Raw genomic sequence first — 115343 nt, 5'->3', positions numbered from 1 at the left:
TCGTGGTCATCAGGTCGCGCAGGCGGCGCCCGGAATAGACCTGGTTGCCGACGAAGTTGATTTCCTTGACGCCGGTCTTGTCGCCTTCCTTGATCGTGAACACGACATCCACGCGCCCGTTGGTCAGCGGCACGACGCGACTGCTGATCGTGGCGAGCCCACGGCCGCCACGCTTGTAGATCTCCTGCAGCTTCTCGACGTCCGCCTGCACCAAGGCGGGGCTGTAGGGCCCGCGCGCCTTGGTCGAGAGCTCACCCGCCAGCACGTCCTTGTTGAGCTTCTTGTTGCCTTCGAAGACAACCCGGTTGACGGTCTGGTTCTCGTTGACGGTGACGACCGTGGTGCCGTGCCCACCGGCGACCTTGACGTCGGAGAACATGCCCGTAGCCAGCAGGGCCTGGCGAGCCTCCTCCGGAGACTTGCCCTGCACGTAGGTGCGGATCGTCTCGGTATCCATCCGCTGGTTGCCACGGACGACAACGGTCTGCGCCTGAGCGACCGACGTGCCAGCCATCAGCACAACGCCGATCGTCAGTGCAAAGCGGCGGACACTCGCCAGCGCCATCCCGCGGAACATTGCAGGTCTCATCATAAAACTGGCCGCCCTGTTACGTTTTTTACGCCCCCGCGGGGCGAGGAGTCGGTCGTCGGATCCTAGGATCGAATTCGCTTCTATCGAGTTTACAGACTGTTGCAAACGAAGAGAGGGTTAACAGATCCTTTTTTTGGGAGGCGTGGCGCGTCGGTCACGTCGCCCCAAGAATGCGGCGAACGATGTCGTTCCAGGTGACGAAAACCGTCAGCATGATGACCAGCGCGAGCCCGATCCGGAACCCGAACTCCTGCGTCCGCTCGCTCAGCGGGCGGCCTCTGATCGCTTCGACCGCGTAAAACAGCAGGTGGCCACCGTCGAGCAGCGGCACCGGCAGCAGGTTGAGCAGGCCGATCGACACCGACAGGAATGCCGCCAGGCTGAGCAGCGGGACGAAGCCAAGCCGTGCGACCTGCCCTGCGACCTTCGCGATTCCGATCGGGCCCGCCAGCTGGTCGGCGGACGCCTTGCCGCCGATGATCTTGCCGATGCCTTCGACCGATTGCTCGATCACGCCCCATGTCTCGGCGACGCCCATGCCGAGGGACGGGAGCAGCCCGTAGCGCTCGACCTTGAACTCCGCCGGATCCGACGTCGCCCCCACCCCGAGCCGGCCCATGCTCTGCTTGCCGAGCGGCGTATCGACCTCCTGCTGCTCCGGCGTTGCCTCCAACGTCACCTGTTGGCCAGCACGGTCCACGACGAACGTCAGCGTCTCGCCGCCGTGGAGGCTCACGATTCGCTGCATGTCGCTGAAGCTCTTGATGGCGCCGCCGTTGATCGTCAGCACCACGTCGCCGACCTTGAAGCCCGCCCTGGCGGCCGCGCTGTTCTCGATGATGGTCACGGCGCGCGGCGGTATCACGGTGCGGCCGTACAGGTAGACGGTGCCGGAAAAGATCACGATCGCCAGGAGGAAATTGGCGATCGGGCCGGCCGCCACGATCGCGGCCCGCTGCCAGACGCTCTTGAAGTAGAAGCTGCCGGCGCGCTCTCGCTCCGTCATGCGCGCCAACGCCTCATGGTCGGGCGTGCTCGCCGCTCCGGCGTCGCCCGCGAACTTGACGTAGCCGCCGAGCGGAATCAGGGCGATGCGCCAGCGCGTGCCGTGCCTGTCGGTCCAGCCCACCAGCTCCTTGCCGAAGCCGATCGAGAACGTGTCGATGTCGACGCCGCACCACCGACCCACCAGGAAGTGGCCCATTTCGTGGATGAACACCACGAGCCCCAGCACGAAGAGAAACGAAACGACGATGAGGGGCAGGCTTTCTCCCGACCTCATCATGGAAGCGATTGCACTATCCATCTACGTCCTCACTCGGCGGGTCTACCGACCACAGCGATGACCGTGGACGGACTTTGCGTCCGAAATTCGCCCGCCGATAGCTAACTGCCCTCACCGCCCTTTGCCAGAGCGCCGCGCGTCTGGGCGAAATCACCCAATCGCCGAGAAAGCGCTTCGAATTCAAAGGGCTGGACGCATTCGGGCGCGGCGGCCGCGTCAACCGGCCGCCCTGCCCCGCTCACGCGCGATCTCCGCGGCGAGGCGGCGGGCCGCCTGGTCGACCGCCAGCGCCTCGTCGACCGAGCCGGGCCGGGTGCCGCCCAGCCCGACCAGTTGCGAGCACGTCTCCTCGACGAGGACGGGGATGGCATGAAAGGCGAGCCGCCGGTCGAGGAAGGCCGCGACGGCGACTTCGTTGGCCGCGTTCAGGATGGCCGGCATGGCGCCGCCGGCGGCCATGGCAGCCCGCGCCAGCGCAAGCGCCGGAAACCGCTTCTCGTCAGGTGCCTCGAAGGTGAGCGACCCGAGCGCCGCCAGATCGAGCCGCGGCGTGGGAGCGTCGAGGCGCCCCGGCAGCCCCAGGCAATAGGCGATCGGCACCCGCATGTCGGGGACCGCGAGCCCCGCGGTCACCGCGCCGTCGCGAAAAGCCACCAGCCCGTGCACGATCGATTGGGGATGGACGACGACGTCGAAGCGCTCCGGCGCCAGGCCGAACAGGTGCATGGCCTCGATGAGCTCCAGCCCTTTGTTCATCAGCGTGGCCGAATCGATGGAGATCTTGGCGCCCATCGACCAGATGGGATGGGCCAAGGCCTGTTCCGGTGTCACCGTGAGCAGCCGCTCCGCCGGCCAGGTCCGGAACGGGCCGCCCGAGGCGGTGAGCGTCATCCGCTCCACCGCGTCGATCGGTTGGCCACCCAGGGCCTGCAGCAACGCGTTGTGCTCGGAGTCGACCGGCAGGATGCGGACGCCGCGCTCACGCGCGTCGCGCATGAAGGGCTCGCCGGCGCACACCAGCGACTCCTTGTTGGCCAAGGCGAGCGTCCGCCCGGCCTTGAGCGCCGCATGGGTCGTCCGCAGGCCCGCCGCTCCGGCAATGGCGCCCACGACGAGGTCACAGTCCCGGTCGACCGCCTCGAGCACCGCGGCGGGGCCAGCGCCCGACTCGATGGCGGTGCCGGAGAGCGCCTCGCGCAAGGCGCCGCCCCGGCTCTCGTCCGACAGGACGGCGCAGCCCACGTCCAGCTGCCGCGCCACCTCGGCGAGGCCCGCCGCATCGCGATGGCCGACGACCGCCGTTACCTCGAAGCGGTCGCGGTGCCGCTGGAGCAGGTCGACGGTGGAACGCCCGACCGATCCGGTCGCGCCTAGCAAAATGACGCGCCGCCTCATGTGCGGATCGCCTTCATCGGATCACCCCACGCATGGCGAAACCGGCCCCCACCAGGACCGACACCGCCCAGAAGCCGTCTAACCGATCCATGAAGCCACCATGGCCAGGGATGATCCGGCTCGAATCCTTGACGCCGAAATAGCGCTTGAGCGCGGATTCGGCGAGGTCGCCCGCCTGCCCTACCACTGAAGCTACGGCGCTCGCCAGCACCAGAAGCACGCTCGGCGCCCAGCCGCCGAACCAGACGAGGGTGGCCACCCCGGCGAGGGTGCCGGCGACGGTGCCGCCGACGAAGCCGGACCAGGTCTTCTTTGGGCTGACCTGCGGCCAGAGCTTGGGACCGCCCAGGCTTCGCCCGGTGAAGAACGCCGCCACGTCGGTGGTCCAGACGACGGCGAACATCCAGAGCAGGCCGGGCAGGCCAAACGCCGGGTCCGCCCGCACGAGCACGGGAACGACAGCCAGCACCGCTCCGCACCACAGCCCGGCCGCAGCCCAGCCCCGGTCGCGCAAGCTGCGCCCCAGCGCGCATGCGACGAGCGTGCCCGCTGCGAGCACGGCGGCAGCAACGGCAGCGCCGATCAGGAGCGCCAGGCCCGTGGCCGCGGCGAAAGCGGGAATGGCGATCCGGAGACTGCGGCGCGGCTCGGTCGCAGCGACGGTTGTCCATTCCAGGGCGACCGCGGCTCCCGCCGCCGCCCAGAGGAGCGACAGCGGCCAGTGGCCGAGGGCCGCCGCGCCGAGGGCAACGGCCGCCAGCAGGATTGCCGACACCGTGCGCAAGGCCAATTCCGACATGCCGCGAGACGCGATCGGGCCGGGCGCGGCCCCATCCTTCGCCACCTCAGCCGGCCCCGCCGCCCAGGCCGCCAAAGCGCCGATCCCGCCCACGGAAGTCAGCGATCGCAGCTTCGAGGGCGGCCCGGTCGAAGTCCGGCCAAAGCACGGGCGTGAAAACGAATTCGGCGTAGGCCGTCTGCCACAGCAGAAAGTTCGACACGCGCATCTCGCCCGAGGTGCGGATGACCAGATCCGGATCGGGAATGCCGGCGGTGTCGAGCCGGGCGTCGATCGCGGCCTGATCGATGGCGTCGGCGGCCAGGCGCCCGGCAGCGACGTCGAGCGCCAGCTCGCGCGCGGCACGCACGAGCTCCTGGCGGCCCCCATAGTTGAACGCAACCACGAGACCGAGGCCGGTGTTGGTCGCCGTCCGGCGCTCCGCCTCTTCCAGGATCGAGCGGATATCGGACGCGAGGCCGTCGCGCGCGCCGATGAACCTGACGCGGACGTTGTTGCGCTCCAGATCCGCCAGATCGTTGCGGAAAAACAGGCGCAGCAGATTCATCAGCTGGAAGACTTCGGGCGCCGGCCGTCGCCAATTCTCGGACGAGAAGCTGTAGACGGTGAGGTAGCGGAGGTTGAGCTCGATCGCCGCGCGCACCGTGCGTCGCAGCGCCTCGACGCCGCGCCGGTGCCCTTCGGCTCGCGGCAGGCCGCGCCGCTCGGCCCAGCGGCCGTTGCCATCCATGATGATGGCAACGTGGGCCGGTGCGCCCACGCCGTCCGAGTCCTCCGCCGTTGCGGGCGGGGACAGGGCCACGGCGTCGCTGGCAACTTCCATCGGCATACTCAACCCGGCTTAGACCTGCAGAATTTCTTTTTCCTTGGCAGCGAGGGTCTGATCGACCTCCGCAACCGACTGATCCGTCGCCTTCTGGACGAGCTCACCGAACTTGGTCTGCTCATCCTGGCTGATGGCGCTGTCCTTCTCCAGCTTCTTGAGCAGGTCGAGACCGTCGCGCCGCACATGCCGCACCGCGACGCGCGCCTCCTCGGCATACTTGTGGGCGACGCGGACCATCTCCTTGCGGCGCTGCTCGTTCATCTCCGGAATGCGCAGGCGGATGACCTGCCCTTCGGTATTGGGGTTGAGCCCGAGATCGGACTCGCGGATCGCCTTTTCGACGGCGGCGACCATGGCTCTATCCCAGACCTGGACGCTGACGAGGCGCGGCTCGGGCACCGAGACGGTGGCTACCTGGGTGATCGGCATCAGCGAGCCGTAGGCGTCGACCTGGATCGGATCGAGCAGATTGGCCGAGGCACGGCCGGTTCTGAGGCTGGCCAGATCATGGCGCAGCGCCTGGACGGCGCCGGACATCCGACGCTTCAGGTCGTCAAGATCGAAGGCTGTGGTCGTCATGGCTTCGTTACGCTCCAGACATCGCATCTGATCTTACGGGGGAACTGTTGGCCCGCCACGCGCGAAGATCAAGAAAAGGCTCGGTCCCGCTCTTAGCCGCTTCGTCCGCGCCTGGCGAGCCGCCGACGCCTGCCGAACATCTACGCTCCGGCGCGGCGGACGGATGCGAAACGTCGGCTATCCCGGCCCTGGATCACCGCCGGCCGAGGGGGCTCATCCGGCCGAACAGACGCGCGCCCATCAAGACGCTCGAACCTCGCTGCCGATCGGGACATGCCACGCCCGCGCCTGCCGGTGGCCTCAAGGGGTCACCAGCGTCGCCAAGCCCTCGCCCTTGAGCACCGCCGAGATGCAGCCGGGGTTGCGCAGGGAGAACACAATAATGGTGAGGCCGCTGTCGCGCGCCAAGGCAAAAGCCGCCGTGTCCATCACCTTCAGATCCCTGCGGATCGCATCCGCATGCGTCAGGTGGTCGTAGCGGACGGCGTTCGGGTCGAGCTTGGGGTCGGCGGAATAGACCCCGTCGACGTTCGTCGCCTTGAGCAGCGCGTCGCAGTCGAGCTCGGCGGCGCGCAGCGCTGCGCCGGTGTCGGTCGTGAAATAGGGATTGCCGGTGCCGCCGCCGAGGATGACCACCTTGCCGTTGGCCAGGTGGTCCAGGGCGCGACGACGCGCATAGCTTTCGCACAGCGCCGGCATGGCGATGGCGGACATGGCGCGCGCCGGCACGCCCACGGCCTCGATCGCGTGCTCCAGCGCCAACGCGTTCATGACCGTGCCGAGCATGCCGATGGAATCGGCGGACGGACGGTCGAGGCCCTTGGCGAGCCCTTGCACACCGCGGAAGAAATTGCCGCCGCCGACGACGACGGCAATCTCGTGGCCGGCCCGCGCTGCGGCGGCGATGTCGGCGGCGATGGCGCCGAGCGTTTCGCCGTGCAGCCCGGCCCCGACCGGGCCCGAGAGTGCTTCACCCGACAGTTTGATCAGCGCGCGCTTTACGTACATCGGCTGGCCCGCCCCCCGGTTTGCGACCCGATCGATACGCCCCAAGACGGAGCCTGCCGAGGCAGGCTCCAAGCAGAATTTTCCGAGACCGCCCTAAGGGCGAGTTCGAAAATTCTGTATAATTTAAAAGATCTTGGCTGAAATTCGCGAACCGGATCCGTGTTCCGGTCCGCGGATTTCTGCTTGGCCGATCAGACCCCGGCGGCAGCCGCGACCTCGGCCGCGAAGTCCGGAGCTTCCTCCTTCTCGATGCCCTCGCCCAGGGCGAAGCGGACGAAGGCCGCGATCTTCACCGGCGCGCCGGCCTTGGCCTCCGCCTCCTTGAGGATTTGCGTCACCGTCTTGGACGGCTCGTGCACGAACGGCTGCTCCAGCAGCGTCGCCTCCTTGAAGAAGCTCTTGAGGCCGCTCTCGACGATCTTGTCGAGGACATGGTCCGGCTTGCCGGCGTTCTTGTCGCGCAGGATCGCCTTCTCGCGGTCGAGCACCTCGGCACCGATTCCGCTGCTGTCGAGCGCCAGCGGGTTGGTCGCGGCGATATGCATCGCGATCTGCCGGCCGAGCGTCCCGAGCAGCGTCGCGTCGCCGGCGGATTCGAGCGCGACGAGCACGCCGATCTTGCCCAGACCCTCGCTCGCCACGTTGTGCACGTAGGTCGCGACGAAGCCCGGCGAGACCTCGAGCTTGGCAAGGCGGCGCAGCGTCATGTTCTCGCCGATGGTGGCGATGAGCTCCTGCAGCCGGTCCTTCACCGTCGTCTGCGAGCCCGGGAAGTGCGCCGCCTCGAGGCCCGCCAGCGTGCCGTCGCCGTTGAGCGCGATCTTGGCCGCCTCACGGGCGAAGGCCTGGAACTGGTCGTTGCGCGCGACGAAATCGGTCTCGGAATTGATCTCGAGAATGGTGGCGTAATGACCGGAGGATTCGACGGCAACGAGCCCTTCCGCCGCGACGCGGCCGGCCTTCTTGGCCGCCTTGGCGAGGCCCTTCTTGCGCAGCCAATCGACGGCGCCCTCGATGTCGCCGCTGGTCTCGTTGAGCGCGGCCTTACAGTCCATCATGCCCGCGCCGGTTTTCTCGCGAAGCTCCTTCACCATCGCAGCGGTAATGTTCGCCATGGTCGTCCTCTACTCGTTTGACGCGGGCGGCTTTTCACCCAGTAGATAGGCAGAACCCGGCGCCTTCCAGGCGCCGGGCCATCTTTCTTCTCGCGGCGCCGCCGAAGCGGCGGATGGTCAGGCGGCTTCGGTCAGCGCGCGGGCCTGGGCCACCCATCCGTCGCGGGCGATACGCCCGTTGAGCTTCAGCTCCGCGTCGACGCGCGCGATATCGTCCGGCTTCATCGCGCCGACCTGCCAATAATGGAAGATGCCGGCTTCGTTCAGCTTGGTCTCCAGCTCCGGGCCGACGCCGTGCAGCTTGGTGAGATCGTCGGGCGCGCCGCGCGGCGCCGCCAGCGTTTCGAACTCCTCCTCGACCACGGGGAACTCGCCGTCAGCCGCGACCTCTTCCAGCACCGGGCTCTCCGCCTCGCCCTGGTCGAAGCCGACATCGCCCGCGGCCCGCGAGATGCCGTCGATGGCAGCCTTGGCAGCGAGCTCGCAATACAGCGAGATGGCGCGGCCGGCGTCGTCGTTGCCCGGCACCGGATAGGTAATGCCATCCGGATCGGAGTTGGTATCGACGATGGCGACCACCGGAATGCCGAGGCGGGTGGCCTCCTTGATGGCGAGCTGTTCCTTGTTGGTGTCGATGACGAACAGCAGGTCGGGCGTGCCGCCCATGTCCTTGATGCCGCCGAGCGCCTTCTCCAGCTTGTCGCGCTCGCGCGACAGCATGAGGCGCTCCTTCTTGGTCAGGCCCTGCGCCGCGCCGCCCAGCATCTCGTCGAGCTTGCGCAGCCGCTGGATCGAGCCGGCGATGGTCTTCCAGTTGGTCAGCATGCCGCCGAGCCAGCGGGAGTTGACGAAGTACTGGGCCGACCGGCGGGCTCCTTCAGCCACCGCATCCGACGCCTGCCGCTTGGTGCCGACGAACAGCACGCGGCCGCCGGCCGCGACCGTATCGGAGATCGCCTGCAAGGCCCGGTGCATCATCGGCACCGACTGCGCCAGATCGATGATGTGGATGTTGTTGCGCGTGCCGAAGATGTACTCGCTCATCTTCGGATTCCAGCGGTGCGCCTGGTGGCCAAAGTGGGCTCCGGACTCAAGCAGCTGACGCATGGAAAAATCGGGTAGTGCCATTCATATTCTCCGGTTGAAGCCGCCGCGGTGCGATGTGGGCCGGCCGAGCCAGCCACCGGACGCCTCATTCATGCATGAGGCATGCTCCGCGTGTGGGATGGCGGGCTTATAGGTGTCCGGGGCCCAAGATGCAAGTGTTCGGGCCGATTTCTCCACCAGGACGGTGCTTCCGTCGCATCTGCCCGGCGCGCAACGCGCTGGACCCGGCGCAACTGCGCGATTAGACGCCAGCGTCCGGCCTGTGTCCTCCAACGAAGCGAACACGATGACCCTACGCCCCGCCTCGGCGCCGCCGATCACATCCGCGAACGAGGAATTGCTGCCCCTGCTGGTGCGCATCGCCGACGCGCTCGACCGCGCCTTCCCGGCACCGCCGCCGCCGCCGGCGATCGATGCGGCGGATGCGTTCGTCTGGCAGCCGCGGCCGCCGCGGCTGCTGCCCGTCGCCCACGTGAATCGGGTGGAGATGGTGCTGCTCAAGGGCATCGACCGAGCCCGCGACACGCTGAGCGACAACACCGAGCGCTTCGCCCGCGGCCTGCCCGCCAACAACGTGCTGCTGTGGGGCGCACGCGGCATGGGCAAATCGTCGCTCGTCAAGGCGGTGCATGCCGACATCAACCGCAGGCTCGCCGGCGCGAGCGGGCGAGCGCCGCTGAAGCTCATCGAGATCCACCGCGAGGATATCGAGACCCTGCCGGAGCTGATGGCGATCCTGCGCGGCGGGGGCCATCAGTTCGTGGTGTTCTGCGACGACCTCTCCTTCGACGGCAACGACGCCTCCTACAAGTCACTGAAGGCGGTGCTCGACGGCGGCATCGAGGGCAGGCCCGCCAACGTGCTCTTCTATGCCACCTCCAACCGCCGCCACCTGCTGCCGCGCGACATGATGGAGAACGAGCGCTCGACGGCGATCAATCCCGGCGAGGCGGTCGAGGAAAAAGTGTCGCTGTCGGACCGCTTCGGCCTTTGGCTCGGCTTCCACAAGTGCAGCCAGGACGAGTATCTCGCCATGATCAAGGGCTACACGGAGCACTTCGGTCTCGCCTACGACCCCGATCTCCTGCGGGCGGAGGCCTTGGAATGGGCGACGACCCGCGGCTCCCGCTCCGGCCGGACCGCGTGGCAGTATATCCAGGACCTGGCCGGCCGCCTCGGCCAGCCCTTGACCATCTGAGCGCAGACCACCGCTGACGGGTGACGCCGGGGACGTCACCCGGGTGCGGTTCGGCGCGGCCCCGCCCGGAGGCACAGCCCGGGGACTTGCCCGGCACGCGCCGATGGATCAATCAAGCGCTTGGATGGTGCAGTTGCACCGTATCGAGCCTGGGAGGGCGCCATGGAGACCCAGATGAAGGCTTATCAATTGCAGGACGCATCCGGCGTCGACGGCATGAAGCTCGTCGATCTGCCGATGCCGGAGGCAGGGCCCGGCCAGGTGCTGGTGCGCATCAAGGCGGTGAGCCTCAACTACCGCGATCTGCTCACCGTGCGCGGCGGCTACGGCTCGCGCCAGAAATTTCCGCTGATCCCCCTGTCGGACGGCGCCGGCGTGGTCGAGGCCGTCGGTGCCGGCGTCAGCGCACTGAAGGTTGGCGACCGCGTCGTCAGCAGCTTCTTCGAGAGCTGGCACGGGGGCGAGGCGGAGGAAAGCAAGCTCCGCAGCGCTTTGGGCGGAGCGCTCGACGGCGTGCTGTGCGAGTACCGGGTGTTTCCCGAGCACGCCGTGGTCAAGGCGCCAGCCCATCTCTCGGACGCCGCAGCGGCCACCCTGCCCTGCGCTGCCCTCACCGCCTGGAGCGCCGTGGTCAAGTGCGGCCAGGTGAAACCCGGCGATGTCGTGCTCACGCAGGGGACGGGCGGCGTCTCGCTGTTCGCGCTGCAGTTCGCCAAGCTCGCCGGCGCGCGGGTGATCGCCACCTCGTCGTCCGACGCCAAGATCGAGAAGCTGAAGCAGCTCGGGGCGGACGACACCATCAACTACAAGACGACGCCGGAGTGGGGAAAGCTCGCCCGCAGCCTCAGCGGCCGGGGCGTCGACATCGTCGTGGAAGTGGGCGGGGTCGGCACGCTGAACGAGTCGATCCGGGCGACGCGCATCGGCGGCATGATCGGCTTCATCGGCGTGCTCGCCGGCCAACCCCAGAGCGAGCCGCGCATTTCGCTGATGGTGATGCAACAGCAGCGGCTTCAGGGCGTTACCGTCGGCTCGATCGACGATCTGAAGGCCATGGTGGCGGCGATCAGCCTGCACAAGCTCGAGCCGGTGGTCGATCGCGTCTTCCCCTTCGCCGAAACCAAAGAGGCGTTCGCCTACATGGCGAGCGGCGCCCACGTCGGCAAGGTGGCGATCACGATCCCTTAAGACCCGCCGGAGCGCTTTGCGATTGGGTGGAACCATCCAATCGCGAGAAAGCGCTCTAGATTCAAAAAAGCTAAGAGCATTTCGCCATTGGATGGTCCCGATGGCGAAATGCTCCTGGTTTCGCCGGCCGCGGTCTCGTCGGCGGCCGCCGGCGAGACCGTCCCGATATGCTCAGCTTCCGGCCAGATGCGGCACCGGATCGACCGGGGTCGCGCCCTTGCGCAGCTCGAAGTGGAGCTGGGGCGAGGAGACGTTGCCGCTCTGGCCCGACTTGGCGACCGTCTGGCCGCGCTTGACCTTCTCGCCCCGCTTGACCATCAGCTCGCCATTGTTGGCATAGGCGGACACCCAGCCATTGTCGTGGCGGATCAACACCAGATTGCCGTAGCCTTTGAGCTCGCTGCCGGCGTAGGCGACGGTGCCGCCTTCGGCCGCCTTGACCGGCGTGCCCTCGGGCACCGCGATGTTGATGCCCTCGTTGCCACCTTTGGCGCTGAAGCCTGCAATGATGCGGCCGCGGGCCGGCCAGCGGAAGGCGCCGCCCGCATCGGCCTCGGCTGCCGGCGCTTCCGCGACCGGCGCAGGCGCCGGCTTCTCGGGGGCGGCGGGTTCGGGTGCCTTCTGCGGCTCAGCCGGCGGCTGCAGCTTGGCGGTCTGCACGGGCTTCGGCGCCGTCTCCTTGACGACCGGTGCCGGAGCAGGCAGGGGCGCGGCCTTGACCGCGGCCGGCGGCTGCGGCCCGGGGCGACCCGGTGCGGCGGCGGCGGCCACCTTGGCGGGCTCCGGCCCCTTCACCAATCGATACTGGCTCTGGCTGCCCGGCGCAGCAGCGGCCGCAGTCGCCGCCGGCCGGGGCGACGAGGCGACCACCGCGGGTGCGACCGGCGGGCGTGGCGAGGCGACCGTGGTCGTGTGACCGCCGCCCGCCGCATAGACGGGAATAACCACGCGGCTGCCGGGCGCCAGTGGACCGCGCAGATTGTTCGTCGACGCAATGGCGTTCGCCGGCACCCCGTAGCGATTGGCGAGCGTCTGGACCGTCTCGCCGTCCGCGACGGTCACCGATGTACCACCGGCCGCAGTCCAGTTCGCCGCGTTGCCCACGACCGGGTCGGGGCGCACCGATTGCGGCGGCGCGCCCGCGGCACGGTAGGGAGGCGGCGAGGCCTGCGGCAGCGGGTGGCTGGTGACCGGCGCCCGCGCGACGGCGGCCGGTGCCGGCCCGCCATACGACGGCTGGCCTTCGCCGACGCTGGCCGGCGGCAGGCTACCCGTCGACAGGGAGTCGAACGGGTTCGAAAACGGGTTCCCGGAGAAACGTTGCGCATCCGCCGCGCAGCCGGCGGCCAACGACGCCAGCAGGCCAGCACCAACGATCCGCGCCATCGAGCCGGGTCGTGATGTCAGATTGCAAAAAGGCATGAGGGAGGGTCCACCTGCTACGCAACTAGGTGGATTAAGGCGGATTCAGGTTAAGCAACCGTTTCGCCGCCGCAATGCCGTTGCTGATTGTGGCAACTTTGCTGCATTTGGAGGCGTCCGAACGCCGCGCTACAGCGCCTCGGCCAGCCCCGGCACCAACGGCGGCAGCCGCAACGGCTCGCCGAGCTCCTCCTCGGTCGAGCCGCCTTGCCGCGTGATGCGCAACATCCGCACGCCCTCCGCGCCGCGCCGGGCGACGACCAGACGCCCTCCCTCGCCCAGCGCGTCGATGAGCGGCCGCGGCACCTGATCGACGGAGCCATTCAGCAGAATGCGATCGAAGTGGCCGAAGGCGGTCCCGACGGCCAGACCATCGGCCTGCTCGAGCATCAGGTTGCCCATGCCGAGCCTGGCGATCCGCTCCACGGCGGCGATGGCGAGCGTTCGCATGCGCTCGACGCTGATTACTTCCCGTCCCAGATGGCCGAGCACCGCCGCCACGTAGCCCGAGCCGGTACCGACTTCCAGGACGCGATGCTGCGGCTCCACGCCGAGGCCACGCAGCATCACGGCGATCTGCGCCGGCGAAGTCATGGTCTGGCCGCAGGGCAGCGGCAGCGAGATGTCGGCCCGGGCAAGGTCTGCGAAGCGCTGCGGCGCGAACAGGTCCCGCGGCACTTTCTCCATGGCGCGCAGCACGGCGATGTCACGGATGCCCCTGCTGCGCAGGCTGAGCAAAAACGCGACCGTTTCCTCCCGCTCCGTCGAGGGGAGAATGAAGTCGCCGGGGTTGCGCGTGGACATGGGCGAATCGGAACCACAACTGCCGCGGATCCCGCTTATACCCTGCCGGCCGCGTCACGGTGGCGGCCCGTGCGTCGCATCCGAAATTCGCCCCCCGGGGCGACGCTCGGTGCAAATTTCGACTTTTTGCGCCACGCGAGCAACTCTTTGACTCCTGTGTGATCCAGCCAAAGCGACGCCCCCGAACGTCGATGCATACAATATAAATTACTTGAAAATAAATTACTTTAAAATACTGCAATAAATCGAGATTATTATTCATATATTCACTTCATCGCGTCGATCTGTTCTTTTCATTTCGAATCCATCGAAGAACCGAGGTTCGTTTTTGAGTATTCGAGTGAACCTGGTGGGAGGCGTTGAGCTGCCGTGGTGTTGCAGGGATCGCACACCAAGTTCAACGCCTAGGCAGCCGAGTATACGAACGTATATCGCGCCGATACCAAGACGGCGTTGACGCCATGCGGGGCCGGTGACAGAAAATTTGAGCGATCGCCGCATTTGGCACCGCGAACACTTGTTCAAACAACGGCAAAAAGAACGGCGATCCAGGCGGCCGTAGGGCTCTGGTCGACAGCGGCGCGCCCTCGGCGGCAGCCGTGATCGCCACGCGCCGGCCGGCTTGGCCATCCCTCGCCGACGAGGCCCCCATGGCATTCGTACCCCATGATCGCCTGGAACGGAGCGCGGCCGCGGCCCTCGCACGCGCCCGCATCCTGCCGAACGTCTACGATCTGCTCGCCTTCGCCCTGGTGATCGCGGCCATCGTGCTCGTCGTGCACGGAGCGGCGGACATGCGGTCGCCGCTCGAGACGCTGTCGAGCGCGCCGGTGTCGCTCGATATCGATCGGCTGCCGGAGTACGCGTTGCGCACCACGCTGCGCATGTTCGCGGCGATCGTCGCGTCACTCCTCTTCACCTTTGTCGTGGCGACCCTCGCCGCCAAGAGCCGCCGCGCCGAGCTCGTCATCATCCCGGCGCTCGACATCCTCCAGTCCGTCCCGGTGCTCGGCTTCCTGACCTTCACCGTCACCTTCTTCATGGGGCTCTTCCCAGGAAGCCAGCTGGGCGCGGAATGCGCCTCAATCTTCGCGATCTTCACGAGCCAGGCCTGGAACATGGCGTTCTCGTTCTACCAATCGTTGCGGACCGTGCCGCGGGACCTCGACGAGGTCAGCCGGAGTTTTGGGCTCTCCGCCTGGCAGCGCTTCTGGCGGCTCGACGCGCCGTTCGCCGCGCCCGGTCTCATCTGGAACACGATGATGTCGATGTCCGGCGGCTGGTTCTTCGTCGTCGCCTCGGAAGCCATCACGGTGGGCGACACCACGGTGCAGCTTCCGGGCATCGGCTCCTACCTCGCCCTCGCCATCGATCAGAAGAACTTCGCGGCGGTGGCCTGGGCGGTGGCGGCGATGGCCATCCTCATCCTCCTCTACGACCAGCTCCTGTTTCGCCCCATCGTGGCCTGGGCCGACAAGTTCCGCTTCGAGCAGACAGCCAGTCAGCAGAAGCCGCGGTCGTGGGTCTACGGCTTCATGCGCCGCACCCGGCTGATGAAGTGGCTCATGGCTCCTCTCGGTTGGCTCTGGCAGCACCTGATGCTCGTTCGCCTCGGCCCCGGACAGCCGTCGGCGGCGCAGGCCCGGGGAGGCCGGGCGACGCAGGCCATCGACGCGATCTGGATCGCCGCGGTTCTGGCCCTGACCGCATGGGGCGCCTGGATCGTGTTCGACTACGTTCGCCAGACCCTGTCATGGAGCGATGTGCGCGAGGCCTGCGGCAGCGGGCTCGCCACGCTACTGCGCGTCGTCGTGCTGATCGCGATCGCCAGCGTCATCTGGGTGCCGATCGGCGTCTGGATCGGCCTGCGGCCGGCTGTGGCCGAGCGCATCCAGCCGCTGGCACAGTTCCTGGCGGCCTTCCCGGCCAACGTGCTGTTTCCTTTCGCCGTGGTGGCGATCGTCGCGACCGGAGCCAACCCGAACGTCTGGCTTTCGCCGCTGATGGTGCTCGGGACGCAGTGGTATATCCTGTTCAACGTCATCGCCGGCGCCACGGCCTTCCCGACCGACCTCAAGGAAGCGGCATCGGTCTACCAGCTCCGCTCCTGGACGTGGTGGCGGCGCGCCATCCTGCCGGGCATCTTCCCCTACTACGTCACCGGCGCGCTCACCGCCTCCGGCGGCTCGTGGAATGCCAGCATCGTCGCCGAGGTCGCCAGCTGGGGCGACACCAAGCTGCAGGCCTACGGCCTCGGCGCCTTCATCGCCAAGGCCACCGCAGCCGGCGATTTTCCGCGGGTGGTGCTCGGCATCGCCGTCATGTCGGTCCTCGTCACCCTGTTCAACCGCACGCTCTGGCGGCCGCTGTACGTCTTCGCCGAACGCCGCCTGCGCGTCGACTGACGCTTTGCCGGAAGGGGACTCTCTCATGGACGCACCAGTCATCGGCCACGGCCAGCCTCTCGTCGCCGTCACCGGCGTCCGCCAGAGCTACGACAAGGGCGCGGCCGGCCAGCTCGTGGTGCTCGACGATGTCGACCTGACCCTGCAGGCGGCCGAGATCGTCGGCCTGCTCGGCCGCTCAGGCTCCGGCAAGTCGACGCTGCTGCGGGCCATCGCCGGCCTGCTGCGGCCGAGCGAAGGCCGCATCAGCTTCGAGGGCGAGCCCGTAACCGGCCCACGTCCGGGCATCGCGGTGGTGTTCCAGAGCTTTGCGCTGTTTCCCTGGCTGACCGTGCTGCAGAACGTCGAGCTCGGCCTCGAAGCCCGCGGCGTCCTGCCGGCTGAGCGCCGCAAGCGGGCGCTGGCGGCGATCGACCTCATCGGCCTCGACGGCTACGAAAGCGCCTACCCGAAGGAGCTGTCGGGCGGCATGCGCCAGCGCGTCGGGCTCGCCCGCGCGCTCGTCGTCCATCCCAAGCTGCTGCTGATGGACGAGCCGTTCTCGGCGCTCGACGTCCTCACCGCCGAGACCCTGCGCACCGATCTCCTCGATCTGTGGTGCGAAGGCCGCATGCCGATCCAGGCCATCCTGATGGTGACGCACAATATCGAGGAGGCGGTGCTGATGTGCGACCGCATCCTGATCTTCGGCTCCAACCCCGGCCGCGTCATCGGCGAGATGCGTGTCGACCTGCCGCAGCCGCGCAACCGCCTCGACCCCACCTTCCGCGCGCTCGTCGAGGACATCTATGCCCGCATGACGGCGAAGTCCGGCGCTGTCGCCCCGGCCCGGGAGGGGCTGTTCCCGGGGACCGGCATCGCCATGGTGCTGCCGCGGGTCTCGACCAACGAGCTCGCAGGCTTGATCGAGACCGTCGCGGCGAAGCCGTACGACGGCAGGGCCGACCTGCCGCTGCTGGCGTCCGATCTGCGGCTCGACATCGACAATCTCTTCCCGGTCGCCGAAACCCTGCAGCTGTTGCGGCTCGCCGAGATCGAAGGCGGCGATATTCGGCTCACGCCGCCCGGCAGGCGGTTCGCCGAGAGCGAGGTCGACGAGCGCAAACGTCTCTTCGCGCAGCAGCTGGCAACCTACGTGCCGCTCGCCGCGCACATCCGCCGCGTGCTCGACGAACGGCCGAACCACAAGGCGCCGGCGCGCCGCTTTCGCGACGAGCTCGAGGACTACATGTCCGAGAGCTACGCCGCGAGCACGGTAAAGGCGATCACGAGCCTTGCCCGCTATGCCGAATACTTCGCTTATGATGAGCAGGCGGACCTGTTCACGCTCGAGAACCCGAGTTGAGACGGCGGCCGCGGCGGCCCGCGGCCCTGTGGAGACGACGCGATGAAGCACAAGCCTGTCGCCCTGGCAGTCCACACGCCGCTCTTGTGGATCGCGATGGGCACGCTGGCAGCGGCCATCTTCGTCGCGGATACCGCCACCAATCTGGAGATCGCCGTCGCCGTCCTCTACGTGGCGGTTGTCTTGATGTCGGTGTGGAGCGGCCGCCCAAGCACCGTGCTCCTGGTCGGAATAGGTTGCGGCACTCTCACCATCGTGAGCTTCGTTCTGACGCGGACCGGCTCCTTCGGTGCCGGCCTGGCCAATTGCGGCTTGAGCCTGCTGGCGATCGGGGCAACCACCTATCTCGCCATCCGGATCGAGGACGCCAACACGGCGGCGCAGCAGGCGCTGGCCGATCTCGCCCACATGTCGCGCCTGACCACGATCGGTGAGCTCGGCACATCGATCGCCCATGAGGTGAGCCAGCCCCTCGCCGCCATCGTGGCCAACGGCAACGCCGCCATCCACTGGCTCTCCGCGTCGCCCGCCAACGAAGAGGAAGCGCGACGGGCGATGGGCTGCGTCGTGGAGGCCGCCGATCGCGCCGGCGGGGTGATCGCGCGCGTACGCCAGCTGGTCACGCGGGCGCCGCCGTCGCGGGGCACCGTCGACATGGTCGAGATGATTCTGGAGACGCTCGCCTTCGTTCGCGGCGAGATCCGCCGGAACCAGATTCTCCTGCGCACCGAGCTCGCCAGCGATCTCCCCAGCGTGATCGGCGACCGCGTCCAGCTCCAGCAGGTCGTCCTCAACTTCGTGATCAACGCCGTCGAGGCGCTGAGCGGCGTCGGCGGCGACGGCCGCGAGCTGTTGGTCAGCGCAGCCACGGACGGCAGGAAAATCACCGTGAGCGTGCGCGACACCGGAACCGGGCTTGCGCCCACCGCGTACGACCGAGCGTTCGACGCCTTCCACTCGACCAAGCCGACCGGCATGGGGATCGGGCTCACCATCAGCCGGTCCATCGTCGAGGCCCACGGTGGTATGGTCTACGCCGCGCCCAACTACCCGCACGGCGCCGTGTTCGGCTTCACGGTGCCCATAGCGGGGAAAGCGACGGATTGACGGCGTGCAGGACGAGGCGGCGACGGTCTATGTGGTCGATGACGACCCGTTGGTGCGGAACGGGCTGGACAGCCTGCTGCGCTCGGTCGGCTACGAGGCTCGCTGCTTCGCCTCGGTTCACGATTTCATGCTTCATGACCGCAGCGACGGGCCGGCTTGCCTGGTGCTCGATATCCGCATGCCCGGCTCGAGCGGGCTCGATTTCCAGGCCGAGCTGACCGGACGTGGAGACCTCATCCCCATCGTGTTTCTCACCGGGCACGGTGACGTCCCGATGTCGGTCCGCGCCATCAAGGCGGGCGCCGTCGAGTTCCTTCTGAAGCCGTTCCGTGAGCAGGACCTGCTCGACGCCATCCGGGCCGGGATCGAGAAGGATCGCGCGAATCGCCGCGACGAGGCCGCCCTGAAGGTGCTTCGGCAGCGCTACGCCAGGCTCACGGCGCGCGAACGAGAGGTGATGGCGCTCGTCGTCACCGGCCGCCTGAACAAGCAGATCGCCGCCGAGCTCGGCCTGAGCGAGATCACCGTGAAGGTCAATCGCGCCCAGGCGATGCGCAAGATGCAGGCGAGCTCGCTCGCCGCATTGGTCAGGATGGCGGACAAGCTGGGGGTCTTCGCGGCCCCGGTCGGATAGGGCTCGACGCGCCGACCCGCGAGAGCGCTTGGCGATCGAGGGCTTCCTCCAGTCGCCGAGCACTCCTGCTTCAACGCGTTAGAGCTGTCCGCTCCGGCCTGCCGATCAGCTGCCTCTCGTCCGACCGGCACCTGCTTTAGCCGGCGAAGGCCCCGCGAAGCGGGTCATGGTCGGCTCGTCCGTCAGGTCGAGCTTGAGCGGCGTCACCGAGATCCGCTTGTCGGCAATCGCCCACAGGTCGGTGCCGTTGCGCGGCACCGACAGCTTGCGCTCGAAAGCCAGCCAGAAATACGGAATGCCGCGACCGTCCACGCGCGCATCGACGCCGAGCAGGTTCTGGTCGCGACGGCCCTGGGCCGTGACGGCGATTCCCTTCACCTCCTCGGGCGGGCAGCTCGGGAAGTTGACGTTGACCAGCGTGTCCGCATCCATGGACAGATCGAGCACCCGGCGGATCACCGGCACGGCGTGGGCCTCGGCGCAGGCCCAGGGAATCTCGTTGCGGCCGCCCGGCGGAAAGGACTGTGACAGGGCGATCGAGGGAATGCCGAGCATGGTGCCCTCGATGGCGCCGGCGATGGTGCCGGAATAGGTCACGTCCTCGGCCACGTTGTGGCCGCGGTTGACGCCGGAGAGCACCAGGTCCGGCTTGTCGTCCCGGAGCACATGGCGCACCCCCATGATGACGCAGTCGGTCGGGGTGCCGCTCACGGCAAACCGGCGCTCGTTGATCTGCCGCAGCCTGAGCGGATCGCTGAGCGACAGCGAATGCGCAACGCCGCTCTGATCCGTCTCCGGGGCGACCACCCAGACGTCATCCGACAGCGTTCGGGCGATCCGCTCCAGGACCTCGAGCCCGTCCGCGTGGATGCCGTCGTCGTTGGTGATCAGGATGCGCACGTGTTCACTCCTCGGCGGTGGGCGGTCGCCGCGCTCAGCGCGACGGCCGCTCGATTCGCGTGATGCCGCCCATGTAGGGCGCCAGCGCCGACGGTACCGTGACGCTGCCGTCGGCGTTCTGATAGGTTTCCATGACCGCGATCAGCGCCCGGCCCACGGCCGTGCCCGAGCCGTTGAGCGTATGCACGAACCGTGTCTGCTTGGCGTCCTTGGCCCGGGTGCGCGCGTTCATGCGGCGGGCCTGGAAGTCGTTGCAGGTCGAGCAGGACGAAATCTCCCGATAGGCCTGCTGCCCCGGCAGCCAGACCTCGATGTCGTAGGTCTTGGCGGAGGCGAATCCCATGTCGCCGGTGCACAGAGTCATGACGCGATAGTGCAGGTCGAGCTTCCGGAGCACCGCTTCGGCGCTGGCGAGCATGCGCTCATGCTCCTCGCGCGAGGCCTCCGGCGCCGTGATCGACACCAGCTCGACCTTCTGGAACTGGTGCTGGCGCAGCATGCCGCGGGTGTCACGGCCCGCCGCCCCCGCTTCCGCCCGGAAACAGGGGGTCAGCGCGGTGAAGCGCCTGGGCAGCTCCTCCTCGGCCAGAATGGATTCGCGCACCAGATTGGTCAGCGGCACCTCGGCGGTCGGAATGAGCCAGAAATCCTCCTTCAGCGGCGCGCGCTCGAGCACCCGGTCGACGAGCGCTTCGATGTCGATCTCACCGCTCTTGAAGGCCAGGCCGTCCTCCGCGGCGGCGTAGGAGAGCGCCGACCGCAGCAGCTCATGGCGCGACAGCGTGCGGGCCGCGGTAAACTGGTCGTCCGCGAACTTCGGTAGTTGCGCCGTTCCGAACATCACCTCGTCACGCACCAGCAGCGGCGGGTTGACCTCCTGGTAGCCGTGCTCGGTGGTATGCAGATCGATCATGAACTGCCCGATCGCCCGCTCCAGGCGGGCAAGGTGGCCCTTCACGACGACGAAGCGCGAGCCGGACAGTTTGGCCGCCGCCTCGAAGTCCATGAGCCCGAGCGCTTCGCCCAGCTCGAAGTGCTGCTTGGGCGCATTCACGCCTGCGAGCCGGTCGTCCCGCTCGTCGGCCTTCGTCCCGAACCTGCTTTTCTCGACGTTGTCGTGCTCGTCCGTCCCGTCCGGAACCTCCGGAGCCGGGATGTTCGGAATGGCGGCAAGCTCACTGTCGAGCGCGGCTGCCGCCGCCCGCTCATCGCGCTCCAGAGCCGGCACGGCGTCCTTCAGCGCCGCCACCTCCGCCTTGAGCGCTTCGGCGCGAGCCGCGTCCTTGGCGCGCATCGCCTCGCCGATCTCCCGAGACAGCGCGTTGCGCCGCTCCTGCGCAGCCTGGGCGGCGGCGATGGCCGCACGCCGCTTCTCGTCGAGTGCGATCAGGCCCGACGCCAGGGGTGCAAGCCCGCGGCGCTTCAGGCCGGCGTCGAAGGCCGCGGGGTCGTCGCGGATGAGGCGGATATCATGCATGGCGGACCAGACGGATGGCTCCGGGCAGGCGTCGGCCGGACATACGGCTTCAGCCGGGGACAGCGGCACAACATCCGACCGCCATGGTCATCGTTTGCCGACACTTGGGCGGCTGTTTGCGGGCGTCGGCGGCCCCGGTCAAGCGGCGCGGCTACTCGGCGCTCGCCTCGCGGGCCGCCTCCTCCTCCGCACGCCGCTTTTCCACCATCCGCACCGAGAAGATCGATGCCTCGTAGAGCAGCAGCGTCGGGATGGCCAGGGCGCATTGACTGATGACGTCGGGCGGCGTGAGCACCGCCGCGACCACGAAGACGAGCACGATGGCGTAGCGGCGCTTGGCCTTGAGGAAGGCCGAATCGATCAGCCCCGCCCGCGCCAGCAGCGTCAGAATCACCGGCAGCTGGAAGCAGATGCCGAAGGCGAAGATCAGCGTCATGATCAGCGACAGATATTCGCTGACCTTGGGCAAGAGCTGGATCGTCGCCTCGCCGACGCCGCCCATCTGCTGCTGGCCCAGCGAATAGCGCATGACGATCGGCATCGCGATGAAATAGACGACCGCGGCGCCCAGCAGGAAGAAGACCGGCGTCGCCATGAGATAGGGCGCGAACGCCTGCCGCTCGTTCTTGTAGAGCCCGGGCGCGACGAACTTGTAGATCTGCGTCGCCACCACTGGAAAGGACAGGAACCCGGCGCCGAACACGGCGATCTTGATCTGCGTGAACAGATACTCGAGGGGCGCCGTGTAGATCAGGCGCACGTCGGCCCCCGGCCCGGCCGCAAAGACGTAGGGCCAGACCAGGATGTTGTAGATCTGCCTGGCAAAGAAGAAGCAGATGAAGAACATCACGATGAAGGCGATGAGCGAGCGGATCAGCCGTGCCCGCAGCTCGATCAGGTGGTCGAGGAGCGGCGCCCGCGACGCTTCGATGTCGGCGTCGGTCATGGCGTCTCACCTTCGTCCGTCGGAGCAGGCTTGGCCGCCGGCCGGCGGCTGCGCGGCTTGGCAGCGGACGTCGGATCGGCCGGGGGGGCGCCGGCGCCGTTGACCGCAGCGGCCGGCTTGCGGCGCGGCTTGGGACGGCCCTCACCAGACGGGGTATCGGCCGGGCTCGCCGCCGCCACCGTCGGCTCGGCCGCCGTCTTGGCTTCGCCCGTGGCCTTGGTCTCGCCCGTGGCGCGTCGACGGCGGGCTGGAGCGGCTGTCGCAGCCGCCTGCACGGGCGGCGGGGACGGTGGGGCGGAGGGCGGCACGGCCGCCGCCGTGGCTGCAACCGAGGCCGCCGCATCCGGAACGGGCGGCACGGCGGTCGGCGGGATGTCGACGGGCGCGGCCGCCGATGCAGATGGAGAAGGTGGCACCGATGCAGACGCAGGGGGCGGCACCGGGACCGGTGCCGGGGTGGCGCTGTCCTCGAGTGGAGCTCCCACCGTTGGCTGGGCGGGTAAGTCGGGATGGTCGGTCGCGGCCTTGGCCTTGGGCCCGTCGATCGCGCCCTTGATCTCGTCCCGTATGGTCTGGATCGGATTGAAGCTCTGCGCCGTGTCCTTGACGTCCGTCACGCTGCGACGGATCTCGTCCATCTCGGCTTCGCGGATCGCCTCGTTGAACTGGCTTTGAAACTCGGCCGCCATACGGCGCATCTTGCCCGTCATCTGGCCGAGCGTGCGCAGCGCACGCGGCAGATCCTTTGGACCGATCACGACCAGCGCCACCGCGCCGATCAGCAACAGCTCGCCCCATCCGATGTCGAACATCGCCTACTCTTCGCCGCGGACCCGCGTCCGCTTATCGCGGCAGGGTGGCTTCCATGCTCGATCGACAAGCGGCCCCAAGCCCGGCGCCGCCCGCAACACCTGCTCCAAGACCAGTCCGGACGGACCGGCCCGGAAAGACCGGCTTAGACTTTCTGCTCGGCGCCGGTCTTCAGCTGCGGCGAGGTCGTCACGGGCTGATGGTCGAGCGAGCGCGCAGGGTCGCCAGCCGGCGGCGTCGCCGCGGCTTCGTCGTCATCCTGCATGCCCTTCTTGAAGGACTTGATGCCCTTGGCGACATCGCCCATCAGGTCGGAGATCTTGCCGCGACCGAACAGCAGCATCACGATGATGCCGACGATGACCCAGTGCCAGATACTTGCGCCACCCATGACCTTACTCCTGCGCGCGACCCGCGCATCATCTCAGGCAAAATGGACGTCCAGAGCCGACCAAGCCTACAGGCTATGGCCCATGGAACGCCCTCCCTACCGGTGCACCGTACACGGCCAGCCACCTGCGCGCGGCGGCGAACGGCCAGCTTGAATTCTCTAGAACCTAGGCGCCCGAAACGGCGAAAACAAGGAATTCTGCCTGGCCGACCGTGTACACGAGGTCGCGTTGCCCGCCGGTTGTTCAGGACGCCTCGTCTTCGAGCGAAGCTGCGTCCGGATTGCTCAAGAACAGGTCATCCTCGAGCGGATCCTCGTCATCGCGCAGCGTCGGCGCGTCGTCGGGCACCGGCACGGCGAAACGGGCCGGCAATCGGCCCTCGAGGAAACCCGCGCCCTTCAGTTCGTCGAGCCCCGGCAGGTCGTCGATCGCATTGAGCCCGAAGTGCGACAGGAAGGCTGGCGTCGTGCCATAGGTAACGGGCCGGCCGGGCGAGCGCCGGCGGCCGCGCAGCTTGACCCAGCCCGTCTCGAGCAGATTGTCCAACGTGCCCTTCGATGTTGCGACGCCGCGGATATCCTCGATTTCCGCCCGGGTCACCGGCTGGTGATAGGCCACGATGGCGAGCGTCTCCAGCGCTGCCCGCGACAGCTTGCGCGGCTCGACCACCTCGCGGGCGAGAATGAAGGACAGATCGCTTGCCGTGCGGAAGCTCCAGCCGCCGGCCGCGGCCACCAGATTGACGCCGCGTGGTGCGTAGAAGGCCTGCAGCCGGGCGAGAACACCCGCGACGTCGGTTCCGGCCGGCAGCCGGCCTGCGAGGTGCGCCTCGGTCACCGGCTCGGCCGCCGCGAACAGGATCGCCTCGGCCACGCGCAGCGCTTCGGCGAAGCTCTCGCTCTGCCGGTCGCCCCAGGTGATACGCTCGACGGTCGCTGTCATCTGTCCCACCTTGGCTCTACCTCGCACGGGCGGCCGCTTCGATGCGGCGGGGATCGGACTCCGCCCGGCGGCGCACCCAGAGGGGAGCGAACGTCTGGTCCTGGCGCAGCTCGGCGTGCCCCTCCTTCACGAGTTCCAGCAAGGCCGAGAACGACGACGCCCGAACCGTGACGCGCAGCTCGGGCTCGACCGCGTAGCGCAGCAGGTAGGGATCGAGCGCCGTCCAATCGTGGGCGAGGCCGATCAACCGCTCCAGGGCCTCGCGCGCATCGACCAGCGACCAGACCATCCGCTTGGGCAGCGTCACCCTTGCATTGGCCCGCTTCTGCCGCTGCCGCGCATAGGCCGCGAGCAGATCGTAGAGCGTGGCCTCGAACTGCGGTCGCTTGATGTCGGCCAGCGGCTCGGGCGCACCGCGGGCGAAGACGTCGCGCCCCAGGCGCTCACGGTCGGCGAGCAGCTTGGATGCCGCCCTGATCGCCTCCAGCCGCCTGAGCCGGAACGCGAGCGCGCTCGCCAGCTCGCTGGCGGACGGCTCCTCCGCCTTGGGCGGCTCCGGCAGCAGCAGGCGCGACTTGAGATAGGCGAGCCACGCCGCCATCACCAGATAGTCCGCGGCGAGCTCGAGCCTGGCGCGGCGAGCCTCTTCCACGAAGGCGAGATACTGCTCGACCAGGGCCAGAATCGAGATGCGCGCCAGGTCGACCTTCTGCCGGCGGGCGAGCTCCAGGAGCAGATCGAGCGGCCCCTCGAAGCCGTCGACATCGACGATCAGAGCCGGCTCACTACTGGCCCGCTCGACCGGCTCGATGGTCTCGAACGTCAGCTCCTGCTTCATGGATTGGCGACGGCGACGTCCCTCCGGCTAGAGCATCTCGATGGGATGCGGGCATCCGATCGGAACATGCTCGGGGCCGACCGGCGCCAGCGAGCGCCGATTCGGCGTGTCCCGGAAGTGTGGGCGGCTCAGGCTACCGCCGCAAGCGCTGCATCAAGGCGCGCGCGGGCATCCACAGGATCGAACGGCTCGACGACCTTGAGAACGCGCGTCAGGGCAGACGCCGCCCGCTCCGCCGCGCGGCCGTCGAGCGCGGGGGTCGCACCGGCGACCTCGACCATTTCGTCCATGATGCCGTTGCAATGGAGCACCACGTCGCATCCGGCGGCGAGCGAGGCCGCCGTGCGCTCGGCCATCGAGCCGCTGAGCGCCTTCATCGACAGATCATCGCTCATGAGCAGGCCGCCGAAGCCGATCCAATCCCGGACGATCTCGCCGATGACCTTGGACGACGTGGTCGCCGGGTTGTCCGCATCGAGCGCGCTGTACACGACGTGCGCGGTCATCGCCAGCGGCATGTCGGCCAGCACGGTGAACGGAAAGAAGTCGCGCGCCTCGAGCTCGTCCAGGCTGGCGTCGACGACCGGCAGGGCCTCGTGGCTGTCGGCCCGCGCGCGCCCGTGCCCCGGAATGTGCTTGATGACCGGCAGCACGCCGCCGGCGAGCAGCCCCTCGGCCGCCGCGCGCCCCAGGAGGGCGATCGTCGAAGGGTCGTCCGCATAGGCCCGGTCGCCGATGATGCCGTGGGCGCCGGGGACGGGGACGTCGAGCACCGGCAGGCAATCCACGTCGATGCCCAGCGCCTTGAGGTCGTGGGCGATCATGCGGGCGCCGGTCCGCGCCAGCTCGCGCTGCGCTTGCGGATCGTTGCTGCGCCAGGTGCCGAAGGCCCGTCCCGGAGGATATTTGGGCCAGTGCGGCGGGCCGAGCCGTTGCACGCGCCCTCCCTCCTGATCGATCAGGATCGGCGCGTCACGCCCGACCGCCTCGCGCAGCGCGCTCGTGAGCGCTCTCACCTGGTCCGGCGTCTCGACGTTGCGCCGGAACAGAATGAAGCCCCAGGGCTCCGCCTCGCGGAAGAACGCGTGTTCGTCGGGCGTAAGGACGGGCCCCGAGAGGCCGGCGATGAAAGCGCGTGTCGGCATCCGCCTGCCTTAGTGTGCTTTCATCGCGCAGGGAATCCGTCGTCGGTGAAAATTCTTCGGCGCGCGCCGGTTTTCATCAGCGGGCGACGAAGCAGCTGCCGCCGGCCGCCTTCAGCCGCTCGCACAGCTTGGTGGCCTCATCCCGAGCCATCTGGCCGACCCGTACCCGGTAGACGGTGCGACCCGCCGCCTGGGCCTTGACGATGGTCGGCTGGAACGGTCCGAGTTGCGTGGGGAACCGTCGCTTGAGGTTGGCGAACACGTCGCGCGCCTCCTGCTCGCTGCCCGGCGCGCCGAGCTGCACAGCGTAGTCCCCGGTGGCCCGCCGCGTCGGCGCAGGCGCTGCATCTTCCTCGGCCGGCGCGCTGGCGACCTCGACCGGCGCAGCCGCCGGCCGCGCCGCCGCCGCCGGCCGCTGGCCGAGCGGCGCAATGCTGAGCGGCATGCTGCCGGTGGTCCGGGGCGCGCTGGCGCCGTCATCGCTGCGCGTCTCGGCGACGCGCGCCGTCTGCTTGGACGTGGGGGCCGGCGCGGGCGCAGCCGCCACCGGGCCCGGAGTCGACGCCGCGCCAGGGGCTGGGGTTGGGGCTGGGGCCGCCGGCTTCGCCACTCGCTGCGCGCTTTCCGGGATCACCGTCCCGTCCGGCCTGACGGCGATGGTCTTCACCCGGCGCGGCTCACCGAGGCCCGAGGTCGGGTCGCGGTTCGTCGGATTGACCGGAAGCGCCGTCACGCCGGGCGCGCCGAAGGTGCTCACGTCGCTGCGCTCCGACGGCACGGCCACGGCCGCCTGCTGCTGACGGACGGTCTGCTGGACGTCGACCGGCTCCTCGCGGCCGTCCACCACCTTGGTGTTGGTCGAGGCGGGCTGGCCGACGCGCTCGTAGATCGCCTTGTTCGCCGTCGTGTCCGTATTGGTTCCGTCCTGAGGCGGCTGCACCTTCACTGGCGAGCTGTCCGCCTTGATGATCGGGGCATCGCCGTTCGCCGCCACGCTGTCCTTGCCGCGCATGGCGACCGCGCCGATGGTTCCGACCGCGATCACACCGACCGCCGCCGCAACCAGGTAGAGGCGCCGGCGCGAGGGGGCCTGCGGCGCGGGATCGGGCTGCTCCTCGTCGATGGCGTCCATCGGATCGAGGGCTTGCGGATAGACGGGTTGAGCAGCCGTCTCGAAGTCGTCGCCGGCGTCGTGGCCGGCGCGCGGCGACGGTGCCTCTGCGGCGGCCGCGCCATGGCCGCCTTCCCAATCCTGATAGGCCGGCTCATCCGCCGTCCGGTCGTAGGCGCGCACATCCTGTGCGTAGGCATCCGGCTCCGTGCGGCCATAGCGGGAGCTCGGCGCATCATCGTTGCCATAGGCGCGGCGTGAAGCGGGTGCCGGTGCGTCATCGGGCCAAGCCGGCTCAATGTCCGCCGTTGCCTGCGGCAGCAGCGTGCGGAAGCGGTCGTCCTGGCCGACGATGCGCGCCAGCTCGGCCAGGCGTGCGTCGTCGAACTGAGGCCTGCGGCCCTGGCCCGCAGACTCGGTCGGATCCAGCTGAGCTTCCAGGGCGTCCAGGTCGATCGCGAGGTGCGAGCGGTTGTTCATCGGCGCTATCCGTATTCGAGTGCGGGCAACCAGCCCCCCGGCCTCCGATGCGCAGCCGACCCGGCCGGACGCCGCTAGCGCCCTCCGCCGTTCGTCAGCGCATCTCTTCGGGCGCCCCGACCCCGAGGATCGCAAGACCCGAAGCAACGACGGACCGGACCGCAAGGACGAGCGCCAGTCGCGACGCCGTCAATTCTGGATTTTCCTGGTTAATAAACCGTAAGTCCGGCAGGTCCTTACCTCTGTTCCAGAGGCTATGGAACGCACTGGACAGTTCGTACAGGAAAAAGGCAATTCTGTGAGGCTCGTGAGCCGTCGCCGCAGCAGCGAGAATGCGAGGATATTGGGCGACCCACTTGATCAAATCAACTTCGGCCGGGTCATTCAGCAAGGTGAGCGGCGCGCCCGCCAACGCTTCGGGCGAGAACGCCCGACCTGGGAAGGTCTCCGCCGCCTGGCGGAAGACCGAGGCGCAGCGCGCGTGGGCGTACTGGACGTAGAAGACCGGATTGTCCTTCGATTGTTCGACGACCTTCGCCAGGTCGAAATCCAGCGTCGCGTCGTTCTTCCGATAGAGCATCATGAAGCGCACGGCGTCGGAGCCCACCTCGTCGATCACGTCGCGCAAGGTGACGAAATCGCCCGAGCGCTTGGACATGCGCACCGGCTCGCCCTGACGGAAGAGCCGCACGAGCTGGCACAGCTTGACGTCGAGCTCGCCCTTCCCCTGCGTGACGGCCGAGACGGCCGCGTGCATGCGCTTGACGTAGCCGCCGTGGTCGGCTCCCCAGACGTCGATCATATGGGAGAAGCCGCGCTCGAATTTTGAGCGGTGGTAGGCAATGTCGGCGGCGAAGTAGGTATAGGCGCCGTCGGATTTCAGGAGCGGCCGGTCGACATCGTCACCGAACGCGGTGGCCCGGAACAGCGTCTGTTCCCGATCCTCCCAATCCTCGATCGGCTGTCCCTTGGGCGGCGGCAGGCGGCCCTCGTAGACGAGGCCGCGCGCCCGCAGCTCGGCGATCGTCGCCGCGATCTGGTCGACCTCGCCGTGCGCCAGCGAGCGCTCCGAGAAGAAGACGTCGTGGTGGATCTTGAGGGCCGCCAGATCCTCGCGGATCATCGCCATCATGTTGTCGATGGCAACCTCGCGGACGGTGGGCAGCCAGTCCTCGTTCTGCCGCAGCAGCGCCGGCCCGTGGACCTGGGCCAGGGCCGCACCGACGCCCTTGAGATAATCGCCGGGATACAGCCCCTCGGGAATGGTGCCGATGTCCTCGCCCAAGGCCTCGCGGTAGCGCAGGTAGGCCGACCTGGCGAGCACGTCGACCTGGCCGCCCGCATCGTTGATGTAGTACTCGCGGCTGACGCCGTAGCCCGCGGCGGCCAGCAGGTTCGCCAGCGCATCGCCGAACACGGCGCCCCGGCCGTGGCCGACGTGCATCGGGCCGGTCGGATTGGCCGAGACGTACTCGACGTTGACGCGGATGCCCTCCCCCTGGCGCGAGCGGCCGAAGTCGCGGCCGCCACGGACGGCCGCCCTGAGCACCTCGGCATAGACACCGGGCTCGAGCGTGATGTTGATGAAGCCGGGGCCGGCGACCTCGGTGCGGGCAACCCCGTCCACATCCCGCATCGCAGCCGCGATCACGTCGGCGAGGGCGCGCGGATTGCTCTTGGCCGGCTTGGCCAGGACCATCGCCGCATTCGTTGCCAGATCGCCGTGGCTGAAATCCCGCGGCGGCTCCACGACGACGCGCGAGACGTCAAGCCCCATCGGCAGCGTGCCGCGCTCCGCCAGGTCCGACAGCACGGACTTCAGGCGTTGCTCATAAAGATCGAAGATGTTCATCGTGGCGCTTTGCCGCTGGCGTTGCTTCAGGGAGTGCCCGTCCGGCGCGACGGGCGCCGAGGACGGTCTCGGCTAGCAATTGCGCTCGGTGGCGTCAAACAAGCGGGCGTGCTCGGCCTCGGCGTAGCGGTCGGTCATGCCCGCGATGAAATCGGCGACACGGCGCGCCACGCGCGCCCTGTCCGTGGCGTCGACGCCGGCTCGCCATTCCGGCGGCAGCAGGTCGATCGAGGCGAAGATGGTCCCGAACAGGTCACGCACCACCCGATCCGCCTCCCTGCGCATGCGCATCAGATACGGATGCCGGTACATGTTGGGGAACAGGAACGCCTTGATCGCCCTGTCGGTCTCGACGAAGGCCGGCGAGAAGGCGACCACCGGCGCTGCGGCGAAGCGCACCGCATCGGCGTCGCGCGGCGCCAGCGCCTCGAGCCGACGCGCGCTCTCGGCGATCGCATCCTCGACGAACCGGGTGATCACCCGCCGCATCATCTCGTGAATGACCCGCGACGCCTCCAGGCCGGGATACAGCGTCTCGATCTCGTCGACGATGCCGGCCAGGAAGGGCACGGCCAGCGCGTCCGGCAACGCGAAGAGGCCGGCGCGCAGGCCGTCGTCGAGGTCGTGGGCATTGTAGGCGATGTCGTCGGCGAGCGCCGCGCATTGCGCCTCGGCGCTGGCGTGCGTTCCCAGCCACAAATCGTGGACGGAATCGTATTCCAGGATCGCGGCGGGAATGCCGCTGCTGCGATAGCGCTCCGTCGGCTGCCCGTCCGGGCCGAGCAGCGGGCCATTGTGCTTCACCAAGCCCTCGAGGGTCTCCCACGTCAGATTGAGGCCGTCGAAGGCGGCGTAGCGCCGCTCCAGCCGCGTCACCACCCGCAGCGCCTGGGCATTGTGGTCGAAGCCGCCGAACGCCCGCATACAGGCGTCGAGCGCCTCCTCGCCGACGTGGCCGAACGGCGTGTGGCCGAGATCGTGCGACAAGGCCAAGGCTTCCGCCAGGTCCTCGTCGAGGCCGAGCGAGCGCGCCAGCGCGCGCGCGATCTGGCTCACCTCCAGCGAATGGGTCAGCCTGGTACGAAAGTGATCGCCCTCGTGGTACACGAAGACCTGGGTCTTGTGCTTCAGCCGGCGGAAGGCGGTGGAATGGATCACCCGGTCGCGGTCGCGCTGGAAGGGACTGCGGGTCGGCGACGGGCTCTCCGGCCATAGACGGCCCCGGCTCGCCCGCGGATTTACGGCATAAGGGGCTAGCCAACGCTCGCCGTAGAGGCGCATCGCGTTCCTCACAGTTGAAGCGACCGTCGGCGCGACTTACCTTTCAGCCAAGTCAGAAGGCAAGGGCCGAGCTGCATGTCGCAAATGACCGCACAAGTTCAAACGAACGGGCACGTGAGCATGACGGAGCGCGCCGCGCGCCGCATTCACCAGGTGCTCAAGGCGGAGCCGACCGGGTCGGCGCTGCGCATCAGCGTCAACGGCGGCGGCTGCTCCGGGTTTCAGTATGCCTTCGATATCGCCCATGGCCGCGAAGCGGACGACGTGGTGATCGAGCGCGACGGCGCGGAGGTGCTGGTCGACCCGACGTCGCTGGAATTCATGCAAGGGTCGGTCATCGACTTCGTCGACGACCTCATCGGGCAATCGTTCAAGATCGAGAACCCCAATGCCACCGCCTCGTGCGGTTGCGGTACGTCCTTCTCGGTGTAGCGATCGACACGGGCGGCCGAGCCTTTTCTCCAACGCTGCCGTGTCGCACGGGTGCTGTGTGAACGTGCTCCGCCCCGCCGGCGCTCCCGACGCGGCGCACCGGGCTGCCTGTTGAACCTGTAGACGACGCGATTGGAGCAGTGATGACGGCGACGCCCTCCGACCCCTCCGGCAACAGCGGCTTCGGGGGACGGGCCCGGCGCCCGATCAGGCGATCGGCAGCAACCCTCCTGATCACGACCACGCTGGCGGGGCTCGCTGCAGCGGCCGGCGCGCGGTGGAGCGAGGGCCAGGTCCGCATCGCCCTGGCCGGCATGGGCGCCAGCGCGGGCGCCATTTCCGTCGATCCGCTGAGCGGACGCGTCAAGCTGACCGATGTCGTTGCGACCGGCGACGGCCTGCGTATCCGCGCGGGCGCCATCGCGCTGCAAGGTGGCCTGGCGCTCATCCCGGCCGCCGTGGCGGCCGACCCCCTGGTCGTCAACGACGTGACGGCCGACGTAGAAGGCGTGACGTTCCGCATTCCGCGCATCGAGGTGACCGGCGGCACCGTCAGCGAGCAGGATTTGCGGGGGCTGTTCGCCAAGGATGACGGGGCCAAGCTGGCGGACAGGCTGGCCCGCCTGTCGGCGGCCCGCATCGGCCTCCCGTCGGTCACGGTCGAGGATAAGCACGCCGGCGAAACGGACACGGTCACCTACCGCGACATCGTCCTCACGGACGTGAAGAGCGGGATTGTGGCGAAGGCCGCCGCAAGCGGCGGCGCCGTCGACGGCGGCCCGGCAAACCAGCGGATCAAGGGCACGTTCGGCCCCATCGGCATAGTGGGCGCCGACATGCCGGCGGTGGCGCGCTTCTATACCGAGACGAGCAGCGATCGCTCCGCCCCGCTGGTGACGGCGTATGCATCGTTCGCCCTCGACGGGATGCAGTTCACCACGAGCGACGACGTCAAGGTCGGCATTCAGAAGCTGACCGGGTCGGACATCAAGCTCCGGCCGCTGCCACGGCCGTTCAGGGAGATCGTCGGCCAGATGAAAGCATCGGCCGAGCCCGGCAAACCGGCAGATACGTCCGCCTACAAGGCCGCCCTGGCCGACCTGTTCCAATCGCTCGCCGTCGGTTCGCTCGAGGTGGTGGACACGACCATCGATGATCCCGGCGAGCGCTCCGGCGCTGCGGCACCGACGCCGACCAAGGGGCGGATCGGCCGGATCACCTTCGCCGGCACCGCCGCGGCCTACAGCTTCAAGATCGCCGCCGCGGAGCTGACGCCGGCGGAGGGCCGCGTGAGCTTGGGCGCACTGTCGTACGAGGGCTCGTTCCTGGACGCCAGGGGTGGCGCGCCAGGGACCGTTCAGCCGAGCCTGGCGTCGGCGATTTCGCTGGTCGGCACGGTGAAGGTCGAGGACGTCGCCGCCGATCTGCCGAACGACCACGTTCCGGGCGAACGCGTGCGTTTCGGCCTGAAGAGCTGGACCCTTGCAGGCAGCCAGCCGGTCGACGGCGTGCCGGTCGCCTGGAAGACGGCCGTCGACCACGTGACGTTCACGCTGCCGCCGGCAACGGAAGAGGACGCCATCAAGACGCTCCTCGCCATGGGCTACAAGGATCTTGACCTGTCGGGTGCCGCGGACGTGAGCTGGCAGCCGGCGACGCAGGAGCTCAAGATCGACAATCTGATGCTGAACGGCGGCGGCATGGCAACGGTCAAGCTGAGCGGGGTCCTGGGCAACGTGAACAAGGACATCCTCTCGGGCGACGAGGCGCTGGTGCAGGTGGCGCTGGCGGGCGCGACGGTCAAGACGGTGTCGCTGTCGCTCGCCGACCATGGCCTGGCCAACCGGCTGGCGGCGCGGCAGGCCGAGCAGGACGGCAAGACGCCGGAGGACATCCGCAAGACCTACGGCTCGGCCGCCGCGATCATGATTCCGGGCTTCCTCGGCGGCTCGGCGCAGGCGCGGACGCTGGGCAACGCGGTCGCCCGCTTCATCGCCAAGCCGGGCCGGCTCGAGATTTCAGCGACGGCGAAGGACCCGCAGGGCCTGGGCGCTGCCGATTTCATGGCCGGCAGCGGCAACCCGGCCAATTTGATCGAACAGCTCGACATCAAGGCCGCGGCCAACTAGTACGCACCTGCATGCGTGACGCAGTGACATGACCTGGCTCGGCCGCCTGCGCAACCCGCACAACGAGACGCGCATCCACCTGGCCCAGCAGGTGAAGCGCTACGGCTTTGAGATCGGCGCCTACAGCTACGGGCGGCCGAAGGTGCGCTTTCCCGAATCCGGAGCGAAGCTGTCGATCGGGCGCTATTGCTCGATCGCCGACAAGGTCGAGATCCTGCTCGGCGGCAATCACCGGACGGACTGGATCAGCACCTTCCCCTTTCCGGCCTTCCCGGCCGTCTGGCCGGGCGCGGCCGGCGAACACCATGCGTCCGGCGGCGACGTGACGATCGGCAGCGACGTGTGGCTCGGCTCGGGCGCGATGATCATGTCGGGGGTGACGGTCGGCCACGGTGCCGTCGTGGCGGCCCGCGCCGTCGTGACCAAGGACGTGCCGCCCTACGCCATCGTCGGCGGCAACCCGGCGAAGCTCATCCGCCTGCGCTTCGACGAAGCGGCGACCACGGCTCTGCTGACGAGCGCCTGGTGGGACCTGCCGAAAGCCCAGGTGCAACAGCTCGTTCCACTGCTGCTGTCGAACCGCGTGGCCGATTTCGTGAACGCCGTCCGCGCCCTGTCCCGCACCCCATAAGGCGTTTCGCTCGCGGGACGCGGGGCGACCGAGCCGCTACGGCGGGATCGCCGCCGCCCGCCCCGCAGCCGGCCCTTTGCCGAGCAGTTGCCGTTTGAGCCCGAGAGCCGGCTTCTCGACGGCGTACCATGACAGCGCCGCCACCAGCAGCGTCACCGCGGTCGCCGGGAGCAGCAGGGCCAGGCCGCTCCATGCCGGCAGCAGGGCGTGCAGCGTCTGCTGGATCGGCCAGCCGTAGAGATAGGTGCCGTAGGAGAGATCGGCCGTGGGCTCCGGCAGCCGGGCGGAGACCGGCACCAGCGCCAGCCAGACGATGCCATAGGCCTCCGTCAGGAACAGCAGCGCGTGGTAGAGGAACGTCCCGCGCAGGCCGATTGTCGCCAGCACCAGCCCGACCAGCACGACGATCGAGAGGGGCACGCGCTCGCCGATGCGGTACAGGGCACCGCCGGCGGCAAACAACAGCGGCAGGCGCAGCGACGTCTGCAGCCCCTTGGGGGCCTCCGGATAGAACAGGTCGAGGCCGGCGACCGCCAACGCCAGCCCGGTGACGAGCACGACGGCGAAGGCGCGGCTGCGCAGCAGGCCGGCCAGGCCCAGCGCGAGCACGCCGGCGTAGCAGAGGATTTCGTACTTGAGCGTCCATACCGTTCCCATGGGAAACTGGAACGGATTGTCGGCGAACACGCCGGGCAGCGCCGCATTGCTCTTGAACGAGCTCAACGTGCGCCAGACGAAGCGCCAGGTCTCGCTCGCGCCGAGATAGGCACTCATGGGGAGGGTCGTCATCACGGCGCCGAGGACGAGGGCGACCAGCAGCGTGGCCGCGATCAGGCCGGGCCCGATGCGCAGCAGCCGCGCGGCCAGGTAGTCGCGCCAACCACGCCGGTCGTAGCTCATGGTCACCAGCAGGCCCGAGACGACGAAGAAGCCGTTGACCGCGTGCTCGCCCAAGGTGAAGCCGGTGCTGGCGACGAGCGGCTCGTCATCGACGGCGCCCGTGACCACGCTGAAGCTGTGCGAAACCACGACGGCCAGGGCCAGCGCCAGCCGGATCACGGTGAAATTGTTATAGGGTGCTGCCATGGCGGCGGCGATGGTCGGGCCGACGATCAGCTGGCGCACGATGCCCGTCCGGTCCGCCCCGGCGTCGATGGGGGTCACGTCATCTCCTCGCCCGCCGCTCGAGCCCCTCGTGGGCCAGAGCCGTCTCGCCGCGCACGAAGGCCAGCGCGCCGGCCATGGTGCCGCCATAGCGCTCGATCAGGCTTCGCCGCAAGCTCAGGCACGACAGCGCCGTCTTGACGCCGTTGGCGGCAGCCATCCCCGGCGCGGGGTTGGGCAGCGCCCATTTTCGGCTGACGTAGGCGCGTGACCAAGCCTGGTGCCACCGCGTGCGAAAGACGCGGCCCGGCAGCGGCTCCGCCGAGCGTCCGCGCTCATGCCGCACGATCGCCCGGTCCACGTGCACCAGCGAACGGCCCGCATCCGCCACACGGCGGCAGAGATCATCGTCCTCGTAGAAGAGAAAGATCTCCTCGTCGAAGCCGCCGAGCTCCAGGAAGAGCTGCCGCCGCGCCAGCAGGCAGGCGCCGGAGAGGAACGGCGCGCAGCAATCGCCCTCCGGCAGCCGCAACGTGCCGGTCGGGTTGGTGAGATAGGGCGACAGCAGCGAGCGGCGCTGGAAGAAGACCCGGCCGTCTGGCTCGACGATGCGCGGGGCCAGCAGGCCCGCATCCGGATAGCGGCCAGCCGCATCGATCAGCGCCGCCGCGGCACCCGAATCGAGCACGCAATCGGGATTGACGATGAGGACGAGCTCGGTCGCCGCGGCCCGGACGCCGATATTGTTGGCGCGGCCGTAGCCCTCGTTGCGACGGTTGCGGAGGACGCGGGCGCCGTGCGCCTCCGCCACGCCGACGCTCTCGTCTTCGCTGGCGTTGTCGACCACAATGGTCGCGACGCCCTCCGCCGCCAGCGCCCGCAGGCACGCAGGCAGCGCCTCCGCGCTGTTCCAGGCAACGACGACGGCGGTCGCAGACAGGGCCGGCGCCACGGCGACGCGCGCTACTTGTCCGGCAGGTTGAGCCGGATGTGGAGCTCGCGCAGCTGCTTGGGCGTCACCTCGGCCGGGGCGCCCATCAGCAGGTCCTCGGCGCGCTGGTTCATCGGGAACACGACGACCTCGCGCAGGTTCTGCTCGCCGCAGAGCAGCATGACGATGCGGTCGACGCCCGGCGCGATGCCGCCGTGCGGGGGCGCCCCATAGGTCAGGGCGCGCAGCATGCCGCCGAACTTCGCCTCCAGCACGTCCTCCCCATAACCGGCGATGGCGAAGGCCTTGCGCATCACGTCCGGACGATGGTTGCGGATGGCGCCCGACGACAGCTCGATGCCGTTGCAGACGATGTCGTACTGGAAGGCGTTGATGCCGAGGATCGTGTCCTTGTCGGCGCCGTCGAGGGCCAGGAAGTCATCGAGCGGGAAGTTGGGCATGGAGAAGGGGTTATGGGAGAAGTCGATCTTCTTCTCCTCCTCGCTCCACTCGTACATGGGGAAATCGGTGATCCAGCACAGGTCGAAGCGCTCATGATCGACCAGGCCGAGCTCCTCGCCGATGCGCAGCCGCGCCTTGCCGGCGAGGCTCGCAGCCTTGCCGGCGTCGCCGGCCGCGAAGAACACGGCATCGCCGGCCGCCACGCCTGCTGTCGCGGCAATCTCCGCCTGCACCTCGGCCGGAATAAACTTGGCGATCGGCCCTTTGCCGGCGAGGACGCCGCCCTCCTCCTCGAACACGATGTAGCCGAGCCCGGGCGCCCCCTCACCTCGCGCCCACTCGTTGAGCTTGTCGAAGAACGAGCGCGGCTGCGCCGCAGCCCCCGGCGCCGGGATCGCCCGCACGACGCCGCCTGCCGCCACCAGCGACTTGAACGCCTTGAACGACACCTCGTCGCGGCTGAACGGCGCGGAGACGTCGGCGATGATGATCGGATTGCGCAGGTCCGGCTTGTCGGAGCCATACTTGAGCAGCGCTTCCTTGTAGGGGATGCGCGGGAAGCTCTGCGTAACCGGCCTGCCCTCGCCGAACTCCTCGAAGACGCCGCGCAGCACCGGCTCGACCGCCTGGAAGACGTCCTCCTGGGTGACGAAGCTCATCTCGATGTCGAGCTGATAGAACTCGCCGGGCGAGCGGTCGGCGCGCGCATCCTCGTCGCGGAAGCACGGCGCGATCTGGAAATAGCGGTCGAACCCCGCGATCATGATCAGCTGCTTGAACTGCTGCGGCGCCTGCGGCAACGCGTAGAACTTGCCCGGATGCAGGCGGCTGGGCACCAGGAAGTCGCGCGCCCCCTCCGGCGACGAAGCGGTCAGGATCGGCGTCTGGAACTCGAAGAAGTGCTGCTCCTTCATGCGGCGGCGCAGGCTGTCGATCACCTGTCCGCGCCTCATGATGTTGGCGTGCAGCTTGTCGCGCCGCAGGTCGAGGAAGCGGTACCGGAGGCGGATGTCCTCTGGATAGTCCTGCTCGCCATAGACCGGCATGGGCAGCTCCGCCGCCGGCCCCAACACCTCGGTTTCGGTGACGTAGACCTCGACCTCGCCGGTGGGCAGCTCGGCATTCACGGTGCCCGGCGGGCGCCGCCGCACCTTGCCGTCGATGCGGATCACCCACTCGGAGCGCACCTGCTCCAGCTGCTGGAAGGCGGGCGAATCCGGGTCCACCACGCACTGCGTCACGCCGTAATGGTCCCGCAGGTCGATGAACAGCACGCCGCCATGGTCGCGGATGGTGCGGCACCAGCCGGACAGGCGCACCTGCTGGTCGATATCGGACGCGCGCAGGGCGCCACACGTGTGGGAGCGGTAACGGTGCATCGGAAAACCAGATCTCAACAGCGAAAGCGCGGCTCCCGGAGGTCCCTCCGAGCCGGTGCGAATGGGGCCGGAGAAACCCATAGGGCCGGCGCCTTGTCAAGGAACGCAGACGATGCGCCTGGCTGGCGCACGCCGCGTCCGGACAGGACAGAATGCCACGCATGGCCAAAATACGGCGGCAGCATGCCAAAACTGCGGACAGCGCGCGAGCGCTGGGTTATAGCGCGGCCATGGACTTGATCACCACGACGCCCGACCTCGCCGCTGCATGCGCGCGCCTCGCCCGCCATTCCTACGTCACCGTCGATACCGAGTTCCTGCGCGAGAGCACGTATTATTCAAAGCTCTGCCTGCTGCAGATGGCCGGCCCCGAGGAAGCGGTGCTCGTCGATCCGCTGGCGCCGGGGATCGATCTTGCGCCCTTCTTCGCGCTCATGGCCGATGCAGCGGTGGAGAAGGTGTTCCACTCCGCCCGGCAGGACGTCGAGATCGTCTGGTTCATGGGGCACCTGATCCCGACGCCGCTGTTCGATACGCAGATTGCCGCCATGGTCTGCGGCTATGGCGATTCGGTATCCTACGAGCAGCTCGCCAACGACCTCGCCAAGGCCCGCATCGACAAGAGCTCGCGCTTCACCGACTGGTCGCGGCGGCCGCTCTCCGAGCAGCAGCTCACCTATGCCCTCGCGGACGTGACGCACTTGCGCACGATCTACGGAGCGCTCCGCTCCCAGCTGGCCGAGACGGGCCGCGAAGCATGGCTCGAGGAGGAAATGACCATCCTCACCTCGCCCGCCACTTACGCGACCAAGCCCGAAGATGCCTGGCTCAGGCTCGCCAGCCGCATCCGCAAGCCGCGCGACGCGGCCGTATTGATCGAGCTGGCGGCCTGGCGTGAGCGCGAGGCGCGGTCACGCGACGTACCACGGTCGCGCGTCATGAAGGACGACACCCTCGTCGACGTCGCCACGCACGCACCGAGGAGCAGCGAGGCGTTGGGCCAGCTCCGGTCGGTGCCGAACGGCTTCGAGCGGTCGCGCGCCGCCGCCGATGTCCTCGAGGCGGTCGCCAGGGGCCTGGCGCGCAACCCGGCCGATATCGAGCTGCCGTCGCGCGATCGCGGCCGTGCGGGCGGCGGCGCCGTGCTCGATCTCCTCAAGGTGCTGTTGAAGGCCGTCTCGGAGGGCGAACGCGTCGCGCCGAAGATCATCGCCTCGGTCGACGATCTCGAGGCCATCGCCGCTGACGACGGGGCCGACGTGCCGGCGCTCAAAGGCTGGCGCCGCGAGATCTTCGGCGAACGCGCCCTGGCGCTGAAGAACGGCAAGCTGTCCCTGGCCGTCGAACGCTCCCGCGTGAAGATCGTCGCCATCTGAGGCGGACGACGGCGCGCCGGCCCGCCGGCGCCCCTGGACGAGCGACCGGACCGCGCCGAGGCGCGTCTGCCGGATCGGCACGTCGTCGCGGCGCGCCCGCTCGCAAGCCATCGAGCCAGCAGCATTGCACGCCATGGAGCGCCCCCCTGAGCGTCGCGAATCTGCGTCTGCCGCGCGCGTTGCCGGGCCGGCGCGTTAGAGCATTTCTCGCCATTGGATGGCGATCATCCAATGGCGAGAAATGCTCCTAATTTTTTGAATCTGAAGCGCTTCTCTTGCGATTGGGTGTTTCCACCCAATCGCGAAGCGCTCTAGGTCTTTCACCCCTTCGCCTCGACGTCGACCCGCATCGGCAAACGTCACCAAACTGACAGATTTATTTCGTTTGACATGTAAAGAATTAAATTAGTATCTATCTGCCAGCAATCGACCTAATTATGAATGTTGGCAAATAAATTTGGTAGATTATTTGATAGCCAGCTTTTATTTATCTGAATTATATTTTCAATAAGGTGTATATATTTATAGATCGATCGATCTATCCCGATGTCGATCGGCACGCCGACGCCGCCCAAACGAGCAGACGAGAGCTTCCCGCGCTTCTTTAAAGAACCGGAGTTACCTTCCATGACATCGAGGCCGGAGCACACCACTGCGGATGCCGGAGACTCCATCGTCATCGACGGCGATGACAAGGAACATGTTCTGCAGCTTTACGCCGAAGATGTATCAGTCGGCCGCCGGAGCATCGAAACCGGGCGAGTTCAAGTGCGCCGCGTGACGCGGGAGCGCCCGCTCGTCGTGGACGAGCTCCTCACCAACGAAAAAGTCGAGGTCGAGCGCGTCCCGATCAACCGGCCCATCGACACGCTGCCCGCCGTCCGGACCGACGGCGACACAATTGTCGTTCCGGTGGTCGAGGAAGAAGTGATCGTCGAAAGACGCCTCGTCCTGAAGGAAGAGCTGAGAATCAAGAAAATCAAAACCACCAGCTCTCACAAAGAACAACTTACACTTCGTGCTCACGAAGTTGTTGTTACACGTCTTCCTCCAAGAACGCCCGAGAGCGAGTCGTAGCTTCGGAGTTAACCGCATGGGGGTGGGGGTGGCGACTACTGCCACTCGGTTCTTGTCGTCAAAGACAAATGGAGCGAGAGAGATGCAGACTCGGAACGAAATCGTTGTTCTTTTTGACAATGTCGTCGACGCCCGGAACGCCGAGCGTGCGCTCGAGGCCGCCGGCTTCCCCGACCCGGACGTGAACACCATCGACCGGGAGTCCCTGCTCAAGCTCGCCGGCAAGGCCGAGTTGGGCAAGGCCTTCTGGCGGCAGCTGTTCGGCCGTGAGCTCGCCCAGTACGAAGGCGAGGTCTACGAGCGGGCCCTGGCGAACGGCGGCGGCGTCCTCACCGTCCGCGTCCACAACGATGCCGAGGCGAAGCGGGCGCAGGGCATGCTCGACAGCCTCAAGATCGTCGACGTCGATCAGCGCGCGCAGCACTTCCTCGGCCAGCAGCTCCAGGAGCAGCGCGCCGCCGGGGTGGATAACGAGATCATCCGCCTCGCCGAAGAAGCCCTGAACGTCAGCAAGCGTCAGTTCGAGACCGGCCGCACCCGCGTTCGCAAGTACGTCGTCGAGCGCCCTGTCGAAGCTCAGGTCAACCTCAAGAGCGAGCACGCGGAGGTGATCCGTCGCGTCGTGCAGGATCCGACGCTCCTCGAGAACATCGATTGGGCCGATCACACCATCGAAGTCATCGAGACGTCCGAAGAGGCCGTGGTCTCCAAGACGGCGCGGATCGCCGAAGAGGTCGTCGTCGGCAAGAAGGGCACCGAGCGGACCGAGACCGTGAAGGATACGGTTCGTCGCCAGCAGGTCGAAGTCGAGCGCGTCCCGACGTCCCAGGAGCACCCGACGTCCAACTAAGCCGTCAAGCATGATCCGAGACGCCGCGCGCGTCTCGGATCATGCAGCCGACGCACGTAGCTGTATGGTCCGCGCGATCCGGCTGCCCGATCAACCGCCGGTGACGACCGACGGCTCGCGGCCGACGAGCCTGGCCAGCTGCCGCAGCCGGTTGGCGATGCGATCGCTCGACAGGTCGGCCATCTCGATCGGCACCCGCAGAATCAGCCGATGCTGCACGGCCCGGAGCGGCACCTGCGGCAGCACGCCCGGCATCGCCGCCGACAGAATGTAGGCGACCCGCATCGCCGCGCCCAGGATCCGCGCTCGGTCGAGCATCCGTACGGTCAGCAGCTCGCGCGCCCGCGGGCTGCCGTCCTCCGACAGGCCGACATGGCGGAAATAATTCGCGAGCGCGATGAACGCCCGCTCTGCGTGATCGAGGCCCACGAACGACGCCTGCGCCAGCAGGCCGAGCGATTGCTCGCCGCGATAGTCGGGATGCGCGCGCCAGGAAATGTCCGAGACGAGACAGACGGCGTGGCGCAGGCGCTTTTCGTCGGCGGTCTCGTCGAGATGCAGCGAATGAAACAGCTCGTCGATCCAGGCGATCAGCTCCTCGCCGTGGACGGGCGAGCGCGAGCGCAGGACGTTGAACTCGGCAGCCGCCGTGAGCAGCGGATCGAGCGCCCGGTTCTCGTCGTCGAGCAGCTCGTAGAGCAACCCCTCGCGCACCCCCAGGGCCGAGATGACGATCGCCTTGGGCCGGCCGCGACGGATGATCTCCTCGAGCACCAGGGCACCGTAGGCGAGCAGTGGCCGGCGCGCCTCGGACACGCTCTCGATCGCATCGAGCGTGCCGGCTTCGACCCGCTCGACCATGCTGGCGAAATCCATCGCGTCACGCGGCGTGATGGCGTAGCCGTGCATCACGTGCAGGGGATAGCCCTTCTGGCCCATGTGCAGCGTCGCCAGCGCGCGCCAGGTGCCGCCCACCGCGTAGAAGTTGCGGCCGCGCATGGCCTCGACCTGATCGACGCCCGCCAGCGCCTCGCGGGCGATCTTCTGCGCTTTCTTGAGCGAACCGCCGGCGGCGTCCTGCAGCGCGAGGCCACCGAGGCGCAGGCTGACGCCGGCGCCCATGACGCTGCCCTTCACATCGACCAGCTCGAGGCTGCCGCCGCCGAGGTCTCCGACGACGCCGTCGGGGTGATGGAAGCCGGAGATGACGCCCAGCGCCGACAGCTCGGCTTCGCGGGTGCCGGCCAGCAGCTTGATGTCGCAGCCGCAGACCGCCTCGGCCTTGGCCAGAAAGTCCTGGCCGTTGGCGGCGTCGCGCACGGCGGCCGTGGCCAGCACATGCACATCGCCGACCTTCATGATGCCGCAGAGCATGCGGAACCGCGCCAGGGCCCGGAGCGCCTTGGCCATGGCGTCATCCGCGAGCTGCCCGGTGCTGGCGACGCTGCGGCCAAGGCCGCACAGCACCTTCTCGTTGAAAAGCGGCGTCGGCGACCGGGTCAGCCCCTCGTAGACGACGAGGCGGACCGAATTGGAGCCGATGTCGACGATGGCGACCGGGGGCCCGATCACCAGGCGGCTCGGCGCCTTGCCGTCGCTTTCGCCCGATCGAGCGCTGTCGCCAGATCGAGCGTCGTCGCTGGATCGGGCGCTGTCGCTATCGCTTGGTCGAGCGCTTCGGAAGGGTACGAGGGCTCGAATCCTTGAGAGACTTTCCACGTCCGGACAAACTCGGATTGGTCATGAAGTAGCGATGAGCGTTGAACGGCTCCTCGCCCTGCATGCGTTGGATACGTGTGGCGGAGCCATCCGGCAAAACCCGCCAGCTCTGTTCATTGTCCAGCAGGTTGGCCAGCATGATTTGGTCGAGGACCTGCTGGTGGACGGTCGGGGTCACGATCGGGCACAGGGCCTCGACACGCCGATCGAGGTTTCGCTGCATCAAATCGGCCGACGAGATATAGACGTGCGCTTTCGGGTTAGGAAGTGCCTGGCCGTTCCCGAACGCATAGATGCGGCTATGCTCCAGGAATCGCCCGACAATTGATTTCACCCGGATGTTCTCCGACAGCCCCGGAATGCCGGGCCGGAGGCAGCAGATGCCGCGAATCACGCAGTCGACCTGCACCCCCGCCTGGCTGGCCTCGTAGAGCGCATCGATCACCACCGGGTCGACCAGCGAGTTGCACTTGAGCCAGATCGCCGCGGGACGCCCGGCCCTCGCGTGGCTCATCTCCTCATCGATATGGCGCAGAATGCGCGCCTTCAGCGTGACCGGCGACACCGCCATGCGCTCCAGCTCCGCGGGCTCCGCGTAGCCGGTGATGAAGTTGAAGATACGCGCCACGTCATGGGCGATGACGGGGTCGGCGGTAAAGTACGACAGGTCGGTGTAGATGCGGGCGGTGATCGGGTGGTAGTTGCCGGTGCCCACGTGGCAGTAGGTGACCAGCTGGCCGCCCTCGCGCCGCACCACCGACGACAGCTTGGCATGGGTCTTGAGCTCGATGAAGCCGAAGACCACCTGCGCGCCGGCACGTTCCAGGTCGCGCGCCCACCGGATGTTGGCCTCTTCGTCGAAACGTGCCTTGAGCTCGACCAGGGCCGTCACCGACTTGCCCGCCTCGGCTGCCTCGGCCAGCGCCTTCACGATCGGCGAGTCCGACGAGGTGCGATAGAGGGTCTGCTTGATGGCGACGACATTGGGGTCACGCGCCGCCTGCTGGAGGAACTGCACCACCACGTCGAACGACTCGTAGGGGTGGTGAATGATCAGGTCCTTCTGCCGGATCGCTGCGAAGCAATCGCCGGCGTGCTCACGCACCCGCTCGGGATAGCGCGGGTTGTAAGGCTTGAACTTGAGGTCGGGCCGGTCGATGGATACCAGCTGCGACAGCTCGTTCAGCGCCGGCATGCCCTCCACCAGGAACACCTCGTCGGCCGACACGTCGAGCTCGCCGATGACGAAGTTGCGCAACTCCTCGGACATGTGGCTGTCGACTTCGACGCGGATCACCGTGCCGCGGCGACGGCGCTTCAGCGCCGTCTCGAACAGGCGGACGAGATCTTCCGCCTCTTCCTCGATTTCCAGGTCGCTGTCGCGGATGATGCGGAAGCCGCCCTGCCCGGTCACGGTGTAGCCGGGGAAGAGCCGGCCGGTGAACAGGACGATCGCCTGCTCCAGCGGCAGCAGTCGCTGCGCCCCGGTCTCCGCGAAGTCCGGCAGCCGGATGAACCGCTCGACCTTGTTGGGCACGCGGATCAGCGCGTTGAGCGCCCGGTGGTCGCTCTGGCGGAACAGCGACAGCGCGATCGAGAAGCCCAGATTGGGGATGAAGGGAAACGGATGCGCCGGATCGACCGCCAACGGCGTGAGGATCTGGAAGATATGGCTGAGGAAGTGCTCCTCCAGCCACATGCTCTCCGCCTGAGTCAGCTCGGTGCTGTCGACGATGACGATGCCGTTGTCCAGCAGCTTGTCCTTGAGCTCGCGCCACCGGCGCTGCTGATCGCTGGCCAGCGAGGACACCGCCTTGCCGATCGCTGCGAGTTGCTCGAGGGGCGTCAGGGCGTCCTCCGAGCGGGTCTCGACGCCGCTGCGGACCTGCCCGCGCAGGCCGGCGACGCGCACCATGAAGAACTCGTCGAGATTGTTGGCGGATATGGACAGGAAGCGGAGCTGTTCGAGCAGCGGATGCGCCTCGTTCGACGCCTCTTCGAACACGCGCCGATTGAAGTGGAGCCACGACAGCTCGCGATTGATGAACCGCTCCGGCTTGTCACGCAGGTCGACACCGTCGGGAATCACGACCTCGGCGGCCGCTGCGGACGCGTCCCCGCTCTCCCGCGCAACCTTCAGGTTCTCTGGGTCGGGTGTGGCCTCCGGCTCGACGTCATGGACGATCACGGCCGTGGCAAGAGCATCATCTTCGGTCGGAATGGCATGCTCTCCTTCGGTCATGGCTCCGTCCTCCGGACGGCCGGCTTCAACGTTCTCATGTCTTTCTGTGACAACAGAGCGACGCGCCCGCGGCGGCGCCCGGCGCACGGCCGGGCGCCGGATCGTCTGGCCTAGTGGGCTGCGTGTCGGCCCCTTCGTCATGCCACATCCCCCTCTTCTGTCTCGGTCGCGCCGGCGGCATCGGCCTGTCGCAGGATCTCGGCGGCCATCGGCCGGGTGACGCGCCGACCCAGGCTCAGGGCCTGGCCATCGAGCACAGCCACGATCTCACGTGCGCGGGCGACGGAGCGATCCAGGCGCAGAGCCAGATAGTCGACGACGGCTGCGTCGACGACGAGTTGCCGGTCGTGGAATAGCTTGACCAGGATAGCCTTGAACAGAGCGTCGTTCGGCGGTTCGATCTCGACGACCGGCGACAGCCGCAGGCGGGACACGAGATCGGCCGTCGCCACCCCCCAATGCTGAGGGGCTCGACACCCCACAAGCAAGGCGCTGCCGCGCTCGGCCCGGATACGGTTGAGCAAATGAAAGAGCGCGTGCTCGTCGGCAAGCCCCTGGTCGCAAGGGTCCACCACCAGCGGGCGGCCGGCATCCAGGCCAAGGACCGCGTCCGCGTCCAGCTCCGATCCGGCGAAATGGGCAGCGCCGGCGCGCTGGGCAAAGATGGCCGCAAGGTGGCTCTTGCCCACTCCCGGCGGCCCCGTCAGGCGCAGCACCGGCTCGGGCCAGTCGGGCCACCGCATGACGAGCTCGAAGGCCTGTGCGTTGGCTTCGCCGACCAGAAAGTCGTCCAGCCCGAAGCGATCGCTGACCGGCCATGACAACGTCAGCTGGCGAACGCCCTTAGCCACGGCGCCGTCCCCCCGCGCGACCCATGTCAGGCGGCATGGGCATCGGAGGAGGACACGGGAGCTTTCGGCACCTTCGGCTCGGGCGCCGATGAATCGTCGTAGAACGGGCTGTTCAGATACTGCCGCAAGCCGAACCGGATCAGCACCCCGACGGCCGCCGCCAAGGGCACCGCGAGCAGCACGCCGACGAAGCCGAACAGCGAGCCGAAGGCGAACAGGGCGAACATCAGCCAGACGGGATGCAGGCCGACCGCGTCGCCGACGAGTAGCGGCGACAGCACATTTCCCTCGACGAACTGCCCGACCACATAGATGGCGGCGACGGCCGCGATCATGGTCCAATCGGGCCAGAACTGAACGATCGCGACGCCGAGCGAGACGACGAAGCCGGTGAGCGATCCCACATAGGGAATGAACGTGAGCAGACCGCTGCCGAGCCCGATCAGGACGCCGAAATTCAATCCGACGGCGGTCAGGCCCACCGCATAGAACGTACCCAGGCACAGGCAGACCAGCGCCTGGCCGCGGATGAAGCCGGCGATCGCCGTGTCGATCTCGTGAGCCAGCATGCGCACGGTGCCGCGGTGGCGCGGCGGCACCCAGGCATCGACGGTGGCCACCATGCGGTCCCAGTCGACGAGCAGGTAGAAGGCGACGACGGGCGTCACCACGATGAGTGACACGATGCCGATCACGGCCTGACCGCTCGACCACAGCGAGGTGAGGAACTGGCCGATCCAGCTCGCCGCCTGCGACATCACCTGGCCAAGCGAGCTCTGCATGTCGGACAAGGCCTTGTCGCCGCCGATGCGGCGCAGCAGCGGGCCACCCTGCTCCACCGCCAGCTGCTGCAACCGGGCGACGGTCGCCGGCAGCTTGTCGAGGAAGGCCGCGAGCTGATTGCCGAGCACCGGCACGATGACCATCAGCGCCAGGATGAACACCAGGATGCAGGCGCCGAGGATGATGATCGTCGCCGCCAGGCGCTTGATGTGCAATCGCTCGAGGCGATCGGCCAGCGGATCGAGCAGGTAGGCCAGCACGAGCCCCGCCACGAACGGCAGCAGCACGTCCCGCAGGATGTACAGCATGAGCGCGAGACCCAGGAGTGCCAGCCCCCAGAAGATGGCCTGCCGCTGAATGGTCATCACCGTGCCCGCGTCGTCTCCGGTTCGATGTCGAGCGGGACGCAAATCGATCCCGCGGGTCGGGAGCTCGCTCCCTCGACTGCGCCCACGCCGATCCGCCGTGGGCCGTGGCCGGCCCGCACCCGGCCGCCGCGCCGCCGCGCTACACCGCCATGTGCCGGAGCCACAGACCGAGATAGGCACCGGCGGACAGCAGCGTCAAGACGACGATGACCAGGACACCGACGTCGAAGCCGAGGCCCAGCGGCAGGCTGAAGGCGTTGGCCGCCAGCACGATCGCGGCGAAGGCGATCTGCGCCGCCGTGTTGATCTTGCTGACCGCCAGCGGGCGCATGGCCATGGGGCGTTCGAGCAGCCAGGCTATGACGATGGCGGAGACGATCATCACGTCCCGGGACACCACCAGGATGGCGACCCAGCCAGGCAAGGCACCGGCGACCGACAGCGCCACGTAGATGGAGACCAGGAGCGCCTTGTCGGCGAACGGGTCGATATAGGCGCCGAGCTCGGAGCGCATGTTCCAGCGGCGCGCGATGAAGCCGTCGACCGCGTCCGATAGGCCCGCCAGCACGAACACGACGAACGCCGCCTGCCACCGGCCAGCGCCGATCGCGGCGACGACGAGCGGCACCATGAACAGGCGGGCAATGGTGATCAGGTTGGGTAAGGTCATGGGCGCGGATCCACCGCCAACTTACGCATCAATGCAGGGATTCGCGATGGACCTTGCACGGGCGCGCCGCGCGTCGTACCTGCGGCCCTATCTCCAGGGTATGATGTCAACGGCGGAGCCGGCGAACGGAATGACGAACGAGGATGCGCGCGGAACGCGCCTGACCTATGCAGCGTCCGGTGTCGATATCGATGCCGGGAACGCGATGGTGGACGCCATCAAGCCGCTGGTGCGCGCGACGCGGCGGCCCGGAGCGGATGCGGAGATCGGCGGTTTCGGCGGCCTGTTCGACCTCAAGGCGGCCGGCTTCCGCGATCCGATCCTGGTCGCCGCCAACGATGGCGTCGGCACCAAGGTCAAGATCGCCATCGAGACCGGCATCCACGACACGATCGGCATCGATCTCGTCGCCATGTGCGTCAACGACCTCATTGTCCAGGGCGCCGAGCCGCTGTTCTTCCTCGACTATTTCGCCACCGGCAAGCTCGACGCCCGCGCCGGCGTGGCGATCGTCACCGGCATCGCGGCCGGCTGCCACGAAGCCGGCTGCGCGCTCATCGGCGGCGAGACGGCCGAAATGCCGGGTCTTTATGCGGCCGGCGACTACGATCTGGCGGGCTTCGCGGTCGGCGCGGCCGAACGGGGGCAGCTGCTGCCGCGGGCCGACGTCGCCGCGGGCGACGTGCTCATCGGCCTCGCCTCCTCGGGCCTCCACTCCAACGGCTTCTCGCTGGTGCGGCGGGTGGTCGCCGACGCCGGTCTCGGCTGGGATGCGCCGGCGCCGTTCAGCCCGGGCCGCACCCTCGGCCAGGCGCTGCTGGTCCCCACCCGCATCTACGTCAAGCCGATCCTGCGCACGTTGCGGCAATGGGACGGCATCAAGGCGCTGGCGCACATCACCGGCGGCGGCTTTCCGGACAATATTCCGCGTGTGCTGCCGGACGGTCTGGGCGCCCGCCTCGACCTCGACGCTCTCGACCCGCCGCCGGTCTTCGGCTGGCTGGCGCGGACAGGCGGGATCGCGGAGAGCGAAATGCTGCGCACCTTCAACTGCGGCATCGGCATGATCGCCGTCGTTCCGCGCGAGCGGGCGGTGGAGCTGCAAGCGGCGCTCATGGCCGAAGGCGAAACGGCGCTTCGCATCGGCGAAGTCGTTGCCGCGGACGGCGGGCCACGGGTCACCACGCGGGGGCAGCTCAGGACGTGACGGCATCTCTCACCCCGGCCGCCAGACGGCGTGTCGGCGTCCTCATTTCCGGCCGCGGCTCCAACATGGCAGCGCTCATCGATGCGGCGAAGGCTGCCGACTACCCGGCTGAGATCGTGCTCGTCCTGGCGAACCGGCGCGACGCCGGAGGTCTCGCGGCCGCCGCCGAACAGGGGATCGCAACGGCGGTGGTCGATCACCGGCCATTCAAGGGCGACCGTGTCGCCTTCGAGCAGGCGATCGACGAGCGCCTGCGCCGGGAGGGCGTCGAGCTCGTCTGCCTGGCCGGCTTCATGCGCGTGCTGACGCCCTCGTTCGTCACGGCCTGGCATGGGCGGATGATCAACATCCACCCGTCCCTGCTGCCAGCCTTGCCCGGCTTGCACACCCACGAGCGGGCGCTTGCCGCCGGCGTGCTGCTGCACGGCTGCACCGTGCACTTCGTCAGCCACGATCTGGACGCCGGGCCGATCATCGCCCAGGCCGCCGTGCCCGTCCGCTTCGACGACACGGCCGACAGCCTGTCGGCCCGCGTCCTGGCCGCGGAGCATCAGCTCTATCCCAGGGCGCTCGCGCTGGTCGCCGCGGGACGCGCGACGCTCGCGCAGGAACGGGTCGTCTATGCCGACGCGCAGGCCATGGCCGACGCGTCGCTGATCGCGGATTGAGCCCCGTCCCGCCTCCGGATCACGCCCACGGACCCGGCTCAAGCCGGGTCCGAAGGAGCCTGCGGCTCAGATCGGGCTCTTCAGCTTGCAGTAGTTGAGGGCTTCGATCGCCTTGCCGCGCGCGCTGTCGTTGAAGTAGCCGGTCTGACGGAAGGAGGCGATCTCCTCCTTGTTCATGTTGGCGACCGTACGCTTGGCATAGCAGCTGCACGGCGTATGCACCGCCTCGCGAGTGGTGTTCTGGAGGCGCGACTGGGTGACCTGGCAGGCATCGAAGGCCCGCAGGCTGATCTCATAGGGCGTGAGATTGGCAGCGCTGGGATCGTTGGCCGGAATCTGGACGGCCGTGCTGGATGCACCGGCGAGCGCCTGCGTGGCGGCAAGCAGACCGAAAAGCGTGAGAGTCGTCAGGCGCACGTGTGATCTCCTTTGAGCTCGACGGCTCGCTCCGCGCCAGAGGCAATGCGTGTCGAACGGACGGCGGAACGGCCGTATGAGCCGCCGCCGAAGCCGCGTCAACAGCCGCCCGAGCAACCGACCTATTCAGCCGACGATGTCGTTACCGGCAAAAAACTGGGCGATCTCGACCTGCGCGGTTTCCGGCGCGTCGGACCCGTGCACCGAGTTCTCCTGAACCGACTTGGCGAACAGCTTGCGGATGGTCCCATCCGCGGCGTTGGCCGGGTTGGTGGCGCCCATCACCTCGCGATAGCGCGCGATGGCGCCCTCGCCTTCCAGCACCTGCACGACGACGGGCCCCGACGTCATGAACGCGACGAGCTCGCCGAAGAACGGCCGCTCGCGATGCACGCCATAGAACGTTTCGGCCTGCTCGCGGCTCATGCGGACGCGCTTCTGCGCCACGATCCTGAGGCCGGCCTTCTCGATCACGTCGTTGATCGCGCCGGTCAGGTTACGCTCCGTCGCGTCGGGCTTGAGAATGGAGAACGTGCGCTCGAGGGCCATGCGGTTCACTCGTCGGAAGCTGGAGAAGATTGGGAAAGTGGCGGCCTTATAGCGACGCCCCGGTGGGCCGACAAGCGCGCTCGCCACTGACCGCGAGACTATTCGCGGCCCCGCAAACGCAGAGTGTAGCGGCGCGCCGTCTCGTCCCAAAGGCGAAGTGCTGCCTCGGACCGTCCCGCTCTACACTGGCTGCATCCGTGCGCCGAAGAGCGCCGATGACCAGGGAGGACGATGATGCCGAACCCCTTGACGCTTCCGGGCCTTGGCCTTTGTCTTGCGCTCGCCTGCCCCGCCTATGCAGACGACCTCGCCGGAACCTGGCTGTCGCAAACCGGAGAGACCCGGATTCGGATCGCTCCCTGCGGCGGCAGCTACTGCGGGACGATCGTCTGGACCCGCAGGGGCGGCACGGACGAGAAGAACCCGGACGCAACGAAGCGCAGCCGGAGCCTAGTCGGTGTGCAGATGATGTATGGTGTCAAGCCGGTCGGCGGCGGCGCCTATGCCGGCTCCCTCTACAACTACACCGACGGCAAGACCTACAGCGGCAAGATGAGGCCGAAGGGCGCGGGCGCACTGGAGCTGTCGGGCTGCGTGCTGGGCGGAATGATCTGCCGCAGCCAGACTTGGACGCGCGCCGACTAGAATAGGCTACGCGTCTTCGCGCAGCGCCTCCGCCACACGCGCCTCGAGAATCTGCGGGTTCTTGAGAACCAGTGCACCGCGGGTGCGCTCCACCAGCCCCTCCTGCGACATGGTGGTGAACTCGCGGGTCACCTGCTCGCGCCGACAACCGATGCGCGCCGCCAGCACATGATGGTAGGGCGGCGGGGTCACCACCCGCTCGTTGCCGTGGCCGGCACGTGGCAGGGAGAGCCGCAGCAACTCGGAATAGAGCCGATGCCGCAGGTCGAGCACCGAGTGCTCCATCAGCCTGGCATTGAGCTCGCGCACCCGTCCGGCGAGCAGCCGCATGATCCGCTCGGCCAGCGGCGGCGCCGTATAGATCATCTCGCGGAACACGTGCGCCGGCACGATGCACGCCTCGCCCCGCGTCAGCGCCGTCACGTTGGCCGACCGGCCGACGCCGTCGATCGCAGCCAGTTCGCCGAAGAACTGGCCGCCGCGCATCTCGCCCAGGATGATCTCCTTGCCCGCCTGGGTCCGGATCAGAATACGGACGTCGCCGCTGACGATGAAGAAGACGTCCGTCGACGTGTCCTCGAAGTCGACGAGGATCTCGTCGACGTCGAACTTGCGCCAATGGCAACGCTGCTCGAACGGCACCAGGTCGATACCTGCGTCCTTGAAAAACGGCACGCGCACCAGCGAAACCACGGCTTTGCCCCCCCTCGAGCATCGGCCCCGAACAGGCGCAACCGATCCTCGGACGCCTCCGACGCTCAGACAAACGGATGGCGTGCCGGCCCTGAATCCGCCAAAGCCCGCGCCGCCCTCGAAAAGGCATGCTTAGGCCCGGGATACGCAACGTCAAGCGGCTGTGCAGCCCGAGACCTTCCACCGCCGCGAATCGGGGGGCGACGGCGTGGAGAACAACGGCTGCGGCCGCGGCGAAGGGGGATTCCCACAGGCCGTTTCGCGCGAATCGGCGCGCGTGGGCGCGAATCGCCCATCCGATGTCCGCCCGCTCGACCATCGAACGAACGGCTTAGATCGAGATAAACTTGCGAACACGCCGCTGCGGCTGCCTGCATCGACGTGCAACGGACTGGACCCGGCGGCTTCCCGGCCAATAGCGCGTTGCCGTCAGCCAAGCCGGCGCCACCGACAAAGCTCCAGCGAAATCAACAAGGACCCCGATTATATGGTAACCTCGGAAGCGGACGTATTATATATCATTATTTTGAATCTATATCGCGTTTAATCAAAAACAACCTTATAAATCAGAGAAAAAAGACAAAAATCTCCCCGACGTCTCTCGACGCGCGCCTCACCCATAGGTCCCATGACCGTCCTAGGACCGATTTCGACAGTTCATGGTCTATCAGCCTCTTGTGACATCTTGCCGATGGCTGATAATGCCGACATGAAGGTGCTGATCGTCGATGACCATCCGGTGCTGCGTGAAGGACTTGCCGCGCTGTTGAGGCAGGCCGGGCCGGATACGGTCGTCTTGCAGGCGGGCGCTGCGTCCGAGGGGCTGCGACTGATCGAGGATCATGCGGATCTCGACATCGTCGTGCTCGATCTCGTCATGCCGGGAATGGCAGGGCTTCCGGTCATCGCCGCGTTTGGCCGGGCCCGCCCGGATCTGCCGGTGATCGTGCTCTCCTCCTCGGAGGATCCGCGCGACGCGCGCGGAGCGCTCGCCCAGGGGGCGCTCGGCTACGTGCCGAAATCGGCGAGCCAGAACACCTTGCTGTCGGCCATCAAGCTCGTTCTGAATGGCGACCTCTATGTACCGCCACTGATCCTGAACGAGGTGGCGGATGCGCGGCAGGCTCAATTGCTGCGGCGCAGCGGCACCGGTTCGGTCCTGACGGAGCGGCAGATCGAGGTGCTGCGCCGCCTGAGCGCCGGGCAGCCGAACAAGACCATCGCCCTGGAGCTCGACCTGTCCGAGAAGACGGTGAAGGCCCACATCACGGCGATCTTCAAGGCGCTGAACGTCGTGAACCGGACGCAGGCCGCAGCCGTCGGCCGGGAGGCGGGTCTCATCTGACGACGGCCGCACCCACGTCGTCGGCCTCCCGCGTCCCCGCGACCCCGATGAGATTCACGATGGCGGCACGCAGCCTGCTGTTGGAGACCGGCTTGTGGAGCAGCAGCAGCCCGCTCTGCTGCGCCTCGGCCAATCGGTCCGGCGCCGTGTCACCGGTGATCAGCATGGCCGGGATCGTCTCATTGTATTCCGAACGCAGCCGCTCGATGACGTCGATGCCGTTCTCCTCGTCGCGCAGCCGATAGTCGCAGATGATCAGGTCGGGGCGCACCGGCCAGGTCGAGAGGCGCTGCATGGCGTCGTCGCCCGAGCCTGCCGTGATGACCTCGTGCCCCCAGCCCGCGAGCAGGCTGGACATGCCCTCGCGGATCGCCACTTCGTCATCGATGACGACGACGAGGCCGGTCGCGAGCGCGCCGGCTTCGCTCTTCGGCACGGGCTCGACAGCGGCTCGCTGATCGGCGGCCAGCGGCATGGTGACTTCGAAACAGGAGCCGCGGCCGGGCTCGGAGCGCAACTTCAGCTGGCAGCCCAGGAGCAGCGTCAGCCGGCGCACGATGGCCAGCCCCAGGCCGAGGCCCTTGGCGCGGTCGCGCTCGGGATTGCCGAGCTGGTAGTACTCTTGGAATACGCGCTCCTGCTGATCCTCCGGGATGCCGGGCCCGGTATCCCATATCTGGACGGCGATGTGGTTGCCGCGCCGCCGGCAGCCGGCCACGACGCGGCCCTGCCGCGTGTGGCGGACGGCGTTCGAAACCAGGTTGCGCAGGATGCGCTCCATCAGCACGGGGTCTGCATCGACGACCGCCTCGCATGGCTTCCAGACGAGAGACACGGCCTTTGCCTCGGCCTCCTGCGCATGATCGCGGCAAATGCGCGCCAGGAACGGACCAATCGCAAACGGCCGGCGATGAATTTCGACGATCCCCGCATCCAGACGGGAAATGTCCAGAAGGGCGGAAAAGAGGCCGTCCATCGCCGTCGTCGACGCCTCGATCTGTTCCACCAGTTGCCGGCCTTCCGGCGGCAGGGCGGTGCGCCGCAGGGCGCCGACGAACAGTCCCAGCGCATGGATCGGCTGCCGCAGATCATGGCTCGCCGCCGCCAGGAAGGCGGATTTGGCCAGGCTCGCCTGCTCCGCGATCTCCTTCTGCCGACGCAGATCGACGGCCATTTGCTCGGTCTTGATCCGCAGGCTGACATTTTGCCGGAATGTCCGGCTCGTCGTGACGGCGAGCGCGCCGACGGCCCCGGTGAAGACGAACACCAGGATCGCGGCCGTCTGCTCCACCGGATCGTCCGCGCCAAGGCCGACGACGCCGTAGGGAACCGTCGCCGGCAGGAACAACGCGAAGAATGCCGGCAGGAACGGGCTGAACCCTGGGATGGCCCCGGCCGCGACTGCGAACGTCACCACATGGACCAGGAGGTCGATCTGGAAGCCACCGCTCGAGGGCAGCCACAGGCTGGCCCAGCCCCAGCCGATGCCCTCCGCCAGGCTGACCCAGGTGAAGCGATAGGCCCAGCGTCGCCAATCCATCACGGCCGGCGCCGCCCGCTCGTAGGCGCGGCACACGAGGATGTGAGCCGTCGCGCAGGCGGCGATGTAGCCGGCCCACGCAAGCCCCGTGAACGCTTCGACATGACCGAGCCGGTACAACGCGGCGGCAAGGATGGCGGCGCCCACCGCAGCGCCGATGACGCCGGGGGTGACGGCGCGATACAGGGCGGCAACCAGCTCGGCCGCGATCCGATCGTCGTGCGACGGCAACGGCTCGGTTGGAGCTTCAGGCAATTGGATCGCCCCCGCAGTGCCCGCCGTCCTGTGGTCCCGCCATGATCTGGCAGTCCATAGGCTCGCGTACCAGTTGCACGTCGCGGGCGATTGTACCGATCGCACCGGCATTTTGAAGCGACCCAAAGGTCCTGCGACGCGCCTCCGCCCCTCGCATCTGCGCGCCATGCCGGCGGTGCGCCGTGGGGCGGATGGTCGCCGACGCGCAGGCTTAGTCCGGCGCTCGACCTGATCGGAGCTACATGAAACGGCCGCTTATCGCTATCTCTCGTGTGCCAATTCCAGGATATTCGTCCGACTTGTCGGCAGCGCCGCTCTCGTCAGCTTTCTACGGCGCAGCATTGATTTGCCGATGCTCCGTTCGAGCAACAAGAACGAACGCCCTGCCTGCGTCGGCTCATCGGAGGCGAGGCGACGGCGGCGTCTTTATGGACGTGGCCAGCCCCAGGTCGTCCACGAGCGCCTCACCGTGCGGACCGAGGCGCTCGGCGGCCGGCGTCGGACTCCACCCGACCAGGAAGCGCCCTGGAGCATGTCTACCCGAGCAGGAAGCGCTCTAGCGGCGTAGCAGCGGGATGAACAGGACGCGGGCGTCGCTCCGCTGGCGGGCGGACGCATCGAGGACCGCGAGCGTGCCGCAGGCCAGCGCGATGATGACCAGCAGGAGGGCGGGCCGGGAAAGGTGACGGCGCATGTAAGTCACAACGAATCAACAGGTTATCCACAGCTTCACCACGCGGTTCGGGCGCGGCGGCGCTGCGGCGTGAAACCGGCAAGATTGCGGCGCCTTCGCGCAAAGATCGCGAAATGCCGCCGCGCCCGCTCCGGGCGCAGAAGAGCCACGCACGCCAAATGCAGGCGGCGCTTGCGCCGCGCCTGCGGTAGCGGCAAAAGCCGCCCATGCTCCATATCAACGACCTCACCTATCGGCTCGGACCGCGGGTCCTGTTCGACAGGGCGGGCGCTGCCATTCCGGATGGGGCGCGCGTCGGCCTGGTCGGCCGCAACGGCGCCGGCAAATCAACCCTGTTTCGTCTGCTGCTCGGCGACATCGCGTCGGAGGGCGGCAGCGTCTCCCTGCCCCGCCATCGCCGGATCGGCGCCGTCGCCCAGGAGGCACCGGGTGGGCCGGAAACGCTGCTGGAGGTCGTGCTCGCCGCCGACACGGAGCGGGCAGCGCTCATGGCCGAGGCAGAGACCACGGACGATCCCATGCGCCGGGCCGACATCGAGACGCGGCTGATCGACATCGGCGCCCATTCCGCCCCGGCGCGCGCCGCCGCCATCCTGCATGGGCTCGGCTTCGACGCGGCGGCGCAGGCGCGGCCGTGCGCATCGTTCTCCGGCGGCTGGCGCATGCGGGTCGCCCTCGCCGCCGTACTGTTCTCGGAACCGGACCTGCTGCTCCTCGACGAGCCGACCAACTACCTCGATATCGAAGGGACGCTCTGGCTCTACGACTTTCTAGGCCGCTACCGGCACACGGCGATCGTCATCAGCCACGATCGCGAGCTCCTTGACGAGGCGGTCGACCACATCCTGCATCTCGACCGCGGCAAGCTCACGCTCTACCGCGGCGGCTACACCTCGTTCGACCGCCAGCGACGCGAGAAGATGGCGCTGCAGGCGTCGGCCCGCAGCAAGCAGGAGGCCGAGCGCAAGCACCTGATGGCCTTCGTCGACCGCTTCCGGGCCAAGGCCACCAAGGCGAGACAGGCGCAGTCGCGGTTGAAGCGCCTGGAAAAGATGGAGCCGATCGCGGCGATGACCGACGAGGAGGTGCTGCCCTTCAACCTCCCGGCGCCCGCCCGCCCCCTGGCGCCGCCGCTGATTGCCATGGAGGCGGTCGTCGCCGGCTACGACGAGCGCATCGTGCTGCGTGGCCTGAATCTCAGCCTGTCGCCCGACGACCGCATCGCCCTGCTCGGCCAGAACGGCAACGGCAAGTCGACCTTCGCCAAGCTCCTGGCCGGGCGGCTCCAGCCGCTCTCGGGCGCCGTGACGCGGTCGGGCAAGCTCACGGTGGCCTATTTCGCCCAGCACCAGCTCGACGAGCTGGAGGCGGGCGCCACACCGTTCCAGCACGTGTCCGAGCGCATGCCGGGGGCCCCGGAAGCCAGGATCCGCGCCCGGGCGGCCCAGATGGGCTTTCCCGGACAGAAAGCCGACACCCCCGTGACCTCGCTCTCGGGCGGCGAGCGGGCGCGGCTGACCATGGGGCTTGCCGCCTTCGAGGGGCCGCATCTGCTCATCCTCGACGAGCCGACCAACCACCTCGACATCGACAGCCGCCAGGCGCTGATGGAGGCGATCAACGACTACCCGGGCGCCGTCATCCTCGTCAGCCACGACCGCTTCCTGGTCGAGGCTTGCGTCGAGCGCCTCTGGCTGGTCGCCGACGGCACCGTGCGCACCTTCGACGGCGACCTCGACGACTACCGCAAGCTGGTGCTGACCGGACCGACGCCGGAGCGGAGCGCCGCGACGGGCGGCAGCGAGCAGGCCGACCGGCGTCGCCAGACGGCCGAGCGGCGGCAGGCGCTGGCGCCGCTGCGCAAGCGGCTCGACGTGCTGAACGCGCGGATCGACAAGCTGAGCGCCGCCATCGACAAGGTCGACGCGGCGCTCGCCGACCCCGACACCTTTGCCAGGAACCCGGCGAAAGCCGCGGAGCTCTCCAAGATGCGCGCCGATGCGGCCCAGGCCCTGGCGGCCGCCGAGGACGAATGGCTGACGGTCTCCGGCGAGATCGAAGCCGCGAGCGCCTGAAACCGAGGTCGCCTATGGTATGGAGGCGGAACCCTCCGCCACATCCGATCGGGAGCGCGCTCCATGCACACGGTCACCGCGATCATCCGGACCAAGCCCGGCGCCGAGCAGGCGATGCGCGATGCGCTGCTTGCCGTCGCGGCCCACGCGCGGGCCAACGAGCCCGGGACGGTCGGTTATTTCATCAGCCAGGACAGCGGCGATCCGTGCGTCTTTACGACCTATGAGCGCTACGCCGACCAGGCCGCGATGGACAGCCACAACGGATCCGACGTTGTCGCCCGCTTCTTCGCGATGGCGGCACCGCTGCTCGATGGGGCGGTGACGCTGGTCATGGGCACCGAGCCGCCGGCCGCCGATTGAGCGGCCACCCGGCGCCGCCGCGACGGCTCAGTCCACCACGCGCGTGAGCTTGTTGTCGGTGAACATGTAGAGCTTCTTGCCCGCGGGCTCCTGGTAGAGCACCTGCACCTCGCGCTGGCCCTTGCCGCTTTCGCCGACGAGCACGTCGGTCGGCTGCCCCTTCAGGGCGACCAGCTCACACTCGGTCATGCCGATCTCGACGCTGTGCGTCCGCTGCGCCAGGGCAGCGGGACTGACGTTGAGGTCGGCCGTGCAGCGCCCGTCCGCTCCGATCACCGGCTCGGTGGTGCCGACGTGGGCAGCGACCGACTTGTCGTTGCCGAAGGCGAAGCCATCCATATCGAAGGAACAGCCGCCCAGGCCGGCGACGAGCAACACGGCGGGCAGCCATCCAAGGCTGGAGCGGCCGCCGCGCGGGCGGAAGCGATTCGGGCGCGCGGACCAGCGCTTGGTCAGATCAGTCACGCAACGTTCCATTGGGGCGCTGAGCGCCCTCATCGGCCGACGGCTGATAGAGCCGCCTCACCGCCTCGCGGAAGAGCGAGCGCGATCCGTCCCTCGAATAGAACATATGGCCACCGGGGAATACCTCGAATTGAACGCGGTCGGGCGCGCCGATCTGGGGCAGTTGGGCGAGCGCCAGCTTGGACTCGAAATAGGGCGTCACCAGATCGGTGAAACCGTGCACGGTCAGAACCTTGAGCTTCTCGTCGAGCGCCAGGGCGGACCTGAGATCGCTCAGCACCTCCGGCACGCTCAACCCGCCGCCCCAGTTCCAGGCCCGGTTCACCTCGTCGCTGAGCAGGTTATAGCGGGCATCGGGCTTCCAGTTGAGCGTGCGCGACAGATAGTCCACTGCGGCACTCGTGAGTGGCGCCGTCGATCCCTCCAGGATCGGGTCCTCGTAGCGCGTGCGCGCGTCGTTCGGATATGGATCGGGGCTGGACACCAGGACGTCGTAGCTGCTGCCGACCCGGTTGCTGCCGCGGTAGAACTCGCGCGCGAAGGTGCGCGCGTCGATGCGCCCCCCCAGGCGCTCGACCAGGCTGCGGTCGAGGCCCGTGAGCTCGGTCACCCGATCGACGATGCGGCCGACGGCGTCCTTGTCGCGGGGACCGCGCACCAGATCGGCCAGATAGTCGCTGCCGGCGTAGCGCTCGGCGGCGGCCACGGCGGCGGGACTGAACTTGCCGTCGCGCTCCAGCTTGGCGGCCGCCATGGAGGGCAGCAGCGCCGCCGTCGTCAGCAGCTTGGTCGGGCCGTCCGTGAGCAGCGAGAAATCGAGCACCGGCGACAGCATGATGAGCCCGGAGACCCCCACGCCATCGTTGGTCTGCAGCAGGCTGGCGATCTTGGGCAGCCGGAAGCCGCCGTAGCTCTCGCCGACGAGATACTTGGGCGACATCAGCCGGTCATTGCGCGCCAGGTATTTGGCGACGATGCGGGACAGTGAGCGCGCGTCCCCATCGACCGACCAGAACTGCTTGCGCAGCTCCTCGCTGGGCTCGGCGAAGCGGCTGAAGCCGGTGCCCACCGGATCGACGAAGACGAGGTCGGTGAAGTCGAGCCAGGTGTCGGCATTGTCCACCAGCGCCGGCGTGCCGGAGGGCGTGTCGCCCTGGCTGCCGAAGGGCAGGCGTTTCGGGCCGAGCGAGCCCAGATGCAGGTAGGCCGACGAGGCACCCGGGCCGCCGTTGAAGGCGAAGGTGATCGGCCGCCGCTCGGCGGGCTCGCCGTCGAGCACATAGGCGACGTAGGCGATCTCGGCGAGCAGCTTGCCCTTGGGATCGACGAGCGGAAGACTGCCGGCGGTCGCCGTATAGCGCAGGGTCCGCCCCGGCAGCTTCAGCTCGTGGTGGGTGACGGAATCAGCGGGCAGCCGGTCCGATGCGGCCGGCGCGCGCTCGGACGTTTGCTCCGGACCGGGGCGCCTGGGAGGAGGCCCGTCACGGCCCTCGGCCGCGGCCAGGGGGACAATGGCCAGCCAGGCGACCAGGAAACATGCAGACGACGAGTAGCTCATGGGGCGCCCATCTGCCGGTCAAAGAAGTCCGTATTGTGAATCGCGGGACCGCCGCCGGGATGCGGAGGCGACGTTATGCCTTCCGGCCCCAGCGTCCGTCCTCGTCCTGCTGCCAGTAGGTCGCATCGGCGCCGGCCGCCTTGACGCGGCGCCAGTCGGAGCGGGCGGCGGCGAGCGCGTCCTCGTCGTTGCCGTCGAAGATCAGCACGACGCGCTCATAGCCGTCGAGCGCTTCGGAGGCGCTCGCTCCAGCGACAACAAAGCGCACGCTGGCGCCGTTCGGATTGACCGGTCCGCTCGCCAGCACGATCGGCTGATCGGCCGCGTCGGACTCCCGCATCGTGCCGTGCGGCAGGAAGCTGTCGTCCGTATAGGTCCACAAATGGTCGTCCAGGGCCGCGAGCCGATCCTCGTCGCCGACGTCGACGACGACGCGCCAGCCGCGTGCGATGCTCTTCTGCAGCAGCGTCGGCAGCACCGTCTCCAACGGCTGCCGCTGCAGGTGGTAGAACAGCACCTCGGTCATCGTTGCCGGGTCATATGCTGGAAAAGTCGCCGCCGCGGCCCTTGCCCGCGGCGAACCGCGCCGCGCCGGCAGCCCCTTCCCGCTCCACCATCGTGGCAGACGTCTGCCACTCGATTCGCAGCGCCTCTTCCACCTCATGGTCCCACTGGGCGTAGGCGGAGGCGCGATCGGCCCGCATGCAGGCCTGCGGGAAGCGGGCGAGCTGGTGGGCCAACTCCTCGGCCGCCGGCCGCGCTTGCCCGCGCGGCACGACGCGGTTGGCAAGGCCGATGGCCAACGCCTCCTCCGCTTCCACCTTGCGGCCGGTGAGGATCAGGTCGAGCGCCCGGCCCTGCCCGACGATGCGCGGCAGCCGCACGGTGCCGCCGTCGATCAGCGGTACGCCCCAACGCCGGCAGTAGACGCCGAAATAGGCGTCCTCCTCCATCACCCGCAGGTCGCACCACAGCGCCAGCTCCATGCCTCCGGCAACCGCAGGCCCCGCCACGGCGGCGATCACCGGTTTGCTGAGCGCCAGCCGGCTCGGCCCCATGGGCCCGCGGGAGTTGCGCTCGCCCACCTTGAAGTCCATGTGCGCCAGCGGGTTGTCCACGCCGACGCGGCCGGCGGCCTGCTTCAGGTCCCAGCCAGCGCAGAAGACCCCGCCGGCACCGAAGAACACCGCGACCGACGCCTCCGGATCGCGATCGAAGGCGAGGAACGCCTCGTAGAGCGCGATCGCGTGCTCGTCGTTCATCGCATTGCGTGCCTCCGGGCGCGCATGGATGATGGTGGTGACGGGCCCGTCCCTCTCGACCGTGACCGGCATCGTTCCCTCCCTTGTCCCGAGGCGCGGCCCCCGCGCGGCCGTTCAGCCCTCGTAGTTGTCCTTCACCAGCCGATCGAGCAGGCGCACGCCCCAGCCTGGCCCCCAGGACTGATTGATGTCGCTCGCCGGTACGCCCATGGCCGTGCCGGCAATGTCCAGGTGGGCCCAGGGCGTCTTCTCGACGAAGCGCTGCAGGAACTGGGCGGCGGTGATCGAGCCGCCGTTGCGCCCGCCGGTGTTCTTCATGTCGGCGAACTTGGAATCGATCAGCTTGTCGTAGGCCTTGCCGAGCGGCATGCGCCACACCGTCTCGCCGGTGGCCGTCCCGGCGGCGACGAGACGCTCGGCCAGGGTGTCGTCGTTGGAGAACAGCCCGGCATGCTCGTGCCCGAGCGACACGATGATGGCGCCGGTCAGGGTGGCGAGGTCGACCATGAACTTGGGCTCGAACCGGTCGTGCACGTACCAGAGCACGTCGGCGAGCACGAGCCGGCCTTCGGCATCGGTATTGATGATCTCGATGGTCTGGCCGGACATGGAGGTGACGATGTCGCCGGGCCGCTGCGCATTGCCGTCCGGCATGTTCTCGACCAGGCCGATGGCGCCGACGACGTTGACCTTGGCCTTGCGGCTGGCGAGCGCGTGCATCAGGCCGACGACGCACGCCGCCCCGCCCATGTCGCCCTTCATGTCCTCCATGCCGGCGCCCGGCTTGATCGAGATGCCGCCGCTGTCGAAGCATACGCCCTTGCCGATGAAGGCGACCGGGCTATCGCCGTCGCGGCCGCCGTTCCAGCGCATGACGACGACGCGGGCCTCACGCTTGGACCCCTGCGCGACCCCCAGCAGCGCCCGCATGCCGAGCTTCTTGAGCTGCTTCTCGTCGAGCACGTCGACATCGACGCCGAGCTTCTCGAGCTGCGCGGCGCGGTCGGCGAACTCCTCCGGATGCAGGACGTTCGGCGGCTCGTTGATCAGATCGCGCGCCATCACCACCCCGGACGCAACCGCGTCGCGGGCGCGGGCGCGCTTCTTGGTTTCGCTGGGGTCCGCCACCAGGACCGTCACGCGCGCGGGTGGGCCGCCGGCATCGGCGTCGTCGCCCTTCTTGGTCTTGTAGCGGTCGAACTTGTAGGCGCGCAGCCGCAGCCCCAGGCTAAAGTCGGCCGCCGCCGATTCGTTCGCCGCCTCGGGCTCGCCTTCGCCTCCGGCGGCCGGCAGAGCGAAGATCACGGTCGCGGCACGGCCCGCAGTGAGCTTGCCCATCACCGCCCCGCCGAGCATCACATAATCCAGCTTGGCGCGGTCGTCCTTGCCGCCGACGCCAACGACGATCAGCCTGTCCACCTCGAGCCCGGCGGGCGCCGCCAGCACCAGCGCGCTGCGGGACTTGCCCTTGAACCGTTCGACCTCGGCTGCCCGGCGCAGCAGGGGCTGTGCCGCCGGGCCCAGAAGCTGTTCGGCTGCCGGCGGCAGTTCGAGCCCCTCTCCTACGAAGGCAACCACATCGCCTCCCTGGACCCGCTCGAAGCCCTTGAACTCCACTTTCACTCGCTCGCTCATGCCGACCTCGACCCCCACCCGCTCGAATCCGGGGCACATCGTTGTCATATAGCACCAGTCGCAGGGAAAACGTCTGCAAAGGGCGCCTTGAAAGTGCCTTCGTCACCCGCCAGCGGTAGCGTGGCATGTTATCGTGCGTTGCAGCGGAGCGGCGGCAGCGCACCGGCAGGAATCATGTATGTCGTTGATCGAACGATACATTTTTAGGAATGTCTTCGTCAGCTTCGCGGGGTGCCTGCTGGCCCTCACGTTGGTCATCTGGATCACCGAGGCGCTCAAGCAGATGGATCTGCTCACCGGCAAGGGGCAGACGATCATCGTGTTCTTCACCGTGACGGCGCTGTCCCTGCCGGCGCTCATCACCGTGATCGCGCCGGTCGCGCTGTTCATCGGCACCACCTACGCGCTGAACAAGCTCAACGGAGATTCGGAGCTGATCGTGATGAGTGCGGCAGGCGTTCCACCGGCGCGCCTGCTGCGCCCGTTCGCCATGACGGCGCTCATCGTCGCGGCCATCGTCGGCTGGATGACCGTCTGGCTCATGCCCAACAGCTTTCAGGGCCTGCGCGACCTGGTCACCAAGATCCGCGCGGATTTTGTCGCTAACATCGTCAAGGAAGGGCAGTTCACGACGCTCGATTCCGGCGTCACCTTCCACTACCGCGAGCGCTCGGGCGATACGCTGCTCGGCATCTTTTTCCAGGACCGCCGCGAGAAGGGCAAGACGGTGGTCTATCTGGCCGAGCGCGGACAGACCGTCGACTTCGACGGGCAGAGCTACCTCGTGCTGGAGAAGGGCAACATCCAGCGCCAGGACGGCGAGCACGACGGCGCCATCGTGGCCTTCGACCGCTATGCCATCGATCTCTCCGCCTTCGGCCAGGACGGCGGCGACATCGTCTACAAGCCGCGCGAGCGCTCCACCGGCGATCTGCTGTTCCCGGATACCGGCGACGCCTACTACAAGATGCAGGCCGGGCGCTTCCGGGCCGAGCTGCACGATCGTTTCGCCGCTCCGCTCTATCCAATCGCCTTCATGCTGATCGCCTTCGCGGCGCTCGGCGAGGCGCGCACCACGCGTCAGGGACGCGGCGTCGCCATGGCGCTTGCCGTCGTCGGCGTCGTGGCCGTGCGCGTCATCGGCTTTGCGGCGTCCAGCGCCGCCGTGCGCTCACCGTTCGCCGTCCTCGCGATCTATGCAGCGCCGCTGCTCGCGTGCGGGCTGTCGCTACTGGTGATCTTCTACGGCCCGATGGTGAGCGCATGGCTGGGGCGGGTCGATTCGCTGCGGCTGCGGCTCATGGAGCGGTTCGCGCCGCTGCGGCTGAGGCGCGCCTGATGCTGATCGGGCCCACCCTCGGCCGCTATCTGTCCCTGCGCTTCGTCCGCACGATCTTTGCCGTCTTCGGCACGGTGTTCGCCCTCATCTACACGCTCGATTTCGTCGAGCTGATGCGACGGGCGGGCGATGCGCCAGGCGCGTCGTCGTCGATGATGGCGATTCTTGCGCTGTTCCGCACGCCGAGCGTGGCCGAGCAGGTGCTGCCGTTCGCCATCCTGTTCGGCGCCATGGCCGCGCTGCTCAACCTGAGCCGCAAGCTGGAGCTCGTGGTGGCGCGTGCGGCCGGCGTGTCGGCCTGGGAATTCCTGCAGCCCGGCGTGTTCGTGGCCGCCGCCATCGGTGTCTTCTCGATCACCGCCTATAATCCGCTATCGGCTTTCCTGAAGCAGCAGGCGTCCTCGATGGAGGCGCGCATCTTCGCCAAGAGCCAGAAGTTCGAGCCGGACAAGGAGCAATGGCTGCGTCAGCACAGCGTCGATGGCCAGGCGATCATCCGCGCCGACCAGGTGGTGGAGAACTCCACCACGCTCAATCGGGTGACCTTCTTCATGTTCGATCAGGCGGGATCGTTCCGCGAGCGAATCGAGGCCAAGAGCGCCACCCTGCGCGAAGGCTACTGGGAGCTGGAGGACGCGCGCGTCATCTCGCCCGGCGAGGAGCCCCAGAGCTTCGGCAGCTACCTGGTGGCCAGCGGCCTGGAGCCGGACCAAGTGCGGCAATCGTTCACACCGCCCGAGAGCGTGCCTTTCTGGCAACTGCCGGCCGTTATCGAACGGACGCAGAAAGCAGGGCTCGACGCGACGCGGTATCGTCTGCAATGGGATGTGCTGGTGGCGCGGCCGCTCCTCTTCGTCGCCATGGTGTTCGTTGCGGCATCCGTTTCCTTAAGGTTTTTCCGATTTGGTGGCGTTGCCAAGATGGTTCTGAGTGGAGTGGTCGCCGGGTTCATGCTTTATGTCGCGACGGAGCTCATGCAGGATTTGGGCGGTTCCGGTCTGATCGGCCCGGCTGTCGCAGCTTGGTTCCCTGCCGTGGTCGGCAGTTTGCTGGGTACGCTCGCCCTCCTCTATCAGGAGGACGGCTAACGATGATCCGCGAAGCGGGCTTGGGCGGAACAACGGTATGAGACGGACCATCGGCACGGTCGCCAGCGTTGCGATCGCGGCAGCGTTGCTGTCCGCGGCGCTACCGTCTGTGGCTTCGGCGCAGACCCTGAATGACGCTCTGCAGGCCAAGACCAACAAGGCCGGCGAGAAGGACAAGCTGCTCGTCGAGGCGGGCCAGATCGTCTACAACGACGACAAGAACACCGTGTCGGCGATCGGCGACGTGCAGCTCCACTATCAGGGGCGCACCTTGCAGGCCGACGAGGTCATCTACGACCGCAACACCAAGCGAGTCTTCGCCACGGGCAACGCTCGCATCACCGAGACCGACGGCACCGTGGTGACCGGCGATCGGTTCGAGCTCACCGACGATTTCAAGGACGGCTTCATCGACTCGCTGCGCGTGAAGCGCACGGCGGTCATGGGCGGCAAGCAGGTGACGACACGCTTTGCGGCGCCACGCGCCGAGCGCACCGGCGGCGAGACGATGGTGTTCGAGAAGGGCACGTATACGGCGTGCGAGCCCTGCGCCGAGCATCCCGAGCGCCCGCCGCTCTGGCAGGTGCGCGCCGCCAAGATCATCCACAACAATACCGAGCGGATGATCTACTACGAGGACGCCACCATCGAGTTCGCGGGCATTCCGCTCGCCTATATCCCGTACATCTCGTCGCCTGACCCCACGGTCAAGCGCAAGACGGGCTTCCTGGCGCCTCACTATCTGGTGTCGAGCGCGCTCGGCTACGGCGTCGGGCTGCCCTATTTCATCGACATCGCGCCGAACATGGACCTGACGCTGACGCCCACCGTGCTGACGCGGCAGGGCTTCCTCGGCGAGGTGGAGTGGCGGCACCGGCTGCTCAACGGCAGCTACAACATCCGCGCCGCCGGCATCTTCCAGAACGACATGGACGCGTTCCTGGCCTCGCCGCTCGGCCCGGGCGACGAACGTTTCCGCGGCTCGATCGAGTCCGCCGGACGCTTCTTCATCAACCAGCAATGGCAGTGGGGCTGGGACATCGCTGCCATGACCGACAAGTGGTTCTTCCAGAACTACAAAATCAAGTCGGAGAGCATCTCCAGCACCTATTTCCGCGAGTCGACCTCGACGCTCTTCCTGACCGGCAAGAGCGACACGGGCTTTTTCGACGTGCGCGGCTACTACTTCAAGGGCCTGTCGAGCACCGACTGGCAGAAGCAGCAGCCCGTCGTCCATCCGGTGCTGGACTACGACAAGCGCATTGCCGGCCCCTCGTGGCTCGGCGGCGAGGTCACGGTCAACGCCAACTTCACCAGCCTGACGCGCGACCAGGCCTATTTCCAGCAGACCCCGGTCCCGCTCAACAACTACCTGGGCTACTACGGCAACTGCACGCATTTCGTGAAGGGCCAGTGCATCATGCAGGGCGTGGCGGGCACCTACTCCCGCGCCACGGCCGAGGTGAGCTGGCGCCGCACCTTCATCGACCCGCTGGGCCAGACCTGGACGCCGTTCGCCTCGTTCCGCATGGACGGCACCTGGCTGAAGGCCGACACCACCGGCCCGCTCAACCAGTATGTGCCGAACTTCGTCGACACGAACGCGGACGTGCTTGGCCGCGTCATGCCGGCGGTCGGCCTGGAGTACCGCTACCCACTGGTCAACGTCACCAACGGGTTCGGCACGCACACGATCGAGCCCATCGGTCAGATCATCGTGCGGCCCAACGAGACCCGTATCGGCAGCCTCCCCAACGAGGACTCGCAGAGCCTGGTGTTCGACGACACGACGATCTTCGAGTGGAACAAGTTCTCCGGCTACGATCGTGTCGAAGGCGGCGTGCGGGCCAACTACGGCGCCAAGTACACCATCACCAGCGACAAGGGCGGCTACGCCGATCTCCTGTTCGGCCAGTCATACCAGGTCGCCGGCAAGAACTCCTTCGAGCAGGGCTACAACGATCCGTCCAACACCGGCCTCGATTCGGGACTGGACAAGCGTGCGTCGGATTACGTCTGGCGCGTCCACATGGCGCCCGACCCGATGTACTCGGTCACGGCGCGCGGCCGCTTCGATCAGGAGACGTTCGCGCTCAAGCGGCTGGAGGTCTCGTCCAACCTCAACTTCGGCAAGCTGAGCACCTCCATCACCTACGGGCGTTATGCGGCGCAGCCTGATCTGGCGATCCCCACCCGCCGCGAGGGCCTGCTCACCTCGGCAGCCTACAATATCACCCCGAACTGGACGCTCACCGGGTCGGTCCTGTTCGATCTGAACGGCAACAAGAACAACACCTACAACTTCAGCGCCAACCCCGTGGCGAGCAACTACCTGCGCACGCCCTTCGGCAACATCGCCTCGACCTCGGTCGGCGCCATGTACAAGGACGAGTGCACGACGTTCGCCGTCACCTATTCCAACACCTACAACGACCCGACCACGGGTATCCGCGGCAACAACCAGACGATCCTGGTCCGCCTCGAGCTGGCGACGTTCGGCGCCGCCCAGCTCAGCCAGAACATCGGCTCGTCGTCGACGCAGGACGGCGTCGCCCAGTGACGGGCTCACCTGCGTCGGCGCCGCCGCTGGCGCTGACCATGGGCGACCCGGCGGGAATCGGCCCCGAGATCGCCGTCAAGGCGTGGGCGGCCCGCCACGATGCAGGCGTCCCCAGCTTCGTGCTGCTGGCCGATCCGGCGCTGATCGAGCGGAGGGCCAAGACGTGCGGGCTGACCGCGCCGATCGCGGTCGTCCACGGCCCGGAGGATGCGGTCGCGGCGTTCGGCGACGCGCTACCGATGCTGCCGCTCAGCCAGGCCGTCGACAGCGAGCCGGGCCGCCCGACGGCGGCGACGGCCGCTGCCACCATCGAGGCGATCGAGCGCGCCGTCGCCCTGGCCGGCGCCGGCCGCGTCGCTGCCGTCGTCACCAATCCCATCGCCAAGCATGTCCTCTACGCGGCCGGCTTTCGCCACCCCGGGCATACCGAGTTCCTGGCGCATCTGGCCGCCCCCGCCGGCGCCCCCCCGCCCCGCCCGGTGATGATGCTGTGGTCGGAAACCCTCGCGGTCGTGCCGGTTACGATCCACGTGCCTCTGCGCACCGTGCCGGAGCTGCTCACGACGGAGCTCATCGTCGAGACCGGACGCATCGTCGCCCGCGAGCTCGCGGCGCGCTTCCGCGTGCCCTCCCCGCGCCTGGCCGTCGCCGGGCTCAATCCGCATGCGGGGGAGAATGGCGCGTTGGGCACGGAAGATGCGGCGGTGATCAGGCCAGCCGTCGACGCGTTGCGTAGTGAGGGCATCGACGCAACCGGCCCGCTGCCGGCCGACACGCTGTTCCACGCGCGCGCGCGCCAGCGCTATGATGCGGCGCTGTGCATGTACCATGACCAAGCGCTGATCCCGATCAAGACCCTGGCCTTCGACGACGGCGTGAACGTGACACTGGGCTTGCCCTTCGTGCGGACGTCACCCGACCACGGCACCGCCTTCGATATCGCCGGACGCGGCATCGCCCGGCCCGATAGCCTGATCGCGGCGCTCCGCCTGGCGCATCGCCTCACCCAGCCGTGATCGACGACCTGCCGCCGCTGCGCGACGTGGTCGCCGCCCATGGCCTGGCGCCCAAGAAGTCGCTCGGCCAGAATTTCCTGTTCGACCTCAACCTGACGGCCCGCATCGCCCGGGCCGCCGGACCGCTCGACGGCGTGACCGTGGTGGAGGTCGGCCCTGGCCCGGGCGGGCTGACCCGCGCCCTGCTGAGTTGCGGGGCGGAGCGGGTTGTCGCCATCGAGCGTGACGCCCGCTGCCGGCCGGCGCTCGAGCAGATCGCCGCGCGCTATCCCGGCCGGCTCGACACGATCGATGCCGATGCCATGGGTGTCGATATCGCCGACGCGGTCGGGCCGGACGCCGGCCCCGTACGCATCGTCGCCAACCTTCCCTACAATGTCGGCACCGCCCTCCTCATCGGCTGGATCACGTCCGAGCAGTGGCCGCCACGCTGGGACCAGCTCACGCTGATGTTTCAAAAGGAGGTCGCGCTGAGGATCGTGGCCGACGAGCGAAGGCCAGCCGACTACGGCCGTCTCGGCGTTCTGTGCGGGTGGCGGACGGAGGCATCGATCCTGTTCGACGTGGCAGCCTCGGCTTTCGTTCCTCCGCCGAAGGTCACCTCGTCGATCGTCCGGCTGGTCCCGAGGCCTGCGCCGGCGCCATGCCGCCTCGGCGCTCTGGAGGCCGTCACGCAAGCGGCCTTCGGCCAGCGTCGCAAGATGCTCCGGCAGAGCCTGAAATCGCTTCGGTCCGACCCGCTGATGCTGATCGAAGCGGCCGGTCTCGACCCGACCGCCCGGGCCGAGACCGTCCCCGTCGCCGGCTTCGTGCGGCTCGCCCGCGCGCTCGACGGGCAGACCGCCTGAACGCTCAGATCTGCTCGGCCAGCAACTGCTCGACGAACGGCGCAAGGCCGACCTGCCGTTCGCGCTTCTGGCGCTCCGCCCTGAGGATCGCCAGCAGATCCTCGAACGTCTCGTCGAGGTCGTGGTTGCGCAACACGTATTGATATGTGCTCCACCGGGCGATCTCGTCCCGGGCTGCCGCGAGCCGGCCGGCAATGACCGCAGGCGTATCCTCGGCGCGGCGCTCGAGCCGCGCCTTGAGCTCCGCCATCGACGGCGGCAAGATGAAGACGGTCACCGCATCATTGGGCATCTTCTCCACGACTTGCAGCGTGCCTTGCCAGTCCACGTCGAAAATCATGTCCTGGCCCGAGGCCAGGCTCTGCTCGACCGCCCGACGCGGGGTGCCGTAGAGGTTGCCGTGCACCTCGGCCCATTCGAGGAACTCGCCCCGGTCCCGCTGAGCGAGGAAGTCCTCTCGCTCCATGAAAAAATAGTGGACCTTGTCGACCTCCGACACGCGCCGCGGCCGCGTAGTGGCCGATATCGATAGCCGCAGATTGAGCTCCGGTCGCTGCGCGAGCAGGCGGGTGAGCGTCGTCTTGCCCGCGCCCGACGGTGACGAGAGGATGAGGATCAGCCCCCGCCGGGAGAGCGGGGCCGAGGGATGGGCAGCACTCATCGGCCTTACTCGACGTTCTGGACCTGTTCGCGAAACTGCTCCACGACGCTCTTCAGCTCGAGGCCGATGGCGGACAGCGACACGTCGTTGGCCTTGGCGCACAGGGTATTGGCCTCGCGCGAGAACTCCTGGGCGAGGAAGTCCAGCCGCCGCCCGACGGCGCCGCCCTCGGCCAGCAGCACGCGGGCGGCCGCGACATGGGTGACGAGCCGATCGATCTCCTCGCGCACGTCGGCCTTGGTCGCCAGCAGCACGGCCTCCTGATGGAGGCGTTGCGGGTCGAGCGTCGTCGAGGCGTCCGTGAGGGCTGCGATCTGTTCGGCGAGCTTGGCGCGGATGGCCTCCGGCCGACGCGCCGGACACTGATCGGCGGCCTGCGCCAGATCTTGGATGCGCCCCAACTGGCCATCGAGCAGGGATTGCAGCGCCTTGCCCTCCGCTTCGCGCGCCGCAGCCAGGGCCGCCACCGCCCGCAGGGCATCCCCGGTCAGAGCCGCCGCGACGCCGGACGATGTTTCTTCGTCGATATCGACGGTTTCCACGACACCCCGCACCGACAGAAGCCCGTCCAAGGTCAACGGTCCGACGCCGTCCGGAACATCGATCTTGGTGAAGGCTTCGAGGATCGCCTGAGCCGCGGCGGTATTGACACGGACGCGGGCGCCGGTCTCGGACACGGACAGCGTGAGCGCGACTTGGCAGTTGCCGCGGCGGATCGCCTTGCCGATCGCCTGGCGCACCTCCTCGCCGACGGCCTCGTAACCGGTCGGCACGCGCAGACGGATATCCAGGGCGCGGGCGTTGACCGTCTTCAGCTCCCACACCCAGCGGTACGGGCCCGCCGCTCCCGCTTCCCGAGCAAACCCTGTCATGCTCGCGATGGCCATCAGCTTTACCGCCTTCCCTGTCCGTCAACCGCGCTTCAAGTGCTGCCAGAGCGGCCGCCGCCCGATGGCGTCGGAGCGTCCGCTCCCGCTCTTTGTCTTAGCATCGGAAACCTGCGCGTGCGTTGGCGTCCAATGCGGTCGGGCTCGCGCCGCGCGACGCGCTGCCGACGACGTCATGGCCGCCGACATTATGGCCAAGCTTGCCACGGCCGTTCGTGAGCCGACCCGGCGACGCGCAGGGAGCCAACGGCTCAGCGCAGCTTCGGAACCGTTTGCGTCGAGTTCAAGTCGTAGGTCTTGTTGCGCAGCGGATCCAGCTTGGTGCCCTCGGAGGCATCGAAGGCGCGGGGGCGCGCCACTTTCGCGGCCAGCGAGCCGTCATCGGACGGGTCGCCGGCGGCGCCCGCCGACAGGGAACCGGGCGCTGCGGCCCCGCCGGGCGAGCCGGCCGGACCCGCCGGGGCCAGGTTCGGGGGCGGTGCCGGCGGCGGCGCTGTCCGGTCGACGCTGTCGTTCGTGTCGTTGGTCTTGCGTGCGGCCTCGATCTGCCGCCAGCGGCCGACGTTGCGATTGTGCTGATCCAGCGTCTCGGAGAAGACGTGCCCACCCGTCCCGTCGGCGACGAAGAAGACTTCCTTGGTGCGCGATGGGTTGGCAACCGCTTCGAGCGCAGCCCGGCCCGGATTGGCGATCGGCCCCGGCGGCAGGCCGTCGATGACGTAGGTGTTGTAGGGCGTCGGCCGGGTGATTTCGTTGCGCTGGATAGGCCGCCCCAAGGTGCCTTTGCCCCCGGCCAGCCCATAGACGATGGTGGGGTCGGATTGCAGACGCATCCTCTTCTGCAGCCGATTGATGAAGACGCCGGCGACACGCGGCCGCTCGTCGGCCCGTCCGGTCTCCTTCTCCACGATCGAAGCCAGGGTCACCAGTTCCTCCGGCGACTTGATCGGAAGATCCGGCGACCTGCGCGCCCACACTTCGGCCAGCACACGCTTGCTGTCCGCGCGCATGCGGTCGATCAGCTGCTGGCGCGGCGTGCCGCGCGGAATCTTGTACGTCTCCGGCAACAGCGTCCCCTCTCGCGGGGTCTCCTTGATCGTCCCCGTCAGCAGGTCGGATTCCATCAGCCTGCCGACGACCTGCTCACTGGTGAGCCCCTCGGGAATGGTCAAGGTGTGGAGGACGGACTTGCCGGCGATCAGGGTGTCCATCACATCGCGCAGGCTGGCGTTCTGCTTGAACAGATATTCGCCGGCCTTGATCTCGTCACTGGTGCCGAACAGGTGCAGGCCGAGCATGAACAGGGTCGGCTGCGCGATCACCCCCTCGCGCGCCAGCGTATCGGTCACCGCCTGCGAGCCGCCCTTGACGATGACGACCTTGTCGGACTGGAGCGGACCGGGCGCGCGGAACTCGTTCTTCAGGACGTAGAAGCCGCCGGCAATGGCAATCGAGGCGAATACGAAGAAGGTGAGGAAGTTGCTCGCCAGATGGACCAGACCGCTGCGCTCCCGTTGCGGGGTCGGCGGCGGCGGCGGAACGGATTCCGGCCGGATCGCATCGGATGGGCTTTTCAGCGAGCGGATGCGCGACCCTCGTTCCTTCTTGGGCGCGCTGCCGCTATCGGACTTGTCGAATGGGTCGGTCATGCTGGGTCTGGTCGAAACCGCTCCTGCTGGCGCCGAACACGATTCAGGTCGGCTCGAGCGCAGCTCGGCAACGCTCGGCCGTCAGCTGTCTAGGCGCCGGAAAATCACCGACGCATTCGTTCCACCGAAGCCGAACGAGTTGGATAAAGCAATATCCACCGGCAAACGTTTTGCAATGTGTGGCGTCAAATCAATTGCCGTCTCAACTGAGGGCTCATCCAGGTTGATCGTCGGCGGTGCGATCTGATCGCGAATGGCGAGGACGGAAAAGATCGCTTCCACTGCTCCGGCTGCGCCGAGCAAATGGCCTATGCAGGACTTCGTCGACGACATGGTGAGCCGAGCCCCGGTGTTGCCGGCCAAGCGCTCCAAGGCCCTGAGCTCGATCTCGTCGCCAACCGGCGTCGATGTCCCGTGGGCGTTCACGTAGTCCACGTCGGCAATGGTGATCCCGGCCCGCTTGAGCGCTGCCTGCATGCAGCGATAGGCACCGTCTCCATCCTCCGCCGGCGACGTGATGTGGTGCGCGTCGCCCGACAGACCATAGCCGATGAGCTCGGCATAGATCCTGGCGCCCCGTGCACGCGCATGCTCGAGCTCCTCCAGCACGACGACGCCGGCGCCCTCGCCCATGACGAAGCCGTCCCGATCCTTGTCATAGGGACGCGAGGCGCGGGCGGGCTCGTCGTTGAAGGCCGTGGACAGGGCCCGGCAGGCCGCAAAGCCCGCCAGCGACAGCCGGTTGATCGGCGACTCGGCTCCCCCGGCCACCATGACGTCGGCATCGCCGAGCGCAATGAGACGGCCGGCGTCACCGATGGCATGGGCGCCGGTGGAGCAGGCGGTCACGACCGCGTGGTTGGGCCCGCGCAGACCATGCTTGATGGAGATATAGCCGGACGCCAGGTTGATCAGCCGGCCGGTGATGAAGAATGGCGAGACCCGGCGCGGGCCTTTCTCGTAGAGCGTCAGAGACGCGTCGTAGATGCCGCCGATACCGCCGATGCCGGAGCCCACGAGCACGCCGGTCGCGTTGCGGTCGTCATCCGTGCTGGGATGCCAGGCGGCGTCGTCCAGCGCCTGCTGGGCGGCCGCCATGGCGTAGACGATGAAGGGATCGACCTTGCGCTGATCCTTCGGGTCCATCCACTGGTCGGCATTGAAGGAGCCGTCGCTGCCGTCGCCGACCGGGATCTGGCAGGCGACCCTGCAGGCGAGGTCCGACACGTCGAACCCCTCCACAGCGGCGGCGCCGCTGCGGCCCGCAACGATCCCGGCCCAGGTGTGCTCCACGCCGCAACCGAGCGGGGTCACCATACCGAGGCCTGTGACGACGACTCGTCTCATCTTGTGTCCGTCAAACCTTACTCGAAACGCGACAGGGCCGGATCGCCGCTGCGAGGCCTGCCTCGGTGTTGCCACCGAGAGCCTCGCCCCGCCCCGGCGCCGGCACGTGTTCTCGCCACAAAACGTGGCCACCTTGGGGAATTTGAGTCTCGAAGCCCCAGACCACAAGCGGCGAGAGCCGCTCTCCCTCAGGCGGCGTTCTTCTCGAGGAACTTGATGGCATCCCCAACGGTGACGATGGTCTCGGCCGCGTCGTCCGGGATCTCGACGTTGAACTCCTCTTCGAACGCCATGACGAGTTCCACCGTATCGAGGCTGTCGGCTCCGAGATCGTCGATGAAGTTTGCGTTCTCCGTAACCTTGTCGGCGTCGACGCCGAGATGCTCGACAACGATCTTCTTCACGCGTTCGGCAATGTCACTCATCGTTGGGTCCTCGTTCATTGTCTCAATGGCGTGCGGCCGCCCGTTGTCGAGTGGCTCAGCCGGTTCGCCCGGTTGCTCCCCTGGGTCGACGACGCCCCCGAGGCCCTTCAACCGTCGTCACGTGCAAGCCCGTTTTCGGCGGCGCCGTCAAGTGCCGGACCCGAAACTTAGCACCTGTTAACACACGGACCTCGCCCTGACGAGGGGCGCGCCGCGCTGCTGAACGAAGTTCGCTTCAGCCAGCTAAGTAACTTAGAACATTGCCATTCCGCCGTTGACGTGCAACGTCTGGCCGGTCACGTAGGCGGCTTCGTCCGATGCCAGGTAGACGACCGCGGCGGCGACGTCCTCGCCGCCGCCGAGCCGTCCCGCCGGGACGCTGGCGAGAATGGCCTCGCGCTGTTTTTCGTTCAGCGCATCCGTCATCGGCGAGGCGATGAAGCCCGGCGCGACGCAGTTGACCGTGATCTGGCGGCTGGCCACCTCCGCCGCGAGCGCCTTGGTCATGCCGATCAGGCCGGCCTTCGACGCCGCGTAGTTGCCCTGGCCCGGATTGCCCGTCGATCCGACCACCGAGCCGATATTGACGATGCGCCCGAAACGCCGGCGCATCATGCCTTTGACCGCCGCGCGCGACAGGCGGAACGACGCCGTCAGATTGACTGCGATGACGCTGTTCCACTCGTCGTCCTTCATGCGCAGGAACAGGTTGTCCCGGGTCACGCCCGCATTGTTGACCAGCACGTCGAGGCCGCCGAGGGCCGCCTCGGCGGCGGGCACCAGGGCCTCCACCGAATCAACCGAAGAGAGGTCGGCCTCCACGACGTGCACGCCGTCGCCGAGCTCTGCCGCCAGCGCGTCCAGCGCTTCGCGGCGCGTGCCCGACAGGACGACCTCGGCCCCCTGCGCCCGCAATGCCCGTGCGATCGCACCGCCGATGCCGCCGCTTGCCCCTGTCACCAAGGCCTTGCGGCCGCTCAAATCGAACATTGCCGTCCTCCGCGTCTGCGTGCTCCGCCGTCGGCAGACATCTTTTGAGATTCCAATCTCTTAACACCGTCCGCTGGCATCCTGAATCGGGCCGTCGCCGCCAGGGGACAGAATGCCGGGCGCGTTCGTCTCAGCGGCGGCCGGAGACGAACGCCGTCACGTCGTCCGCCGTGCCGATCGACACGCACCTGCTGCCGCCGGCGATTCGTTTCGCCAGTCCGGTCAGCACCTTGCCGGCACCGACCTCATAAAATGATTCAACCCCGGCGGCGGCCATGGCGGCGATGCATTCCCGCCAGCGCACGGTGCCCGTCACCTGCGCCACCAGCCCGTCGCGGATCGCCGACGGCTCGCTCACCGGCTCGGCCGAAACGTTGGCGACCAGCGGAACCAGCGGCTTGACGATCGTCACCTTGTCGAGCGCGTCGGCCATGGCGTCTGCCGCCGGCTGCATGAGCGCGCAATGGAAGGGGGCCGAGACCGGCAGCATGATCGCCCGCTTGGCGCCTCGCGCCTGCGCCAGCACGATGGCCCGCTCGACGGCGGTGCGATGGCCGGACACGACCACCTGCCCCGGGCCGTTGTCATTGGCGGCGGCGCAGATCTCGCCCTGCGCCGCCTCCTTCGCCACCGCGGCGGCATCGTCGTAGTCGAGGCCGAGGAGGGCTGCCATGGCGCCGACGCCGACGGGAACGGCCTTCTGCATGGCCTCGCCACGGATCCGCAGCAGGCGCGCCGCATCGCGGAGCGTCAGGCTGCGGGCGGCGGCGAGCGCCGCGTACTCGCCGAGCGAGTGACCGGCGACGAATGCGGCTTCGCTCTTCAGGTCAAGTCCGGCTTCGGCCTCGAGCACCCGCATCGCCGCCATGCTGACGGCCATCAGCGCCGGCTGCGTGTTGGCGGTCAGCGTCAGCTCGTCGAGCGGCCCCTCCCACATCAGTCGGGACAGGTGCTGGCCGATGGCGTCGTCGACCTCCGCGAACACCTCGCGTGCCGCGGCGAAGTTGTCGGCAAGGGACTTGCCCATCCCCACCGCCTGACTGCCCTGACCGGGAAAGGTGTAAGCCGCCGTCATGGTCGTGCATCCTCCCTGCCGCCTTCGGCTCGCGGAGCCACGCGGCTGCGCCCAGCGGCGCACATCGTTTCGTGCCGGACGAGGGGTCCGGCCATCGGATCGCGGGCAGTGGCACCGGGGTGCCGGCGCTGTCAAGGAGACTCTTGCAAGGGAACTCTTGAAGGAGCTCTTGAACGAAACCCTCGGCGGACGGCAGCCGGATCTGCGCGGACCGGCGGGCCGCCCCGCCCCTTGCGGGCGGCCGGACCCGGCGGCCGCTCTTGCGCAAAGGCCGCGCAGCCTATAGATCTGGCATGGATTCCGACAATCTGCTCATTATCGAGAAGGAGCCCGCTGCATGGCTCGCGTAACCGTCGAAGATTGCATCGACAAGGTCAACAATCGCTTCGAGCTGGTGCTGCTGGCCGGCCACCGCGCGCGCATGATCTCGTCCGGCGCGCCGCTCACGGTGGACCGCGACCGCGACAAGAACCCGGTCGTCGCCCTGCGCGAGATCGCCGACGAGACGATCTCGGTCGAGGACCTCAAGGAAGACCTGATCCACTCGCTGCAGAAGCACGTGGAGGTCGACGAGCCCGAGGAGGACACCGTGCCGCGGCTCGCGGCCATGGGCGCTGCGGCGAGCCAGGGCCGGGCCGACGAGGACATCCAGGAGTTCGACCGCATGAGCGAGGAGGACCTGCTGCGCGGCCTGGAAGGGCTGGTGCCGCCGGCCCAGACGGAGGAGGAGGAAGGCTGAGCGCCCTCTTCCCATCGTGACGAAGCCCGGCTCCGCCGGGCTTTTTTTTGGCCGGAAGCGCCTCGACGCAACCGGCATGGCGCGATGACACGGCGCGCGGCCCCGATGTCGCCTTGGAATTCAGCTATTCTCCAGCCAATCCCGCGACGAAATGGCGGATAACCATGATGGGACCCGCAGCTTGTCCTCCATGGGTGGTGAAGAGATAGTGGATGATGCCGACCGCTGCCCAAAAAACCGCGCCAGAAAAGCCCGTCGCCGTGACCGCTGTCCCCTCCAAGATCGCACCGCCGGCGCAGGAGCGCACCGTCGAGGCCCCGGCCGCCGAGGCTGCCGCCCCGCGGCCGCGCCCCTTGATGCGGCAGTACGAGCTCGTCGAACGCGTCAAGAGCTACGACCCGCACGCCGATGAGGCCCTGCTCGACCGGGCGTACGTCTATGCCATGCGCGCGCACGGCAGCCAGATGCGGGCCTCCGGCGATCTCTATTTCAGCCACCCGCTGGCGGTCGCCGCGATCCTCACCGATCTGAAGCTCGACGACGCCACCATCGTCGCCGCGATCCTGCACGACGTCATCGAGGACACGGACGCGACGCGCGAGGAGATCGACCGGCTGTTCGGTGCCGAGATCGGCGCCCTGGTCGACGGCCTCACCAAGATCAAGAAGCTCGACTTCGTTTCCAAGAAGGCGACCCAGGGCGAGAACTTCCGCAAGCTGCTGCTGGCGATCGCCGCCGACGTCCGCGTGCTGCTGGTGAAGCTCGCCGACCGGCTCCACAACATGCGCACCCTCGACCACGTGGCGCCGGCCAAGCGCGTGCGCATCGCCGAGGAGACGCTGGATATCTATGCGCCGCTGGCCGGCCGCATGGGCATGCAGGAAATGCGGGAGGAGCTGGAGGAGCTGTCCTTCCATCACCTGAAGGGCGACGCACAGGCCACGATCCGCAAGCGCCTTGAGGAGGTGATCGACAAGAACGAGCGGCTCATCGAGCAGATCGAGACCGATCTCAAGGCGAAGCTCGCCGAGCGCGGCATCGAGGCCCAGGTTCTCGGCCGGCGCAAATCGCCGTACTCGATCTTCCGCAAGATGGAACGTAAATCGATCGCCTTCGAACAGCTGTCGGACATCTTCGGCTTTCGCATCATCGTCAACAGCCTGGATGATTGCTATCGCGCGCTCGGCATCGTGCACACGACCTGGCCCATGGTGCCCGGCCGTTACAAGGACTATATTTCGACGCCGAAGCAGAACGACTATCGGTCGATTCATACGACCGTGGTCGGTCCCGGCCACCAGCGCGTCGAGCTGCAGATCCGCACGGCCGACATGGACAGCGTGGCCGAGTTCGGCATCGCCGCGCACGCCCTCTATAAGGAAGGGCTGAACGACCCGGCAGCGCTGGCCAACGAAAGCCGCGCCTATCGGTGGCTGCGCAAGACCGTCGACCTCCTGGCGGAAGGCGACAGCCCCGAGGAGTTTCTCGAGCACACCAAGCTCGAGCTGTTCCACGACCAGGTATTCTGCTTCACCCCCAAGGGACGGCTGATCGCCTTGCCGCGCGGCGCCACCCCGATCGATTTCGCCTATGCCGTCCACACCGATGTCGGCAACACCGCCGTGGGCTGCAAGATCAATGGCCGGATCTCGCCCCTGCTGTCGGAGCTGCAGAACGGCGAAGAGGTCGAAATCATTCGTGCTAACGGCCAGGTGCCGCCGGCGGCCTGGGAATCTCTGGTGGTCACCGGCAAGGCCCGCGCCGCCATCCGTCGCGCGTCACGGGCGGCCGTGCGTCGGCAATATGCGGGGCTCGGGCGGCAGATCCTCGAGCGCGCCTTCGAGCGGGCCGGCAAGAGCTTCGCGGAGGACAAGCTCAAGGGGGCCCTGCCCCGTCTGGCGCGCGCCTCGATCGAGGACGTGCTGGCAGCCGTGGGCCGCGGCGAGATGTTCTCGGGCGACGTGGTCAAGGCGATCTTTCCCGACTACCAGGACGACAAGCGGACGGCCGCCAGCACGCCGCCGCTGAGCGGCTGGTTCGGCCTCGACAACGGCCGGAGCGTCAAGTTCCGGGTGCCGAGCAACCCCGACCAGATCGCGCCCATTCCGATCCGCGGCCTCGGCGGCGATCTGCCGGTGCGCTTCGCCCCGAACGGCGGCGCGGTGCCGGGCGATCGCATCGTCGGCATTCTGACGCCGGGCGACGGGGTGACCATCTATCCGATCCAGTCCCCCGCGCTCGCCGCTTTCGAGAACGAGCCCGAGCGCTGGCTCGATGTTCGCTGGGACGTCGACGGCCGTCAGCGCCAGCGCTTTCCCGCCCGCATCAAGCTCAAGTCGATCAACGAGCCCGGCAGCCTGGCGCAGATCGCGCAGGTGATCGCCGACCACGACGGCAACATCGAGAACGTCGCCATGGTCCGGCCCACGGCCGATTTCACCGACGTCACGGTCGACCTGTCGGTGTGGGACCTCAAGCACCTCAACAACATCATCGGCGAGCTCAGGGCCAAGCGCGTCATCAACAGCGTCGAGCGCATCACCAATTGAACCTGCGGCGACGATGGGGATAGGTAGCCGCGAGGGCTGCTGTCGGGAGGCGTATCGTGAACCAAGATGACGTATTGGCCGAGTTTCGCGAGGCTGGCGCCCTGCTGGAGGGGCACTTCATCCTCACGTCAGGTCTGCGCAGCCCGCTGTTCATCCAGAAGATGTTCGTATTCATGGACCCGGTGCGCACCGAGCGGGTCTGCAGGGCGTTGGCCGAAAAGGTGAAGGCGGCCTTCGGCGAGATCGATCTGGTCGTCTCGCCGGCGGTGGGCGGCATCATTCCGGGCTACGAGACGGCCCGTCAGCTCGGCGCCAAAGCCGTGTTCGTCGAACGTGAGGGCGGCCAGTTCGTTCTGCGGCGAGGATTCCAGATTCCGCCCGGCGCCCGCGTGCTGATGGTGGAGGACATCATCACCACCGGCCTATCGTCGCGCGAATGCCTGCTGGCCGTCAAATCCCACCCGGGACATGTCGTCGGCGCCGCCTGCCTGATCGATCGCTCCGCCGGCAAGGCCGATCTCGGCGTGCCCCTCGTCGCCCTCGCCTCGCTCGACGTGCCGGCCTATCCGGCCGACCAGCTGCCTCCCGAGCTGGCCGCGATCCCGGCGGTCAAGCCAGGCAGCCGTGGGCTTGGCATGTAATTGCGCGGCATCGATCTGCAACCTGGAAGGGTTTCAACAGCGCCGACACAGAAAATGCGCGCAATCGACGTCTAAAGCTCTCGATCTTGACGCAAAACAGCCGAGATGAAGGTACTCGCTCAGCGCCATGCCCTGTTGCGAACGTTGTTCGATGGGCGCGAACCTGCTATCCGAATCGTTGAATGTTGCGGATCATCATTCCGGGGAGGCGGCCCGGCGTCCGCGTGTTTCGAGTAATATTTCAACGTCAGGATTTCCATGGCCAGCGACCATCGACTTGCTTTATTTATTGACGGCGCCAACCTCTATGCGACGGCAAAAAGTCTCGGCTTCGATATCGACTACCGTAGGCTCCTGAAAGAATTTCAGAGCCAAGGCACCCTCATCAGAGCGTATTACTACACTGCGATGGTGGAGGATCAGGAATATTCGTCGCTGAGACCGTTGGTCGACTGGCTCGACTATAACGGATACCGCGTCGTGACCAAGCCGACCAAGGAATTCGTCGACGCGACCGGGCGCCGCAAGATCAAGGGCAACATGGACATCGAGCTCACCGTGGATGCGCTGGAGCTCGCGCCCTACCTCGACCACGTCATCCTGTTCTCGGGCGACGGCGACTTCCGTTCGCTGGTCAACGCCCTGCAGCGGAAGGGACTGCGCGTCAGCGTGGTGTCATCGATCGTGACCCAGCCCCCCATGGTGGCGGATGAATTGCGCCGTCAGGCCGACGAGTTCATCGATCTGGCCAACCTGATGGCACGCGTTGGCCGGGATGCGGGCGAACGGCCGCCGCGGCCGCCTGCCGCCGACCGCACGGGCGGGGCCGAGGAGCGGCCCCGTGGCCTGGAGCGCCGTTACGGCATCCGCCAGCCGGACGACGAACCGAACCCGTGAAGCGACCGGGGCCGACAGGTCCCGGCCACTGCGGCGAGAGCGCTTGGCGATTGGGTGGGCTCACCCAATCGCAAGAGAAACACCCCGGTTTCAAAACTTCGAACATGTCTAGAGCATTTCGCAATTGGATGAGATCATCCAATTGCAGAGAAATGCTCGTAACTTTTTGAATCTGGAGCGCTTTTCTGCGATTAGGTGATTTCACCCAATCGCAAAGCGCTCTAGCCGATCAGATGAGGCCATCCGATCGGGACATGTTCTGGAGCATCGGCCGCCTCGATGCCTTGGCGGCCGATGCCGATGGCGGACGTCGCGCCGCGCAGTCCGTGGGAGGCGATTGTCCTCAGGCTGCGAACTGATCTCCCGTCACATGGGGAAGCCTCGTGCCGTCGCCCTGCCTGGCGGGGCGTGCCGCGCTGCCCGTGTCCTCCGGCAAGCCTGCGAAGCGGCGCAAGGCCTGAGCCATCTGGACGCGACCGGCAACGCTCGTGATGACAACGTCGACCATGGGGAACGACGAGTGGAAGTGTCCATGGGCTTGCAATTGCGCGACGGGCACGCCGGCCGCTGCAAGCGCTTCGGCGTAGGCGATCCCCTCGTCGCGCAAGGGATCGAACTCGCAGGTGACGACGAACGCCGGCGGCAGTCCAGTCAACGTGCCGAGGAGCGGCGACGCCCTGGGATCGCTCCGGTCCGCAGGGTCGCAATATTGATCCCAGAACCAATGCATCAACGGGCGCGTGAGGAAGTAGCCCTCGGCGTTGTCGCTGTATGATCCGTGCTCGCGGCTGCCGTCGGTGACCGGACAGACCAGCAGCTGGCCGGCGATCGGCGGCCCGCCGCGATCGCGCGCCAGCTGACAGGTGACGGCGGCGATGTTGCCGCCGGCGCTCCAACCGGCGACGGCGACGGGGCCGGGCCGGCCGCCGAGCTCGCCGGCGTGATCGGCGATCCAGCGCAAGGCGGCGTAGCCGTCTTGCGCCGCCGTGGGGAACCGGTGCTCGGGGGCATGGCGGTAGCCCACGCTGATCAGGATCATGTCGCTGCGCCGGCACAGGTCGCGGCAGAACGGATCATCGGAATCGTGGCTGCCGAGCACCCAGCCGCCGCCGTGGAAATACACCACCACCGCATGCGGCCCCGGGGTTGCCGGCCGGTACAACCGGTAGGGAAGCGCCCCCCCTTCGACCGGTAGCGTTCCGTCGACGACCTCGCCCACCGGCCGGCCGGCCGGCCGGGTGGCATTGAACTCGGCGACGAAGTCACGCGCGCCCTCGGCACCCAGAGATTCGATCGGGGGCAGATCCATGGCGGCCATAGCGTTCAGCACGAGGCGAACGTCCGGCTGGAGGCGGACAACCTCGCCATCATGGCATTGCGGCGCCACAGCAGGGCCCGTCAGCTCGAAGCCGAGCATGCCGCGGATGACGACCTCGTCACAGATCCCGCGGTACGGGCCGACGCCCCCGGTATAGGGCATCACCCCTTGCGGCTTGCCGGGGACGTTGGCGCCCGTGTACCAGGTGTTGGCCAGCCGATGCAGCGTGATGGCCGCGCAGTCCGCCAGATGGCGCGTCCAACCTGCCTGGGCCGCCTCGGTCGCCTCGATCGTCGTGAAACCGGCCTCACGCATCGCCGCAAGACGGTCGACGATCCAGTCGACATGCTGCTCGATCGACACGACCATATTCGACAGCACCGACGGGCTGCCCGGCCCGGTGACCGTGAACAGGTTCGGAAATCCCGCGACCATCAGGCCCAAATAGGTCTTGGGACCGTCGGTCCAGACATCCGACAGCATCACGCCGCCGCGGCCCGCGATCGGGTGAACCGCAAGCACCGCGCCGGTCATGGCGTCGAACCCGGTGGCGAACACGATCACGTCCACGTCGTATGTGCCGCTGGCGGTCTCGATGCCGGACGGCGTGATCGCCCGGATCGGATCGCGCCGCAGGTCGACCAATTCGACATTGGGCCGATTGTACGTGGCGTAGTAGCCGGTATCGAGACACGGCCGCTTCGCCCCGAACGGGTGATCGTGCGGGGACAGCGCCGCTGCGGTCACCGGGTCGCGGACGGTGTCGCGGATCTTCTCCCTGATCAACTCGGCCACCAGCGCATTGCCGTCGACATCGACACCGGCGTCAGCCCACAGCTGGGTGAGGATGACGATGAGATCGCCGGTCGCCCACGCTTTCTCGAAGCGCTCCCGACGCTGGGCATCGCTCAACTGCCAGCTGAACTCGGTGGCCGGCGGCAGCGGCACGCCGGCCATCGACCACCGGGCTTGCTCGCGGAAGCCGACGCGGTCCTCCTCGAGCAGAGCCAGGCGATCCGGCAAAGCCGGTCCGTTATGTGCCGGCAGGGCGAAGTTCGGCGTCCGCTGGAATACGGTCAAGCGCGCGGCTTGCTCCGCGATGAGTGGAATCGCCTGAATGCCCGACGAGCCCGTGCCGATGACCGCGACGCGGCGCCCCTGCAAGGCGGCCCCGTCGTGGGGCCATCGACCGGTGACGTACACATCACCGGCGAAGGCGCCGACGCCCTCGATCTCCGGCGGCTTGGGGGCCGAAAGACAGCCGGTCGCCATGACGTAGAAGCGGCACGACACCGGCGCGCCATTGCCGGTCGACAGGTGCCACCGCTGCGCGGTCTCGTCCCAACGTGCCGCCGTCACCGGGGTCGAGAAACGGATGTCACGCCGCAGGTCGTAGCGGTCGGCAACGAATCCCAGATAGGACAGAATCTCCGGTTGCGTGGCGTATTTTTCCGACCACGACCATGCCGCCTCCAGCTCGGGATCGAAGGTGTAGCTGTAGTCGGTGGTGGCAATATCGCAACGCGCGCCCGGGTACCGGTTCCAATACCAGGTCCCGCCGACATCGTCGGCCGCCTCCAGCGCGACCGCCGAGAACCCCGCTTGGCGGAGGCGATACAGCAGGTAAAGGCCTGCGAACCCAGCCCCCACCACCGCTACGTCCACCTGCTGCGCACCACGCGCGCCAGTTGCATTTTCCATGGTTTCCTCCTTTGTTGATATTTATCTCACCGCGACGACGTCGAAGCGCTCGCCATGACTGCCGCCCTTCACGCCGAAGCGGCAGCCAGGATAATCCCCGTGCGAGGCACTGGAAGCGCCGCGGCATTCACATCGAGGTCAAGCCGAGCCCGATCTCATGGATGCCGGCCACCCGGCTCCAATGACGATGACCTCGTAGGGCCCCGCGACTATAGCGCTATGGTCGAAACTCAGGAATATGCACCGCTCAGGTTGCTGCGCGGCTGGCTCGACGACAGTAGCCGGAGCATCAGGCCAGAGCATCGGGCCCGAAGGTGGATGCTGGTCTTGGGACAATCCGATGTCCGGACACGGAGCTGGAGCGGCAGCGCCGATCCGTCGGAGCGTCCGACGCTCTGGCGCGCCGTGACGGAGCAATTCGTCGATGCGCGCAGGCGCCGCAAGATGGCGAGCGAGCCGCGCCGCCGATCCGGCGAGGACATCGGTCCGGCCAAGCCGCTTGATCCGCTGGGGACGACGGGCGGCGCGGCGCTCGGGCATCTTCGACGCCCGCCATGGAGATGGAGCCAGAAGGAGATGGAGCCGCCGCCCGATGCCGTCGAAGCAACCGGGCCGGGCAGCGGCCGCCTTTTAGCTGCGCGGCCCGCTCAGCCCTTGTCGCGCAACAGGCGTGACCGCTCCCGTTCCCAGGTGCGCTTCTTCTCTGTCTCGCGCTTGTCGTGCAGGTTCTTGCCGCGCCCGAGCGCCAGCTCCACCTTGGCGCGACCGTCGGTGTTGAAATAGATCTTCAGCGGGATGACCGTAAAGCCCTCCCGTTGGGTGGCTCCGATCAGCTTGTTGATCTGACGCTTGTGCAGGAGCAGCCGCCGCGGACGCTTGGTCTCGTGGTTGAAGCGGTTCGCCTGGAGATACTCTGGGATATAGGCGTTGAAGAGAAAGATCTCTTCGCCCGACGGCCCGGCGTAGGCTTCGCCAATCGTCGCCTTGCCGCTCCGGAGCGACTTCACCTCGGTGCCGGTGAGGGCGATTCCCGCCTCGAGAGTATCGATGATCTCGTAGTTGAAGCGGGCCTTTCTGTTGTCGGCGACGACCTTATGGACGCCTTTAGGTGCGCTCATAGCTCATCACTGGTTGATCAGGGCGGCGTGGACCATGGCCGAGCGGACGGCGGAGCGAGTCGCCTCGGTGAGCGGCACCATGGGTAGCCGCGCCTCGTCCGACATGCGCCCGAGCACCGACAGCGCGTACTTGGCCGGAGCCGGATTCGGCTCGAGGAACAGGTTCGTATGCAGCGGCATCAAGCGGTCCTGCAGGCTCAGCGCCTCGTCGAAGCGGCCCGCCATGCAGGCTTCCTGGAACTCGCTGCAGGCCCGCGGCGCCACGTTGGAGGTGACCGAGATGCAGCCATGGCCGCCATGCGCCATGTAGCCCAGTGCCGTCGCATCCTCACCCGAGAGCTGGTTGAAGTCGGCTCCCATGGCCTGGCGCTGCTGGCTCACGCGCGCGATGTTGGCGGTCGCGTCCTTGACGCCGGTGATGTTGGGCAGCTCGTAGAGCCGCTTCATGGTGTCGACGCTCATGTCGACCACCGACCGGGGCGGGATGTTGTAGATGATGATCGGGATGCCGACGGCGTCGTTGACGGCCTTGAAATGCTGGTAGAGCCCTTCCTGGCTGGGCTTGTTGTAATAGGGGGTAACCACCAGGACGGCATCGGCGCCGGCCTTTTCGGCATGGCGAGCGAGGCCGACGGCCTCGTGCGTGTTGTTCGATCCCGCGCCGGCAATCACCGGAACTCGGCCCTTCGCCTCCTCGATGCACCACTCGACGACCTGACGGTGCTCGTCATGGGACAAAGTCGGGCTTTCTCCGGTCGTGCCGACGGGCACCAGGCCGTGGGTGCCGTTCTCGATCTGCCAGCTGACGTGCGCGCGGAACGCCTCCTCGTCCACCTTCTCGCCCTTGAACGGCGTGACGAGCGCGGTGATCGAACCCTTGAAAAGGCGGTGCTTGGCCATCACGGTCCTCGGCGATCCTCGGGGCACGGCCGGTGAACGAGCGTGCCCGATATGAGAAAAGTAACACTACGTGGATATTAGTGGGTGCGCCCGGACTTCGCCAGCCACGGCGACCGCCCACCGGCGAGCCGCCTCGCAAGCGCCCGATCAGCGATTCGTGGCATGGTGTAGCAGGCTTATTCTTGCCTCAACTTTTTGTCATTGGCAGCGGGGGCATGGGGATAGCCATCCCGATTCGACACATAGCGGCTCCTCACGATCCGTGAAAGGGATTGCTTGGCCGAGCGGAAGAAAAAGGTGAACCGCAAGAAGGCGAAGCGGCCGAGCCTGCCCAGATGGGCGAGGATCGGTCGTGCCATTGCCGTTGCCTGCCTCGCCCTGGTCGCCAGTGTCGGCATCGTGGACCGTACGGAGCACAAGCGCAGCCGCGTGGCGAACGCGCCAACGCGTTCGCCGTCCACCACGCCGCCGCCGGACGCCGCCCCCGCGCAACGGAAACCCGACAGCGCCCCGGCAGGTTCCGTCCCGGGGCCGGCGCCGGACACGCAGGCGATCGTGCCGCCGCCGGCCGCCGTGGAGCCATTGCCGGCGGAGCGGCCCCTGGATGCCCCGATGTCGCCGCCGGCCGGGGTCGATATGGCGCTCGTCAAGGGGGCCATCGACAGCTACCGCCGCGGCGACGTCCCCGGAGGCGATGCCGCCAAGGCGGCGCTGACCGATCGCTCCGCACGGTCGCTGCTCGAGTGGGTCGCCATCCGCGCCAACGGACGCGCGGTCGGCTTTGAGCGGCTTGTGGCCTTTCTCACCGCGCAGGCGGATTGGCCGGGCGCCAACCTGGCCCAGCGCCGGGCGGAGGAGGCGCTGTACTACGAGAAACGCCCGACCGCGACGGTGCTGGACTTTTTCGCCACGCGCCGTCCGACCTCGCCCCAGGGGCGGATGGCGCTTGCCGCCGCGTTGCGATCGCAGGGCCGCGAGGCGGAGGCCGGCGAGCTGATCCGCACCGTCTGGCGCGAGGACAGCCTGTCGCAAGAGACCGAAAAGGCCTTGATGGGATCTTATCCGGCGGTGCTGAGCAAGGTCGAGCACCGCAACCGGATGGAATATTTCCTGTTCAAGGAGCAATGGGACCAGGCCCTGCGCGTGGCGGGCTACGCCGGAGACGACTACGTCAAGCTCGCCAGGGCGCGCATCGCCGTCGTGGAGCGCAGCGGCAAGGCGCAGGCCGCGCTGGACGCGGTCCCTGCAGCGCTGCGGGACGACAGCTCCTACAGCTTCTCGCGCGCCCACTTCCTGCGCAAGGCCGACAAGCTGGCGGAAGCGGCCAAGATCCACAGCACCGTCAGCCGTGACCCGGCGGTGCTGATCGACGGCGACGAGTGGTGGGCCGAGCGCCGCATCCTGGCGCGCAAGCTGCTCGAAAAGGGCGAGGCCCAGGCTGCCTACGACGTGGTCGCCGGTCACGGCGCCGAGAGTGACCAGCATGCCATCGAAGCCGAATTCCATGCCGGCTGGATCGCGCTGCGCTTCCTGAACGAGCCCAAGCTCGCGGCCGGACACTTCGACGCCGCCGCCAGCAAGGCCGAGACCCCGGTCTCGGTCGCCCGCACGGCCTACTGGAAGGGACGCGCCGCCGAGACGCTCGGCGACAAGGCCAAGGCGCGCGAGGACTACGAGAAAGCCGCCAGCTACACCACCACCTACTATGGGCAGATCGCTCGCGTGAAGATCGGCCTCGACGATCTGCCGCTGCGCGCGATTCCACGACGCGGCATGGACGCCGCCGACAAGCTAGCACCGCTGCGCGGCATGCGGCTGCTCTACGAGGCCGGCGCCAAGGACCTGGCTACGCCCCTCTTCATCGGGCTCGCGCAGACACTGACCGACCCGGAGCAGCTCGACGCCGTCGCCGCCATCGCAGCCGGATACGGCGATGCGCGCGCCATGGTGCTCATCGGCAAGGCTGCCATGCAGCGAGGCTACCCGCTCGACATGGCGGCCTTTCCGCTGATCGGGCTGCCGGATTACGAGGTCGTCGGCGATCCTGTCGAGAAGCCGATGGTCTATGCCATCGCCCGCCAGGAAAGCACATTCGATCCGGGCGTCATGTCCCAGGTGGGCGCGCGCGGGTTGATGCAGCTCATGCCGGCCACCGCCAAGAATACGGCGACGCGCTCCGGTATTCCCTTCGATCTTCCCCGTCTCACCGCCGACCCGGCCTACAACGCCAAGATCGGCGCGCGCCACCTGCGAGAGCTGCTGGAGGAGTGGCGGGGATCGTACATCATGGCCTTTGCCGCCTATAACGCGGGCGGCGGCAACGTGCGCAAGTGGATCAAGGCTTACGGCGATCCCCGGCTCGGGCAGATCGATCCGGTCGATTGGGTCGAGCTCATCCCTTTCAGCGAGACGCGCAACTATGTGCAGCGTGTCATGGAGAACCTGCAGGTCTACCGCCATCGCCTCGGCGTGAAGACCTCCACGCTGATCTCCGAGGATCTGCAGCGCGGCGCGCCCGGTCACGCGCGGACCGATTCCGCGCACCCGACGAAGGCTGCCAGCGAAACAGCCTCCAACCCCTGAGGGAGCCGCAAAGCGGCGGCGCCCTCCCGATCGGATGGAAGTCCATCCGATCGGGCCGCCGTCAGTAGCGGATGTTGGTTCTCAGGCCGAGGACGAGGGCATTCTTGACCAGCGTCGTGCCGGTGGGATCGTTGGGGTTGAGCACCCGGCCGCCCGGATTGAAGATGTACTGGATGTCCGGCTGGATCGTCCAACCGGGCACGATCTGGGCCTGATACGTCGCCTCGATCACCGCCTCGTAGCGGCGCGTCGGCGTGTAGGTGCCGGTGAAATAGAAGGCGTCGCGATCGGCCGAGCTCGCGTCGGCGGAAATGCCGGCGTAGGCGAAGGCGACGCCGAAGGTGTCGTTCGGCCGCGAGGCGATGAGGCCGTTGATGCTCACGCCGGCATCGGCGTAGAAGCTGATCAGGTTGCGGTTGCCCGGCGACACGCCGCCCCGGGCGAAGATGCCGATGCCGCCGCTGTCGGAGCCCGGCAGCCGGTAGATGGTCTGGTCGAGCACGCCGTAGACGCCCCAGTCGCCGCGATAGCGCCGCGGGATGCCGGCGCTGTCCGGGTTGGCGAGCAGCAGCCCGTCGGCGCCGACGCGCAGGCTGTCGAAGCGGTTGGAATTGTACCACGCCCCGAGCTTGAGCGTTCCCGGCAGGCTCGACGGGTCCTTGACCTGGCCGTAGTTGTAGGTGGCCTCCGTGATGGCCAGCGTGCCGGCGAAGCGCGGCATGCCGTAGCGGTCGCAGTGCTGGGCGTTGTCCTGCAAGCAGGAATTGCCCGCCGGATCGCCGGTATAGACGCCTGCGCGCACGGTGAGGTTGTCGGTCGCCGACCATCTCAGGAGCGCCGCGGGGCCCGCCAGCGGATAGGCCGGCCCGCCCGCCGGCATGTCGATGCCATTGATGCCCGGCCAGCCGAACGTGCCGCTCACGAACAGGCCGGCGTTCTGGCTGATCCAGAACACCGAATCGATGGCGAGCTGGCCCACGCGCAGCGACATCTTCTGGTCGAGGAACGACTGCTCGACCCAGAACTCGAACATGCGCCACGTCGGCGTGGCCTCGGCATTGCTGATCGTCAACAGGCTGCCGAGATATTTGCTCGAGAGTCCCTTGCCTTGAATGTTGAAGGCGCTGGCGCGGAAGGTGGCGCCGTCCCACCCCGCCAGCTTGCCGAGGTCCGCGTCGAGCGAGAACTGGATACTACCGTCGTAGACGGTTCCCTGCTTGATGCCGCCCGTCGGATTACCGAAGACCTCGCCGATATACGAGATGTTGTAATTGATGCCGCGGCTCCACAGCCAGCTGCGCGAGCCGCCGATATCGCCCCACGGGCCGAGCGACGGCCCGATCGTCGGCGGGTCCTGCGGGTAGCCCGGCTGCGGCGCCTCGCTCGCCGTCTGAGCAGACGCCGGGCTACTGGCGCAAGCGAGCAGGCCGGCAAGCATTGCTTTAGCCAGAAAGCGCATGACGTCACCCCACTTCATGCGAGACCTACAATTGATGCAATGCAGCGTCAAACCGAAACGCATGGGCCGCAAAACATTGGATTCAATATAAAGAACAACTTGAAGCGGCACGGCTTCAGCGCCGCTACTCTCTGGCATGGCGGTGGGCCCGAAGGCTTGAACGAGCCGACGCAAAGCTTGGATGTGCCGAATCGGACAACGTGTTCCTCAAATGAAAGAGCCCCGGCCTTGCGGCCGGGGCTCGATAGTCTCGCTTGTGGCGCGATGGCGCTTAGAAGGTGCGGTCGATACGGAACCGGGTCAGCCAGTTGTCGTCGAAGCTGACGGTCTTGCCCGTGAGCGTGCCGTACTTGTTCTGGTCGATGACGCGGCCCTTCGGGTCGATGCGCTCGTAGAGAACTTCGACACCGATATCGAGATCCTTGACCGGCGACCAGACCAGGTTGGCCATGGTGACGATCTCGTTGAAGCTCTTGAAGGCAGCGTTGGTCGACCCTGCGGCCGCCGAAGCCGGCGTAACGATGCCGCCGGAGGTGGCAAAGAGGTTACCCAACGGGCCAGCGGTCCGGGCCGAACCCGGATACTCGAGGTTGCCGTAGGTGAACACGAAGCCCGACCGCCATTCAGGCGACCAGTAGTGCAGGAAGGCAGCCGCAGCGGACCACGACTTGGTCAGCTTGATATCGCCGCTGTTCGGGTCGACGTAGCCGTCCAGCTTGTAGAGACCCATGCGGGCACCACCGCCGATGCCGCCCTCGACCGCGCTGTCGCGGCCGATCGGGCCGTCGATGCCGGTGTAGGACATGGCACCGCGGGCGTAGGCCGCCTGCAGCCACAACGCGTCACCCGGGGCGAGGAACGGCAGGTTGAACTTCACGCCGCCCTGAACCGCGTAGCCATAGGCCGCCTCAGGCCGCTGCGGATAGACGCCAGCCGCGGCAACGGCCGCCGGCGCGACCGCAACGCCCGCGTTGTTGTAGACGCTGAGGTTGTTGTAGCCGCCGATGGACACCTGATGGACCGCGGCCGAGATCTGCGCCGAGCCCCACCCCTGGTCGACGCGCAGGTTGGCGACGAAGTCGGGGATCTGCTGACGCTGGGCGATGTCGACGAAGGCGTAGCCCGTCCGCTGGCCGGCTGCGTTGAAGAGGTAGACCGGCGAGCCGTAGGTGCAGCCGTTGACGCCGCCGTTGTTGCACAGCGCCGCCAGGCTCGACGTGATGTTGCCGACGTTGGGCTGGGCGAACGTGAGGTTGGCGCCGGGGATCGCGCTCTGCGGGTTGACCGAGAACAGCGGGTTGCGGCGGAACGACGGATCTTCCGCCGACACCGTGGCGCTGAAGCCGTTGCCGAGCTGAGCGGTGTAGGCCAGCAGGTTGGTGGAGGAGACGTTCGAGGTGATCGAGAAGTTGCTCAGCTCGATGTCGGTGACGTAGAAGTCGTAGAACGACGAGGCGCGACCGGCGGTGAGGCCGGCGAACTGGATGAAGGCCTTGTCGACCTCGACGTACTTGTAGGAGCGGTTGTAGGTGTCGATGCCCGTGGCGTTGAACGAGCTCGGGCCGTAGTTGCGCAGGGTGCCGGAGGCGCCGTGCTGCTGGCCGGTGCGGCTGGCGATGTCGAAGCGGACGAAGGTGCGCAGGGTGCCCCACGCGGTGGAGGTACGCGCATCCACCTGGATACGACCGGCGCCGATGAAGTTCGACCGATCGTTGCCGTTCAGCGAACGATACTGCGCAAACTCATACTGGAACTGAGCGCGGCCACCGATCTTGATGCAGGTATCGGTACCCGGAATGTAGAAGAAGCCGACGCCGTGAACAGAGCAGACCTTCACATATTCGACAGGCGCTGCCTTCGTCATCGGAAGATCGGCAGCCTGCGCCCCCGCAACGGCAAACAGACCTGCCGCAGATCCGAGGAGAAGGCTCTTTGCGAGCTTCATTATGACCTCCAACTTTCGAGACCCCTTGGGACCGGACTATTTTGACCATGTGCCCCGGAAGGCTCTTGGACGAATATGCCGTCTTCCCTCGTACAGCGCCGTCTCATCGTTTTTTTCGAGGAGATGAGATGGCACCGGCTGACGGGTGGTTACCCGCAGCCGTGCCACCATATCGCCCGCCCTCTCGTGATCAACCGCGAAGTGCCCACCGCTCCGGTAGCGGGCCGTTTTTGACACCCGCTGTTGCAGAAACACAACGAGCCGGGACCGCTCCGAAAGCCCGACGTCCCCTGGGATTTCGGACCGTCGCCACCGGCCCGAGCCGCCTCCGCAGAGCCGAAAAGTGTCACAATTCGCGGTACATTCGGCCAGAATACGCCTCAGTTTCTCCAATCGACCGACATTTTGGGCAGAAAGTTGGCGGAGCGCCGCCGATCGAGCCGGCAGCGGTCGCCCGGCGCGAGCATGCGCTGACGCCGCCGCCCCCGCGCCGCCGACCGCGTCGACCGAATCGGGCGCGGCCGCGGCCACCGATGAGCCCTCCGATTCGCGACGCCCCTCCCCGGCGCCCCGTCGATGCCGGCCAGCCGATCCTAAGCGCCCCCGCGAGCGACGCGCGGGCCCGACCGCAACCGGCCACGCTCAGATGAAATCGTCCAGGTCGTCGGGCACTTCGCCGAAGCGCGCCAGAATCACCGCCTCGGCAAAGGCGCCCGCAGCGGGATCGCCGGTTCTGGAGAACGCCACCGCCCCGGCCTTGACGCAGGCCATGCGCTCCGCCGTCGCCTCGGCAAGGCTGGCCGACGGCATCTCGATGGGCTGCTCGGCGATGAGCGTGCGGTCGGCGTCGTGCACGAACGACAACACGATGAAATAGGTGATCGTGCTCATGCCGGAGGATCACGCCACGGTGGCGCAGCCGAAATAAGGCGGCCGCCGATGGCGACGGCACTCAGGCGCCGCGGCAAACGACAATCGCGGTGAGACGCGCCGACCGAGCCACGGCGCGTCCGCGGCCGCTTCGGGCACCGCGCTACGGCACGACACCATGCCCGAGGCGATCCGAGCGCCGCTCGCGCTGAGATCGCGCTTCGACATTCACGCAATCATTCGGAGCATTGAGCGCTTTCTTGCACAGCATTTCCACGGCTCGAATTACGTCAAATTCCGCAGCGAACGATCAATATTCCGCAGCCATACGAATATTTCCGCAGACCAATGTATTCCGCAGAAGCTAATACGATTCCGCACGAGACACTGAGTCTTTGATGCTTAGCTATGCGATTCACGCTTCCCTTTCTTCGTTGCATCGCAATATATCTGGTGGTCTTTTTGCCACAAGCGTCATCAAAACATCTTTTTTGGAGAGATGAGCGGTTAGCGGCGATTGCACTGCAAGTGGGCATGGATAGTGTCGCTCAAGCGGTGAACTGCACTGCGACGGCGTCGGACTGAACGCAACAGTAACTTCTGGCCAGTCCTGCGTAGGGATAACGGGATCTAACAAGGAGACTACCTATGAAGCTCGCAAAGAGCCTTCTCCTCGGATCGGCGGCAAGTCTATTTGCTGTCGCGGGGGCGCAGGCTGCCGATCTTCCAATGACAAAAGCGGCGCCTGTCGAATATGTGAAGGTCTGCTCTGTTCACGGCGTCGGCTTCTTCTACATTCCGGGTACCGATACCTGCATCAAGATCGGTGGCCGCGCTCAGTTCCAGTATGAGTTTGCGCAGTATCGTTCGCTGAACGGCAACGATCGGTCGAACTTCATCGGCGCCGGTCGTATCCAGGTGGATGCGCGTACCTCCACCGCGTGGGGCACCCTGCGCACCTTCGTCCGCTTCGACATCGCCAGCCGCACCGGCCAGCAGCACGGCGCCTCCGGCACCCTGCGCAACTACGGCCCGAGCTCGTTCAACGCCACGGGCATCGACACCTACAACCGCTCCTACAAGTACGTCGAGGTCGACAAGGCCTTCATCCAGTTCGCCGGCCTCACCGCCGGTCGCGCCTCGTCGTTCTACGACTTCTACGTCACCGACATCGAGCTGACCAACTTCTCGGTCACCTCGAACGTCTCCTCCACCAACCTGCTGGCCTACACCGCTCAGCTCGGCAACGGCTTCAGCGCCACGGTGTCGGCGGAAGATCCGTCGTTCCGCCGCAACCCGCTGTTCTCGGTCAATCCGCAGAGCGCGATCCCCGGCGCCAACCTCACCTTCAGCCAGCCGGTCGTCGGCAACATCGCCACGAGCCTGTCGTCGCTGTGCAACAACGGCGGCGTCAACGGCTGCACCTACGGCTCGCCGGTCTACCTGTTCAACGCAGCCGGCCAGCGGACGGGCTACGCCTTCGTCGACATCGCCCAGCGTCAGCAGTTGCCCGATTTCGTCGCCAACCTCCGCGTCGACCAGTCCTGGGGCTCGGCGCAGATCTCGGCCGCGGTCCATCAGGTGTCCATCGGCGGCTACAACAACCTCAGCGTCTACAACAACGCGGGCGTCGCAGTCGCGCCGGCGGGCGTTGCCGCGGCCGGCGTTTATCCGCAGCGGCCTGACGCGGCCTATGGCTACGGCGTCAACGCCGGCGTGAAGTTCAACCTGCCGTTCCTGGCACCGGGTGACGCCCTGTGGCTGCAGGCGGCCTACGCCCGCGGTGCCATGTCCTACACCGGCGTCGACGGCCCGATCGGCCGCGACAGCGCGATCGAGGGCGGCCCTGGCGGTGGCGCCCGGTTCGGCGCCTACAAGATGGACGGCTACGTCGACCCGAACAGCGGCAATATCAAGCTGACCCGCTCGTGGTCTGCCGCGGCAGCCTTCCTGCACTACTGGAGCCCGCAGTGGCGGTCGGGCTTCGTGTTCACCTATGGTGAGCTGCAGTATCCCGGTTCGGCCCGCACCGCCGGCCCGCTGGGCAACCTCTACGCCAACTCGGCGGGTATCGTGACGGCAGCTTCGGCCGCCGCAGGGTCGACCAACATCGCCTTCAAGAGCTTCAACGAGATCGTCACCATGGCCAACCTGGTCTGGTCGCCGGTCAAGGATCTCGATATCGGTGTCGAAGTTCTCTACGAGCGCGTCGACCCGAAGGGCCGTGTCATCGACAACAACAAGTACGGCACGCTCACGGGCAAGACCGTCAGCTTCGACGACAACTGGCTGACCCGGTTCCGTATCGACCGCACCTTCTAAGCGCCATCGCGCCACAAGCGAGACTATCGAGCCCCGGCCGCAAGGCCGGGGCTTTTCCTTGTGCACCAGCCGCAAAGGGCAAGAGCCGCTCAATCCGAGCGATCACCGCGTCGGAACAAAAAAAAGCGCCACATCGTGGCGCTTTAAGAGGATTAGCTGCATCTCCTCGAAAAAATGCAGCGGGGTCTCCGGTAGAGGTCAATCAACCGGAGATACGATCATGCCAAACCTTCAGCTGATTGCAAGCATAATTGCTGATATTTTAAATAAATTTTTTCCGCAATTACTTAATAACCGCGCGAAGCGGAATATAGAAGCCTTGCCGACCAATCTATTGGCTACCGCAGCCAATCGCTCTACGTGTCTTGCATGAAGCGCGGCGCTGTCGACACGTCGCGCTCCACGTGCTTGCTGAGGCTCGGTCCGGCGTCCGCCGAGGCGCCGGAGCGGGACAGCACCGAGCACGGACGTGCACGCGCACCAGGCGGCAAGACGAGACCTCGGCCGACGAGCACAACTGTCGCGTTGGCGAGGGGGCTGGAGCGCTTCTTTGGCGATTGGGTGATGCCGCCAATTGCGAAGCGCTCCAGGCGGCTCGCCGCGGCCGCGGGACATCGACCCGGCCGATTCGTGCGCGCCCGACGCGAGGGCGCAGCGCCGCGCAGCTTCCCCGGACAAATCGGCGGCAGCCGGGCCAGCCGATAGCCTTGATCCGGATCCTCGAGGCCGAGCCCGATGCAAGATCCAGGGCTGCGCTCGATGAATGGCTACGCTGGAGGGCGGCGGTATCCCGTGCGTCCGGCGCTGGGGCCCCAGCCCCCCGTTGTCCGAGCCGAGATCGCCGACAAGGCGCAATCAGCTCCAACCACGGATCGAGCCAGCACGTCGAAGCCGACCTGCCTATCGGCCATTGCGTCCTCCACGACACCATGAAGCTGTCGAGATCGACGGATTGACGTTGACCCAACGCCGCCGGCTCATTATGGCTTGCGCCTCCCGGAGACGTGGCCGAGCGGCTGAAGGCACTCGTTTGCTAAATGAGCAAGCCTCGAAAGGGGCTTCGAGGGTTCGAATCCCTCCGTCTCCGCCACTACCGTGGCAAACCAACCGTGCCCCATTGAAATGGCTGAATAATTTCGCGGGCCGGCGCGCAAATGTTGCACGCTATGTTGCACGAAAAAGCCCCGCCGCTGGTAAGGCGACAGGGCTCACGCGGGAATCGGTTCAGACGGCCGTGCGATTCGCCGAATCGAATGAGCGTCGCCAAGCCTCGTCCAGCACCTCCAGATCGTCCATCACGTGCTGGGCCACGACCGCGATGGCCTCGGCGTCCTTCGGATCGAGCCCCATGCGGCTGTAGGCCGTCATCGCGAAGATGGCCCGGGCGACGCCGGCCGTACCCCGCCGGACGACGCCGACATCCTCCAGAGGATCCGCGCCGCCGGAGAGGCCGGCCGAACCGAGCTCCATGACTTGCAGGACTGGGCCGACGCGGCGGACGATCTGCTGTGCGCACCGCATCCCCGAAAGAATGGCACTTCCCCACGCCACGAATCATCGGCTTAAGTTTCAGGGGGGCTACGCGCGCAAATGGGGGCGGTGATGGACGATGCTGCCGAGCAGCTTATCGACCGAGCGTACGAGGCCAGCATCGTCCCGGATCAATGGCCGCAGCTCCTGCACGACCTCGCCGTGTTCATCGAAGGGGCTGGCGGGGCCATGTTCACGACCGGAAGCGCCGGCGTGGCGTGGACAGTGTCAGAGTCCTTTCGGGAGGTGATGGAGATCATCAGCCGGTCGCACACGGACAACGCCCGTTTGCGGTCCGCGCTCGCACTGCGCCACCCCGGCTTCGTCTCCGATGCCGATCTCCTTACGCCGGAGGAGATGAGCCGTTCCCCGTTCTATCGCGACCTTTTGCGCCCACGGGGCTGGGGCTGGGTTGCTGGCACGGTCATCGAGGTTCCGAACGGTGACATACTGGCCTTCAGCCTGGAGCGTCGCCTTGAGCGCGGCCCCGTGGAATCGCGTTACATCGCCGCCCTGGATAGTCTGCGCCCGCATCTGGCTCGGGCCGCACTGCTGACGGCGCGCCTCAATCGGGAGCGTGTTCTCGCCGGGATAGAGATCCTCGCACAGCTTGGACTGCCGGCCGTGGTGCTTGATGCGTCAGGCAAGGCGCTGGCTGCGAACGGACTGCTTGAGCAGATACCACATCAGATCAGGATCGGCTCCTTCGATCGATTGTCCCTCGGCCACGTGAAAGGCGATGAACTGCTGCAAAGCGCCTTGGCAGAGATTCGGGCAAAGACTGGCCATCGCGCCGTTCGCTCCATCGGCATTCCGGCCATCGACGAGAACCCGGCGCTGGTCGTGCACCTGGTGCCCATCCGCGGGGCCGGGCAGGACCTTTTCACCTTTGGTGCGGCTGTACTGGTGGCGACGCCGGTCACGGTGCCAGCCGCACCCGACTCCAATTTGCTGTCGGGCCTGTTCGACCTGACGCCGGCTGAGGCGAAGCTGGCGCGGGCTCTGGTCGGCGGCCACAACCTTACCTCCGCCGCTCAGGCGCAAGGCGTCTCGCGCGAAACGTTGAAGACCCATCTCGATGCTGTACTGGCTAAGACCGGCACTCGGCGGCAAGCCGAGCTCGTCGGCCTGCTCGCGGGCATCGGCGCAACTCGCCCCCAGACCTCGGATCTATAACTGGGGCCGAGCCCAAGATATCCGGCAAAGGTATCACCCGTTCGGGCCATCCCCCGTTTGGGGGAGGCGCAATCTCCGGTCTCGCATTAGCTAGGTGCCTGATGCTCCTCGAGAGCGGGCCGTCGCGCGTACAAACGTGCTTGCCGCTGCGCCGCGCAGCTCACCAACTCCGCCGCCGCTTTAGGGTTTGGATGGTAATTTTTCTAAGCGCGCCTCTCGTCGATGCCCGGCGTGACTAAGGGCACCAGGTCGTCGGGAAAGTGCACAGTTCTGATCGAAAGTCGGACGTTCTTCCGTGAATGCGTTCTGGCGTCGCTGCGCGCCAATGAACCGGCGCTCGAATTCGTGGCCTTCGAAAGCGTGGCGGAATGGGCGCAGAGCGCCGAGGCGGTCCGGACCTCGCTGCTGATCCTGTGGACGTCGGCCCAGCCGACTCCGCCCGACGAGGTTTTCCACGAGCGTTTACGGCAGGTGGTGGAGCGGCCGGGATCGCCGCCGGTGGCCGTTATGTCCGATAGCGACGATGCTGGGTTGATCACGCAGGTCATCGCCAGTGGCGCCCGAGCTTTCCTGCCGACCAGCAGCATGGGCCTCGAGGTCGCCTCCAAGGTGCTGGAACTCGTGCGCTCGGGCGCGACCTTCATTCCGGCCAGCACGCTCGTGGTTGCCCAAGCCAGCGCCACGGCGCTCGCGCCGGTGCCGCCCGAGACCTCCCAGCTGCTCTCGCCGCGGCAGCTCGAAGTGGCCAAGGCCATGGGCAAAGGGCTGTCCAACAAGTTGATCGCCCACGAGCTCGCCATGGCGGAAGGCACAGTGAAGGTGCACGTGAAGCACATCATGCGGAAGCTCAACGCCCGGAACCGCACCGAGGTCGCTATCGGCTTACGGAAGGTGGACGATCGTCCCTGACGAGGAACTCGCGCGTGTGCGGTACACCGATCAACACGTGAACGGATGGCTTCGGCGTCGACGGCCTACTGTGAGAAGGAGAATCAACTGGCCAGGCCGAGCGCCCATCGACGCCCGCGCCTGGTACCGCGGCATCCGCCCGCCGCCCTACGCCGACATTAGCCCGATCGCGAGCGGGTGCCTCGCGCGCCCGCGCAGGCTCGAGCTTTGCCGCCTCCCTGCCCGACGCCGCCTCCGCCCCGGCCGCCTCCATTCGGCACCGGCTCTCGTGGTGGAGCCTGTCGGCTCTCGCCACGGCGGGCTTCATCACCATCCTCACCGAGGCGCTGCCAGCCGGCCTGTTACCGCCGATGAGCGCCGACCTGGTCGTCTCTCAAGCACTGGTCGGCCAGCTCGTCACCGGCTACGCAGTCGGCTCGCTGCTTGCCGCCATACCGCATCTGGCTCACAGGCCTGCTGCTCGACCTCGCCGGGGTCGCCGCCTTCACGCCGGTGCTGCTCGCACTTCTCGCCGCCTCGTTCCTCATCGCCCTCGGCGCACGGCGCCACGGCTTTCCGCCGGCCGAAGGACACTGACGCCAAGGAAACATCCGACCTCGAACGGCCGAAGCGACGGGCCGCCGCGCCTCAAAGCAGCGGCCGCTCCGATGGCGTCGGAGCGGCCGAGGGCCGTTGTGTCGTCGGCGCCCCAATCGGCTCGCGGCCTCGATCGGGGCGCCGGTGCCGTTGGATCAGGCTGCCGCTTCGACCTCGCGCTCAAGGCGCTCCGCGTACTTGGCGATGGCGGCCTCCCGCAGGGCCGGAATGTAGCCCGTCGGGAACAGGCCGCTCGTGGCCTGGTACTCGCGCAGCAGCTGGCGCGCGACCGTCACCTTGTGCACCTCGGTCGGCCCGTCGGCGAGCCCCATGTGGAAGCTCTCGATCACCTGCTCCGCAAACGGCATGTCGGGCGTCACGCCCAGCGAGCCGTGCAGGTGCAGGGCGCGCGCCGCCACATCGTGGAACACCTTTGGCATGACCGCCTTGATGGCCGAGATGTCCTTCCGGACCATCATGTAGTTCTTGTACTTGTCGATCTTCCACGCCGTCTGCAGCACCAGCAGGCGGAACTGCTCGATCTCGATCCAGCTGTCGGCGATCTTCTCCTGCACCATCTGCTTGTCGGCGAGCAGGGACCCTTGCGTCTGGCGGCTCAGGACGCGCTCGCACATGAGGTCGAGCGAGCGCCTCACCTGGCCGATGGTGCGCATGGCATGGTGGATGCGCCCGCCGCCGAGGCGGGTCTGCGCCACCACGAAGCCGCCGCCCTGCTTGCCCAGCAGGTGGTCGGCCGGCACGCGCACGTCGGTGAGCCGCAGATAGGCGTGCGACGGCGTGCCATGGAAGCCCACCGGCATGTTGCGCACCATCTCGATGCCGGGCGTGTCGGCCGGGATAATGAAGGCCGAGAGACGGTTGTACTCCGGCGCATCCGGATCGGTGACGGCCATCAGAATGTAGAAGCTCGCCACGTGGGAATGCGAGGCGAACCACTTCTCGCCGTTGATGACCCATTCGTCGCCGACGCGCTCGGCCCGGGTGCGGAAGACCTTGGGATCCGCGCCGCCCTGCGGCTCGGTCATGGCGAAGCAGGACACGATGTCGTTGTTGAGCAGCGGCTTGAGGTATTCGGCCTTCTGCGCCGGCGTGCCGTAGTGGGCGAGGATCTCGGAGTTGCCCGAGTCGGGCGCCTGGCAGCCGAACACCGTCGGGCCGAACTTGGAGCGGCCGAGGATCTCGTTCATCAAGCCGAGCTTGACCTGGCCGTAGCCCTGGCCGCCGAGCTCCGGGCCGAGATGGCAAGCCCACAGGCCGCGCTTCTTGACGATCTCCTGGAGCGGCTTGACCAGCGCGTTGCGCTTGGGATTCTGCACCTCGTAGGGAAAGCCGAGGACGTGATCGAGCGGCTCGACCTCGTCCGTGACGAACCGGTCGATCCAATCCAACTCCTTCTGGAACTCCGGATCGGTTTCGAAATCCCAAGCCATGGCGTGTCCTCCGCGTTGCTGATTGATGCAGATGTCCTATGATTGGAGCGCCAATACCCCCTCGTCCAATACAATTTCCTCGCTCCAATGATCCATATTCGTTATGGATGATGATCGCGACCCGGAGACGCGACCATGGACCTGGATGCGACCCCCTTCCGCTATTTCGTCACTGTCGCCGACGCACGCTCCTTCACGCGGGCGGCGGCTCAGCTGAACGTCTCGCAGCCGGCGCTCTCCGCCCAGATCCGTGAGTTCGAGCGGCGGCTGGGCTTCGCGCTGTTTCTTCGCACCAGCCGATGGGTCGAGCTGACGGCCGAGGGCCGGCTGTTCCTGGCCAATGCCCGGCGCATGGTGGCGGAGGCGGCGTGGGCCAACCAGGCGGCGCGCGAGATCCGCGAGAACGAGCTGCGCATCGGCGCGCCCCTCTACACCCAGCTGATCCCCGAACGGCGTGCGCTGACCGACCGGCTCATGGTCGAGCATCCGGACATCCGCCTGCGCATCTTCGACAAGAGCCATGCCCGCCACTACGCCGACCTGACGCGCCGCGAGGCCGATCTTGCGCTGCTGGTGGAGCCGTCCGACGCGGCGACAGCGCAGGTGGACACCGCCTCCGAAGCCGATTGGCCGGACGGCTTCGAGCGGCTGGTCATCGCCGAACGCCGGCTCGCCATCCAAGTGCCGGCCGAGCATCCGTGGGCGGACGTGGACGCGCTGCCGCTCGCCGCGCTCAAGGGCACACGCATCGGCGTCATCAACCGTGCCCTCGGCGCGCCCCTGTCGATCACCGTCAATCGCGCGCTGTCGGAGGCTGGCGTCGATGTGGTACGGCCGCCCGAAGGGCATGCAGTCGCTGTGGAGCGCTACGGCCGCCTGGTGCGCATGCCCGTCGTGACGCTGGGCTGGTTCGACACCCTGCCCGGCGGCGACGGCGCCGTCCTCGCCGTGCCGGTCGAGGGCCTCGATCTGCGCACCAGCCTGTCGCTCATCCGCATGCAAGGGGAACAGCGGCCGGCCGCCACGCTGGTCTGGCACATGGCCGAGGCGCTGGCGGAGGCGGCGCAGCACACGCACGCCGATCGCCGCGCCGTGGCCTGATCCCGTCCCTGATCGCACGGACTCGCGGGCCGACGCGCCGAGGAAGCGGAGCTGCCGCTCGAGCTCCGGTGCTCCAAGGGATCGCGCCGCCGCCGGCAGGCCTATTCGGCCGCCAGCTCCCGGTATTGGCCGCGGAAGAAGAGCAGCGGGCCGGCGTTCTCCACCCAAGCGAAATGCAGCACGCGGCCGACGAAGATCACGTGGTCGCCGCCGTCGTGGTGCGCATAGGCGGCGCACTCGAAATGAGCCATTGCGCCACGCAACAGCGGCGCGCCGGTCCGGCCCGGCTCGTGCTCGACGTCCGCCCATTTGTCACGGCCGGACGCAGCGAAACGTCCCGACAGCCCGGCTTGCTCACGCGACAGGATGTTGACGGCGTAACCGTCGAGCCGCAGCATCACGGGCAGGCTCAGCGCCCGGCGATCGATGCTGAACAGCACCAGCGGCGGGGCGAGCGACACCGAATTGAACGAGCTCACCGTCATCCCGACGGTGTCGCCGGTGTGGTTGCGACCGGTGATGACCGCGACGCCGGTCGCGAACTGCCCGAGCGCACGGCGGAACAGCCTCGGGTCGAAGCCGGCGGCCTCCGCGGCGGGCGGCGGCCCGTGCCCTTCGCTGCGATGGACGTCGCTCATGCTCCCGCCCTCACGACGCGAACAGGCGCCGATCGAGCCCCGTGAGCCGCTCGCTGCCCGTCGCCGTCACCAGCATGGTCTCGCTGAAGGCCATGCCCTCGGCCCAGCAATACATGTGGAACACCATGCCCTCCTCCAGCCGCCAGTCGGAGCCGGGCAGGAACACCCGGGTGAAGTCGCTGGTGCGCGGGATCGCCACGAGGCCCAGGGTATAGCCGGTGATGTTGGTGTAGCTGTCGCGCAGGCCCGCCGCGAGCACCTGGCGGCGCAGGATGGCGTCGACCTCGCCCGCATGCGCGCCGGGCTTCATGGCGGCGAACTGCTCGTCCTGGAAGGCCACGAGACGCTCGGCGACCTCGATCTGGCGTGGCGTCGGGGCGCCGACCACGACCGGCCGCATCGAACGCGCCGTATAGCCGCGGTAGTGCGGCACCATCTCGATGTGGACGATGTCGCCCGCAGCCAGGGTGCGGGCGCCGAGGCCGCCGTGCAGCGTGCTGGAGCGCGGCCCCGACTGCATCAGCACGAGGCGTGTGTTGTCGGCGCCGGCGCGCAGCGCTGCCGCGGTCACCGCGGCGGCGACCTCGCGCTCCGGCGTGCCCGCGCGCGCCGCCGCAGCGCCGGCCAGCGTGGCCACGTCGCAGATCTCGGCGCAACGGCGCAGATAGGCGATCTCGCGCGGCGACTTGCGCAGCCGCAACTCCCACATGTGACCGGCGAAGTCGACGAAGCTGGCCTCCGGCAGCGCCTGCCGCAGCCACTGGAGCCGCGCCGGCAGCATGATGTGGGAATCGGTCTCGACGGCGATGTGGCCGCCGGCCCAGCCGCGCCTGCCGATCTCGGCGGCCACGACGGCCAGCGGATCGTCGCCGTCGTCGAACAGCACGCGGTGGGCGACCCAGCTCATCTCGGCGAGCATCGGGCCGTCGAGCGAGCGCACGACCATCACGGGCTCGCCGTCCGCCGGCATCAGGCAGCACTGATACATGGCTGCCGTCGGGACGTGGCCGGTGTAGTAGGCGAGATGCTCGAACTCGTCGATGATCAGGAGGTCGGCGCCGGCCCCCGCCATGCGCCGCCGCAAGTCGGCGACGCGCTGCCGGTAGTCCTCGCGCGGAAAGGCGAGCGTCCTGGCGACCGGATCCTGGGACATGGGCGTTTCCTCAGCGGTCAGGGCTAGCCGAGGCGGACGAGATCGCGCGGCGAGCGGGTGAGGCGTCGCCCGCCATCGGCCGTGACGACGACGATGTCTTCAATGCGCACGCCCCAGCGCCCCGGCACATAGATGCCCGGCTCGTCGGAGAAGGTCATGCCCGGCGCCAGCGGCCGGTCGTTGCCGGCGACGATGTAGGGCTCCTCGTGGGCGGCGAGGCCGATGCCGTGGCCGAGGCGGTGGGTGAACCGGTCACCGAAGCCCCGCGCCGCGATGATCCGGCGGCCGACGGCGTCGATCTCGCTCGCCGCGACGCCCGGTCTGACGGCCTGGAAGGCAGCCTCCTGCGCCTCGCGCACGAGGTCGTAGAGCGCGACATAGTCCGGATCCGGCTCGCCCGAGACGGCGACGCGGCAGATGTCGCCATAGTAGCCCTCGAAGCAGCCCGCGAAGTCGAACACGACCGGTTCGCCGACGGCGATCACATGGTCGCTGCCGTGATGCAGCGACGAGGCGCCGTTGGCGCCGGCGCCGACGTCGACCCAGCTCACCTCGCTGAAGCCCTGCCGGCGCATCAGGCTGTCGATGACGGCGCGCAGCTCGAGCTCGGTCCGCCCCACCATGGTCGGCGTCGTGGCGCAGAACTCGGCCCACACCGCGTCGATGCGGTCGGCCGCGGCCTGCAAGGCAGCGATCTCGTCGGGGCCTTTCACCATACGCGGCGTTTCGACCAGCGCCGCCCCCGGCACGATCTCGACGCCAGGCAGCAGCGCGGTGAGCTTGAGCAGGAAGCCGCTCCAGAACTCGGTGTTGACCGCGATGGTCCTGGCGCCTGCCGCGGCCGCCAGCTCCGCGACACCCGAGAGCGGGTTGTCCGCCTCGTCCCAGATGCGGACACGGAGCCCGGCGATGCCCTCGTAGAGGGGCGCCTGCAGTCGAGGCGTGAACACGACGTCGTCGCCCGCCGCGAACAGCCCGAGCGCGACGAAGCGCTCCGTCAGGATCGCATCGCGGCCGGCGAAATAACGAAAGCCGGCGCTCGGCCCGATCAGCAGCGCGTCGACGCCGGCAGTCCGCATGGCCTGCCGAACGGCATCGCGCCGGGCCGCAAGTGGAGAGATGTCCGTCACGGGCGAGCTCCGAAATGGGCGTCGGATGGCTTCAAAGGCGCTGGTGCAGGTTTTCTGCATGCAGTACACATATCGCCATGTTGATTATTTTCTTGTCAACAGGTGTTTTCCAACCAGGGAGTGGCGGCGAATGACGGCACGGGACGAGCTGAAGGACGTAATCCTCCGCTACTACGATCAGGTCTGGGACCGACGGCGGCCGGAGGCCATCGACGGGCTGTTTGCCGCCGACTACGTCAACCACGCCGGGGCCCGCGGCACGCTGGCCGGGCCTGCCGGAATCCACGCGAACTTCGGCGCGCTGACCGCGGCGTTTCCCGACGTCCGCTTCACCCTCGACGACATCCTCGTCGACGGCGACCGGGTCGTGGTGCGCTACACCATGCTGGGCACCCATCTGGGCGAGTTCCAGGGCCGCCCCGCGACCGGCCGGTCGGTGACGGTGCCCGGCATCGGCATTTACCGGATCAATGACGGCCTGATCCGTGAGAGCTGGGTCCTGCGCGATCAGCTCGTGCTGCTGCGCCAGCTCGACGGAGCGGCGTAGTGGCGGCGCCGACGACGCCGGCATGGCGCAGCTATCTGGCCCAGCAGCAGCCCGCCTTCATCGCCGACCTTACGGCGTTCCTGCGCATTCCGAGCGTCTCGGCGGTACCCGAGCATCTGGGCGACGTGGAGCGCGCCGGCGCGTGGGTGGCCGAGCGGCTGCGCGCCGCCGGCCTCGACCACATCGCGGTGCTGCACGCCGGCCAGTACCCGATGGTGTATGCGGACTGGCTGGGCGCTCCCGGCTGCCCGACCGTGCTGATCTACGGCCATTTCGACGTCCAGCCGGTCGATCCGGTCGAGGCCTGGACCCATCCGCCGTTCACGCCGACCATCGTCGGTGACAGGATCTACGCGCGCGGCGCCTCCGACGACAAGGGCAACATGCTGGCGCCGATCCTGGCGCTCGAGGCGCTGCTGCGCACCGACGGCCGCCTGCCGGTCAACGTCAAGCTGCTGTTCGAGGGACAGGAGGAGATCCTCAGCCCGGACCTGCCGGCCTTCGTGGCGGCGCACCGCGACGCCCTCGCCTGCGACATGGCCATCAGCGCCGACGGCTGGCAGTGGAGCGAGACGGAGGCGGATCTGCGCATCGCCCTGCGCGGCCTGTGCGCGCTCGATGTCACCGTCGCCGGGCCGCGGTCCGATCTGCACGCAGGCCTCCACGGCGGCGCCGTGGTCAACCCGATCCATGCTCTCGTGTCCCTGCTCGCCTCCCTGCGCGACGCCAGCGGGCGCATCACGGTCCCCGGCTTCTACGACGAGGTCCGCCCGCTGAGCGACGACGAGCGGCGGCAACTCGCCGCCGTCCCGTTCGACGAGGCCGCCTACCGCGCTCGCCTCGGCGTCACCGCGCTCGACGGCGAAGCGGGCTTCACCACCCGCGAGCGCATCGGCGCGCGGCCGGCGGTCGAGATCAACGGCATCTCCGGGGGCTACGGCGGCAGCGGCATCAAGACCGTGATCCCCGCCGAGGCTCGGGCCAAGATCACCTGCCGCCTGGTGCCCGACCAGGAGCCGGCGGTGATCGCCGAGCGGGTGCGGCAGCACCTTTTGTCCCAGCGCCCGGCCGGCGTCGAGGTGCGGGTGGAGGTGCTGCCCAACGCCGCCCGTCCCTATCTCATTCCGGCGGACCATCCGGCCAATCGGGCGGCGCGCGACACGCTCGTCGAGATCTACGGCCGGGAGCCCTACTACACCCGCTCCGGCGGCTCGATCCCGATCCTCGACCTGTTCCGGCGCGAGCTCGGCGCCTACACGGTGATCTACGGCTTCGGCCTGCCCGACGAGAACTTCCACGCGCCCGACGAGTTTCTGCGCCTGTCGAATTTCCGGCGCGGCCAGGACGCCTACGTGCGCCTGCTCGAGCGCATTGCCGAAATTTCCAGCAGCTCCTGAGCGATGGACCGGCCGGCGGCTGACCGCGCGTAGGCCGGTTCCGCCGACAAAGGGCGAGCCCGCCGGCTCGCTCCACGGCGGGCGTGCCCTCCTTTTCGACAGTCCCGCGTCGTCAGTGCCCTAAAATTATTCAGAATCCATTTGACGGATATTTTTGTTCTTTGCATGCTGCATGCAGAACAGCGTCTGGTGTCCGCCTGCCGCGGCGATCGCGAGATCGGCAGGGCGGCCGCCGAGGATCGAAAGGAAACGCGCATGGCCTTTACTCTGACCGCCGAGCAGAAGCGCTGGGTCGAGGTCGCCCGCTCGCTGGCGCCGGACATTGCCGCGCGCTCGCGCCGCGACGACGAGGCGGCGACCTTCCCGACCGAGACCTTCGCCAAGCTGCGTGAGGCCGGCCTGCTCGATCTGGCCGTGCCCAGGGAGTATGGCGGCGCCGGCACACCGGCCGGCAACGCCCATCTCGCCGCCTACCTCGTCACCGAGGCGGTGTCGCGCGCCTGCGTCGCGACCGGCTGGGACCTCATCATCCACTACCACCAGTGCGGCGCGGTCGCGCGTCTTGGCAGCGAGGAGCAGAAGCGGCGGATTCTCGGCGACGTCGTCAGGAACGGCGCCCTCATGGGCTCGCTTGGCTCGGAGGTGAACCACCAGGAGAACACGGCCGCCAAGGACGCGAGCCGCAAACTGATCTTCCAGGCCGAGATGGTGCCGGTGGAGGGCGGCTTCCTCGCCAACGCCGCGAAGCACTTCTGCTCGAACGCGCCCGTCGCCGACTACCTGCTCTACTGGAGCATCGCACCCGGCGCCAACGCCGCCACCGATGGCCTGACGCTGTCGATCGTCACCAAGGACAGCCCCGGCCTCAGCTTCAGCCGGCACGGCTGGGACGACATCATCGGCCTGCGCAGCTCCGTGAGCTGGAGCGCCAAGCTGGAGAACGTGTTCATCCCCTGGGAGAACGTGCTCGGCGAGCCCGGCGACTTCGTCCAGAAGGATCCCTACACGCTCGAGCTGTCGCAATCCTTCCAGCTCCTCGGCGGCGCCCAGGCGGCGCTCGACTACGTCATCGAGACCCTGCGGGCGCGGCCGTTCCTGCAGAAGGAGGAGGGCCTGATGGTGCTGGTCGGCGAGATGTCGGGGGCCATCCAGGCGTCACGCGGATCCTGCCTCGTCGCCAACGCGCTGTGGGAGGAGAAGAACTACGGCGAGGCGGCGCTTGCCTCGCTGCGCGCTCATCACACTGCGCGCGAGACCGCCATCCACGTCATCACCAAGGCCTTCGACATCGTCGGCACCAGGGCGCTGTTCAAGACCGCTCCGCTCGAGCGCATCTGGCGCGACGTACGGACGGCTTCGCTGCACACCCGCGCCTCCCAGCTCGTGCGCCTCGTCGCCGACGCCGAGGTGGAAGGGCGCTATGCGCCGAAGCAGAAATATGGTGCGCTGGTCGACAAGCCGCGGACCTGGGCCGATCTCGGCATTCCGCGCGAGCCACGCGCCGTGGCCTGATCCGCTCCGCGCGGCCGGCGCCTCTGCCAGCCATCGCCACGACATCTTCGAGAGCCCCATGCCCCAAGGTGCCAGCCTCTCCCTCCGAGATCTCGCCAAGTTCTACGACGGCAGCGGCGCGGTGCTGGGCGTATCGCTCGACCTCGAGCCCGGCAGCTTTCTCACGCTGCTCGGCCCGAGCGGCTCGGGCAAGACGACGACACTGATGATGGTGGCGGGGTTCGTCGAGCCGAGCGGCGGCGACATCCTCGTCAATGGCGTCTCCGTCACCCGCACGCCGGCCCACAAGCGCGACATGGGCATGGTGTTCCAGAGCTACGCGCTGTTTCCGCACATGACGGTGGCCGACAACGTCGGCTTCCCGCTGAAGATGCGCGGCATCGCCCGCTCCGAGGCGGAGGATCGCATCGCCACCTTCGTCAAGCTGGTCGGCCTGGAGGCGCTGGCCAAGCGCTTTCCCCAGCAGCTCTCGGGCGGCCAGCAGCAGCGCGTGGCGCTGGCCCGCGCCCTGGTGTTCAGCCCCTCCCTCGTGCTCATGGACGAGCCGCTCGGCGCGCTCGACCGACGCCTGCGCCTGCAGATGCAGGAGGAAATCAAGGGCATCCAGCGCGAGCTCGGCCTGACGGTGATCTACGTGACGCACGACCAGGAGGAGGCGCTGACGATGTCGGACGTCGTGGCCGTGATGGAGGCTGGCCGCATCTCGAGCTACGGCACGCCCCGCGACATCTACGAGAAGCCGGACAACCGCTTCGTCGCCAACTTCATCGGCGAATCCAACTTCATTCCGTGCCGGCTCGAGCATGTCGGCGGCAAGCCCGTCGCGCTGCTCGACGGCGGGGCCCGGGTGGAGGTGGCCGCCACCGACATGCCGGCCGGCTCCGCCGGCGTCATCTTCCTGCGCCCGGAGCGCCTGCGCCTGTGCGGTGCCGACGACGCGCTGCCCAACAAGCTGCCGGGCCGCGTCATCGGGGAGACCTATCTCGGCGACGCATCGCTCTATCGGGTGCGCATCGGCGACGGCGTCGAAGTCAAGGTCAAGCGTCCCAACCGCGGCTACGGCGCGCCGGTTCGGGAGGGCGACGAGATGATGGTGGGCTGGCAGCCCGCGGACAGCATCGTGCTGCGCGGCTGACGCTCCGACGGGATCGGAGCTGCCGCTCCAGCTTTTTGTCTTGGCATCGGATGTTCCCCAGGACCGGGGCCGCTTTTGGGTCCGATGCGCGAGAGCGCCCCGCGCTCGGGCGGCAGGCCCCGAACGCTGAGAAGCGCTCTTCGAGATATCGCCCCGCCGCACGCGTCGGGACCACCGGCGGGATAGGCCCCGTCGGCGATCAACGGCGCACCGCCGGCAGCAGAGATCGGCGCGGGGCATTTGCGTTGTCATCCGGAGGATTGGTCGAATGTCTCATCCATGTCCGCGTTCGTCCCGCCTCACGGCGGGCGTCATTGCCGCCGCCCTGGCTGCGACCGTCGTCGTTCCTGCGTCGCCGCTGCTGGCCCAAGGTTCCGGGCCCGGCAGCCTCGTCGTGCTGTCGCTCGGCGGCAGCTACCAGGAGGCGCAGAGCAAGGTCTGGTTCAAGCCCTTCGCGGCAGCCTCCGGCATCGCGCTATCGGAGGCCTCCGGCTACAACTTCGCCAAGCTCAAGGTGATGATCGAGTCCGGCAACGTCGAGGCCGACCTGGTCGACATCTCCGCCGACACGGCGGCCAGCCTGGGCGACGCCGGCCTGCTCGAGACGATCGACTGGTCGCAGATTCCGGCCGAATGCCAGGCCGGCATTCCCGCCGCCATGAAGCGCGACTATGCCTTCCCCACCATCCAGTGGGCGATGGTGATGGCCTACAACACCGCGCGCTTCCCGGCTGGAAAGGCGCCCCAGACGTGGGCCGACTTCTGGAACGTCGAGGCATTCCCCGGCAAGCGGGCCGCGATCGGCGCAACGCGCCCGCCGGTCGAGCAGGCGACCCTGGCCATCGACAGCGACCTGGCCAAGCTCTACCCGTTCGATCTGGACGCCGCCTTCGCCAAGATCAAGGCGCTCGGCAACCACATGGTGTTCGCCGACGGCTACGCCCAGGTCGCGCAATATCTCGCCGACGGCGAGGCCGACATGGCGATCATCCCCAACGGCCGCGTCGCGCCGCTGATCGCCGCCGGCAAGCCCGTCGCCATCAACTGGAACCAGCACCTCACCTTCCCGAACTTCTTCGCCATCCCCAAGGGTGCCCCCCACAAGGACAACGCCATGAAGTTCCTGGCATACGTCTGTAAGCCGCAGGTCCTGGCGGCGATCGCAGCGCCCACCAACTATGGGCCGATCAACGTCGATGCCTACAAATTCATCCCGCCGGACGTCGCCCGGCTCCTCCCCGGTAACCCGGAGACGGTGAAGCTTGGCCGTGCGATCGATCCGGTCTGGCTCGGCAAAGTGCGCGCCGACATCGCCAAGGGCTGGGCCAAGATGGCGATCCGCTGAGGTCTTGCATGAACGGCGATCCGGCAGAACGGCAACGGCGGACCCGATGACGGACACAACGCTTGCTCCCATCGGCGCGGACGCGACCCGCGCCGCGCCACGGCCCGCCGATCGCCGCCGGCGCGTCCCGTGGCTCGCCGCGCCGGCCGTCGGCTTCTATCTCGTGTTCTTCGGCTGGCCGCTCGCACAGATGGTGTGGCGCAGCGTGTGGGACGGCGGCTTCACGTTCGCCGGCTACGCCGAGTTCCTCGCCCAGCCGGTCTACTGGTGGGTCCTGGGCTACACCATGCTGATCGGCGCAGGCACCCTCGTCCTGACGCTGGCGATCGGCTATCCCGTCGCCTACTGGCTGGTGCGGCTCGATCGCACCTGGACGGTGGTGCTGATGGCCTTCGTGCTGATCCCGTTCTGGAGCAGCGGCCTCGTGCGCACCTATGCCTGGATCGTCATCCTCGGCCGGCAGGGCATCGTCAACACCCTCCTGCTCCGGATGGGGCTGATCAGCGAGCCGTTTCCGTTCCTCGGCACCCACACGGCCGTGATGGTCGGCCTCACCTACTACCTGCTGCCCTACATGATCCTGTGTCTGTACAGCGTCATGAACAACATCGACCGCAATCTGATGCTGGCGGCGCGCAATCTCGGCGCCTCGCCGCTACGCGCGTTCCTGGCCGTCTTCGTGCCGCTGACCAAGCCCGGCGTCTTCGCCGGCAGCTTCCTCGTCTTCATGCTCGCCATCGGCATGTACATCACGCCGGCTCTGCTGGGCGGGCCACGACAGACGACACTGCCGCTCGTCATCGCGCTACAGATCAACGAAGCGCTGGATTGGACCTTGGCAGCGGCGCTGTCGGTGATCCTTCTGACGGTCACGGTGGTGCTGCAGGTGTTCGCCAATCGGCACGTCGACTTCGATCGGATGTGGGGAGGCGCCCGATGAGCTTGCGCGCCACGTCGGCCGGGGGCCTCGCGCTCTCGGCATTCTCGATCCTCGTGCTGGCCGCCTTGATCGCGCCGATCGCGATCATCGTCGCCGTCTCGCTCAGCCCGGGCGACGTGATACAGTTTCCGCCCACCGGCCTGTCGCTGCGCTGGTACGCGCGCTACTTCGCGGATCCGCTGTGGATGACGGCGACACAGGTGAGCTTCGTCGTCGCGACGCTGACCGCGGTGCTCTCGCTCGGTCTCGGCTTCATGGTGTCGGTGGCGCTGGTGCGCGGCCGTTTTCCCGGCAAGAACCTGCTGCGCATCTTCCTGATGAGCCCGCTCATCGTTCCCAAGATCATCGTGGCGGTGGGTCTCTACTTCCTCTACGTGCGCATGCGCATCGTGGGGACGACCCTGGGCCTGGTTGCGGCGCACACCCTGATCGCCATGCCCTACGTCGTGATGATACTGTCCGCCGCGCTCTATGGCTTCGACCGGCGGCTGGAATGGGCGGCGCGAAGCCTGGGCGCGTCGCCCCTGGCGACGCTGCGCCACGTCACCTTCCCGCTCCTGCGGCCGGCCATCATCAGCGCCGCCCTGTTCGCCTTCATCGCCTCCTTCGACGACATCATCATCAGCCTGTTCCTGACCAAGCTGTCGATGCCCACCCTGCCCCGCCAGATCTGGGTCAACGTGCAGCAGATCATCGATCCCACCATCGCCGCCGTCTCGACGCTGATGACACTGGTCTCCGTGCTCGGCCTGTGGCTCGTCGCGCTGATCCAGAGGATGGCGGTGCGCGGCGCCAAATGACGGCGTCGTCAAGAGTACGTCATCAAATGAAGCAGCTCGCCGCGCCGGTTCGCCGCGACTCGGCCTGCTGCCATCGGCGGCGTGAGGTGATCTTCCCCCGCGCCGTGCCGCAACCGATGCGATATAGAAGGGGAATCGTCGGTTCGGCTGCCCGGCCGCGGCACGCTGCGGCTCCATGGCGCGTTTGGAACGGGGACTGAAACACGGATGAACGAACAGACCGAGCTGCTGCAGGCCGTGCAGCGCGAGCCGGTGGTCAAGCACGTTCACCGCGAGCTGCGCCGCGCGATCCTGCAAGGGCGTTTTCCACCTCAGTCGCGGCTGGTCGAGACCTCGCTGGCACAGCTCCTTCAGGTCAGCCGAACGCCGGTGCGCGAGGCGATCTCCAAGCTGGAGAGCGAGGGGCTGGTCCGCCGCCTGCGCGGTGGGGGCGTGGTCGTGGAGGACACGACGGCGAAGCTGTCCGAGGTCGTCATCCTGCGGCAGGCGCTAGAGGGTGCGGCGGTTCGCCTGGCGTGCGTGCGCGCCAGCGACGCGGAGATCGAGCAACTGCTGGCGTCATGCGAGGATGCGCGCCTCGCCTTGCCGAGCGCCACGGTGCAATTGCGCTCGGCGCTCGACCGCGAGTTTCACATGCGCATCGCTCAGGCGTCGCACAGCACCCGGGTCATCAGCCTGGTCGAGGAATTCTATGAGTATTCCTACGGCGAGCTATCGCCGGGACGAAACGTGGATGATCTCGCCCGCCTGCAAATGCAGCACATTGCCATTGCCCAGGCGCTGAGAGCGCGGGATCCGCTGCGGGCCGAACAGGAGATTCGCGATCATCTGGAGACCGTCGCGCAAATCGCCCGCGGCCGAGCCGACAGCTGACCCATTCCTGCGGCGTGGGCGCGGCCGCGACGCTCAGCGCGGCGCGCCGGCCCCGACGGGAAATGTCAGTACCTCGCTCGTATAGGTCTCGACCACCTCCGAGAACGGCCGGCGCCCGCCATCGAAGAGGACGGCGCGATGCTCGAAGAGCCGCGGCGGAATCGGCAGCGGCCCGGCGGCGGCAGGCGGGCAATCGGCGGCGGCGGACGACGGGGCGGCGAGCTCCCAGCCGTCCGGTAGCGGCGACCACAGCAGCTTGGCGTCCACCGTCTTGCGGTCGAAGTTCAGCCCCTGCACGGCGCGGCCGAACGGCGTGTCGGTCGTCTCCAGCACGCGGTTCATCTCGGGCGTCAGCCGGCTCGGCACGTACCAGTTGTCGGCCTCCGACAGCACATGGTCGCCACAGGCCAATTGCACCCGCCGGTACTTCACCGGCTCCTCGGGCCCGATCTGCAACCGCTGCCGCTGCTCCTCGCTGATCGGCTTCTCCGCACCGCGCACCAGTTGGGCCACGATCTTGGCCTGCGGCGCGATACGATGGTCGGCGCACCATTTGTCCAGGGTGAAGGTGGCGCTGCGGGCGCTCAGCAGGGTCGCGTTGAGCGTCTGCATCAGCGCGAAGGCCCGCACGCGGCCGGCGTAGTCATCCGGGAACGTCGAGCGGGCTTCGGCCCTGGCACCGAATGACGACGCCAGCGGCATGGTCGACAGTGTTGCAGCCGTCACGGCAAGACGAACCCAACCGGCCATGACGCCCTCCTTCCACTGGCATGAGCGAACCGGCAACAGGGCATCTCCATCCGACATGCTCCAACTCGCGGCATCCGGTGCGCCTTTCGCCGGCG

At 67.7% G+C, this 115343-nt stretch carries 101 protein-coding genes and 1 tRNA gene (1 of these 102 cut by a window edge); 43 read left to right on the top strand and 59 right to left on the bottom strand.

The window, feature by feature from the left end:
* The 9 genes from bamA to ACZ5PO_RS25530 form a co-directional block, all read right to left on the bottom strand.
* Positions 1-577: the start of an outer membrane protein assembly factor BamA gene (gene bamA, locus ACZ5PO_RS25570; RefSeq protein WP_464184819.1), read on the bottom strand. It extends 1913 nt beyond the left edge of the window; 577 of the gene's 2490 nt are visible here — the first part of the coding sequence; it begins with the start codon at positions 575-577; its stop codon lies off the left edge, out of view.
* 169 nt (positions 578-746) lie between these two features.
* Positions 747-1898, bottom strand: coding sequence for an RIP metalloprotease RseP (rseP, locus tag ACZ5PO_RS25565; protein WP_464184818.1), 1152 nt, complete (start codon positions 1896-1898; stop codon positions 747-749).
* A 195-nt stretch (positions 1899-2093) separates the two neighbouring features.
* Entirely contained in the window at positions 2094-3272 is a 1179-nt protein-coding gene (dxr, locus tag ACZ5PO_RS25560) for a 1-deoxy-D-xylulose-5-phosphate reductoisomerase (protein WP_464184817.1), read from the bottom strand.
* Positions 3273-3285: 13 nt separating this feature from the next.
* Positions 3286-4116, bottom strand: a complete 831-nt coding sequence (locus ACZ5PO_RS25555) for a phosphatidate cytidylyltransferase (protein WP_464184815.1) — start codon at positions 4114-4116, stop codon at positions 3286-3288.
* A gap of 1 nt (position 4117) precedes the next feature.
* Complete coding sequence (locus tag ACZ5PO_RS25550; protein WP_464184813.1) at positions 4118-4894, bottom strand: isoprenyl transferase; 777 nt, start codon at positions 4892-4894, stop codon at positions 4118-4120.
* Between the two features lie 18 nt (positions 4895-4912).
* The gene (frr, locus tag ACZ5PO_RS25545; RefSeq protein ID WP_464184811.1) at positions 4913-5476 is read right to left on the bottom strand and encodes a ribosome recycling factor; all 564 of its coding nucleotides are present in this window, start codon (positions 5474-5476) and stop codon (positions 4913-4915) included.
* 300 nt (positions 5477-5776) lie between these two features.
* Positions 5777-6484, bottom strand: a complete 708-nt coding sequence (gene pyrH / locus ACZ5PO_RS25540) for a UMP kinase (RefSeq protein WP_464184809.1) — start codon at positions 6482-6484, stop codon at positions 5777-5779.
* 191 nt (positions 6485-6675) lie between these two features.
* The gene (gene tsf / locus ACZ5PO_RS25535; RefSeq protein WP_464184807.1) at positions 6676-7599 is read right to left on the bottom strand and encodes a translation elongation factor Ts; all 924 of its coding nucleotides are present in this window, start codon (positions 7597-7599) and stop codon (positions 6676-6678) included.
* Positions 7600-7716: 117 nt separating this feature from the next.
* Complete coding sequence (locus tag ACZ5PO_RS25530) at positions 7717-8727, bottom strand: 30S ribosomal protein S2 (protein ID WP_464184805.1); 1011 nt, start codon at positions 8725-8727, stop codon at positions 7717-7719.
* A gap of 265 nt (positions 8728-8992) precedes the next feature.
* Here ACZ5PO_RS25530 and ACZ5PO_RS25525 point away from each other — a divergent pair, with 265 nt between their 5' ends.
* The gene (locus ACZ5PO_RS25525; protein WP_464184802.1) at positions 8993-9904 is read left to right on the top strand and encodes an ATP-binding protein; all 912 of its coding nucleotides are present in this window, start codon (positions 8993-8995) and stop codon (positions 9902-9904) included.
* A gap of 174 nt (positions 9905-10078) precedes the next feature.
* Positions 10079-11092, top strand: a complete 1014-nt coding sequence (locus ACZ5PO_RS25520; RefSeq protein WP_464197044.1) for a zinc-dependent alcohol dehydrogenase family protein — start codon at positions 10079-10081, stop codon at positions 11090-11092.
* Positions 11093-11263: 171 nt separating this feature from the next.
* Here the strand turns inward: ACZ5PO_RS25520 and ACZ5PO_RS25515 are convergent, their stop codons facing one another.
* Both ACZ5PO_RS25515 and ACZ5PO_RS25510 read right to left on the bottom strand, forming a co-directional pair.
* Positions 11264-12478 carry a peptidoglycan DD-metalloendopeptidase family protein gene (locus ACZ5PO_RS25515; RefSeq protein ID WP_464184800.1) on the bottom strand — a complete coding sequence of 405 codons (1215 nt, stop codon included), beginning with the start codon at positions 12476-12478 and terminating at the stop codon, positions 11264-11266.
* A 165-nt stretch (positions 12479-12643) separates the two neighbouring features.
* Entirely contained in the window at positions 12644-13318 is a 675-nt protein-coding gene (locus ACZ5PO_RS25510) for a protein-L-isoaspartate O-methyltransferase family protein (RefSeq protein ID WP_464184797.1), read from the bottom strand.
* A 650-nt stretch (positions 13319-13968) separates the two neighbouring features.
* On the opposite strand from ACZ5PO_RS25510, the gene ACZ5PO_RS25505 reads away from it, so the two are divergent.
* The 4 genes from ACZ5PO_RS25505 to ACZ5PO_RS25490 are packed head-to-tail and all read left to right on the top strand — an operon-like array spanning position 13969 to position 18809.
* Positions 13969-15723: an ABC transporter permease gene (locus tag ACZ5PO_RS25505; RefSeq protein WP_464184795.1), complete on the top strand. Its 1755-nt coding sequence runs from the start codon at positions 13969-13971 to the stop codon at positions 15721-15723.
* A 25-nt stretch (positions 15724-15748) separates the two neighbouring features.
* Entirely contained in the window at positions 15749-17068 is a 1320-nt protein-coding gene (locus ACZ5PO_RS25500; protein WP_464184794.1) for an ABC transporter ATP-binding protein, read from the top strand.
* Between the two features lie 42 nt (positions 17069-17110).
* Positions 17111-18175, top strand: coding sequence for a sensor histidine kinase (locus tag ACZ5PO_RS25495; RefSeq protein WP_464184792.1), 1065 nt, complete (start codon positions 17111-17113; stop codon positions 18173-18175).
* Positions 18176-18179: 4 nt separating this feature from the next.
* Entirely contained in the window at positions 18180-18809 is a 630-nt protein-coding gene (locus ACZ5PO_RS25490) for a response regulator transcription factor (protein ID WP_464184791.1), read from the top strand.
* Positions 18810-18914: 105 nt separating this feature from the next.
* On the opposite strand, the gene surE is transcribed toward ACZ5PO_RS25490, so the two are convergent.
* From surE to ACZ5PO_RS25435, 11 genes are all read right to left on the bottom strand, one after another.
* Positions 18915-19709 (bottom strand): 5'/3'-nucleotidase SurE, encoded by a 795-nt coding sequence (gene surE / locus ACZ5PO_RS25485; protein ID WP_464184789.1) that lies wholly within the window; start codon positions 19707-19709, stop codon positions 18915-18917.
* Positions 19710-19743: 34 nt separating this feature from the next.
* Positions 19744-21186, bottom strand: coding sequence for a serine--tRNA ligase (serS, locus tag ACZ5PO_RS25480; protein WP_464184788.1), 1443 nt, complete (start codon positions 21184-21186; stop codon positions 19744-19746).
* A gap of 151 nt (positions 21187-21337) precedes the next feature.
* Entirely contained in the window at positions 21338-22132 is a 795-nt protein-coding gene (gene tatC, locus ACZ5PO_RS25475) for a twin-arginine translocase subunit TatC (RefSeq protein WP_464184787.1), read from the bottom strand.
* Positions 22129-22944, bottom strand: a complete 816-nt coding sequence (gene tatB, locus ACZ5PO_RS25470) for a Sec-independent protein translocase protein TatB (RefSeq protein WP_464184786.1) — start codon at positions 22942-22944, stop codon at positions 22129-22131. Before tatB ends, tatC begins: the two co-directional genes overlap by 4 nt.
* A gap of 143 nt (positions 22945-23087) precedes the next feature.
* Positions 23088-23333, bottom strand: coding sequence for a twin-arginine translocase TatA/TatE family subunit (locus tag ACZ5PO_RS25465; RefSeq protein WP_464184785.1), 246 nt, complete (start codon positions 23331-23333; stop codon positions 23088-23090).
* A 244-nt stretch (positions 23334-23577) separates the two neighbouring features.
* On the bottom strand, positions 23578-24276 hold the full coding sequence (gene scpB, locus ACZ5PO_RS25460; protein WP_464184783.1) for an SMC-Scp complex subunit ScpB: 699 nt from the start codon (positions 24274-24276) through the stop codon (positions 23578-23580).
* A 16-nt stretch (positions 24277-24292) separates the two neighbouring features.
* On the bottom strand, positions 24293-25114 hold the full coding sequence (locus ACZ5PO_RS25455; protein WP_464184781.1) for a segregation and condensation protein A: 822 nt from the start codon (positions 25112-25114) through the stop codon (positions 24293-24295).
* Positions 25115-25242: 128 nt separating this feature from the next.
* Complete coding sequence (gene nagZ, locus ACZ5PO_RS25450; protein ID WP_464184780.1) at positions 25243-26259, bottom strand: beta-N-acetylhexosaminidase; 1017 nt, start codon at positions 26257-26259, stop codon at positions 25243-25245.
* Between the two features lie 76 nt (positions 26260-26335).
* Positions 26336-27850 carry an SPOR domain-containing protein gene (locus ACZ5PO_RS25445; RefSeq protein ID WP_464184779.1) on the bottom strand — a complete coding sequence of 505 codons (1515 nt, stop codon included), beginning with the start codon at positions 27848-27850 and terminating at the stop codon, positions 26336-26338.
* Positions 27851-27944: 94 nt separating this feature from the next.
* Positions 27945-29702, bottom strand: a complete 1758-nt coding sequence (gene argS / locus ACZ5PO_RS25440; protein WP_464184778.1) for an arginine--tRNA ligase — start codon at positions 29700-29702, stop codon at positions 27945-27947.
* A gap of 72 nt (positions 29703-29774) precedes the next feature.
* Positions 29775-30983, bottom strand: a complete 1209-nt coding sequence (locus ACZ5PO_RS25435; RefSeq protein WP_464184777.1) for a deoxyguanosinetriphosphate triphosphohydrolase — start codon at positions 30981-30983, stop codon at positions 29775-29777.
* A gap of 84 nt (positions 30984-31067) precedes the next feature.
* Here ACZ5PO_RS25435 and erpA point away from each other — a divergent pair, with 84 nt between their 5' ends.
* The 3 genes from erpA to ACZ5PO_RS25420 all read left to right on the top strand — a co-directional run bounded on the left by erpA (position 31068) and on the right by ACZ5PO_RS25420 (position 34175).
* A complete protein-coding gene (gene erpA, locus ACZ5PO_RS25430; protein WP_464184775.1) occupies positions 31068-31415 on the top strand; it encodes an iron-sulfur cluster insertion protein ErpA in 348 nt (115 codons plus the stop codon).
* A gap of 143 nt (positions 31416-31558) precedes the next feature.
* Complete coding sequence (locus tag ACZ5PO_RS25425) at positions 31559-33544, top strand: hypothetical protein (protein WP_464184774.1); 1986 nt, start codon at positions 31559-31561, stop codon at positions 33542-33544.
* A gap of 28 nt (positions 33545-33572) precedes the next feature.
* Complete coding sequence (locus tag ACZ5PO_RS25420; protein WP_464184773.1) at positions 33573-34175, top strand: CatB-related O-acetyltransferase; 603 nt, start codon at positions 33573-33575, stop codon at positions 34173-34175.
* 36 nt (positions 34176-34211) lie between these two features.
* Here the strand turns inward: ACZ5PO_RS25420 and ACZ5PO_RS25415 are convergent, their stop codons facing one another.
* The 3 genes from ACZ5PO_RS25415 to aspS all read right to left on the bottom strand — a co-directional run bounded on the left by ACZ5PO_RS25415 (position 34212) and on the right by aspS (position 38051).
* Complete coding sequence (locus tag ACZ5PO_RS25415) at positions 34212-35261, bottom strand: acyltransferase family protein (RefSeq protein WP_464197042.1); 1050 nt, start codon at positions 35259-35261, stop codon at positions 34212-34214.
* Positions 35262-35340: 79 nt separating this feature from the next.
* On the bottom strand, positions 35341-36231 hold the full coding sequence (locus ACZ5PO_RS25410) for a glycosyltransferase family 2 protein (protein ID WP_464184771.1): 891 nt from the start codon (positions 36229-36231) through the stop codon (positions 35341-35343).
* Between the two features lie 11 nt (positions 36232-36242).
* On the bottom strand, positions 36243-38051 hold the full coding sequence (gene aspS / locus ACZ5PO_RS25405) for an aspartate--tRNA ligase (protein WP_464184770.1): 1809 nt from the start codon (positions 38049-38051) through the stop codon (positions 36243-36245).
* 230 nt (positions 38052-38281) lie between these two features.
* Between aspS and rnd the strand changes: the two genes are divergently transcribed.
* The 3 genes from rnd to ACZ5PO_RS25390 all read left to right on the top strand — a co-directional run bounded on the left by rnd (position 38282) and on the right by ACZ5PO_RS25390 (position 41354).
* The gene (gene rnd, locus ACZ5PO_RS25400; protein ID WP_464184769.1) at positions 38282-39427 is read left to right on the top strand and encodes a ribonuclease D; all 1146 of its coding nucleotides are present in this window, start codon (positions 38282-38284) and stop codon (positions 39425-39427) included.
* A 546-nt stretch (positions 39428-39973) separates the two neighbouring features.
* Positions 39974-40504 (top strand): YsnF/AvaK domain-containing protein, encoded by a 531-nt coding sequence (locus tag ACZ5PO_RS25395; protein WP_464184768.1) that lies wholly within the window; start codon positions 39974-39976, stop codon positions 40502-40504.
* An 82-nt stretch (positions 40505-40586) separates the two neighbouring features.
* The gene (locus ACZ5PO_RS25390) at positions 40587-41354 is read left to right on the top strand and encodes a DUF3110 domain-containing protein (RefSeq protein WP_464184766.1); all 768 of its coding nucleotides are present in this window, start codon (positions 40587-40589) and stop codon (positions 41352-41354) included.
* A 90-nt stretch (positions 41355-41444) separates the two neighbouring features.
* Here the strand turns inward: ACZ5PO_RS25390 and ppx are convergent, their stop codons facing one another.
* From ppx to ACZ5PO_RS25365, 5 genes are all read right to left on the bottom strand, one after another.
* A complete protein-coding gene (ppx, locus tag ACZ5PO_RS25385) occupies positions 41445-42926 on the bottom strand; it encodes an exopolyphosphatase (RefSeq protein WP_464184765.1) in 1482 nt (493 codons plus the stop codon).
* An 85-nt stretch (positions 42927-43011) separates the two neighbouring features.
* Complete coding sequence (locus tag ACZ5PO_RS25380) at positions 43012-45315, bottom strand: RNA degradosome polyphosphate kinase (protein ID WP_464184764.1); 2304 nt, start codon at positions 45313-45315, stop codon at positions 43012-43014.
* 137 nt (positions 45316-45452) lie between these two features.
* Positions 45453-46166 (bottom strand): P-loop NTPase family protein, encoded by a 714-nt coding sequence (locus tag ACZ5PO_RS25375; RefSeq protein ID WP_464184762.1) that lies wholly within the window; start codon positions 46164-46166, stop codon positions 45453-45455.
* A 26-nt stretch (positions 46167-46192) separates the two neighbouring features.
* Positions 46193-47314, bottom strand: a complete 1122-nt coding sequence (locus ACZ5PO_RS25370) for an AI-2E family transporter (RefSeq protein WP_464184760.1) — start codon at positions 47312-47314, stop codon at positions 46193-46195.
* A gap of 142 nt (positions 47315-47456) precedes the next feature.
* On the bottom strand, positions 47457-47987 hold the full coding sequence (locus ACZ5PO_RS25365; protein ID WP_464184758.1) for a CDP-alcohol phosphatidyltransferase family protein: 531 nt from the start codon (positions 47985-47987) through the stop codon (positions 47457-47459).
* A gap of 130 nt (positions 47988-48117) precedes the next feature.
* Between ACZ5PO_RS25365 and purM the strand changes: the two genes are divergently transcribed.
* Positions 48118-49194, top strand: coding sequence for a phosphoribosylformylglycinamidine cyclo-ligase (gene purM / locus ACZ5PO_RS25360; protein ID WP_464184757.1), 1077 nt, complete (start codon positions 48118-48120; stop codon positions 49192-49194).
* Positions 49191-49862 (top strand): phosphoribosylglycinamide formyltransferase, encoded by a 672-nt coding sequence (purN, locus tag ACZ5PO_RS25355; RefSeq protein ID WP_464184756.1) that lies wholly within the window; start codon positions 49191-49193, stop codon positions 49860-49862. The genes purM and purN overlap by 4 nt, the downstream gene beginning before the upstream one ends.
* Positions 49863-49928: 66 nt before the next feature.
* On the opposite strand, the gene ACZ5PO_RS25350 is transcribed toward purN, so the two are convergent.
* Positions 49929-50279, bottom strand: coding sequence for a hypothetical protein (locus tag ACZ5PO_RS25350; protein ID WP_464184755.1), 351 nt, complete (start codon positions 50277-50279; stop codon positions 49929-49931).
* Between the two features lie 126 nt (positions 50280-50405).
* Complete coding sequence (gene ndk / locus ACZ5PO_RS25345) at positions 50406-50828, bottom strand: nucleoside-diphosphate kinase (RefSeq protein WP_464184753.1); 423 nt, start codon at positions 50826-50828, stop codon at positions 50406-50408.
* 234 nt (positions 50829-51062) lie between these two features.
* Here ndk and ACZ5PO_RS25340 point away from each other — a divergent pair, with 234 nt between their 5' ends.
* Positions 51063-51473, top strand: a complete 411-nt coding sequence (locus ACZ5PO_RS25340; RefSeq protein WP_464184752.1) for a DUF2147 domain-containing protein — start codon at positions 51063-51065, stop codon at positions 51471-51473.
* 6 nt (positions 51474-51479) lie between these two features.
* Here ACZ5PO_RS25340 and ACZ5PO_RS25335 read toward each other — a convergent pair whose 3' ends face one another.
* Positions 51480-52157 carry a Crp/Fnr family transcriptional regulator gene (locus ACZ5PO_RS25335; protein ID WP_464197040.1) on the bottom strand — a complete coding sequence of 226 codons (678 nt, stop codon included), beginning with the start codon at positions 52155-52157 and terminating at the stop codon, positions 51480-51482.
* Between the two features lie 700 nt (positions 52158-52857).
* Here ACZ5PO_RS25335 and ACZ5PO_RS25330 point away from each other — a divergent pair.
* Complete coding sequence (locus ACZ5PO_RS25330) at positions 52858-53511, top strand: response regulator (protein WP_464184750.1); 654 nt, start codon at positions 52858-52860, stop codon at positions 53509-53511.
* On the opposite strand, the gene ACZ5PO_RS25325 is transcribed toward ACZ5PO_RS25330, so the two are convergent.
* On the bottom strand, positions 53504-55306 hold the full coding sequence (locus ACZ5PO_RS25325) for an ATP-binding response regulator (protein ID WP_464184748.1): 1803 nt from the start codon (positions 55304-55306) through the stop codon (positions 53504-53506). The two genes, ACZ5PO_RS25330 and ACZ5PO_RS25325, sit on opposite strands and share 8 nt — an antisense overlap.
* Positions 55307-55862: 556 nt before the next feature.
* A complete protein-coding gene (locus ACZ5PO_RS25320; RefSeq protein WP_464184746.1) occupies positions 55863-56000 on the bottom strand; it encodes a hypothetical protein in 138 nt (45 codons plus the stop codon).
* Positions 56001-56206: 206 nt separating this feature from the next.
* On the opposite strand from ACZ5PO_RS25320, the gene ACZ5PO_RS25315 reads away from it, so the two are divergent.
* Both ACZ5PO_RS25315 and ACZ5PO_RS25310 read left to right on the top strand, forming a co-directional pair.
* Positions 56207-58075, top strand: a complete 1869-nt coding sequence (locus ACZ5PO_RS25315) for an ABC-F family ATP-binding cassette domain-containing protein (protein WP_464184745.1) — start codon at positions 56207-56209, stop codon at positions 58073-58075.
* 63 nt (positions 58076-58138) lie between these two features.
* Positions 58139-58438 carry a putative quinol monooxygenase gene (locus ACZ5PO_RS25310; protein ID WP_464184744.1) on the top strand — a complete coding sequence of 100 codons (300 nt, stop codon included), beginning with the start codon at positions 58139-58141 and terminating at the stop codon, positions 58436-58438.
* A gap of 27 nt (positions 58439-58465) precedes the next feature.
* Here the strand turns inward: ACZ5PO_RS25310 and ACZ5PO_RS25305 are convergent, their stop codons facing one another.
* The 5 genes from ACZ5PO_RS25305 to ACZ5PO_RS25285 all read right to left on the bottom strand — a co-directional run bounded on the left by ACZ5PO_RS25305 (position 58466) and on the right by ACZ5PO_RS25285 (position 63358).
* Entirely contained in the window at positions 58466-58903 is a 438-nt protein-coding gene (locus ACZ5PO_RS25305; RefSeq protein WP_464184742.1) for a hypothetical protein, read from the bottom strand.
* Positions 58896-60461, bottom strand: a complete 1566-nt coding sequence (locus tag ACZ5PO_RS25300) for a S10 family peptidase (RefSeq protein ID WP_464184740.1) — start codon at positions 60459-60461, stop codon at positions 58896-58898. Before ACZ5PO_RS25300 ends, ACZ5PO_RS25305 begins: the two co-directional genes overlap by 8 nt.
* Positions 60462-60534: 73 nt before the next feature.
* The gene (locus ACZ5PO_RS25295) at positions 60535-60987 is read right to left on the bottom strand and encodes a DNA polymerase III subunit chi (protein ID WP_464184739.1); all 453 of its coding nucleotides are present in this window, start codon (positions 60985-60987) and stop codon (positions 60535-60537) included.
* A 10-nt stretch (positions 60988-60997) separates the two neighbouring features.
* Positions 60998-61795, bottom strand: coding sequence for a crotonase/enoyl-CoA hydratase family protein (locus ACZ5PO_RS25290; RefSeq protein ID WP_464184738.1), 798 nt, complete (start codon positions 61793-61795; stop codon positions 60998-61000).
* Between the two features lie 42 nt (positions 61796-61837).
* Positions 61838-63358, bottom strand: coding sequence for a leucyl aminopeptidase (locus ACZ5PO_RS25285; RefSeq protein ID WP_464184736.1), 1521 nt, complete (start codon positions 63356-63358; stop codon positions 61838-61840).
* Positions 63359-63536: 178 nt separating this feature from the next.
* Between ACZ5PO_RS25285 and lptF the strand changes: the two genes are divergently transcribed.
* Genes lptF through rsmA form a run of 5 tightly spaced genes read left to right on the top strand, consistent with a single transcriptional unit; the run spans position 63537 to position 70209 of the window.
* Positions 63537-64697, top strand: a complete 1161-nt coding sequence (lptF, locus tag ACZ5PO_RS25280; RefSeq protein WP_464184735.1) for an LPS export ABC transporter permease LptF — start codon at positions 63537-63539, stop codon at positions 64695-64697.
* Positions 64697-65785, top strand: a complete 1089-nt coding sequence (lptG, locus tag ACZ5PO_RS25275; RefSeq protein WP_464184733.1) for an LPS export ABC transporter permease LptG — start codon at positions 64697-64699, stop codon at positions 65783-65785. The genes lptF and lptG overlap by 1 nt, the downstream gene beginning before the upstream one ends.
* Positions 65786-65822: 37 nt before the next feature.
* Complete coding sequence (locus tag ACZ5PO_RS25270; protein WP_464184732.1) at positions 65823-68345, top strand: LPS-assembly protein LptD; 2523 nt, start codon at positions 65823-65825, stop codon at positions 68343-68345.
* A gap of 38 nt (positions 68346-68383) precedes the next feature.
* The gene (gene pdxA / locus ACZ5PO_RS25265; protein ID WP_464197038.1) at positions 68384-69361 is read left to right on the top strand and encodes a 4-hydroxythreonine-4-phosphate dehydrogenase PdxA; all 978 of its coding nucleotides are present in this window, start codon (positions 68384-68386) and stop codon (positions 69359-69361) included.
* Entirely contained in the window at positions 69358-70209 is an 852-nt protein-coding gene (gene rsmA, locus ACZ5PO_RS25260; RefSeq protein ID WP_464184731.1) for a 16S rRNA (adenine(1518)-N(6)/adenine(1519)-N(6))-dimethyltransferase RsmA, read from the top strand. Before pdxA ends, rsmA begins: the two co-directional genes overlap by 4 nt.
* A 4-nt stretch (positions 70210-70213) precedes the next feature.
* Here the strand turns inward: rsmA and gmk are convergent, their stop codons facing one another.
* The 7 genes from gmk to fabD all read right to left on the bottom strand — a co-directional run bounded on the left by gmk (position 70214) and on the right by fabD (position 77243).
* Positions 70214-70870, bottom strand: a complete 657-nt coding sequence (gene gmk, locus ACZ5PO_RS25255) for a guanylate kinase (protein ID WP_464184730.1) — start codon at positions 70868-70870, stop codon at positions 70214-70216.
* 5 nt (positions 70871-70875) lie between these two features.
* A complete protein-coding gene (locus tag ACZ5PO_RS25250) occupies positions 70876-71757 on the bottom strand; it encodes a YicC/YloC family endoribonuclease (protein ID WP_464184728.1) in 882 nt (293 codons plus the stop codon).
* Positions 71758-72008: 251 nt separating this feature from the next.
* Positions 72009-73406 carry an endolytic transglycosylase MltG gene (gene mltG, locus ACZ5PO_RS25245; RefSeq protein WP_464184727.1) on the bottom strand — a complete coding sequence of 466 codons (1398 nt, stop codon included), beginning with the start codon at positions 73404-73406 and terminating at the stop codon, positions 72009-72011.
* Positions 73407-73487: 81 nt separating this feature from the next.
* The gene (gene fabF, locus ACZ5PO_RS25240) at positions 73488-74753 is read right to left on the bottom strand and encodes a beta-ketoacyl-ACP synthase II (protein ID WP_464184726.1); all 1266 of its coding nucleotides are present in this window, start codon (positions 74751-74753) and stop codon (positions 73488-73490) included.
* Between the two features lie 188 nt (positions 74754-74941).
* Entirely contained in the window at positions 74942-75178 is a 237-nt protein-coding gene (locus ACZ5PO_RS25235) for an acyl carrier protein (RefSeq protein WP_464197036.1), read from the bottom strand.
* A 252-nt stretch (positions 75179-75430) separates the two neighbouring features.
* On the bottom strand, positions 75431-76168 hold the full coding sequence (gene fabG / locus ACZ5PO_RS25230) for a 3-oxoacyl-[acyl-carrier-protein] reductase (RefSeq protein ID WP_464184724.1): 738 nt from the start codon (positions 76166-76168) through the stop codon (positions 75431-75433).
* 130 nt (positions 76169-76298) lie between these two features.
* Positions 76299-77243, bottom strand: a complete 945-nt coding sequence (gene fabD / locus ACZ5PO_RS25225) for an ACP S-malonyltransferase (RefSeq protein ID WP_464184723.1) — start codon at positions 77241-77243, stop codon at positions 76299-76301.
* Between the two features lie 337 nt (positions 77244-77580).
* Here fabD and rpoZ point away from each other — a divergent pair, with 337 nt between their 5' ends.
* From rpoZ to ACZ5PO_RS25205, 4 genes are all read left to right on the top strand, one after another.
* Complete coding sequence (rpoZ, locus tag ACZ5PO_RS25220) at positions 77581-77982, top strand: DNA-directed RNA polymerase subunit omega (protein ID WP_464184721.1); 402 nt, start codon at positions 77581-77583, stop codon at positions 77980-77982.
* 353 nt (positions 77983-78335) lie between these two features.
* Entirely contained in the window at positions 78336-80531 is a 2196-nt protein-coding gene (locus ACZ5PO_RS25215) for a RelA/SpoT family protein (RefSeq protein ID WP_464197034.1), read from the top strand.
* Positions 80532-80587: 56 nt separating this feature from the next.
* The gene (gene pyrE / locus ACZ5PO_RS25210) at positions 80588-81172 is read left to right on the top strand and encodes an orotate phosphoribosyltransferase (protein WP_464184720.1); all 585 of its coding nucleotides are present in this window, start codon (positions 80588-80590) and stop codon (positions 81170-81172) included.
* Between the two features lie 258 nt (positions 81173-81430).
* Positions 81431-82069: a LabA-like NYN domain-containing protein gene (locus tag ACZ5PO_RS25205; RefSeq protein ID WP_464184719.1), complete on the top strand. Its 639-nt coding sequence runs from the start codon at positions 81431-81433 to the stop codon at positions 82067-82069.
* Between the two features lie 343 nt (positions 82070-82412).
* Here ACZ5PO_RS25205 and ACZ5PO_RS25200 read toward each other — a convergent pair whose 3' ends face one another.
* The 3 genes from ACZ5PO_RS25200 to dapA form a co-directional block, all read right to left on the bottom strand.
* Positions 82413-85088, bottom strand: coding sequence for a flavin-containing monooxygenase (locus tag ACZ5PO_RS25200; RefSeq protein ID WP_464184718.1), 2676 nt, complete (start codon positions 85086-85088; stop codon positions 82413-82415).
* 647 nt (positions 85089-85735) lie between these two features.
* On the bottom strand, positions 85736-86206 hold the full coding sequence (gene smpB / locus ACZ5PO_RS25195; protein ID WP_464184716.1) for an SsrA-binding protein SmpB: 471 nt from the start codon (positions 86204-86206) through the stop codon (positions 85736-85738).
* A 6-nt stretch (positions 86207-86212) separates the two neighbouring features.
* Positions 86213-87106 (bottom strand): 4-hydroxy-tetrahydrodipicolinate synthase, encoded by an 894-nt coding sequence (gene dapA / locus ACZ5PO_RS25190; RefSeq protein WP_464184714.1) that lies wholly within the window; start codon positions 87104-87106, stop codon positions 86213-86215.
* 297 nt (positions 87107-87403) lie between these two features.
* Here dapA and ACZ5PO_RS25185 point away from each other — a divergent pair, with 297 nt between their 5' ends.
* Positions 87404-89689, top strand: coding sequence for a lytic transglycosylase domain-containing protein (locus ACZ5PO_RS25185; protein ID WP_464184713.1), 2286 nt, complete (start codon positions 87404-87406; stop codon positions 89687-89689).
* 61 nt (positions 89690-89750) lie between these two features.
* On the opposite strand, the gene ACZ5PO_RS25180 is transcribed toward ACZ5PO_RS25185, so the two are convergent.
* The 3 genes from ACZ5PO_RS25180 to ACZ5PO_RS25170 form a co-directional block, all read right to left on the bottom strand.
* Positions 89751-91166, bottom strand: coding sequence for a carbohydrate porin (locus ACZ5PO_RS25180; RefSeq protein WP_464184711.1), 1416 nt, complete (start codon positions 91164-91166; stop codon positions 89751-89753).
* A gap of 253 nt (positions 91167-91419) precedes the next feature.
* Complete coding sequence (locus ACZ5PO_RS25175) at positions 91420-93012, bottom strand: porin (RefSeq protein ID WP_464184710.1); 1593 nt, start codon at positions 93010-93012, stop codon at positions 91420-91422.
* A gap of 723 nt (positions 93013-93735) precedes the next feature.
* A complete protein-coding gene (locus ACZ5PO_RS25170) occupies positions 93736-93984 on the bottom strand; it encodes a hypothetical protein (RefSeq protein ID WP_464184709.1) in 249 nt (82 codons plus the stop codon).
* A gap of 708 nt (positions 93985-94692) precedes the next feature.
* Between ACZ5PO_RS25170 and ACZ5PO_RS25165 the strand changes: the two genes are divergently transcribed.
* The 3 genes from ACZ5PO_RS25165 to ACZ5PO_RS25155 all read left to right on the top strand — a co-directional run bounded on the left by ACZ5PO_RS25165 (position 94693) and on the right by ACZ5PO_RS25155 (position 97375).
* Positions 94693-96285 (top strand): porin, encoded by a 1593-nt coding sequence (locus tag ACZ5PO_RS25165; RefSeq protein WP_464184707.1) that lies wholly within the window; start codon positions 94693-94695, stop codon positions 96283-96285.
* Between the two features lie 220 nt (positions 96286-96505).
* The gene (locus ACZ5PO_RS25160) at positions 96506-96658 is read left to right on the top strand and encodes a hypothetical protein (RefSeq protein ID WP_464184706.1); all 153 of its coding nucleotides are present in this window, start codon (positions 96506-96508) and stop codon (positions 96656-96658) included.
* Between the two features lie 625 nt (positions 96659-97283).
* A tRNA-Ser gene (locus ACZ5PO_RS25155) sits at positions 97284-97375 on the top strand.
* A gap of 134 nt (positions 97376-97509) precedes the next feature.
* On the opposite strand, the gene ACZ5PO_RS25150 is transcribed toward ACZ5PO_RS25155, so the two are convergent.
* Entirely contained in the window at positions 97510-97755 is a 246-nt protein-coding gene (locus tag ACZ5PO_RS25150) for a hypothetical protein (RefSeq protein ID WP_464184704.1), read from the bottom strand.
* A gap of 132 nt (positions 97756-97887) precedes the next feature.
* On the opposite strand from ACZ5PO_RS25150, the gene ACZ5PO_RS25145 reads away from it, so the two are divergent.
* From ACZ5PO_RS25145 to ACZ5PO_RS25135, 3 genes are all read left to right on the top strand, one after another.
* The gene (locus ACZ5PO_RS25145) at positions 97888-98991 is read left to right on the top strand and encodes a helix-turn-helix transcriptional regulator (RefSeq protein ID WP_464184702.1); all 1104 of its coding nucleotides are present in this window, start codon (positions 97888-97890) and stop codon (positions 98989-98991) included.
* 231 nt (positions 98992-99222) lie between these two features.
* Complete coding sequence (locus tag ACZ5PO_RS25140; protein WP_464184700.1) at positions 99223-99900, top strand: LuxR C-terminal-related transcriptional regulator; 678 nt, start codon at positions 99223-99225, stop codon at positions 99898-99900.
* 423 nt (positions 99901-100323) lie between these two features.
* Positions 100324-100476 (top strand): hypothetical protein, encoded by a 153-nt coding sequence (locus ACZ5PO_RS25135; RefSeq protein WP_464184699.1) that lies wholly within the window; start codon positions 100324-100326, stop codon positions 100474-100476.
* Positions 100477-100631: 155 nt separating this feature from the next.
* On the opposite strand, the gene ACZ5PO_RS25130 is transcribed toward ACZ5PO_RS25135, so the two are convergent.
* Entirely contained in the window at positions 100632-101927 is a 1296-nt protein-coding gene (locus ACZ5PO_RS25130; RefSeq protein ID WP_464184697.1) for an acyl-CoA dehydrogenase family protein, read from the bottom strand.
* 135 nt (positions 101928-102062) lie between these two features.
* Between ACZ5PO_RS25130 and ACZ5PO_RS25125 the strand changes: the two genes are divergently transcribed.
* Positions 102063-103028, top strand: coding sequence for a LysR family transcriptional regulator (locus tag ACZ5PO_RS25125; protein WP_464184695.1), 966 nt, complete (start codon positions 102063-102065; stop codon positions 103026-103028).
* 101 nt (positions 103029-103129) lie between these two features.
* Here ACZ5PO_RS25125 and ACZ5PO_RS25120 read toward each other — a convergent pair whose 3' ends face one another.
* Genes ACZ5PO_RS25120 through ACZ5PO_RS25110 form a run of 3 tightly spaced genes read right to left on the bottom strand, consistent with a single transcriptional unit; the run spans position 103130 to position 105949 of the window.
* Positions 103130-103666 (bottom strand): flavin reductase family protein, encoded by a 537-nt coding sequence (locus tag ACZ5PO_RS25120; RefSeq protein ID WP_464184694.1) that lies wholly within the window; start codon positions 103664-103666, stop codon positions 103130-103132.
* 10 nt (positions 103667-103676) lie between these two features.
* Positions 103677-104819, bottom strand: a complete 1143-nt coding sequence (locus tag ACZ5PO_RS25115) for a M24 family metallopeptidase (RefSeq protein ID WP_464184692.1) — start codon at positions 104817-104819, stop codon at positions 103677-103679.
* A gap of 23 nt (positions 104820-104842) precedes the next feature.
* Positions 104843-105949, bottom strand: a complete 1107-nt coding sequence (locus tag ACZ5PO_RS25110; RefSeq protein WP_464184691.1) for a M24 family metallopeptidase — start codon at positions 105947-105949, stop codon at positions 104843-104845.
* A 130-nt stretch (positions 105950-106079) separates the two neighbouring features.
* On the opposite strand from ACZ5PO_RS25110, the gene ACZ5PO_RS25105 reads away from it, so the two are divergent.
* The 8 genes from ACZ5PO_RS25105 (at position 106080) to ACZ5PO_RS25070 (ending at position 114498) form a co-directional block, all read left to right on the top strand.
* Positions 106080-106496, top strand: a complete 417-nt coding sequence (locus ACZ5PO_RS25105) for an ester cyclase (protein WP_464184689.1) — start codon at positions 106080-106082, stop codon at positions 106494-106496.
* Positions 106496-107893, top strand: coding sequence for a dipeptidase (locus tag ACZ5PO_RS25100; RefSeq protein WP_464184686.1), 1398 nt, complete (start codon positions 106496-106498; stop codon positions 107891-107893). Before ACZ5PO_RS25105 ends, ACZ5PO_RS25100 begins: the two co-directional genes overlap by 1 nt.
* 255 nt (positions 107894-108148) lie before the next feature.
* The gene (locus ACZ5PO_RS25095) at positions 108149-109405 is read left to right on the top strand and encodes an acyl-CoA dehydrogenase family protein (RefSeq protein ID WP_464184685.1); all 1257 of its coding nucleotides are present in this window, start codon (positions 108149-108151) and stop codon (positions 109403-109405) included.
* 58 nt (positions 109406-109463) lie between these two features.
* Positions 109464-110540, top strand: coding sequence for an ABC transporter ATP-binding protein (locus ACZ5PO_RS25090; protein ID WP_464184682.1), 1077 nt, complete (start codon positions 109464-109466; stop codon positions 110538-110540).
* A gap of 268 nt (positions 110541-110808) precedes the next feature.
* Positions 110809-111885: an ABC transporter substrate-binding protein gene (locus ACZ5PO_RS25085; RefSeq protein ID WP_464184680.1), complete on the top strand. Its 1077-nt coding sequence runs from the start codon at positions 110809-110811 to the stop codon at positions 111883-111885.
* A 46-nt stretch (positions 111886-111931) separates the two neighbouring features.
* On the top strand, positions 111932-112825 hold the full coding sequence (locus ACZ5PO_RS25080; RefSeq protein WP_464184678.1) for an ABC transporter permease: 894 nt from the start codon (positions 111932-111934) through the stop codon (positions 112823-112825).
* Positions 112822-113625: an ABC transporter permease gene (locus tag ACZ5PO_RS25075; protein ID WP_464184676.1), complete on the top strand. Its 804-nt coding sequence runs from the start codon at positions 112822-112824 to the stop codon at positions 113623-113625. The genes ACZ5PO_RS25080 and ACZ5PO_RS25075 overlap by 4 nt, the downstream gene beginning before the upstream one ends.
* Before the next feature lie 207 nt (positions 113626-113832).
* Positions 113833-114498: a GntR family transcriptional regulator gene (locus ACZ5PO_RS25070; protein ID WP_464184674.1), complete on the top strand. Its 666-nt coding sequence runs from the start codon at positions 113833-113835 to the stop codon at positions 114496-114498.
* A gap of 33 nt (positions 114499-114531) precedes the next feature.
* Here the strand turns inward: ACZ5PO_RS25070 and ACZ5PO_RS25065 are convergent, their stop codons facing one another.
* Complete coding sequence (locus ACZ5PO_RS25065; RefSeq protein ID WP_464184673.1) at positions 114532-115248, bottom strand: hypothetical protein; 717 nt, start codon at positions 115246-115248, stop codon at positions 114532-114534.
* Between the last annotated feature and the right edge of the window lie 95 nt (positions 115249-115343).

The sequence above is a fragment of the Chelatococcus sp. KU-N122 genome (assembly GCF_055391085.1).
Note: the sequence above shows the minus strand (reverse complement) of the source record. Positions and strands in the feature narration are given on the sequence as shown.

Excerpts from the sequence above, each read along its gene's own strand:
- rseP (WP_464184818.1), bottom strand. The coding sequence starts at position 1,898 with ATGGATAGTGCAATCGCTTCCATGATGAGGTCGGGAGAAAGCCTGCCC.
- dxr (WP_464184817.1), bottom strand. The coding sequence starts at position 3,272 with ATGAGGCGGCGCGTCATTTTGCTAGGCGCGACCGGATCGGTCGGGCGT.
- ACZ5PO_RS25550 (WP_464184813.1), bottom strand. The coding sequence starts at position 4,894 with ATGGAAGTTGCCAGCGACGCCGTGGCCCTGTCCCCGCCCGCAACGGCG.
- frr (WP_464184811.1), bottom strand. The coding sequence starts at position 5,476 with ATGACGACCACAGCCTTCGATCTTGACGACCTGAAGCGTCGGATGTCC.
- pyrH (WP_464184809.1), bottom strand. The coding sequence starts at position 6,484 with ATGTACGTAAAGCGCGCGCTGATCAAACTGTCGGGTGAAGCACTCTCG.
- tsf (WP_464184807.1), bottom strand. The coding sequence starts at position 7,599 with ATGGCGAACATTACCGCTGCGATGGTGAAGGAGCTTCGCGAGAAAACC.
- ACZ5PO_RS25530 (WP_464184805.1), bottom strand. The coding sequence starts at position 8,727 with ATGGCACTACCCGATTTTTCCATGCGTCAGCTGCTTGAGTCCGGAGCC.
- ACZ5PO_RS25525 (WP_464184802.1), top strand. The coding sequence starts at position 8,993 with ATGACCCTACGCCCCGCCTCGGCGCCGCCGATCACATCCGCGAACGAG.
- ACZ5PO_RS25520 (WP_464197044.1), top strand. The coding sequence starts at position 10,079 with ATGAAGGCTTATCAATTGCAGGACGCATCCGGCGTCGACGGCATGAAG.
- ACZ5PO_RS25515 (WP_464184800.1), bottom strand. The coding sequence starts at position 12,478 with ATGGCGCGGATCGTTGGTGCTGGCCTGCTGGCGTCGTTGGCCGCCGGC.
- ACZ5PO_RS25510 (WP_464184797.1), bottom strand. The coding sequence starts at position 13,318 with ATGTCCACGCGCAACCCCGGCGACTTCATTCTCCCCTCGACGGAGCGG.
- ACZ5PO_RS25505 (WP_464184795.1), top strand. The coding sequence starts at position 13,969 with ATGGCATTCGTACCCCATGATCGCCTGGAACGGAGCGCGGCCGCGGCC.
- ACZ5PO_RS25500 (WP_464184794.1), top strand. The coding sequence starts at position 15,749 with ATGGACGCACCAGTCATCGGCCACGGCCAGCCTCTCGTCGCCGTCACC.
- ACZ5PO_RS25495 (WP_464184792.1), top strand. The coding sequence starts at position 17,111 with ATGAAGCACAAGCCTGTCGCCCTGGCAGTCCACACGCCGCTCTTGTGG.
- serS (WP_464184788.1), bottom strand. The coding sequence starts at position 21,186 with ATGCATGATATCCGCCTCATCCGCGACGACCCCGCGGCCTTCGACGCC.
- tatC (WP_464184787.1), bottom strand. The coding sequence starts at position 22,132 with ATGACCGACGCCGACATCGAAGCGTCGCGGGCGCCGCTCCTCGACCAC.
- tatB (WP_464184786.1), bottom strand. The coding sequence starts at position 22,944 with ATGTTCGACATCGGATGGGGCGAGCTGTTGCTGATCGGCGCGGTGGCG.
- ACZ5PO_RS25465 (WP_464184785.1), bottom strand. The coding sequence starts at position 23,333 with ATGGGTGGCGCAAGTATCTGGCACTGGGTCATCGTCGGCATCATCGTG.
- scpB (WP_464184783.1), bottom strand. The coding sequence starts at position 24,276 with ATGACAGCGACCGTCGAGCGTATCACCTGGGGCGACCGGCAGAGCGAG.
- ACZ5PO_RS25455 (WP_464184781.1), bottom strand. The coding sequence starts at position 25,114 with ATGAAGCAGGAGCTGACGTTCGAGACCATCGAGCCGGTCGAGCGGGCC.
- nagZ (WP_464184780.1), bottom strand. The coding sequence starts at position 26,259 with ATGCCGACACGCGCTTTCATCGCCGGCCTCTCGGGGCCCGTCCTTACG.
- ACZ5PO_RS25445 (WP_464184779.1), bottom strand. The coding sequence starts at position 27,850 with ATGAACAACCGCTCGCACCTCGCGATCGACCTGGACGCCCTGGAAGCT.
- argS (WP_464184778.1), bottom strand. The coding sequence starts at position 29,702 with ATGAACATCTTCGATCTTTATGAGCAACGCCTGAAGTCCGTGCTGTCG.
- ACZ5PO_RS25435 (WP_464184777.1), bottom strand. The coding sequence starts at position 30,983 with ATGCGCCTCTACGGCGAGCGTTGGCTAGCCCCTTATGCCGTAAATCCG.
- erpA (WP_464184775.1), top strand. The coding sequence starts at position 31,068 with ATGACCGCACAAGTTCAAACGAACGGGCACGTGAGCATGACGGAGCGC.
- ACZ5PO_RS25425 (WP_464184774.1), top strand. The coding sequence starts at position 31,559 with ATGACGGCGACGCCCTCCGACCCCTCCGGCAACAGCGGCTTCGGGGGA.
- ACZ5PO_RS25420 (WP_464184773.1), top strand. The coding sequence starts at position 33,573 with ATGACCTGGCTCGGCCGCCTGCGCAACCCGCACAACGAGACGCGCATC.
- ACZ5PO_RS25415 (WP_464197042.1), bottom strand. The coding sequence starts at position 35,261 with ATGGCAGCACCCTATAACAATTTCACCGTGATCCGGCTGGCGCTGGCC.
- aspS (WP_464184770.1), bottom strand. The coding sequence starts at position 38,051 with ATGCACCGTTACCGCTCCCACACGTGTGGCGCCCTGCGCGCGTCCGAT.
- rnd (WP_464184769.1), top strand. The coding sequence starts at position 38,282 with ATGGACTTGATCACCACGACGCCCGACCTCGCCGCTGCATGCGCGCGC.
- ACZ5PO_RS25395 (WP_464184768.1), top strand. The coding sequence starts at position 39,974 with ATGTCGATCGGCACGCCGACGCCGCCCAAACGAGCAGACGAGAGCTTC.
- ACZ5PO_RS25390 (WP_464184766.1), top strand. The coding sequence starts at position 40,587 with ATGCAGACTCGGAACGAAATCGTTGTTCTTTTTGACAATGTCGTCGAC.
- ACZ5PO_RS25380 (WP_464184764.1), bottom strand. The coding sequence starts at position 45,315 with ATGACCGAAGGAGAGCATGCCATTCCGACCGAAGATGATGCTCTTGCC.
- ACZ5PO_RS25370 (WP_464184760.1), bottom strand. The coding sequence starts at position 47,314 with ATGACCATTCAGCGGCAGGCCATCTTCTGGGGGCTGGCACTCCTGGGT.
- ACZ5PO_RS25365 (WP_464184758.1), bottom strand. The coding sequence starts at position 47,987 with ATGACCTTACCCAACCTGATCACCATTGCCCGCCTGTTCATGGTGCCG.
- purM (WP_464184757.1), top strand. The coding sequence starts at position 48,118 with ATGACGAACGAGGATGCGCGCGGAACGCGCCTGACCTATGCAGCGTCC.
- ndk (WP_464184753.1), bottom strand. The coding sequence starts at position 50,828 with ATGGCCCTCGAGCGCACGTTCTCCATTCTCAAGCCCGACGCGACGGAG.
- ACZ5PO_RS25340 (WP_464184752.1), top strand. The coding sequence starts at position 51,063 with ATGCCGAACCCCTTGACGCTTCCGGGCCTTGGCCTTTGTCTTGCGCTC.
- ACZ5PO_RS25330 (WP_464184750.1), top strand. The coding sequence starts at position 52,858 with ATGGCTGATAATGCCGACATGAAGGTGCTGATCGTCGATGACCATCCG.
- ACZ5PO_RS25320 (WP_464184746.1), bottom strand. The coding sequence starts at position 56,000 with ATGCGCCGTCACCTTTCCCGGCCCGCCCTCCTGCTGGTCATCATCGCG.
- ACZ5PO_RS25315 (WP_464184745.1), top strand. The coding sequence starts at position 56,207 with ATGCTCCATATCAACGACCTCACCTATCGGCTCGGACCGCGGGTCCTG.
- ACZ5PO_RS25310 (WP_464184744.1), top strand. The coding sequence starts at position 58,139 with ATGCACACGGTCACCGCGATCATCCGGACCAAGCCCGGCGCCGAGCAG.
- ACZ5PO_RS25300 (WP_464184740.1), bottom strand. The coding sequence starts at position 60,461 with ATGAGCTACTCGTCGTCTGCATGTTTCCTGGTCGCCTGGCTGGCCATT.
- ACZ5PO_RS25295 (WP_464184739.1), bottom strand. The coding sequence starts at position 60,987 with ATGACCGAGGTGCTGTTCTACCACCTGCAGCGGCAGCCGTTGGAGACG.
- ACZ5PO_RS25290 (WP_464184738.1), bottom strand. The coding sequence starts at position 61,795 with ATGCCGGTCACGGTCGAGAGGGACGGGCCCGTCACCACCATCATCCAT.
- ACZ5PO_RS25285 (WP_464184736.1), bottom strand. The coding sequence starts at position 63,358 with ATGAGCGAGCGAGTGAAAGTGGAGTTCAAGGGCTTCGAGCGGGTCCAG.
- lptF (WP_464184735.1), top strand. The coding sequence starts at position 63,537 with ATGTCGTTGATCGAACGATACATTTTTAGGAATGTCTTCGTCAGCTTC.
- lptG (WP_464184733.1), top strand. The coding sequence starts at position 64,697 with ATGCTGATCGGGCCCACCCTCGGCCGCTATCTGTCCCTGCGCTTCGTC.
- ACZ5PO_RS25270 (WP_464184732.1), top strand. The coding sequence starts at position 65,823 with ATGAGACGGACCATCGGCACGGTCGCCAGCGTTGCGATCGCGGCAGCG.
- pdxA (WP_464197038.1), top strand. The coding sequence starts at position 68,384 with ATGGGCGACCCGGCGGGAATCGGCCCCGAGATCGCCGTCAAGGCGTGG.
- gmk (WP_464184730.1), bottom strand. The coding sequence starts at position 70,870 with ATGAGTGCTGCCCATCCCTCGGCCCCGCTCTCCCGGCGGGGGCTGATC.
- ACZ5PO_RS25250 (WP_464184728.1), bottom strand. The coding sequence starts at position 71,757 with ATGGCCATCGCGAGCATGACAGGGTTTGCTCGGGAAGCGGGAGCGGCG.
- mltG (WP_464184727.1), bottom strand. The coding sequence starts at position 73,406 with ATGACCGACCCATTCGACAAGTCCGATAGCGGCAGCGCGCCCAAGAAG.
- fabF (WP_464184726.1), bottom strand. The coding sequence starts at position 74,753 with ATGAGACGAGTCGTCGTCACAGGCCTCGGTATGGTGACCCCGCTCGGT.
- ACZ5PO_RS25235 (WP_464197036.1), bottom strand. The coding sequence starts at position 75,178 with ATGAGTGACATTGCCGAACGCGTGAAGAAGATCGTTGTCGAGCATCTC.
- fabG (WP_464184724.1), bottom strand. The coding sequence starts at position 76,168 with ATGTTCGATTTGAGCGGCCGCAAGGCCTTGGTGACAGGGGCAAGCGGC.
- fabD (WP_464184723.1), bottom strand. The coding sequence starts at position 77,243 with ATGACGGCGGCTTACACCTTTCCCGGTCAGGGCAGTCAGGCGGTGGGG.
- rpoZ (WP_464184721.1), top strand. The coding sequence starts at position 77,581 with ATGGCTCGCGTAACCGTCGAAGATTGCATCGACAAGGTCAACAATCGC.
- ACZ5PO_RS25205 (WP_464184719.1), top strand. The coding sequence starts at position 81,431 with ATGGCCAGCGACCATCGACTTGCTTTATTTATTGACGGCGCCAACCTC.
- ACZ5PO_RS25200 (WP_464184718.1), bottom strand. The coding sequence starts at position 85,088 with ATGGAAAATGCAACTGGCGCGCGTGGTGCGCAGCAGGTGGACGTAGCG.
- smpB (WP_464184716.1), bottom strand. The coding sequence starts at position 86,206 with ATGAGCGCACCTAAAGGCGTCCATAAGGTCGTCGCCGACAACAGAAAG.
- dapA (WP_464184714.1), bottom strand. The coding sequence starts at position 87,106 with ATGGCCAAGCACCGCCTTTTCAAGGGTTCGATCACCGCGCTCGTCACG.
- ACZ5PO_RS25180 (WP_464184711.1), bottom strand. The coding sequence starts at position 91,166 with ATGAAGTGGGGTGACGTCATGCGCTTTCTGGCTAAAGCAATGCTTGCC.
- ACZ5PO_RS25175 (WP_464184710.1), bottom strand. The coding sequence starts at position 93,012 with ATGACGAAGGCAGCGCCTGTCGAATATGTGAAGGTCTGCTCTGTTCAC.
- ACZ5PO_RS25170 (WP_464184709.1), bottom strand. The coding sequence starts at position 93,984 with ATGAGCACGATCACCTATTTCATCGTGTTGTCGTTCGTGCACGACGCC.
- ACZ5PO_RS25165 (WP_464184707.1), top strand. The coding sequence starts at position 94,693 with ATGACAAAAGCGGCGCCTGTCGAATATGTGAAGGTCTGCTCTGTTCAC.
- ACZ5PO_RS25160 (WP_464184706.1), top strand. The coding sequence starts at position 96,506 with ATGCCAAACCTTCAGCTGATTGCAAGCATAATTGCTGATATTTTAAAT.
- ACZ5PO_RS25150 (WP_464184704.1), bottom strand. The coding sequence starts at position 97,755 with ATGGAGCTCGGTTCGGCCGGCCTCTCCGGCGGCGCGGATCCTCTGGAG.
- ACZ5PO_RS25145 (WP_464184702.1), top strand. The coding sequence starts at position 97,888 with ATGGACGATGCTGCCGAGCAGCTTATCGACCGAGCGTACGAGGCCAGC.
- ACZ5PO_RS25130 (WP_464184697.1), bottom strand. The coding sequence starts at position 101,927 with ATGGCTTGGGATTTCGAAACCGATCCGGAGTTCCAGAAGGAGTTGGAT.
- ACZ5PO_RS25125 (WP_464184695.1), top strand. The coding sequence starts at position 102,063 with ATGGACCTGGATGCGACCCCCTTCCGCTATTTCGTCACTGTCGCCGAC.
- ACZ5PO_RS25120 (WP_464184694.1), bottom strand. The coding sequence starts at position 103,666 with ATGAGCGACGTCCATCGCAGCGAAGGGCACGGGCCGCCGCCCGCCGCG.
- ACZ5PO_RS25115 (WP_464184692.1), bottom strand. The coding sequence starts at position 104,819 with ATGTCCCAGGATCCGGTCGCCAGGACGCTCGCCTTTCCGCGCGAGGAC.
- ACZ5PO_RS25105 (WP_464184689.1), top strand. The coding sequence starts at position 106,080 with ATGACGGCACGGGACGAGCTGAAGGACGTAATCCTCCGCTACTACGAT.
- ACZ5PO_RS25095 (WP_464184685.1), top strand. The coding sequence starts at position 108,149 with ATGGCCTTTACTCTGACCGCCGAGCAGAAGCGCTGGGTCGAGGTCGCC.
- ACZ5PO_RS25090 (WP_464184682.1), top strand. The coding sequence starts at position 109,464 with ATGCCCCAAGGTGCCAGCCTCTCCCTCCGAGATCTCGCCAAGTTCTAC.
- ACZ5PO_RS25085 (WP_464184680.1), top strand. The coding sequence starts at position 110,809 with ATGTCTCATCCATGTCCGCGTTCGTCCCGCCTCACGGCGGGCGTCATT.
- ACZ5PO_RS25080 (WP_464184678.1), top strand. The coding sequence starts at position 111,932 with ATGACGGACACAACGCTTGCTCCCATCGGCGCGGACGCGACCCGCGCC.
- ACZ5PO_RS25075 (WP_464184676.1), top strand. The coding sequence starts at position 112,822 with ATGAGCTTGCGCGCCACGTCGGCCGGGGGCCTCGCGCTCTCGGCATTC.
- ACZ5PO_RS25070 (WP_464184674.1), top strand. The coding sequence starts at position 113,833 with ATGAACGAACAGACCGAGCTGCTGCAGGCCGTGCAGCGCGAGCCGGTG.
- ACZ5PO_RS25065 (WP_464184673.1), bottom strand. The coding sequence starts at position 115,248 with ATGGCCGGTTGGGTTCGTCTTGCCGTGACGGCTGCAACACTGTCGACC.